98 protein-coding genes, 1 tRNA gene and 1 pseudogene (1 of these 100 running past the window's edge) are annotated in these 115,343 nt (G+C 52.2%); 57 read left to right on the top strand and 43 right to left on the bottom strand.

What is annotated here, in order from left to right; genetic code table 11:
* Together IX84_RS09010 and IX84_RS09005 are read right to left on the bottom strand one after the other, a co-directional pair.
* A protein-coding gene (locus IX84_RS09010; RefSeq protein WP_052515892.1) for an outer membrane beta-barrel family protein crosses the window boundary here: on the bottom strand, positions 1–154 show its beginning. The gene continues 2,234 nt to the left of window position 1, outside the view; only the first 154 of its 2,388 coding nucleotides appear in the window; its start codon is at positions 152–154; the stop codon falls past the left edge of the window.
* A gap of 214 nt (positions 155–368) precedes the next feature.
* A complete protein-coding gene (locus tag IX84_RS09005; protein WP_044219048.1) occupies positions 369–1,565 on the bottom strand; it encodes a Pycsar system effector family protein in 1,197 nt (398 codons plus the stop codon).
* Between the two features lie 271 nt (positions 1,566–1,836).
* Here IX84_RS09005 and IX84_RS09000 point away from each other — a divergent pair, with 271 nt between their 5' ends.
* On the top strand, positions 1,837–3,393 hold the full coding sequence (locus IX84_RS09000; RefSeq protein ID WP_044219045.1) for a hypothetical protein: 1,557 nt from the start codon (positions 1,837–1,839) through the stop codon (positions 3,391–3,393).
* Positions 3,394–3,461: 68 nt separating this feature from the next.
* Here the strand turns inward: IX84_RS09000 and IX84_RS34515 are convergent, their stop codons facing one another.
* Positions 3,462–3,587, bottom strand: coding sequence for a HepT-like ribonuclease domain-containing protein (locus IX84_RS34515; RefSeq protein ID WP_394333425.1), 126 nt, complete (start codon positions 3,585–3,587; stop codon positions 3,462–3,464).
* 62 nt (positions 3,588–3,649) lie between these two features.
* Positions 3,650–4,717, bottom strand: coding sequence for a potassium channel family protein (locus IX84_RS08990; RefSeq protein ID WP_044219043.1), 1,068 nt, complete (start codon positions 4,715–4,717; stop codon positions 3,650–3,652).
* Between the two features lie 375 nt (positions 4,718–5,092).
* Between IX84_RS08990 and IX84_RS08985 the strand changes: the two genes are divergently transcribed.
* Positions 5,093–6,268, top strand: coding sequence for a serine hydrolase domain-containing protein (locus tag IX84_RS08985; protein ID WP_044219039.1), 1,176 nt, complete (start codon positions 5,093–5,095; stop codon positions 6,266–6,268).
* Between the two features lie 15 nt (positions 6,269–6,283).
* Here the strand turns inward: IX84_RS08985 and rpoN are convergent, their stop codons facing one another.
* A complete protein-coding gene (gene rpoN / locus IX84_RS08980; protein ID WP_044219036.1) occupies positions 6,284–7,786 on the bottom strand; it encodes an RNA polymerase factor sigma-54 in 1,503 nt (500 codons plus the stop codon).
* A gap of 256 nt (positions 7,787–8,042) precedes the next feature.
* Here rpoN and IX84_RS08975 point away from each other — a divergent pair, with 256 nt between their 5' ends.
* The 5 genes from IX84_RS08975 to IX84_RS08955 all read left to right on the top strand — a co-directional run bounded on the left by IX84_RS08975 (position 8,043) and on the right by IX84_RS08955 (position 13,435).
* On the top strand, positions 8,043–9,848 hold the full coding sequence (locus tag IX84_RS08975; RefSeq protein WP_044219034.1) for an aminopeptidase P family protein: 1,806 nt from the start codon (positions 8,043–8,045) through the stop codon (positions 9,846–9,848).
* A 28-nt stretch (positions 9,849–9,876) separates the two neighbouring features.
* A complete protein-coding gene (rlmN, locus tag IX84_RS08970; protein WP_044219031.1) occupies positions 9,877–10,929 on the top strand; it encodes a 23S rRNA (adenine(2503)-C(2))-methyltransferase RlmN in 1,053 nt (350 codons plus the stop codon).
* 11 nt (positions 10,930–10,940) lie between these two features.
* Positions 10,941–11,327: a YkvA family protein gene (locus IX84_RS08965; protein ID WP_044219028.1), complete on the top strand. Its 387-nt coding sequence runs from the start codon at positions 10,941–10,943 to the stop codon at positions 11,325–11,327.
* A gap of 137 nt (positions 11,328–11,464) precedes the next feature.
* The gene (locus tag IX84_RS08960) at positions 11,465–12,772 is read left to right on the top strand and encodes an aminopeptidase P N-terminal domain-containing protein (RefSeq protein ID WP_044219025.1); all 1,308 of its coding nucleotides are present in this window, start codon (positions 11,465–11,467) and stop codon (positions 12,770–12,772) included.
* A 24-nt stretch (positions 12,773–12,796) separates the two neighbouring features.
* Positions 12,797–13,435: a LysE family translocator gene (locus tag IX84_RS08955; protein ID WP_044219021.1), complete on the top strand. Its 639-nt coding sequence runs from the start codon at positions 12,797–12,799 to the stop codon at positions 13,433–13,435.
* A 266-nt stretch (positions 13,436–13,701) separates the two neighbouring features.
* On the opposite strand, the gene IX84_RS08950 is transcribed toward IX84_RS08955, so the two are convergent.
* The 3 genes from IX84_RS08950 to IX84_RS08940 are packed head-to-tail and all read right to left on the bottom strand — an operon-like array spanning position 13,702 to position 17,875.
* Complete coding sequence (locus IX84_RS08950; protein ID WP_044219018.1) at positions 13,702–15,939, bottom strand: DUF5682 family protein; 2,238 nt, start codon at positions 15,937–15,939, stop codon at positions 13,702–13,704.
* Positions 15,940–15,946: 7 nt separating this feature from the next.
* Positions 15,947–17,089, bottom strand: a complete 1,143-nt coding sequence (locus tag IX84_RS08945) for a methionine aminotransferase (RefSeq protein WP_044219017.1) — start codon at positions 17,087–17,089, stop codon at positions 15,947–15,949.
* A 3-nt stretch (positions 17,090–17,092) separates the two neighbouring features.
* A complete protein-coding gene (locus IX84_RS08940) occupies positions 17,093–17,875 on the bottom strand; it encodes a type III pantothenate kinase (protein WP_044219014.1) in 783 nt (260 codons plus the stop codon).
* Positions 17,876–17,967: 92 nt separating this feature from the next.
* Here IX84_RS08940 and IX84_RS08935 point away from each other — a divergent pair, with 92 nt between their 5' ends.
* The 3 genes from IX84_RS08935 to IX84_RS08925 all read left to right on the top strand — a co-directional run bounded on the left by IX84_RS08935 (position 17,968) and on the right by IX84_RS08925 (position 20,238).
* Complete coding sequence (locus IX84_RS08935; protein WP_044219012.1) at positions 17,968–18,522, top strand: hypothetical protein; 555 nt, start codon at positions 17,968–17,970, stop codon at positions 18,520–18,522.
* Between the two features lie 73 nt (positions 18,523–18,595).
* Positions 18,596–19,375, top strand: a complete 780-nt coding sequence (locus IX84_RS08930; RefSeq protein ID WP_044219009.1) for an SDR family NAD(P)-dependent oxidoreductase — start codon at positions 18,596–18,598, stop codon at positions 19,373–19,375.
* Between the two features lie 2 nt (positions 19,376–19,377).
* Positions 19,378–20,238: a fumarylacetoacetate hydrolase family protein gene (locus IX84_RS08925; RefSeq protein WP_044219005.1), complete on the top strand. Its 861-nt coding sequence runs from the start codon at positions 19,378–19,380 to the stop codon at positions 20,236–20,238.
* Positions 20,239–20,297: 59 nt separating this feature from the next.
* Here the strand turns inward: IX84_RS08925 and IX84_RS08920 are convergent, their stop codons facing one another.
* Positions 20,298–21,845, bottom strand: a complete 1,548-nt coding sequence (locus IX84_RS08920; RefSeq protein WP_044219003.1) for a thiol-activated cytolysin family protein — start codon at positions 21,843–21,845, stop codon at positions 20,298–20,300.
* 120 nt (positions 21,846–21,965) lie between these two features.
* On the opposite strand from IX84_RS08920, the gene IX84_RS08915 reads away from it, so the two are divergent.
* The 7 genes from IX84_RS08915 to IX84_RS08885 all read left to right on the top strand — a co-directional run bounded on the left by IX84_RS08915 (position 21,966) and on the right by IX84_RS08885 (position 35,180).
* Complete coding sequence (locus IX84_RS08915; protein ID WP_152604973.1) at positions 21,966–23,819, top strand: hypothetical protein; 1,854 nt, start codon at positions 21,966–21,968, stop codon at positions 23,817–23,819.
* A gap of 219 nt (positions 23,820–24,038) precedes the next feature.
* Positions 24,039–26,654, top strand: coding sequence for a PQQ-dependent sugar dehydrogenase (locus tag IX84_RS08910; RefSeq protein WP_044218997.1), 2,616 nt, complete (start codon positions 24,039–24,041; stop codon positions 26,652–26,654).
* Positions 26,655–26,724: 70 nt separating this feature from the next.
* On the top strand, positions 26,725–28,320 hold the full coding sequence (locus IX84_RS08905; RefSeq protein ID WP_044218995.1) for a T9SS type A sorting domain-containing protein: 1,596 nt from the start codon (positions 26,725–26,727) through the stop codon (positions 28,318–28,320).
* A gap of 60 nt (positions 28,321–28,380) precedes the next feature.
* Positions 28,381–28,839, top strand: coding sequence for an HYC_CC_PP family protein (locus IX84_RS08900; RefSeq protein WP_044218991.1), 459 nt, complete (start codon positions 28,381–28,383; stop codon positions 28,837–28,839).
* Between the two features lie 154 nt (positions 28,840–28,993).
* Complete coding sequence (locus IX84_RS08895; RefSeq protein ID WP_044218988.1) at positions 28,994–32,656, top strand: efflux RND transporter permease subunit; 3,663 nt, start codon at positions 28,994–28,996, stop codon at positions 32,654–32,656.
* Between the two features lie 47 nt (positions 32,657–32,703).
* Positions 32,704–33,957, top strand: coding sequence for a TolC family protein (locus tag IX84_RS08890; RefSeq protein ID WP_044218986.1), 1,254 nt, complete (start codon positions 32,704–32,706; stop codon positions 33,955–33,957).
* Positions 33,957–35,180: a permease gene (locus IX84_RS08885; protein WP_044218983.1), complete on the top strand. Its 1,224-nt coding sequence runs from the start codon at positions 33,957–33,959 to the stop codon at positions 35,178–35,180. The genes IX84_RS08890 and IX84_RS08885 overlap by 1 nt, the downstream gene beginning before the upstream one ends.
* Here the strand turns inward: IX84_RS08885 and IX84_RS08880 are convergent.
* Together IX84_RS08880 and IX84_RS08875 are read right to left on the bottom strand one after the other, a co-directional pair.
* Positions 35,177–35,665: a DUF3368 domain-containing protein gene (locus IX84_RS08880; protein ID WP_044218979.1), complete on the bottom strand. Its 489-nt coding sequence runs from the start codon at positions 35,663–35,665 to the stop codon at positions 35,177–35,179. The two genes, IX84_RS08885 and IX84_RS08880, sit on opposite strands and share 4 nt — an antisense overlap.
* The gene (locus IX84_RS08875; RefSeq protein WP_052515890.1) at positions 35,662–35,907 is read right to left on the bottom strand and encodes a UPF0175 family protein; all 246 of its coding nucleotides are present in this window, start codon (positions 35,905–35,907) and stop codon (positions 35,662–35,664) included. The genes IX84_RS08880 and IX84_RS08875 overlap by 4 nt, the downstream gene beginning before the upstream one ends.
* Before the next feature lie 32 nt (positions 35,908–35,939).
* Here IX84_RS08875 and IX84_RS08870 point away from each other — a divergent pair, with 32 nt between their 5' ends.
* The 9 genes from IX84_RS08870 (at position 35,940) to IX84_RS08830 (ending at position 43,647) form a co-directional block, all read left to right on the top strand.
* Positions 35,940–37,694 (top strand): efflux RND transporter periplasmic adaptor subunit, encoded by a 1,755-nt coding sequence (locus tag IX84_RS08870; protein WP_044218976.1) that lies wholly within the window; start codon positions 35,940–35,942, stop codon positions 37,692–37,694.
* 59 nt (positions 37,695–37,753) lie between these two features.
* Positions 37,754–38,131, top strand: a complete 378-nt coding sequence (locus IX84_RS08865) for a heavy metal-binding domain-containing protein (RefSeq protein ID WP_152604972.1) — start codon at positions 37,754–37,756, stop codon at positions 38,129–38,131.
* A 239-nt stretch (positions 38,132–38,370) separates the two neighbouring features.
* A complete protein-coding gene (locus IX84_RS08860; protein ID WP_044218970.1) occupies positions 38,371–38,592 on the top strand; it encodes a hypothetical protein in 222 nt (73 codons plus the stop codon).
* Between the two features lie 327 nt (positions 38,593–38,919).
* Complete coding sequence (locus IX84_RS08855; protein ID WP_044218968.1) at positions 38,920–39,171, top strand: hypothetical protein; 252 nt, start codon at positions 38,920–38,922, stop codon at positions 39,169–39,171.
* Between the two features lie 2 nt (positions 39,172–39,173).
* On the top strand, positions 39,174–39,434 hold the full coding sequence (locus IX84_RS08850; RefSeq protein WP_044218965.1) for a hypothetical protein: 261 nt from the start codon (positions 39,174–39,176) through the stop codon (positions 39,432–39,434).
* 11 nt (positions 39,435–39,445) lie between these two features.
* Entirely contained in the window at positions 39,446–40,054 is a 609-nt protein-coding gene (locus IX84_RS08845; RefSeq protein WP_044218962.1) for a Uma2 family endonuclease, read from the top strand.
* A gap of 267 nt (positions 40,055–40,321) precedes the next feature.
* Complete coding sequence (locus tag IX84_RS08840) at positions 40,322–41,533, top strand: acyl-CoA dehydrogenase family protein (RefSeq protein WP_044218958.1); 1,212 nt, start codon at positions 40,322–40,324, stop codon at positions 41,531–41,533.
* Between the two features lie 45 nt (positions 41,534–41,578).
* A complete protein-coding gene (locus IX84_RS08835) occupies positions 41,579–43,141 on the top strand; it encodes a hypothetical protein (RefSeq protein ID WP_044218955.1) in 1,563 nt (520 codons plus the stop codon).
* A 95-nt stretch (positions 43,142–43,236) separates the two neighbouring features.
* The gene (locus IX84_RS08830) at positions 43,237–43,647 is read left to right on the top strand and encodes a hypothetical protein (RefSeq protein ID WP_044218953.1); all 411 of its coding nucleotides are present in this window, start codon (positions 43,237–43,239) and stop codon (positions 43,645–43,647) included.
* Here the strand turns inward: IX84_RS08830 and IX84_RS08825 are convergent.
* Together IX84_RS08825 and IX84_RS08820 are read right to left on the bottom strand one after the other, a co-directional pair.
* Positions 43,644–44,846, bottom strand: a complete 1,203-nt coding sequence (locus IX84_RS08825) for a glycoside hydrolase family 18 protein (RefSeq protein WP_072013651.1) — start codon at positions 44,844–44,846, stop codon at positions 43,644–43,646. The genes IX84_RS08830 and IX84_RS08825 overlap by 4 nt on opposite strands.
* 58 nt (positions 44,847–44,904) lie before the next feature.
* Complete coding sequence (locus IX84_RS08820; RefSeq protein ID WP_160213708.1) at positions 44,905–45,939, bottom strand: alpha/beta hydrolase; 1,035 nt, start codon at positions 45,937–45,939, stop codon at positions 44,905–44,907.
* Positions 45,940–46,077: 138 nt separating this feature from the next.
* Between IX84_RS08820 and IX84_RS08815 the strand changes: the two genes are divergently transcribed.
* A complete protein-coding gene (locus IX84_RS08815; RefSeq protein ID WP_044218948.1) occupies positions 46,078–47,109 on the top strand; it encodes a nucleoid-associated protein in 1,032 nt (343 codons plus the stop codon).
* Between the two features lie 16 nt (positions 47,110–47,125).
* Here the strand turns inward: IX84_RS08815 and IX84_RS08810 are convergent, their stop codons facing one another.
* From IX84_RS08810 to IX84_RS08800, 3 genes are read right to left on the bottom strand one after another with little or no spacing between them, the layout of a single operon-like run.
* Positions 47,126–48,337, bottom strand: a complete 1,212-nt coding sequence (locus IX84_RS08810) for an ATP-grasp domain-containing protein (RefSeq protein WP_044219216.1) — start codon at positions 48,335–48,337, stop codon at positions 47,126–47,128.
* A 42-nt stretch (positions 48,338–48,379) separates the two neighbouring features.
* Positions 48,380–49,897 (bottom strand): leucyl aminopeptidase family protein, encoded by a 1,518-nt coding sequence (locus tag IX84_RS08805; protein ID WP_052515889.1) that lies wholly within the window; start codon positions 49,895–49,897, stop codon positions 48,380–48,382.
* Positions 49,898–49,901: 4 nt separating this feature from the next.
* The gene (locus IX84_RS08800; RefSeq protein ID WP_044218946.1) at positions 49,902–51,041 is read right to left on the bottom strand and encodes an alpha/beta hydrolase; all 1,140 of its coding nucleotides are present in this window, start codon (positions 51,039–51,041) and stop codon (positions 49,902–49,904) included.
* A gap of 526 nt (positions 51,042–51,567) precedes the next feature.
* Between IX84_RS08800 and IX84_RS08795 the strand changes: the two genes are divergently transcribed.
* Positions 51,568–52,440 carry an IS5 family transposase gene (locus tag IX84_RS08795; RefSeq protein WP_238578221.1) on the top strand — a complete coding sequence of 291 codons (873 nt, stop codon included), beginning with the start codon at positions 51,568–51,570 and terminating at the stop codon, positions 52,438–52,440.
* Between the two features lie 60 nt (positions 52,441–52,500).
* Here the strand turns inward: IX84_RS08795 and IX84_RS34510 are convergent, their stop codons facing one another.
* Positions 52,501–52,770 carry an HNH endonuclease gene (locus IX84_RS34510; RefSeq protein ID WP_052515888.1) on the bottom strand — a complete coding sequence of 90 codons (270 nt, stop codon included), beginning with the start codon at positions 52,768–52,770 and terminating at the stop codon, positions 52,501–52,503.
* A complete protein-coding gene (locus tag IX84_RS33310) occupies positions 52,767–52,943 on the bottom strand; it encodes a hypothetical protein (RefSeq protein ID WP_160213704.1) in 177 nt (58 codons plus the stop codon). The genes IX84_RS34510 and IX84_RS33310 overlap by 4 nt, the downstream gene beginning before the upstream one ends.
* A 141-nt stretch (positions 52,944–53,084) precedes the next feature.
* On the opposite strand from IX84_RS33310, the gene IX84_RS08785 reads away from it, so the two are divergent.
* Both IX84_RS08785 and IX84_RS30850 read left to right on the top strand, forming a co-directional pair.
* A complete protein-coding gene (locus tag IX84_RS08785; RefSeq protein WP_044218944.1) occupies positions 53,085–53,993 on the top strand; it encodes an ROK family protein in 909 nt (302 codons plus the stop codon).
* Between the two features lie 121 nt (positions 53,994–54,114).
* A complete protein-coding gene (locus IX84_RS30850) occupies positions 54,115–54,624 on the top strand; it encodes a heavy-metal-associated domain-containing protein (RefSeq protein WP_160213702.1) in 510 nt (169 codons plus the stop codon).
* A 43-nt stretch (positions 54,625–54,667) separates the two neighbouring features.
* Here the strand turns inward: IX84_RS30850 and IX84_RS08775 are convergent, their stop codons facing one another.
* Together IX84_RS08775 and IX84_RS33305 are read right to left on the bottom strand one after the other, a co-directional pair.
* Complete coding sequence (locus tag IX84_RS08775; RefSeq protein WP_044218941.1) at positions 54,668–54,955, bottom strand: hypothetical protein; 288 nt, start codon at positions 54,953–54,955, stop codon at positions 54,668–54,670.
* 43 nt (positions 54,956–54,998) lie between these two features.
* Positions 54,999–55,145, bottom strand: a complete 147-nt coding sequence (locus IX84_RS33305) for a hypothetical protein (protein WP_160213700.1) — start codon at positions 55,143–55,145, stop codon at positions 54,999–55,001.
* 151 nt (positions 55,146–55,296) lie between these two features.
* Between IX84_RS33305 and IX84_RS08770 the strand changes: the two genes are divergently transcribed.
* Positions 55,297–55,896: an outer membrane beta-barrel protein gene (locus IX84_RS08770; RefSeq protein ID WP_160213699.1), complete on the top strand. Its 600-nt coding sequence runs from the start codon at positions 55,297–55,299 to the stop codon at positions 55,894–55,896.
* A gap of 114 nt (positions 55,897–56,010) precedes the next feature.
* Entirely contained in the window at positions 56,011–56,583 is a 573-nt protein-coding gene (locus IX84_RS08765; RefSeq protein WP_044218936.1) for a hypothetical protein, read from the top strand.
* A gap of 15 nt (positions 56,584–56,598) precedes the next feature.
* On the opposite strand, the gene IX84_RS30845 is transcribed toward IX84_RS08765, so the two are convergent.
* Together IX84_RS30845 and IX84_RS08755 are read right to left on the bottom strand one after the other, a co-directional pair.
* The gene (locus tag IX84_RS30845) at positions 56,599–57,396 is read right to left on the bottom strand and encodes a TIR domain-containing protein (RefSeq protein WP_052515886.1); all 798 of its coding nucleotides are present in this window, start codon (positions 57,394–57,396) and stop codon (positions 56,599–56,601) included.
* Between the two features lie 78 nt (positions 57,397–57,474).
* Complete coding sequence (locus IX84_RS08755; protein WP_044218934.1) at positions 57,475–58,578, bottom strand: ferredoxin--NADP reductase; 1,104 nt, start codon at positions 58,576–58,578, stop codon at positions 57,475–57,477.
* Positions 58,579–58,772: 194 nt separating this feature from the next.
* On the opposite strand from IX84_RS08755, the gene mtaB reads away from it, so the two are divergent.
* Positions 58,773–60,122, top strand: coding sequence for a tRNA (N(6)-L-threonylcarbamoyladenosine(37)-C(2))-methylthiotransferase MtaB (gene mtaB / locus IX84_RS08750; RefSeq protein ID WP_044218932.1), 1,350 nt, complete (start codon positions 58,773–58,775; stop codon positions 60,120–60,122).
* A gap of 42 nt (positions 60,123–60,164) precedes the next feature.
* Entirely contained in the window at positions 60,165–61,325 is a 1,161-nt protein-coding gene (locus tag IX84_RS08745) for a prolipoprotein diacylglyceryl transferase (protein ID WP_044218930.1), read from the top strand.
* Here IX84_RS08745 and IX84_RS08740 read toward each other — a convergent pair.
* Together IX84_RS08740 and IX84_RS08735 are read right to left on the bottom strand one after the other, a co-directional pair.
* Positions 61,313–62,434: a glycosyltransferase family 4 protein gene (locus tag IX84_RS08740; RefSeq protein ID WP_044218927.1), complete on the bottom strand. Its 1,122-nt coding sequence runs from the start codon at positions 62,432–62,434 to the stop codon at positions 61,313–61,315. The genes IX84_RS08745 and IX84_RS08740 overlap by 13 nt on opposite strands.
* A gap of 30 nt (positions 62,435–62,464) precedes the next feature.
* On the bottom strand, positions 62,465–62,884 hold the full coding sequence (locus IX84_RS08735; RefSeq protein ID WP_052515885.1) for a LytR/AlgR family response regulator transcription factor: 420 nt from the start codon (positions 62,882–62,884) through the stop codon (positions 62,465–62,467).
* A gap of 209 nt (positions 62,885–63,093) precedes the next feature.
* Between IX84_RS08735 and IX84_RS08730 the strand changes: the two genes are divergently transcribed.
* Positions 63,094–64,635 (top strand): hypothetical protein, encoded by a 1,542-nt coding sequence (locus IX84_RS08730; RefSeq protein ID WP_044218925.1) that lies wholly within the window; start codon positions 63,094–63,096, stop codon positions 64,633–64,635.
* 44 nt (positions 64,636–64,679) lie between these two features.
* On the opposite strand, the gene IX84_RS08725 is transcribed toward IX84_RS08730, so the two are convergent.
* Both IX84_RS08725 and IX84_RS08720 read right to left on the bottom strand, forming a co-directional pair.
* Positions 64,680–64,895 (bottom strand): hypothetical protein, encoded by a 216-nt coding sequence (locus tag IX84_RS08725; protein WP_044218924.1) that lies wholly within the window; start codon positions 64,893–64,895, stop codon positions 64,680–64,682.
* A gap of 134 nt (positions 64,896–65,029) precedes the next feature.
* The gene (locus tag IX84_RS08720) at positions 65,030–65,506 is read right to left on the bottom strand and encodes a regulatory protein RecX (RefSeq protein ID WP_052515884.1); all 477 of its coding nucleotides are present in this window, start codon (positions 65,504–65,506) and stop codon (positions 65,030–65,032) included.
* 103 nt (positions 65,507–65,609) lie between these two features.
* On the opposite strand from IX84_RS08720, the gene IX84_RS08715 reads away from it, so the two are divergent.
* The 3 genes from IX84_RS08715 to IX84_RS08705 all read left to right on the top strand — a co-directional run bounded on the left by IX84_RS08715 (position 65,610) and on the right by IX84_RS08705 (position 67,582).
* Positions 65,610–66,422 carry a mechanosensitive ion channel family protein gene (locus tag IX84_RS08715; RefSeq protein ID WP_044218919.1) on the top strand — a complete coding sequence of 271 codons (813 nt, stop codon included), beginning with the start codon at positions 65,610–65,612 and terminating at the stop codon, positions 66,420–66,422.
* Between the two features lie 159 nt (positions 66,423–66,581).
* Positions 66,582–67,397: a mechanosensitive ion channel family protein gene (locus tag IX84_RS08710; protein WP_044218917.1), complete on the top strand. Its 816-nt coding sequence runs from the start codon at positions 66,582–66,584 to the stop codon at positions 67,395–67,397.
* A gap of 111 nt (positions 67,398–67,508) precedes the next feature.
* Positions 67,509–67,582: transfer RNA gene (locus IX84_RS08705), tRNA-Ile, on the top strand.
* Positions 67,583–67,666: 84 nt separating this feature from the next.
* On the opposite strand, the gene IX84_RS08700 is transcribed toward IX84_RS08705, so the two are convergent.
* From IX84_RS08700 to IX84_RS08690, 3 genes are all read right to left on the bottom strand, one after another.
* Positions 67,667–68,875 (bottom strand): flavin monoamine oxidase family protein, encoded by a 1,209-nt coding sequence (locus IX84_RS08700; RefSeq protein WP_052515883.1) that lies wholly within the window; start codon positions 68,873–68,875, stop codon positions 67,667–67,669.
* A gap of 3 nt (positions 68,876–68,878) precedes the next feature.
* The gene (locus tag IX84_RS08695) at positions 68,879–69,427 is read right to left on the bottom strand and encodes a hypothetical protein (protein WP_044218913.1); all 549 of its coding nucleotides are present in this window, start codon (positions 69,425–69,427) and stop codon (positions 68,879–68,881) included.
* Positions 69,428–69,669: 242 nt separating this feature from the next.
* Complete coding sequence (locus tag IX84_RS08690) at positions 69,670–71,901, bottom strand: DUF4838 domain-containing protein (protein WP_152604971.1); 2,232 nt, start codon at positions 71,899–71,901, stop codon at positions 69,670–69,672.
* 99 nt (positions 71,902–72,000) lie between these two features.
* Between IX84_RS08690 and IX84_RS08685 the strand changes: the two genes are divergently transcribed.
* The gene (locus IX84_RS08685) at positions 72,001–73,071 is read left to right on the top strand and encodes a D-alanine--D-alanine ligase family protein (protein ID WP_044218907.1); all 1,071 of its coding nucleotides are present in this window, start codon (positions 72,001–72,003) and stop codon (positions 73,069–73,071) included.
* On the opposite strand, the gene IX84_RS08680 is transcribed toward IX84_RS08685, so the two are convergent.
* Both IX84_RS08680 and IX84_RS08675 read right to left on the bottom strand, forming a co-directional pair.
* Positions 73,068–73,490 carry a RidA family protein gene (locus IX84_RS08680; RefSeq protein WP_044218904.1) on the bottom strand — a complete coding sequence of 141 codons (423 nt, stop codon included), beginning with the start codon at positions 73,488–73,490 and terminating at the stop codon, positions 73,068–73,070. The genes IX84_RS08685 and IX84_RS08680 overlap by 4 nt on opposite strands.
* A gap of 65 nt (positions 73,491–73,555) precedes the next feature.
* Positions 73,556–75,226 (bottom strand): AMP-binding protein, encoded by a 1,671-nt coding sequence (locus IX84_RS08675; RefSeq protein WP_044218901.1) that lies wholly within the window; start codon positions 75,224–75,226, stop codon positions 73,556–73,558.
* 412 nt (positions 75,227–75,638) lie between these two features.
* Here IX84_RS08675 and rpsA point away from each other — a divergent pair, with 412 nt between their 5' ends.
* The 4 genes and pseudogenes from rpsA (at position 75,639) to IX84_RS08660 (ending at position 81,194) form a co-directional block, all read left to right on the top strand.
* Positions 75,639–77,726 (top strand): 30S ribosomal protein S1, encoded by a 2,088-nt coding sequence (gene rpsA, locus IX84_RS08670; protein WP_044218900.1) that lies wholly within the window; start codon positions 75,639–75,641, stop codon positions 77,724–77,726.
* A 158-nt stretch (positions 77,727–77,884) separates the two neighbouring features.
* A pseudogene (locus IX84_RS34505) lies at positions 77,885–78,742 on the top strand (tetratricopeptide repeat protein); the annotation flags it as partial.
* 123 nt (positions 78,743–78,865) lie between these two features.
* The gene (locus IX84_RS08665) at positions 78,866–80,689 is read left to right on the top strand and encodes a CHAT domain-containing protein (protein WP_238578252.1); all 1,824 of its coding nucleotides are present in this window, start codon (positions 78,866–78,868) and stop codon (positions 80,687–80,689) included.
* Entirely contained in the window at positions 80,676–81,194 is a 519-nt protein-coding gene (locus IX84_RS08660; protein ID WP_044218895.1) for a class IV adenylate cyclase, read from the top strand. Before IX84_RS08665 ends, IX84_RS08660 begins: the two co-directional genes overlap by 14 nt.
* Positions 81,195–81,289: 95 nt before the next feature.
* Here IX84_RS08660 and infB read toward each other — a convergent pair whose 3' ends face one another.
* The 3 genes from infB to rimP all read right to left on the bottom strand — a co-directional run bounded on the left by infB (position 81,290) and on the right by rimP (position 86,512).
* A complete protein-coding gene (infB, locus tag IX84_RS08655) occupies positions 81,290–84,424 on the bottom strand; it encodes a translation initiation factor IF-2 (RefSeq protein ID WP_044218892.1) in 3,135 nt (1,044 codons plus the stop codon).
* 324 nt (positions 84,425–84,748) lie between these two features.
* The gene (gene nusA / locus IX84_RS08650) at positions 84,749–85,987 is read right to left on the bottom strand and encodes a transcription termination factor NusA (RefSeq protein WP_044219181.1); all 1,239 of its coding nucleotides are present in this window, start codon (positions 85,985–85,987) and stop codon (positions 84,749–84,751) included.
* Between the two features lie 51 nt (positions 85,988–86,038).
* Positions 86,039–86,512 carry a ribosome assembly cofactor RimP gene (gene rimP / locus IX84_RS08645; RefSeq protein WP_044218889.1) on the bottom strand — a complete coding sequence of 158 codons (474 nt, stop codon included), beginning with the start codon at positions 86,510–86,512 and terminating at the stop codon, positions 86,039–86,041.
* A gap of 278 nt (positions 86,513–86,790) precedes the next feature.
* Here rimP and mqnC point away from each other — a divergent pair, with 278 nt between their 5' ends.
* The 9 genes from mqnC to IX84_RS08600 all read left to right on the top strand — a co-directional run bounded on the left by mqnC (position 86,791) and on the right by IX84_RS08600 (position 98,029).
* Positions 86,791–87,933: a cyclic dehypoxanthinyl futalosine synthase gene (gene mqnC, locus IX84_RS08640; protein ID WP_044218886.1), complete on the top strand. Its 1,143-nt coding sequence runs from the start codon at positions 86,791–86,793 to the stop codon at positions 87,931–87,933.
* A gap of 30 nt (positions 87,934–87,963) precedes the next feature.
* The gene (locus IX84_RS08635) at positions 87,964–88,803 is read left to right on the top strand and encodes a purine-nucleoside phosphorylase (RefSeq protein ID WP_044218884.1); all 840 of its coding nucleotides are present in this window, start codon (positions 87,964–87,966) and stop codon (positions 88,801–88,803) included.
* A gap of 103 nt (positions 88,804–88,906) precedes the next feature.
* The gene (locus IX84_RS08630; protein ID WP_044218881.1) at positions 88,907–90,631 is read left to right on the top strand and encodes an AAA family ATPase; all 1,725 of its coding nucleotides are present in this window, start codon (positions 88,907–88,909) and stop codon (positions 90,629–90,631) included.
* Positions 90,632–90,688: 57 nt separating this feature from the next.
* The gene (locus tag IX84_RS08625) at positions 90,689–91,093 is read left to right on the top strand and encodes a hypothetical protein (protein ID WP_044218880.1); all 405 of its coding nucleotides are present in this window, start codon (positions 90,689–90,691) and stop codon (positions 91,091–91,093) included.
* Positions 91,039–91,782: a helix-turn-helix domain-containing protein gene (locus tag IX84_RS30840; protein WP_152604970.1), complete on the top strand. Its 744-nt coding sequence runs from the start codon at positions 91,039–91,041 to the stop codon at positions 91,780–91,782. The genes IX84_RS08625 and IX84_RS30840 overlap by 55 nt, the downstream gene beginning before the upstream one ends.
* Before the next feature lie 116 nt (positions 91,783–91,898).
* Complete coding sequence (locus tag IX84_RS08615) at positions 91,899–93,725, top strand: S41 family peptidase (RefSeq protein ID WP_044218877.1); 1,827 nt, start codon at positions 91,899–91,901, stop codon at positions 93,723–93,725.
* A gap of 229 nt (positions 93,726–93,954) precedes the next feature.
* The gene (locus IX84_RS08610; RefSeq protein ID WP_044218875.1) at positions 93,955–97,350 is read left to right on the top strand and encodes a methylmalonyl-CoA mutase family protein; all 3,396 of its coding nucleotides are present in this window, start codon (positions 93,955–93,957) and stop codon (positions 97,348–97,350) included.
* 115 nt (positions 97,351–97,465) lie between these two features.
* Positions 97,466–97,702 (top strand): hypothetical protein, encoded by a 237-nt coding sequence (locus tag IX84_RS08605; protein WP_044218872.1) that lies wholly within the window; start codon positions 97,466–97,468, stop codon positions 97,700–97,702.
* Between the two features lie 6 nt (positions 97,703–97,708).
* Positions 97,709–98,029 carry a putative toxin-antitoxin system toxin component, PIN family gene (locus tag IX84_RS08600; RefSeq protein WP_052515881.1) on the top strand — a complete coding sequence of 107 codons (321 nt, stop codon included), beginning with the start codon at positions 97,709–97,711 and terminating at the stop codon, positions 98,027–98,029.
* Positions 98,030–98,152: 123 nt separating this feature from the next.
* Here the strand turns inward: IX84_RS08600 and IX84_RS08595 are convergent, their stop codons facing one another.
* Positions 98,153–99,277 (bottom strand): IS701 family transposase, encoded by a 1,125-nt coding sequence (locus tag IX84_RS08595; protein WP_044218870.1) that lies wholly within the window; start codon positions 99,275–99,277, stop codon positions 98,153–98,155.
* Between the two features lie 350 nt (positions 99,278–99,627).
* Here IX84_RS08595 and IX84_RS08590 point away from each other — a divergent pair, with 350 nt between their 5' ends.
* Together IX84_RS08590 and IX84_RS08585 are read left to right on the top strand one after the other, a co-directional pair.
* A complete protein-coding gene (locus tag IX84_RS08590; protein ID WP_044218867.1) occupies positions 99,628–100,095 on the top strand; it encodes a YqhA family protein in 468 nt (155 codons plus the stop codon).
* A gap of 142 nt (positions 100,096–100,237) precedes the next feature.
* Positions 100,238–100,582 (top strand): DUF3024 domain-containing protein, encoded by a 345-nt coding sequence (locus tag IX84_RS08585; RefSeq protein ID WP_044218864.1) that lies wholly within the window; start codon positions 100,238–100,240, stop codon positions 100,580–100,582.
* Positions 100,583–100,699: 117 nt separating this feature from the next.
* Here IX84_RS08585 and IX84_RS08580 read toward each other — a convergent pair whose 3' ends face one another.
* The 7 genes from IX84_RS08580 to IX84_RS08545 form a co-directional block, all read right to left on the bottom strand.
* Positions 100,700–101,410: a hypothetical protein gene (locus tag IX84_RS08580; protein ID WP_044218860.1), complete on the bottom strand. Its 711-nt coding sequence runs from the start codon at positions 101,408–101,410 to the stop codon at positions 100,700–100,702.
* Complete coding sequence (locus IX84_RS32415; protein WP_081968669.1) at positions 101,407–102,807, bottom strand: T9SS type A sorting domain-containing protein; 1,401 nt, start codon at positions 102,805–102,807, stop codon at positions 101,407–101,409. The genes IX84_RS08580 and IX84_RS32415 overlap by 4 nt, the downstream gene beginning before the upstream one ends.
* A gap of 39 nt (positions 102,808–102,846) precedes the next feature.
* A complete protein-coding gene (locus IX84_RS08565) occupies positions 102,847–103,977 on the bottom strand; it encodes a site-2 protease family protein (protein WP_044218853.1) in 1,131 nt (376 codons plus the stop codon).
* A gap of 138 nt (positions 103,978–104,115) precedes the next feature.
* Positions 104,116–105,306, bottom strand: coding sequence for an acyl-CoA dehydrogenase (locus IX84_RS08560; protein ID WP_044218849.1), 1,191 nt, complete (start codon positions 105,304–105,306; stop codon positions 104,116–104,118).
* A 129-nt stretch (positions 105,307–105,435) separates the two neighbouring features.
* Positions 105,436–106,374 carry a hypothetical protein gene (locus tag IX84_RS08555; protein WP_152604969.1) on the bottom strand — a complete coding sequence of 313 codons (939 nt, stop codon included), beginning with the start codon at positions 106,372–106,374 and terminating at the stop codon, positions 105,436–105,438.
* A 12-nt stretch (positions 106,375–106,386) separates the two neighbouring features.
* On the bottom strand, positions 106,387–107,403 hold the full coding sequence (locus tag IX84_RS08550; protein ID WP_044218843.1) for a hypothetical protein: 1,017 nt from the start codon (positions 107,401–107,403) through the stop codon (positions 106,387–106,389).
* 15 nt (positions 107,404–107,418) lie between these two features.
* The gene (locus IX84_RS08545) at positions 107,419–109,689 is read right to left on the bottom strand and encodes a T9SS type B sorting domain-containing protein (protein ID WP_044218840.1); all 2,271 of its coding nucleotides are present in this window, start codon (positions 109,687–109,689) and stop codon (positions 107,419–107,421) included.
* A 298-nt stretch (positions 109,690–109,987) separates the two neighbouring features.
* Between IX84_RS08545 and kynU the strand changes: the two genes are divergently transcribed.
* A complete protein-coding gene (gene kynU, locus IX84_RS08540) occupies positions 109,988–111,280 on the top strand; it encodes a kynureninase (protein WP_044218837.1) in 1,293 nt (430 codons plus the stop codon).
* A gap of 58 nt (positions 111,281–111,338) precedes the next feature.
* Here kynU and IX84_RS08535 read toward each other — a convergent pair whose 3' ends face one another.
* Positions 111,339–111,680 carry a vWA domain-containing protein gene (locus tag IX84_RS08535; protein ID WP_044218834.1) on the bottom strand — a complete coding sequence of 114 codons (342 nt, stop codon included), beginning with the start codon at positions 111,678–111,680 and terminating at the stop codon, positions 111,339–111,341.
* Positions 111,681–111,920: 240 nt separating this feature from the next.
* On the opposite strand from IX84_RS08535, the gene IX84_RS08530 reads away from it, so the two are divergent.
* Together IX84_RS08530 and IX84_RS08525 are read left to right on the top strand one after the other, a co-directional pair.
* Positions 111,921–113,375, top strand: a complete 1,455-nt coding sequence (locus IX84_RS08530) for a DUF1800 domain-containing protein (RefSeq protein WP_044218832.1) — start codon at positions 111,921–111,923, stop codon at positions 113,373–113,375.
* A 30-nt stretch (positions 113,376–113,405) separates the two neighbouring features.
* Positions 113,406–115,037 (top strand): DUF1501 domain-containing protein, encoded by a 1,632-nt coding sequence (locus tag IX84_RS08525; protein WP_044218829.1) that lies wholly within the window; start codon positions 113,406–113,408, stop codon positions 115,035–115,037.
* Positions 115,038–115,343: the final 306 nt, after the last annotated feature.

Raw genomic sequence — 115,343 nt, 5'->3', positions numbered from 1 at the left:
GCATCACGGTAGCGAACTCAATGGGCTGATTTGTAGCTTTCTCCAATACAGTACCCCTCACCTCAACCTTGCTTTGGGCACCGACTACTCCCCAGCAAAATAGGGTGCAGGAAATGAGTATCCCTATTCTTCTTCCTACCGCGAATTTATCCATCTGACTGACCTGTTTGTGAGCTAAATGACCGGAGCTGTTGCCTGTTATGCCGGTCCAGAACCGCAAAGATAAAGTTTAAACTTTAAACCATCTTGCCACTGACTCGGCTAATAGCTAACAAATCAGCTTATAACATTCGCGATCTCCATCCGGCTATTTACTGCGGGTACACCCAAAAATTGAGGCCGCATGGCTTTGAGAATGGCTAATAGGTTTAAACCAGCAACATCACCAAAAAGCTGACCACCGTAGCAATAAAGCCAACCATAAACACAGTATAGGAAATCGAGAGATAGCGGTACTTTTTGTCCAGTACTTTGCCCAGGAAGTAAAGATCGCGCACCATGTTCCCATAGAGTAATTCACCATCCTGGAATAGCTCATCCATGGCCGTTTCGTAATCCTCGAGGTCAAGCTGTACGAAGTTGCCAAAGAAGACCAGGTTTTGCTTAGCGGTCTGCGGGTCGGCCTGCTGAGGGTTGAGACGGGTCACTTTTGGGCGGGCAGAAAGCACCGCGAAAATCAGGGAGGACATGCCTGTGACCAGGAAGACCACTACAGGCAGCAGGATCTGAGGGGAGTTTTCCCCAATATTCCGGTAAGACAAAAAGGTGATCAGCACCGATACCAGAATGGCATTCACACTGATCATGATGTTGGCTTTGTTATCAGCGATGGCGCTGAGGTTGATATGGTTGCGGTAGTTGGTGCGGAAAAAAGTCTGAGCGCCACGTACCGGGTCTTTCTTTTCGAGATTGGTGAAGCGCCCCTGCTGCACTTCTTCTTTTTCAATGCGCTTTTCCACCTCTGCGCGCTGTTCGTGTATGGCTTTCGCCAAAAGGGGCTGTAGATGGGCCTGTCCGTGGTGAGTATGCCACTTGACGCGGAGGAGATGCTCCAGTACTTCTCTCGACCAGGTTATCTTCGTGTGGTTCTGCCCGGATAGCATTTCCTGCTCAATGCGCAGTGCGATCAGGCGATCCTCGCCTTCGCTCAGATAAACCACGTAGGCGTAGGCATCACTCAGCAGCCTGCCCGTGGTAGTGGCCGGCATAGTCCCTGCCAGTACCTGCTGAATGGCCATCACCACGGATTGCTGTACCTCAGGTGCTGTGCCTGCTTTTTGAAAAAACTGCTGGGCGACCTTGGGGCTGTAATTCGCCGGGGCATTCGCATCAAACAACCAGCCCGTGGGCAGAAACCAGGCGGCCAGCACCGCAGATTCAATAACTGCCGGCGAAGCGCTTTCGGCCTGACCGATTTCCACGACTGCCTCAGAAAGGGCAGCCCCGAGGCTGTAGTTGTGGAGCAATAGCCGGGCATCCTGTTTTTGGCTGTACAGCCGCAGCACAAACTGCCGGGCCTGGCCAACGATGGAAGACAGTGCCGCCGGGGCTTCCTTTTCCTGCATGCCATGCGATTTTGTTACTGCTCGGAAGATACGTAAATTAGCCCCGCATTTGCAAATGATAGCCCACCCGCGCCCCTATTTAGCAAATTGATTGCCGGGAGACATTCTCATTTGTACCTGAACGACCGCAACACCTACGCCTTTGATTAACTTTGAGCGACCACTATCCCCGCTTGCTGAAAAGACACCCACAAAATAAATCAGCATCATTTCCTGTTCATAGACAGGCAGAGCAAAATTCTGCTTTGTTTCGTACCAACATATTGCTTGTATGACCCAAAAATCAACCTTTTTCACCCTGCTTGCCGTGGCCTTTTTCTTTACTGGCTGTCAGGACTTCGAAGACCTCTCCAGCATTGATGGTGCCCGCTACGATGCCGAATATGCATTCCCCATTGTCAACTCCCGGCTTTCTATCCGGGATGCGCTGGAGAGCACCGGCGACCTTGCCGCCCTTTACATCGACGAGGAGGGTGTCATCCATTTTGAATACCGGGGGGATATCATTGCCCAGAACAGCGATACCCTTTTTGCCCGAATCAATGAATCGCTGAACGGGCAACCCATTCCACTCTTCGCTCAACGAATTGGGCTGCCACTTAAAACGGCAGAAGGAGCAGAGTTCGACCGCCTGAAAATAAAACAAGGTCAACTAGTCTGGGCATTTCAAAATGCTCATCCGGAACCCGTCACCGTCACCCTAACCTTTCCAGACTTGTACAAGGACGGGGAGCCTTTGCAACTCACCGGCTCAGCAGCAGGCTACGATGGAGAAGGCACGCTTTCGCCTTATACCAACATTTTCAACCCCTTCAACCTGGCCGGCACCGAAATCATCACTGCTCAGGGCACCGACTCCATCTACGTGGAGTACGAGCTCATCCGGGAAGGCGGGCAGGAAGACACCATCGCCTTTGGGGGGATCAACCTTTCCGACCTGGCTTTTTCCTACATGGAGGGCTACTTTGGAACCGAAGTGCAAGCCGGTGGCCGGGATACCATTATCATCGACTTTTTTGATGACTGGGTGAAGGGCGATATCTACTTTGCCGACCCTACCGTTACTTTCCGGGTAGAAAACTCCTTTGGCATCCCCACCCGTTCCAGGGTCAATCTTTTTAATGTCTTCACCGTGCGGGGTGAGACCCTGCCACTGGAGGGTGAACTCATTGACAACGGCATCGATTTCGTTTACCCCGGGCTCGACGAAGTGGGCGAGACTTACGTGGAGCGTTACGTTTTCAACAAAGACAATTCCAATATTGACGAAATCCTGGGCGCAGGCCCACTGGCGATCGACTACGATGTGGACGCCATTACGCACCCCGACAGCAACCGGAACATCCGCGGGTTCCTGACCGATAGCAGCTCCTATCAGGTAGACGTGGAGGTGGACCTGCCGCTGTATGGCAGTGCCGTGGACTTCCTATCGCAGGACACCATTGACCTTTCTTTGGGAGAATTGGGGCAGGAAGTGTACAAAGCCGAGTTCAAGATGGTGACGCAAAACGAGCTCCCGCTCAATGTCTCCATTCAGGGTTACTTCCTGGATGAGCAGGGCGTGGTACTGGACTCACTTTTCACCGGCGAGCAGCTCATCATGGAGGGGGCCGCTGCTGACGACAACGGCATTTCCACCAATATTGCCGAAAAAGTCACCTTCATCGACTATCCGGAAGACCGGTTCGACCGTATCCGTCCGGCGGCTTCCATGCACATCGTGGCGACCTTCACCACTACCGGCGAAGGGGCAAAAAATGTGAAGCTGCTGGCTGATCAGGGCGTAGAGGTGAAGATTGGTGCCATATTTGGGCGGCGGAGTGAGTAGAGGTGGTTTCCTAACGTCAATGCTGAGCGTGTTGCCCGGGTATTACAATTCAAATAATTACCCGGGCATCATTCTTCTTCCAGCATTTGCTCTATCTCCAGCTTCATTTCAGGCAGCTTGTTTTCAATCGCATTCCATACAATCCTGGTATTCACCTTATAGTAGTCGTGCACTAAGATATGCCTGAAAGCGATGACTTTCCTCTTTAAAGAAATTATTGCCTTCCCGCAAGCTCCGCCTGACTGGGATGGGACGATCAGTGTGTTTCAGAGTAATGCTCCAAATAATCCCGCAAGCGCTTTAGTTGCCGGCTATTGCCCAACACAATAAAGCTAGCCCCTTTTTCCAGGATGGTATCCGGAGAAGGATTGACCTCATAGTGCCCGTCCGGTGCTTTGTAGCCAATGATATTGCTGCCGGTTTCCTGACGGATATGCAATTCCCGGAGCGACCGGCCCTGACATTCGGCAGGCAGGTCGGCGTAGGTCACTTCCTCAAAGCCGATATCGGATTGGTACTCATTGGTGATGTAGGAAAAGAACTCCACGGCACCAGGCTTGCTGAACAAAGTGGCCATATAGAAACCCCCTATCTGCTCTGGCATGACCACATGGTTCGCGCCCGCCATCAGCAGCTTTTTCTGGGACCGGAAGTCCTTGGACCGGCTGATGATGGTCAGGCGGGGATTGAGCTGCCGGGCAGTGAGTACGGCAAAAACGTTGTCGGAGTCATCAGGCAGGGAAGAAATCAGTGCACTCGCCCGGGAGATACCGGCCTTTACCAGCACTTCATCGTGAGTCGCATCGTCTTCGAGGTAGAGAATGCGGTCTTCGCTTTTTTGCAGTTCCTCGATCTTGTGCGGGTCATTCTCAATGACCACAAAATCCACATCGTGCTTGTGGAAATGCAAGGCGATCTCACGCCCGTACTTGCCATATCCGCAAAGGATTACATGGCCGGACAGCTTATCAATAGATGCGCTAATGAGGTTAAAGTGCATGTTTTTGAAAATTTCACCCTGGATTACATAGTAAGAAAACACCGCCAGGACATAGGCGAAAATACCAATATTTGTAATGATCAGCCCGGAGGTAAAAAAACGCCCGACCGGGCTGAGCGGCTGCACCTCCGTAAAGCCCACCGTAGAAATGGTGATGACCGTCATGTAGAACGCTTCGGAAAAGGAGTAGGACTCCAGCACCATAAAGCCAACCTGGCTAATGAGCAGCTCGGCCACGAGCAAAATTACCGCCACCCTCAGGCTCAAAAACGAGGAGGGCACCTGGTAGATATTAAACCGATGAATGTTTAACCTTCTGAGCATATTGATAAAAATCAGCTTTGTCCCTTGCGGATTCTCAACCCGAAGCAGCCTGCAAAGACCTTAATTTTGAAATATACGCTTAACAAAGTGGTTTGCAACATCGGCCACTGACGAACCATAGCTTGTCAGGGCAGGCGCAGGCCACTTTCCAGCGTTTATGCCGACCTGTCTGCCGAAGTACCGACACGCAGGCAGGCATTAAGTAGGTTTGCTGTGGCAAACCACTTTATCGTCGGTATAACCAAATTAAATCAAATTATGCCAAACTTAGCCTATTTTACCACAATACCCGACCGAAAACCCGAATCCCTTCAATCTGTGCCGCCCTAGCTGTACCATAAAGCATCTCTATTGGTTCATCAAAACCTTCCTGCCATGAAAAAGATGCTCCTGCTTTTAATCGCTGCGCTTACTTTTTTACCCGGCCTGACTGCACAGCCTCTAATGGAACGGCTGCAGGAATTTGCCGATGCGCAGCGCCCCTCGGCAGTTTCCATTGCTATTATAAAGGACGGGCAGGTGACTCACCACCACTTTGGCCGCCTTTCAAAGGCTGATCGTTCTCCACCCAGTGAACATACGCTCTACGAAATTGGCGCGCTGAGCAGTGTTTTTACTACCACACTTATGCTGCGCCTGGCTGAAGAAGGCAGGTATAACCCGGAACGGGAAATTGCCTTCTACTTACCCGATAGCTTATCCCCACCCAGGTTTCAGCCTCAACGCTGTGCGGAAGTAGTGCTGCCGGGCAACCCGGTGCGCCGTATCATGAGTTGTTCCAATGACCACTCCCGGGCATCTGTATGCATCACCGGCTGCGACTTGGCCAGCCACGTTTCGGGCTTGCCGAATTCCGGCCTCGGCTTGTACGACTGGCACCCCATCGGCAAAGCGGCTTTCCTTACCGGGCCTGCTACCGGGCTTAGGAGTGCGGAACTACTGCAAAAACTGGGGGAGGCAACTTTCAAATCAGAACCGGGGCATAGCTATCATTTTTCCAATGCCGGGATCGCATTGCTCGGCATAGCCATGGAAAACGCCACAAACCAGCGGTACGAAGATTTGCTGCACCAGCACATCGTACGCCCCCTTCGACTGCAGGACACCAAAGTGGACATCAGCGCTGAACAGCGTACCCGCCTTGCAGAAGGGCACAACAACCGCGGGCGACGCACCGACAACTGGCACTTCAAAACACTTGCGCCTGCTGCCGGGCTCAAATCGACAACTGCCGATTTAGCCAATATGCTCAAAACTTATCTAAATCCGGATCAGGCTTGGGAAAACACCATTCTTGAAGGCCAACAGGCACGCGTAGATGTCAGCTTTCCCACACTGGAACACAGCACACAGGCAGCCTACGGATGGCTCGTATCTTACCTGCCTGAACCACACCCCAGATTGGCGGTATGGATGAACGGAGGCACCGCAGGCTACAGCGCCTTTGCCGGGTTTGTAAAAGATGAGCAGATCGGGGTGGTTGTCCTGACTGCCCAAGCCGGGGCCGAAGCGACACAACTTGGGATGGACCTCTTGAAAATACTGGATTAGCTCGGCTGATGCACGCTACAGCTCTTTGCGAAGCCGGGCCACAGGAATGTTGAGCTGCTCCCGGTATTTGGCAACGGTACGCCGGGCAATCTGATAGCCCTTGTCCTCCAGCGCCTTTTGCAGTTTTTGGTCGGAAAGCGGCTTCTTCTTGTTCTCCTGCCCAATGATGTCTTCCAAAATCTGTTTCACCTCCAGGGTGGAAACCTCCTCCCCGTCTTCCTTCGACATGGACTCTGAGAAAAACTCCTTTAGGCGTTTGGTGCCAAACTCTGTTTGTACAAACTTACTGTTCGCCACCCGGGAGATGGTGGAAATATCCAGACCGGTAATGTCCGCGATATCCTTGAGGATCATCGGCTTGAGCTTGGTAGAATCCCCGGTCAGGAAGAAATCATACTGGTACTGCAAAATAGCGTACATGGTCCGGTACATGGTATCCTGCCGCTGCCGAATCGCATCAATAAACCACCGGGCGGAGTCGATCTTTTGCTTGATAAACATAATGGCCTCCCGCTCCTGCTTATTGTTGCGCCGCCCTGCCGTCTTCTTTTTATAAGACCGCAGCATATCCTGATACTGATCGCTCACGCAGAGGTCGGGCGCATTCCTTGAGTTGAGGGTCAGTTCCAGCTCTCCATCGCGGTTTTGGATGATGAAGTCCGGCACGACATATTGATTAGCCCGGCTGTTGCCGCCACTGGAAAAGCCACTGGCCGGCTTAGGGTTGAGCTTGATGATCTCATCAATAGCAGCCTTTAGGTCATCGTTGGTAATGTCCAGCCGGCGCAGGAGTTTATCGTAATGCTTTTTGGTAAATTCGTCAAAGTAATCGCGGATGACCTTAATGGCCAGGTCGAGGTCTTCCCGCTCCTCAAAGTCGAGGAAATCCTCCTCGTCATCCTGTTCGGCCTTGATCTCCAGCTGTATGAGCAGGCATTCCTGCAAGTCCCGTGCGCCAATACCCGGTGGCTCGAACCGCTGAATCTGCTTGAGCAGTTCCAGGATTTCGGCTTCGTCAGCGAAGATATTTTGGGCAAACATCAAATCATCAATGATAGAATCCGGCTCCCGGCGCAGGTAGCCATCTTCATCAATACTGCCTACGATCTGCAACGCAATGGCTTCTTTGCGCTCATCTTCCAGTTGCATAAGGCCGACCTGCTCCTCCAGGTACTCGTGGAAGGAATGCTCAACGGCAATAGGCACTGTTTTTTCCTCTTCGTCAGCGCTGTAGTTATTGGTTTGTGTTTTGTAAGTGGTAGGATCGTCCTCGATGTATTCGTTGAGGTAATCGTCCAGCTCGTAAGGTTCGTCATCAAAATCATCGTTGCCCTGCTCCTCGGCCAGGTCTACGATCTCATCGCGCTCCTCGCCTTCCTCTAAAGCCGGGTTCGCTTCCAACTCCTCCTTAATGCGTTGTTCCAGGGTAGCCGTCGGTATTTGCAGCAGCTTCATAAGCTGAATCTGCTGCGGCGACAGCTTCTGTAGCATTTTCTGGCTTAGACTCTGTTTCAGCATGGGGACTGATTTTAGGTTGACTGTTTGTTGTGCCCCTTTTGCTTAAAAGCAAGCTCTTGCTGAGTGGTTTACTTATGCGGTGAACTTCACCCAAGAAGTTTTTTGCGATAAATAGGTTACTGGCTACTACAACAAACAGTTTCTATTTACTGAATTTTCTTATCTTTTGCAAATCAGAAAAACGGAATGAGGGGTAAAGTGTTGTACGCGCTATACACTTCAAATATCAAGGGAATTTTAATATTTAACAAAAAATATGCCAAAAAAAATATCGAATTCTTCTGAAACCCCTGTGCTGGATAGACTGCGACAAGCTATGCAGGAAAACGGGCTTGATGCCTACATCGTCCCGAGCCAGGATCCGCACCAAAGCGAGTACGTTGCGGACCACTGGCAGGCCCGCCGCTGGCTTACCGGATTTACAGGCTCGGCCGGCACCGCAGTGGTCACCGCTTCCACTGCCCATTTGTGGACCGACTCCCGCTACTTCATTCAGGCGGAAGCTCAACTGGCCGGCTCAGCGTTTGAGCTTCAAAAGTTAACGGTGCCCTATACAGCGGAGCACCTGGAGTGGCTCTGCGAGCATTTGCCGGCCGGTGCTGCGGTGGGCTGCGATGCCCGGTTGTTTACCGTCAGTCAGGCACGGGCAGCCCGACGAAAGCTTGCCGAAAAAGATATCGAGCTAAGCTTCAGCAATTACCTGATTGACGACTTGTGGGCGGACCGCCCGCCGCTGCCCGGTGATGAAGTTTTCGAGCTGGAGCAAAAATACGCGGGACAAACCCGGGCTGATAAACTCAATGCTGTGCGCAGTAAAATGAAGGTGGGTGCTTATTACCTGGTTACTGCCCTGGACGAAATCGCCTGGCTGCTCAACATCCGCGGCAACGACGTGGAGTGCAATCCGGTCGCCATCAGCTACTTCCTTCTCGGACCGGAAAGCGCGCAATGGTTCATTGACCCGGGTAAAGTCCCTGACCGCCTTAAACAAAGCTTGGAGCAGGATGGCATTTCCATTAACCCCTACGCCGGCATCGCAGAAGCCCTGCGGCAGGTGGGTGCCAAACATAGAATTGGCTATCAGCCGGAAGCCCTGAGCGTTTTTCTCTACGAACTGCTGGAAGCCGCCCGGTGGATGAAAACGCCTAACCTCATCGCTCCCCTCAAAGCGGTACGCAACACCATAGAGAAAGAAAATCTAAAACTTGCCATGCGCAAAGACGGCGTGGCCTTACTGCACCTCTACCGTTGGCTGGAAGATGCCCTGGATAAAGGAGCCAGCCCCACCGAATTTGAAGTGGGCGAAAAGCTGGCGGGCTTCCGGGCTGAACAGGAAGGCTACTTCGGCGAAAGCTTCCCGCCCATTGTGGGGTATGCCGGCAATGGCGCTATTGTGCATTACCGTGCAGAAGCCGATACCGCAGCAAGGATACACCCGGAAGGCATACTCCTGCTCGATTCCGGCGGGCAATATCGGGAAGGCACTACTGATATTACCCGTACCGTCGCCCTTGGCCCGGTAAGCGAGGAAGTTAAAGACCACTACACCCGGGTACTCAAAGGGCATATCGGCTTATCCAGTGCCATTTTCCCGGAAGGCACTACCGGGGTACAACTGGACATACTTGCCCGGCAGCACCTTTGGGCAGCCGGGCTCAACTACGGACATGGCACCGGGCATGGAGTCGGGCATTTCCTCAATGTGCACGAAGGCCCACAGGGCATCACCCCCAACCCACGGACCAGCCGCGGGCAAACGCCAATCGTGCCGGGCATGCTGACCTCCAATGAGCCGGGGTTTTATAAAGCAGACGAATATGGCATCCGTATCGAAAATCTGGACCTCTGTGTAGAAAAGATGGAGACGGACACCGGAAAGTTCTATACCTTTGAACCTCAGACCCTATTCCCTATTGCCACCGACCTGATTTTGTTGCCCCTGCTAAGTGCTGAAGAACGGCAATGGCTCAACGAATATCACGTTCGGGTGTTGAAGGAATTGTCCCCACTGCTTAATAGTGCAGAGCAGGCCTGGCTGGAGAAAAAGTGCCGGCAGGTTTGACCGGGTCCGAAATGCGAAGCAGAATATCATGACTCTAACAGATACCGATAAAGCTGATATACGGCAATTGAGCCTAAAGGAACTTCAGGAGGTCTTTCTGGGTATGGACGAGAAGAAATTCCGTGCCAAACAAGTCTATGAGTGGTTATGGAAAAAAGGTGCCCGCACTTTCACAGAAATGACCAACCTCTCCAAAGGCCTGCGTGAAAAACTGGAAGCCCGCTTTGCCATCAATGCCATCATCACAGATGAGGTACAGCATAGTCAGGACGGCACCATCAAGTCGCGCTTCCGACTGCACGACGGGCACCTCATTGAGTCTGTGCTCATTCCGGTGCCTGCCGACAACCGCTATACCGTTTGCGTATCTTCTCAGGTGGGCTGTAGTCTTTCCTGCACCTTCTGTGCTACCGGCCGTATGAAGCGCCTGCGCAATCTCGATGCCGCTGAAATCTACGATCAGGTTGTCATGGTCAATCAGCAGTGCGAGGCCCACTTTGGGCATCCGCTCACCAATATTGTCTACATGGGCATGGGTGAACCGCTGCTGGCCTACAAAAACGTACTGGAAAGCATCGACCGCATCACCAATGAGGATGGGCTTAATATGTCGCCCCGCCGCATCACCATCAGCACCGCAGGCATTGCCAAGATGATCAAGCGGCTGGCAGAGGATGCCGTAAAAGTCAACCTCGCCCTCTCCCTCCACGCTGCCGATGACACCAAACGCAACGAAATTATGCCGATCAATGAGCAAAACAATCTGGAGACGCTCATGGAGGCGCTGCAATACTATTATCAGCAGACGCGCAACCGCATCAGCTACGAATACATCACCTTCCAGGATTTCAATGACACCCTGGAAGATGCAGACCGGCTGGCCCGCCTCTGCAAAAACTTTCCCGTAAGGGTCAACATCATTGAGTACAACCCGATTGACGGGGCGCCGTTCCGCAAGTCCACCGAGCACCGGATTGATGACTTCGCACGCCACCTCCGCGATCAGGGCATTATGGTCACCGTACGGCGCAGCCGGGGCAAAGACATCGACGCTGCCTGCGGGCAGCTGGCCAACAAGTAACTTTCAAAGCTATGGAAAATCCATTCCGTTCCTACATCGATAAGTTCTCTGAGAATCGCTTCTGGAGTAAACTCCGGGATTATGCCCGTCAGGCAGGACTAAAGACGGTCTACTCTGCCCTGCTCCTTTTCTACGCCTACCGCCGTAAGGATACGCCCTATTGGGCCAAAAACATCGTGCTAGGCACCCTGGGCTACTTTCTTTCACCCATTGACGCTGTGCCCGACCTCACGCCTATCATTGGCTATACCGATGATATCGGCGTGCTGGCTTTCGGGCTCGTGACCATCGCCGCTTATGTCAATCAGGAGGTCAAGGAAAAAGCCAAGGGGCAGCTCCACCGCTGGTTTGGTACTTATGATGAGGACGAACTGGCGGAAGTAGACGCCAAACTTTAAGGGTCCGTAACCGTAAAATCATTCCAAACTACTCCTACCACTTTTGTTCTTCCGGCAATTTTTGCAATTTGGCGCTTGCCCCTGCCCGGGCTTCCGGTTCAGGTGGCCAACCTGCTTACGACTAAAAGCAAAAACACATGCGTTACGAAGCGATCAACTCCGAGCTTTTCCGATACAACCGGCAGCGGTTCATGCGTAAAATGCAGCCGGACTCTATTGCCATTTTTCAATCGAATGACCTGATGCCCAGGAGCGGAGATACCTTTTTCCCCTTTCGGCAAAACAGCGGCCTGTTCTACCTCAGCGGGCTGGATCAGGAAGACACCGTGATTGTCCTCTTCCCCGATTGCATCAAGGAAGGCTTTCAGGAAGTGGCTTTCATCCGCCGTACCGATGAGCGCACCGCGATCTGGGAAGGTGACAAGCTGACCAAGGAACAAGCCCGGGAGATTTCCGGAATTGAGAAGATTTACTGGGCCGATGAGATGGACAACATCCTTCATGAGCTCATTTTGCTTTCCAAGCGGGTATACCTTAACCTCAATGAGCACGACCGCTTCGCCTCCGGGGTCGTAACACAGGACATGCGCTTCGCCCGTTTACTACAGGAACGCTACCCGTTGCATAAATTTCACCGGGCGCAGCCTTTGCTCAAAAAGCAGGCGATGATCAAATCTACTACGGAGGTCGGACTTATCCGCCACGCGGTGAATATCACCGGCAAGGCCTTTGAGCAGGTGTTGGATTTTGTCCGCCCCGGTGTAATGGAATACGAAGTGGAAGCAGAAATCATCGCGGAGTTTATCCGCAACGGTGCCCGGGGCCACGCCTATGAGCCGATTGTGGCCAGTGGCAAAAACACCTGCGTGCTCCACTACGTCCAAAACAATCAGCGCTGTATGGACGGCGACCTTCTGCTCCTGGATTTTGGTGCAGAGTATGCCAACTACGCTGCCGATCTGAGCCGTACTATACCCGTTAGCGGGCGCTTTACAGAACGACAGCGCAAAGTGTACGATGCTGTACTGCATTGCATGAGAGGCGCTCAGCAAATGCTGCTGCCCGGCACTATGCTGGAAGATTATCATAAGGAGGTGGGCAAAATGGTGGAAAGCGAACTGCTCCAACTGGGGCTACTCGACAAAACAGACCTCAAAAATCAGGACGAAAAGGCTCCGGCTTATAAAAAGTTCTTCATGCATGGCACCTCCCACCACCTTGGACTCGATGTGCATGACCTCTCCAACCGCTACGACCCGATACAGGCGGGTATGGTCTTCACCTGCGAGCCTGCGATTTATATTCGCGAAGAAGGGTTGGGTATCCGCCTGGAGAATGACATCCTGGTTACCGATGACGGCCCGGTAGACCTTTGCGCCCACATTCCCGTAGAGGCAGAAGCCATTGAAGAACACATGAATGCAAGCATACTGAGCAGTACTTAAGCCTTTGACCAAATTCTATCTGTTATGAACCTCATTTTTGAGGGGGTCAAAGTCGGCTTGATCCTCGCCATGCTCATTGGGCCTATCTTCTTCGCCATCATTCAGGCGGGCGTGGAGGAGGGATTCCGGGCGGGGGCTACCGTAGGACTGGGCATCTGGGTGAGCGACTTTCTGTTCATCGCGGCCGTGTACTTCGGGCTGGCTTACATCAGTCAGGTGGTGGAAGGTCCCAACTTTGGCTTGTACCTGGGCATTGGCGGCAGCATAACCCTTTCCGCATTCGGGCTGGGGGCACTGCTTACCGTACCGAAAGCTCACGAACTCCCGGAATGGTCGAAGGAAACGGTGCGTACGTCCTCCTACTCCGGGCTTTGGCTCAAAGGCTTCCTCATCAACACCATCAACCCTTTTACTTTTTTCTTTTGGATTGGTGTCGCTTCTACCGTTGTGGTAGATGGAGAAATGGAACTCATGGAAGCCCGCTATTTCTTTGGAGGCATTTTGGGCACCATCATCATCACCGACTTGTTGAAAGTCCTGCTGGCTAAGCGCATACGACGGGTGCTCCGCCCAATCCATCTGCTCTGGCTACGGCGTATCTCCGGTATTGCACTGATTGTCTTTGCGGCAGTATTACTGGGCAGAGTCCTCTGGATGATGTAAAAAAGGCTGTGCTTAGGAACAGCACAGCCAAAGAATTAAAGGGCTACAGTATAGGATATTCTTAGTCTTCGTTTTGCTCCTGCAAAATAACCAGGTAGGTGCCGGGCGGCACGAACCTGGCTTTAAAAAGCGACTTTAAATTGCAGGAAAGATTAGCATCTTATTAAGATGTCTTGACAGCAAGAAATCAACATTTACAATAGCAAATGTCTTCTTTTAGCCTTAACTGAAGATGAAGTGGAGGTTAAGGTTCCTTTAATTCGGAACTAATCCAACCCCAGCAGCAGCTTGAGGGTAGGAAAGACGACCTTGGCACGCTTTTGGTCGAAGCTGGCTTTGGGCAATGCTTCTCCTTCCGCTTCAGGCTTAGGCGCACCGGTTTTGGAAAGGCTCAGCATTTTTTCCCGCTCCGGAGGGGAGAAATTGGCGAACGAACGGCGAAGCAAAGGCAGGGTCTGCTCGAATACCATCTGCGGCAGTTCCGCAATCCATTCGTCCAAAATTTGCCAGAGCGCCGGCATGTGAATCAGTAACAGCCCACTACCGTAGAGGAAACCTTCGAGCCACAAAGCACTCTGCTCTGCTTCAGCAGCGGAGGAAAGGGCATAGCGCATATGTGTGGCTGCCGCCTCGTCAGACAGGACTGATTTATCAAACAAAATACGGGTACAAAGCCCCCGTAGCAGCGGGTGCGCCGGTGCAGCATTCGTGATTTGCCCAAGTGACCGGTTCCACTCTTTGTGAAATGCAGGCTCGTTCAGCAGGCTGATGGCGCGGTTGCTTTGCACCAGTTGCTGTAGCCAGTCGCGGGCAACTTCTTCCTCAATATTCAGCACCGCTGCTGGTAGTCCAATGGCAATACGGGGCACCATATGCCGGATCAGCGCTTCCACGGCCTCCGTATCCGTCTGCCGGGTATCGCCATAACGCTGAATGTCGGCCAGCACGGGCAAGGCTTGCATAAGGGCGTACACATCCTGAGTAACCGCCGCTGCGTCTTCCAGTTGGCGCACCAGGGGGTTAAAGGCAGCGGTGACCCCGGCTAACAGTGCCTCACGAGCCAGACCAACCAATTCATCAAGCTTATGGGCTTCCTGAGCTTTTTTCAGGAGGTAGTTATTAGCGGCTGCTTCCACGGTATTGCCCCACATCCCAGCCTGTATAAGCCGGATAACATACTCGGGTTGCCAGTGCAGGTGCCAGTACTCGCTGAAGCTGCCCAGCTTGCCGTCCGGCTGCTCCTGAACACGCCCCCAGGGCACATCCAAAATCCGCAGCTGATGCAGCAGGTGGCTGGCATCCAGGTGGGTGTCTTTGCGTAAATCAAGGGCTTTATCTTCAGGTGCACCTGACTTGTACAGCTTGGTCAGCCGGGCGGAGCGGATGCGGGCTTCCATGTCCTGCTGCAGAGGGATTTGCGGGATGCTGTCCGGCACTTCCCCCACCTGTTGCCCGATGATAAGTTCCTGTTCGATAAGCTCCAAAGGCTCCGGGCTCCCTTGCGCGAAGACCGCCAGGGCAGCTTCTTTCATGGCATCAATGCCTGCTACCGGTTGGCCGCGCATGCCTGCCAGCGTGTGGGCAAGCCGGGCAGCATCGACAGCTTGTGCAGCACTTGCGTCAAAGCCCTCGCCCCGAAGCAAACCGGCTACCCGCGCCATCCAGTACTGTACGGTCTCCTCCCGCTTGCTGAAGAGCAGCTCGTAGTAAGCCGGAGAGACCACACCGGCCATATACCCGCTCTGAAATGCCAGCCGCTGATACGACCAGGGGATCCAGGTGGCAGTGGTTTTACGCTTTTTGCGCCCTTTGAGCAGAGCATTATCGTCTTTTTGCTTGAAGCGGTCGAGGTAGTACAGCGCAGGAGTGTGCCAGGCACCGCAAACCACAGCGATATTCTTGAATCCGTCTTTGATAGCTTTGCGCAGCTGCTTGCGCATGTAAGCTTCCCGCAAACGGTTGAGGGGGCGCTCTGACCGCCCTAGTTCATCGCGCAGGGCCGTGTTCAGGCTAATTATGGTTGCGAAAATATCGATATCATGCTCGGGCTGTTCGAAGGTAGCCTCCCACCAGCGCTCGCTGTCCCGGTAGCCGGCCAGGCGGGCCATGTAGCCCATAGGGTCGCGTACTTCCGGTGCTTCCCGGGCTGCATCCGGCAAAGACAGCGACAACTGCTGCTCTTCTTCTCCAAGCTGAAACTGTATGCTCATGGGCAGGTCTATAAACCGGACATCCAGCCCCTGAGCCAACCCAAACTGCGCGGCCTGCCACTCGGGTGAAAACTCCGCGAAGGGCAGATAGGAGGCGTGCCGCAGGTCTTTGGCATCATAGATGAGAATGGCGACCGGTGGGTGCAGCCCGGGGTGCAACATGTACTCCAATGCAGAGCTGGCGTCTTCCGGCGCTTCGATCAACAGGCAGTCGGGCTGCTGCGCTTCCAAAGCCTGTAAAAGGCTCCGGGTAGAGCCCGGCCCGTGGTGCCGTATGCCGTAGATCTTGTACATGCGTCTTTTATACTTTTCGTAATCGCTCACCAGCCGCCCGCAGCGTCTCTTCGGTTTTCGCAAAGCAGAGCCGGATGATGCGCTCGTCCCGCCCGCTCGTGTAAAAGGCAGAAACCGGGATAGCTGCCACCCCATGCTCCGTGATCAATTGATGCGCAAAGACCCGGTCCGGTTCATCGCTGATGCCGGAATAATCGAAATTGCAGAAATAAGTCCCCCGGCAGGGCAGTGCTCTGAACCTTGAGCCCTCCATGACTTCCAGCAGCAGGTCGCGCTTCTGCTGGTAGAAATCCGGCAGGCTTTGGTAGGTAGCTGCATCCTGCAAATAGTCAGCCAGCGCATGCTGCGTAGGGCGGTGCACCGCAAAGGTATTGTACTGATGCACCTTACGGAACTCCACCATCAGTTCGGGCGGGGCGACACAGTAGCCAATTTTCCAGCCGGTGTTGTGGAAGGTTTTCCCAAAAGAATAGGCTGCCAGGCTTCGGCTGCGCAGGCCCGGAAACCGCAGCACGCTTTGGTGGCTGGCCCCATCGTAAATCAGGTGCTCATACACCTCATCGCTCAGCACCAGGATATCGGTGCCCAGCGTGAGATGCTGTAGAGCCAGCAGGTCAGTGGTTTGGAGGGTGGTACCTGTAGGGTTATTGGGCGTATTGATAATGATCATGCGGGTAGCCGGTGTCAGGAGCGCTTCCACATGGTCCCAATTGACTTTGTAGTCCGGGGCTTTGAGTTCGTATATGACTGGTATGCCCCCGTTGACTTCCACGGCGGGCCGGTAGCAGTCGTAGGCGGGCTCCAGCAAGATGACTTCGTCGCCCGGGCGGACGAAGGCAGCGATGGCGCAGTAGAGGGCCTGTGTTCCCCCCGCAGTAATGGTAATTTCTGAGCCCGGGTCAACCTCAACACCATACATCAGGTTGATTTTCCCGGCAATCGCTTCCCTCAACTCCGGCAGGCCCGGCATGGGCGCATACTGATTGTACCCTTTCTGCAGGTAATCGCAAACCAGATCGGTGAGCCGCTGCGGGGACTCAAAATTGGGAAAACCCTGAGAGAGATTAATCGCCCCGTGCTCATTGGCCAGAGCCGACATAACAGAGAATATAGTGGTGCCGACATTCGGCAGCTTGGAATACACTTGCATAGTTTAGGTAGTAAGATTTTTAGTCGTTTCTTCTGCGATGATCCGTAGCCCGTCCAGCGTAAGATGAGGGTCAATAGTATCGAAATCCGTCTCCAGTGGATGCAGAATAGCTGATAACCCTCCGGTAGCCACCGCCATGTATTGCTCCCCAACTTCCGCCCGGATACTGGACAACATATGCCGCACCAGCCCCACATAACCTACCAGGATTCCACTTTGAATAGCCTGTACCGTATCTCTGCCAATAGCCGACTCCGGCATTTGCAGCGGTACCTCCGGCAACTGTGCGGTTTTCTGAAACAGGGCACCAATTGCCGTTTTCAGGCCCGGCGCGATGGAAACACCCAGCAACTGCCCTTTTCGATCCACTACTGTAAAGGTCAGCGCCGTGCCAAAGTCCACGATAATGCAGTCCTGCCGGTGCAGGTAGTGGGCTGCTACTGCATTGGCAAACAAGTCGGTGCCCAGCTCTTCGGGCCGGTCGATTTTCAACTGCAGGTGCTGGTAAATTTCCGGAGCGACCAGGAGCGCCTCCTGCCCAAAAAGGTGCCGGCTCAGCTGTACGAAGGTGCGCTTCAGGGCCGGGACAACCGTACTCACTACAACCTGCTCAATAGCCCCCGCCTCTATGCCCTGCTCCATCAGCCAGGAAGTGCAGCCCATCTGATAAAACATGGCAGACTGCTGGTCGGTCTTGGTAGGCAGGCGGTGAAAATGCGCCCAGTGCCCATCGGTATACAAGCCGAGCGTTACATTAGAGTTGCCGATATCTATGGCTAGGATCATTATTTGGCTTTTGCTATCTCCCTAAATGTAAAAAAATCCGGGGAGCCCTGTGGCTTTTTTTATATTTTAAGCGCAACCAAAACCAAAATCTGATGCTACAACCTGATTCTCAACTATTCAACCTCAAGCGAAAGGTACAACAGTACGAGGAAGTCCTCCAAAATACGCAGACCTACCGGGAGAATTGGAAAACGGAGACGTGCAAGCAAATTCAGGACACCTTACAGGATATGCTCGAAGCTACCGGCTTTGCTGCCCGCCTGGAACACCGTTCGGATGTGGAAAACCTGGAGGCCATCGTACTCACCCTGGGACAGTCCAAAAGCGGTATGTACCAGCAGGTGAGCGATGATGTGCAGCGCCACCTCATCAAGCACAATGGCTCGCTCGTGTACCAGCAGCTTTTTAACGGCAAGATCATCGTTTTGATCAATTATCCGTTCATTGAGAATTACGGGCAGCCCCGCCCACCTAAGACCATTGCCATTTACCGGCCCGAAGAGCTAAAAGAGCCCTACTTCCTGCGCCATATGGAGGAATTCCTGCAGGAAATCACCAATTGGGAAGACTACGACGATGATGAACCCAACAAACGCATCGGTTTTCAGCTCAACTTCGGTGCCAATGGCGGAGAATCTCCGGAATAATTGATTACACCCCTGCGCCGAAGACTCTTTTTAGTGGAGTAGTCAGACGATCTGCTCCACTAAATCACAAATTATGGAAATCAGACTTGATGGCAAAACTGCCCTCATCACCGGCGCGGGAAGTGGCATAGGTGAGTCCATTGCAAAAATATTTGCAGAAGCAGGCGCTCATGTCTTCATCCTGGAGCGCGATGCAGCCAAAGGAGAAGCGGTAGCTCAAACGATCCGGGAGACCGGCGGAAAGGCAGACTGTGAAGTGGCTGATGTCAGTCAGCAGCAGGAGATGGTGGACCTGGTGAACCGGATTGTGGACAAGACTGGCCGGATGGACATCCTTGTCAACAACGCGGGCATTGCCCATGTGGGTACCCTCGATGCCACATCGGAAGCCGAATTCGACCGCATCTACGCCGTGAATGTCAAGGGGGTTTACAATGGCATGTACGCCGTGATTAAGCACATGCAGCGCCAAAAGAGCGGGGCCATTCTCAATATGGCTTCCATCGCTTCCATGATTGGGCTGCCTGACCGCTTTGCTTACTCCATGAGCAAGGGGGCGGTGCTGACGATGACCTACACCGTTGCCCGGGACTATCTGGCGGATAACATCCGGTGCAACTGTATTGCGCCAGCCCGTATTCACACCCCCTTCGTGGATGGCTTCCTGGCCGACAACTATCCGGGAAAGGAAGCTGAAATGTTCGATAAATTATCCAAAACCCAGCCTATCGGGCGGATGGGCACGCCGGAGGAAGTCGCCAAGCTGGCCCTCTACCTTTGCTCTGATGCCGCAGGCTTTATCACCGGCACCAACTATCCGATTGATGGCGGGTTCGTAAACTTGAATACCTAAGCATGAAACTAATCCGATTTGGAGCGGCCGGAACCGAAAAACCCGGCATTATTGATCAGAATGGCAACTACCGTGATGTGAGTGCCTTTGGGCAGGATTTTGACGAAGCTTTTCTTGGAGGGACCGACCTTGAAGACCTTCGCTCCTGGCTGGGGCAAAACCTGGATGATTGCCCGGTGGTGCCTGCCGAAACCCGGCTTGGACCACCGGTAGCTGAGGTTTCAAAAATTGTCTGCGTGGGGCTCAACTACGCCCAACACGCCAAAGAAAGCGGCATGGACGTGCCCACAGCCCCTGTCTTATTCTTCAAAGCCACTACTGCGATCTGCGGCCCCAATGATGACATCATCATCCCCAAAAACAGCGAAAAGACGGACTGGGAGGTCGAACTGGCCATTGTGATCGGTAAGCGCGCTTCCTACGTAGACGAGGCGGATGCCATGAGCCATGTGGCGGGCTACGTGCTGCACAATGATGTGAGTGAGCGGGCCTTTCAGCTGGAACAAAGCGGACAGTGGGTCAAAGGCAAAAGCTGTGACACCTTCGCGCCCATCGGGCCATTCATTGGCACCACAGACGAAATCCCGGACCCTCACAACCTCCGCCTCTGGCTGAAGGTCAACGGGGAAACCATGCAGGACAGCACCACGGCTGACCTGGTATTCAATATTCCTTATCTGGTGCACTACATCAGTCAGTACATGACCCTGCTGCCCGGTGATATCATTTCTACCGGTACACCATTTGGAGTAGGCCTGGGCTTAGACCCACAGCGCTACCTGAAACCCGGTGATATCGTCGAGCTGGGGATTGACGGGCTGGGCAGCAGCCGGCAAACGGCTAGGGCCTGGAGCCCGGCTTAAGCGGTTAAGCGCCTGTCCGTACTTCAATTGAGGCACGAACAGGCGCTTCTAATTTTCCACTAATCACATTTTTCCAAAAAGGTAGCGAAGCTAGTGGAAAACCCACCTCGATAGGCCCGCCAGCAATCCTCGTTTTGGCTTGAAGAGATGTGGTAAAGATTTCTCGTTTCCCACTCCCGCCAGGTAAACCCATCAATCCGCCTGACAATCATACGGACATCGAATGCGCCGTCTGGCACGTCCGGCAAGGTGGCCGAGCTTTCATCGTTAATTTGCAGCTCTGTGGTTTCGCCCGTATCATCTGCAGGCGGATAATCGTGATCGTAGGTCAGCTTAATCCGTAAGTTGTAGGTATCGAAATCATTGTAAAAGTCAATCCTTGGATGATTGTAGGCGATTTTTCCACAACGCACATCTGTATAATCAGAGCTAAATCCCATTTTGACGATACGGTTGTCACTTAGCAGATTGACCCGGTAGGCAATAGGCAGCCCCGGATTCTCCCGGGAGTAGACGGCATTCTCGACAATTAGCGGGGTCAGGCTTCCCGGGCCGCTGATATTCTCCAGTGCCTGGGCAGCGCTCTGAGCACTCCCTCCAATGGTGAGCACACTGATGGAGGAGTTGCTTAGTATTTCATCGTACCGGCTGGCTACGTCAGCGGCCACACTTACCCCGCCGGCCGCGTAGTTCATCACAGCGTTCAGGTCGATGGATGTTTCCACATTAGTGGCTTCCATGCGGAACAGGATGATCCTGCCGTAGTCTACGGCACTCACGTAGGCCGGGTGGTTGTTATCATCCGTAGAGGACTGCACCTGCTCCAAAGTGACATCGGGCCCCAGATAGTCCGTAGGTTCAAAGGGCGACTGGGCGGTGATGGTGTAAAAGATTTGCCGGTAGGCCAGAAGCGCCACCCGCCGGTCGGTAGTAGTGCTGGTGCTGAGGTGGGAAGCCACAGACCCGGTTACCCATTCCGCATTTATGCCCAGTTCAATCCCCAACTGCCGCTGCTCGAAGGCTTCACTGGCTTCGTAATAGGAACGGGCACCATTGAAGTAGCCCTGCTGAAAAGCCGTATTGTTCCAATGTTCCAATGCCTCATCGATGGCCGGGCTCACCGTAGCATTGGAGGGTTCCGCAACTGTAAAAGAACCTTCTTCCCCTATCCCAGGCAGGTCGATGGTCAGCGTTACCGGGTTGCGCTCCAGGCCCAGTGGGCGGGGTGTACCGGACAATAGGTCAGCGTTGGCCAGGACCAGGGCACCAGGGTATACATTCCCACTGCCCGGATTGAGGATGGCAATTTCTGAAAAATCTCTATCCAACTCATAGGGCTGGCTAACACAGGTAGTACGGTACCCACGATCCAGCGGGCCGGTATCGGTATTTGGCTCTCCCGGCACTTTCTGTGCCAGATCCCCGGGCGTATTATTGACGTTAAGCATCTCTACGGGGTTGTAGGTCAGGCTCCGGATGTAAGCATTGATGTCCGTAGCCATAGGGTTTTCTTCAGGAGGGGCTGGCATTTCTTCCTCATCCTTGTTGCAGGATTGGAAAAGGAAGAGGCTCAAGAAGCATAGTAAGGCAGTCAATCGAAAAGTCATTGCAGAATGGATTTTGGTATGGCACAAATGTAGATGCTCCCACTGCCGCCACCCAAAATACTGGCGTGGACAAATCGTGGACAACTGGTAAATACTGTGGTTTTGCCCTATATTCACCTTATGAAATCCCAAAGGTTCTTTTTCATCCTACTACAGGCAGCAGTGTTGCTGCTGCCGCAAAAATTACCGGCAGACCCTATTGACAGCCTGGCTCAGCTGGTACAACAACCTGCACATGATACCATCACGGGTATGCGCTATCTGGAATTAGCCAAAGCGTGGTTTTGGGAAAATCCTGTCAAAACAGATTCCCTGCTTCGGATTGCCGAAAGCTACCTCGGCCCGCAGCAGTACTACAGGGGGCTCAGCGATGTACATAACTTTCGGGCCAACTATCACTATATGGGCGGCCGGCCGCTATCGGCGTGTTCTTCTTTGGATACCGCCATGCAATTTGCTGCCCTTGACGGGGACAGCCTGCACATGATCGGCATTCGTAAAAACCTGACCATACTGCGCTCAGAAGCAGGCGACATAGAAGGGGCGCTGGAAGCCATTGAAGAAAGCATGCAATACCTGGTGGCGCATCAGGACAGTTCCCTGCTCGCCGAACACTTCGTGCAGAGAGGGCTGCTTTATCAGCAAAAGGGCTACCGCAGGCTGGCACTAAAAGATTTTCAAACCGCCCGGGAAGTCCACCTCGCGCTACAGGAAACAGCTCGGGTTGCTGAGGCCGAGCAGCATATTGGCAAGACGCTATTCGACGAGTCCAATTACCAGGAAGCGCTGCCTTACTTCATTGCATCGGCGAAGCGTTATCAACTGGCCGGCCAACAGCAGTACTACGCAGAAGTGCTGACTCTGCTGGGCACCAATTACCACAGGCTGCAAAAGCATAGGCTCGCTGATTCCACCTTCGCCGCGTCGATTGCGCTGAGCAATCAATTGCAACAGCCCTACAATATCGCTCATGCCCAATTACTGCGGGCAGAGAGCTGGCTGGAGCGCGGGCACCAACTGGGACAAGCCGCGTCAGATGCGTCCACCGCACAGCTTGTTTTCGAAGAAGTCCTGCCCATAATGGCCGGCAGTTGCCAGATGCTCCTTGCCCGTATCGACTCCGCACAGCAACGATGGCTTCCGGCACTGGACAAGGCAGACCGTAGCATTGCCATATTTGAAGACCATGAAGGAGCAAGCTATCTTCGGGGCGCCCTTAGGTTTAAAGCAGCGGTTTTATCCAAGCTTAGCCGTCCGGAGCAAGCCCTGGCCGCCTACGAACGGGCACAGGCATTAAGCGACAGCCTGTTTTCCATTCAGCAGGCACAGGCGATTGCCGAGCTGCATTTAGAGTATGATACAGAACTCAAAGAGCGGGAAATTGCGCTCAAGGCGGCCCAAATCAAACGGCTGGCCAGTGAAAAAGAAAATGCCCTGCTCAGAAACCGTTTGCTGGGTCTGGGACTGTTGGCAGCGCTGCTGCTGCTGGGGGGAGGCTATTACACTTATCGGTTGCGGCAAAGGACACTAAAGGCTGAAGTACGGCACCGGGAGCGGGAATTAGCCGCGCAACGCTTGCACCTCCTGCAGAAAAACAATATTCTGCAGCAGGTAGAGGATCAGCTGAGCAATCAGACTACCACTTCCGGGGACGAGGGGCACCAGAAATTGCTCAATAGCCTCCGGACTCAGGACACCCTGGACAAAGACTGGGACACGTTCACCTCCTACTTCAAGGCTGTGCATGCCGACTTCTCTGAACAACTGGAACGGAAATTCCCAACGCTCAGCATTACTGAAAAACGGCTCGCCTATCTGTTCCGTCTGGGTACAACCATCGCAGAAGCGGCTGCGCTTTTAAATATTCAACCGGAAAGTGTACGTAAGGGTAAATACCGCCTGAAAAAGAAACTTGCCACCGCAACCGAAACGGATAACCAAAGCCTGGAAGATATGCTACGCCAAATTGGGTAGGCCTGCATTCACGGGTGCAAGACGATCAGCAAACCGGCATGTTGCTCCTGATAAACGGCGGAGGTCCATAGCAGCTATCGGATAGATGACATTGCTAAAGTTTTTGCGGAAGGGCGCACTGTGGTTCTATTCGCTTTCTGCTATATTTGAGGCAGTATTTTTGCGCCCGGGCCTTCATGCTGCCTAAATCTACCGGGCAACTTTCCAAAACTTTCAGCTATGCTCCAGTGGCGTTACCTCCTTGTTTTTCTATTCTTTTCCGGTCTTATGGCCTTTACCCTCGTTCCGCCTGGCCCTACGCCTCCGGGCCCTATCGGCCCGTTTCTGAATGGTGTTTTGCCATCGAAGACACCCGGCGCTAATGGTGCCTGGAGCCTGGAAGATATCTCGGAGGGACTCAGTATTCCCTCTCCGCTACGGATTATCCCTTTTCCGGGCAGCGAAGATGTACTGGTGCTTAGTAAGATTGGAGAAGTCTGGCGCGTCAACCTGGCTCAACAGACGCAGCACCTGGTACTCGACATCAAAGACCGGGCCTTCAAAGAGGGCGAGGCAGGCACCACCGGCATCGCCCTCCACCCGGAATTTGGCAACCCCGATGCTCCGGACAAGCAGCTTATTTTTGTATTCTACCGCTACAAACCACAGCCTGACAGCTGGGATGAGAAAGGCTTCAGCCGGCTTTCTAAATTCCGGTGGGATGAAGGCAGCGGCACCTTTGACAACAGCACGGAGCAAATCCTGTTTCAGCAATACGACCGCAGCACCTGGCACAACGGTGGCGGTATGTTTTTCCACCCGGATGACGGTTTCCTATACCTCGGTCTGGGAGACGAAGGGCATTTTCACTTTAAGGAAATATCCAATCAGCGCCTAGACCGGGCTCTCTTTGGAGGGTTGATCCGCATAGATGTGGACAACGACCCGGCGCGCAGCCATCCCATCCGGCGACAGCCGCAGCCCTCAGAATGGGGACCGCAAGACCCCAGCTGGGGACTGACCTATTCGCAGGGTTATTCCATACCTAACGACAATCCCTGGCTGAGCCCCGACAGCAGCCTGATGGAGGAGTTCTTCGCCATTGGCATCCGAAGCCCCTATGGTGTGAGCTATGACCCGGTGGAGGACCGCATCTGGCTGGCTGATGTGGGCGAGGTCCTGCGGGAAGAAATCTCCATCATCGGTAAAGGGCAAAACCTGCAGTGGCCTTTTCTGGAAGGCACGGTGCCCTCTGAGGAATACGCCCGCCCGGACGAGGTAATTGGAGAAGAACAGCCGCCTTTGCATGAGTACAGCCGGGACTTTGGCAACTGCATCATTGGCGGTGAGGTGTACCGGGGCAACCTCTTCCCGAATCTTTGGGGCAAATATCTTTTTGCTGACTACGGCAAGCGTAAACTCATGTCGCTGGACTACGACTTTGACAACCAACAGGGGGAACGGGATATCCTGATTGCAGATATACGCAACCTCGGGCTTGACCTTTCCAGCAGTGCGGGCATCACAGGGATCTTTTCCCAACCCAATGGGGAGGTATTGCTGACCATTCAAAGCGCTAATGACTTTTTTGCACCCGGCAAAATCCTCCGTCTGACCGCACAGGAAACTATCGCCGACCCACCCGAACGCCTGTCAGACCTGGGGGTATTCACCAACCTCTCTACCCTGGAAACCGTCCCCGGCATTCTACCTTATCAGGTCAACTCCCCGCTTTGGTCTGACGGAGCAGCCAAGCGCCGGTGGATGGCTATCCCTAATGATGGGGCCTTCGACAGCCCGGCGGAAAAAATTCAATTCAGCAGCCGGGAAGACTGGCGGTTTCCGGAAGGCACCGTCTTTATCAAACATTTTGAGCGGCCTAAAGCACGCCCCAACGGGCAGGCAGCCCCGCTGGAAACCCGCTTTTTCGTGCTGGGTACGGATGGCAAAAGCTACGGCCTAACCTATCAATGGAATGATGAGGGGACGGATGCATTCCTGCTTAAGGCCGATGCCTCGAAAACGTTTGCCCTCTATGAAGGAGGCATGCCCGTAGCTGAACAAACCTGGGACTACCCCAGCCGGGATCAGTGCCTGAGCTGCCATACTGCCAATGCCAACTTCGTACTTGGCGTGAAAACCCATCAGCTCAAAAGCGACCTCACCTATCCGGCTTCGGGCGAGACTTTGAATCAGCTCGCCTATCTGAGCGATGTGGGCATGCTCGATCACTCCATCGTTAATCCCGATAGTTACCCACGGGCCTATGCCATTGACGATACAGAGGCTGACCTGGAGCTGCGCGTCCGCTCCTATCTGGATGCCAACTGTGCCTCCTGCCATCGGCTGGGTGGCGTACAGGACCTGAAGATGGATCTCCGGTTCCAGCTGCCGCTGCATTTACAAAACCTCATTAAGGAGCCCACCAGCAGTTCCAATTCTGACCCCAACCGAATGATTGTAAAACCTGGCGACCACGCCAACTCTGAAATCTGGGTACGGGATGCCAGCTTATCAAGCAATCAGATGCCACCGCTTGCCCGTTCCATAATTGATGAACCCTACATTGAATACCTCGCTGAGTGGATTGACGGTTTGCCGGAAGACGCAGGCAAAGTGCACGAGCTTATCGTTTACCCCAATCCGAGCAATGGCTGGGTCGGGCTGCGCCTCGATGATGACTGGGAAGGGCCCTTTGAGCTGGAGGTCTACAACTTCAATGGGCAGTTGGTGAAAACAGCGGTTTTTGAAGGACATTCCTACTTTATCAACCTGAGTATGGCACAGCCTGGCGCTTATGTACTGAAAGTTGGGAGCGGTAGCAGTCAGGAGATCCGCCGGTTTGTGATTCAATAGGAAGTGACTTTTATCACATAAAGTCTGTAAAGAATGCTGGTTTTTTGTGCTAAACAAATAGCATAAAAACATGCGGTCCTTTACCCTGGTGTTGTTGCTCAGCAGCCTTTTGACTTCCACTTTTGCACAGTCTGACTTTTCGGTTACCGTCCACCCTTTCACCATCGACGGCTTCGATGGGCTACAGTCCTTTGTATCCGCTACGCACGATGGCCACATCTTGATCATTGGCGGGCGCAAGGATGGTTTGCACCAACGGCAGCCCTTTGCCTCCTTCCTGGCTTCCGATAACAACACGACCATCCACCTGCTTCATCCGGAAACCGGCGGGCACTGGTCTGAAAGCGTATCTGCTCTGCCAGAACCGCTACAGGAGCAATTGCAGTCTACCAATATGCAATTCCATCAGGTGGACAACCAGTTGATCATTACCGGGGGGTATGGCTTTAGCCCCAGCATGAACGACCACATCACCTACGCTATGCTCACGGTAGTGGACGTGCCGGCCCTGGTCAGTGCCCTGCTGAATGATGGGGATATTGCGCCGGCTTTCCAGTATGTGCCCGATTTCCGGATGGCGGTCACCGGTGGCTACCTGCAACACCTGCAGGATACTTTCTATCTCGTCGGGGGGCACCGCTTCACCGGGCGTTACAATCCGCACAATGGCCCTTCTTTTGAGCAGGAGTACAGCAATTCCATCCGCCGGTTTATCATTGAAAATATCGATTCCGACCCCTCAATTGGGTGGTATGAAACCTGGACGGATGAGATGAACCTGCACCGGCGCGACTACAACCTCGTCAAGCAGGTATTTCCGGGTGAAGAATTGGGCATGACGGCCTTCTCCGGTGTCTTTCAGCATGCGGTGGACCTGCCTTTTCTAAACGCTGTAGACATTACAGGCGCAGGCTATACCGTTAATAACGATTTTGAGCAGCACCTCAACCACTACCACTGCGGAACGGCACCGATTTACGATACCACCACAGGCGATATGCACACCCTCTTCTTCGGTGGCATGAGCCAGTTTTACCTCGATGCGAAAGGCGAACTACAGGAAGATCAGGAAGTACCCTTCGTGCCCACTATTGGCAGGGTGACCCGGCATGCAGACGGTAGCATGACTGAACAGCGCGTAGGCGAGCTGCCCGCACTACTGGGCGCAGGGTCAGAATTCATCCCTGTGGACAACACGCTGGACTGGCAACCGGACATACAAATGCTCAACCTCCCCGCAGCCGGAGACAGCCTCTTCATCGGCTACCTGGTGGGTGGTATTGAAAGCACACAACCAAATATTTTCTTCATCAATGACGGTACCCAAAGCGTGGCCACGAACAGCCTGTTCCGGGTCTACCTCAAGCCCGAAGGACTCAGTAACAATCAGGAGGTACCCGCTCAGCCCAAATTGCAGTCGCTGTTGCTTTCGCCCAATCCGGCAGTAAATCAGTTGCAACTGTCCTTTGAACTGGCGGAAGCTTCTACTGTGCTGGCTACGATGGTAGACTATCAGGGCAAAATCATCCGGCAGACTGATTTGGGGTACCTGGGCGCCGGAGAGCAAACGGCTACCCTTGGTATCGAGGATTTACCGACTGGTGCTTACTTGCTGAATCTTACGGCTGGGCAGTCGCAGGTGGTGGAGCGTTTTTTGAAAAAGTAGAAGGCGATAAACATTTATGGCTGCAAATACGTACTTTTATCAGTACGTTAATTACCTCTAATGCCAAAAACGCATTTTGCATATCGAATAACGGCCCTGATCCTGGCGGCCCTAATCCTCACCTCCTCAGTGAGCTTCGCAGTAGATATGCATTTCTGCAAAGGCGAGCTGAAATCCATCAGCTTCTGGGGCAAAGCGCCGAGCTGCCACGAACAGGCTGCCGCCAAAATTACCTGCCCCCACCACCGGAAATTGATGGCAGAAAAGGGCGAAGCGGCACTGGAAAAATCCAACTGCTGCGACAACCATACCGTGCAGGTAGAAGCAGATCACGACCGACAAATGCAAACTGCAACGGAGTTGGAGCTGAATCCAAGCCTGCAGTACTTCCTGTTTGCTTATGCCGTTAGCCTGCTGCCCGCTGAAGCATGCACTGATTCACCTGCTCCCTATCTCAACTACAAACCACCACTCATAGCCAGGGATATCCCTGTCCTGACCCAATCCTTCCTGTTATAAAAAATGGCTTTCCCGGCTGCTGACGATTGCTCAGTGGCGCGTGAGCGTGTCACCAATCCGGTGCTTAGACTGCTTTTTTGCGTAAGCGCTAATGGTGTAAACTCGCTATTTTGCAAAGGCACTCCGCCTATTGTGTACCGGAAAGTTAACTTCCATGCTGAACCGTTTTATCCAGTTCTTTCTCGACAACAAACTCGTGGCTTACCTGCTGCTGCTCGGCTTCATCGGCTGGGGGCTGGCAACGGCACCCTTTGACTTTGGAATCAGACAGCTGCCACGCGACCCGGTAGCCGTAGATGCCATACCCGATATTGGCGAGAACCAACAGATCGTCTTCACCAAATGGCCCGGCCGCTCCCCGGAGGATGTGGAGGATCAGATCACCTACCCGCTGACCACCGCCCTGCTCGGTATACCCGGCGTGAAGAGCATTCGCAGCAACTCTATGTTTGGCTTTTCCAGCATCTATGTCATTTTTGATGAAGGCATAGAGTTTTACTGGAGCCGCAGCCGCATACTCGAAAAGCTCAATGCCCTGCCTGCCAATACCCTGCCGGAAGGCGTACAGCCTACCCTCGGCCCGGATGCCACCGCCCTCGGTCAAATCTACTGGTACACCCTGGAAGGAAGAGATTCCTCCGGCAACGCCACCGGCGGCTGGGACCTGCACGAGCTGCGCAGCATTCAGGACTTCTACGTGCGTTACGGGCTGTCGGCAGCGGAGGGCGTATCGGAAGTGGCTTCCGTAGGCGGCTTCGTCAAGGAGTATCAGGTGGATGTAGACCCGGACAAACTGAAGTCTTACGGCGTAACCTTGCAGCAGGTGATGAACGCTATCCGCGGCAGTAATATCGACGTGGGCGCACAGACCATGGAGATCAACCGGGCCGAGTACTTCGTGCGGGGCCTGGGCTACGTGGAGCAAATCGAAGACATTGAGCAGAGTGTAGTCACCGTCAATGACAACGTGCCCATCCGTATAGGCGATGTAGCGCGGGTGAGCCTGGGGCCAGCTACCCGGCGCGGTGTGCTCGACAAATCGGGTGCCGAAGCGGTGGGCGGTGTGGTGACTGCCCGCTATGGCTCCAACCCTATGCAGGTCATCGATAACGTAAAGGCAAAAATCGCGGAGCTGGAACCCGGCCTGCCCGGCAAAACGCTAGCGGACGGCACGGTATCACAGGTGAAGATCATCCCGTTCTACGATCGTACGGAGCTGATCAACGAGACCATCGGCACCCTGGAGGAAGCGCTGAAGCTGGAAGTGCTCATCACCATCGTGGTAATCATCCTCATGCTGCTCAACCTGCGCTCTTCCCTGCTCGTCTCCACCTCCCTGCCGGTAGCGGTGCTGATGTGCTTTATCGCTATGCGTTACTTTGGCGTAGATGCCAACATCGTGGCTTTGTCCGGCATCGCCATCGCCATCGGCACCATGGTGGATATGGGTATTGTGCTGGTGGAGAGCATGGTCAACCGCATGGAAGAAGCGCCGCCGGGCGAAAGCCTGATGACGACCATCTACGAAGCCACTACTGAAGTCGCCTCCGCAGTGCTGACAGCGGTCGCTACCACGGTGGTCAGTTTCCTGCCTGTTTTTACCATGGAAGCGGCAGAGGGCAAGTTGTTTCGCCCCCTGGCCTACACCAAGACCTTTGCGCTGATTGCCGCCATCATCGTCGCTATCACCATACTGCCGGCGGTGGCGCACAGCGTATTCTCCATGCGGTCGCGCTCCAAGGCTGCCGCATACATGGCGAATGGGCTGGCTGTACTGGCGGGTGTGCTGCTCGCGGTATGGGTCGATCCGTTCTACGGCGGCGCGCTCATCCTAATCGGGCTGGCGGGCTGGATCAACTACCGGATTAAGAGCAGGGGAGCGGCCCGCTCTGCCAAGTGGGCTTCCTGGGCTACAAACATACTATACGCCCTCGTCGTCACCTGGCTGCTGGCCAGCGTGTGGATGCCGCTGGGCGTGGTGAAAAGCACCTTTACCAACTTCCTGTTTGTTGCGCTGCTGGCGGGCCTGCTGATCGGGTTTTTCCATGTGGTCATCTACTACTACGAGCCCATACTGCGGTTTTTGCTGCGGTTCAAACTGCTCTTCCTGTTGGTGGTGGGCGCGCTCGTGTTCCTCGGCTTTCGGGTGTACCAAAACACCGGAGAGGAATTTATGCCTGCGCTGGACGAGGGCGCTTTTTTGCTGATGCCTACTTCTATGCCGCACTCGGGCATGCAGGAAAACATCAAAAACCTGCGCCTGCTCGATATGGCGGTCACGGCTATCCCGGAGGTAAAGTCCGTAGTCGGCAAAGCCGGGCGGGCGAATACGGCACTTGACCCCGCACCCATGTCGATGTACGAAAATGTCATCCTCTACAAATCGGAGTACAAAACCAACGAAGCCGGCCAGCGTATCCGATTCCGCTACGAGGATGGGGAATATGTACGCGATGAAGATGGCGAACTGATCCCCGATGAGAATGGCCGCTACTTCCGGCAGTGGCGGGATGAAATCAAAAGCCCGGATGATATCTGGAACGAAATTGTGCAAGTGACTAAGTTGCCGGGCGTCACCTCTGCGCCCAAGCTGCAGCCTATTGAGACCCGCCTCGTCATGCTACAGACCGGGATGCGTGCCCCCATGGGCATCAAGGTGCAGGGCAATGACCTGCAGACCATCGAAGACTTTGGGCTCAGACTGGAAACCCTGCTGAAGGAGGTGGAAGGCGTCAAAGCTTCTGCTGTTTTTGCCGACCGTATCGTGGGCAAGCCTTATTTGCTGCTTGATATCGACCGGCGGGCCATCAGCCGCTACGGGCTGACGATTGAGCAGGTACAGCAGCATATTCAGGCCGCTATCGGCGGAATGGCCATGACCACCACTGTGGAGGGTCGGGAACGCTACGCCATCCGGGTGCGCTACCCGCGTGAGCTGCGCGATGATCCGGAAGCATTAAAACGAGTGTACATCCCTACCGCTACCGGGCAACCTATCCCGCTCGGGCAGCTGGTGGACATCCGCTACGAAGCCGGGCCACAGGCGATTAAAAGCGAGGATGGATTTCTGATTGGCTACGTGCTCTTTGACCGGGAAGACGGGTATTCGGAAGTGGAGGTTGTGGAAAATGCCAAAGCCTACCTACAGGAGCAGATCGAAGCCGGTGAACTGGAAGTACCGCCCGCCATCAGCTACCGCTTTGCCGGCAATTACGAGCAGCAGGTGCGTGCCAGCCGGAGGCTAAGCATCGTATTGCCCATTTCGCTGGCGATCATTTTCCTCATTTTGTACTTCCAGTTCCGCTCCGTCGCCATCTCGCTGATGGTGTTCACCGGAGTTTTCATTGCCTTTTCGGGTGGCTTCATCATGATCGGGCTGTACGATACGGACTGGTTCCTCAATTTCAGCCTCTTCGGTACGGAAATGCGGGAGCTGTTCCAAATCCGCCCCATCAACCTTAGCGTGGCGGTGTGGGTCGGCTTTTTGGCCCTTTTCGGTATTGCAACCGATGACGGCGTATTGGTCGCTACTTTCCTCAAAGACAGTTTCAAGCGCAATGAGCCGGAAAGCATACAAGGTATACGGGATGCGGTAGTGGAAGGCGGCCTGCGGCGGGTACGCCCGGCGATAATGACCACCGCTACCACCATACTCGCCCTGCTGCCCATCCTGACCTCCACGGGCCGGGGAGCTGATATTATGCTGCCGATGGCCATTCCTTCCTTCGGCGGTATGGTGTTGCAGGTGATTACCATGTTTACGGTGCCGGTGCTGTACGCGCTTTGGATGGAGGGGCGGAGGAGGTGGGATCAATGAGGTAGTGATGAGAAAAAAAATAATGTCAACGGAGAAAGTAACCCCATATGAGAAAATATAGCATAACCATACTTTTTTGGACGCTTGCGTTTGGGATTTCTGTTCAGATGCTTGCCCAGCCCCTCCCACAACTCATCGACAGTGCCCTGCTACAGCAGCCGGAACTGATGGCGCTGGAAAAGGAGTATCAGGCGGCGTTGGAACGTGCCCCGCAAGTCAGCCAATTGCCCAATCCGGAAGTAGGCGTAGGCGGCTTCCCGCTGCCGGTGGAAACCCGCCTGGGGCCGCAGCTGCTCCGCCTGGGGGCTACGCAGGGTTTTCCCTGGCCCGGCACCCTGCCAAGACGGGCAGAGCTGGAAAACACCAAAGCCAAGGCGCTGTACGAACAGATTGCCGCCCGTGCCCTGGAGCTACGCTACGAGCTGGAACAAGCCTATTACCAACTTTACGCTATTGAAAAACGGCAGGACATCCTGCGCCGCAACCTGCCCCTGCTTGAATCGCTGGAAGCTACGGCCCTCGCCAAAGTGGAAAGCGGCAAAGGAAGTACGGCGGATGTGCTGCGTGTGCAAATCCGGCGGGAAGAGCTGCAGCAGGAGCTGGCTATATTGGAGCGGGAGGCCCTCAAGCCGCTGGCGACAATCAATCGGTTACTACAGCGCAGGCCGGCGACGAAAATTCAGATGGTGGACGAACTTGGCCCCGCCCAATTGCCGTTTCGGCAAGACAGCCTGCTCGTGGCCATCCGCCGTACCCACCCGAAGCTGCGGCAGCTCAGCTGGCAGCAGGAAGCCGCCCGGCAGGCCCTGCGCCTCAACGAACTGGACGGCAAACCTTCCTTCGGGCTGGGCGCAGACTATATCTTCGTCGGCCCGCGCAATGACGCTAACCTCAATGCCAATGGCCGGGATATTGTGCAACTGCGGGCGAGTGTAAGCCTGCCCATCTACCGGGAGAAATTTGAGGCGAAAGAACGGGAAGAACAACTGAAAATTGCTGCCCTGGACAACCAGAAACAGGATTTAAACCACCGCTTTGAGGCTACCATTGCCCAGGCTTACGCCGACTTCGAAACCGCCCGGCTCCGGCTGGAGCTCTACGAGCGGCAGCGGCGGCTGACCCAGTCTGCTATAGCTATTTTGCAGGAAGCCTACAGCACGCAGGGCCGCAGCTTTGATGAACTCCTACGGCTGGAAAGCGAGCTGATTGAGTATGACCTGAAGCGGTTGAATGCGGTGGTGGCGGGGCACCTAGCGGTGGCTAAGATTGATCAGCTTTTATTTAACCAAAACGCCAAATGATGCAAAATTTTCTACAAAACTGGGGCAATGCCGCCTACACCAGCGCCGGATTTTTCTGGATGGCGCTGTGGGCATTCATCCTCGGCTACTTTCTCAGCAGCCTGATACAGATACTCGTGACGGAAGAGCGCATGCAGCGCACGATGGGCGATGCCCGTTCCAAAAGTATGCTGCTGGGCACCTTCTTTGGCTTCATCAGCAGCTCGTGCAGCTTTTCGGCACTGGCGACGACCAAATCGTTATTCCAAAAGGGCGCGAGCTTTTCGGCAGCAATTGCGTTTCTGCTGGCTTCCACCAATCTGGTGATCGAGCTGGGCATTATCATTTCTATCTTTCTCGGCTGGCAGTTTGTAGTCGGCGAGTACGTGGGCGGCATTTTACTGATTGCGATCAGTTGGCTCATCATCCGGCTTATCAGGCCAAAAAAGCTGATTGAAAAAGCCCGGGCGCACCTCGGGAAGCAACAAGCGGAGGACAATGATGCGGATAAATCCTGGAAGACCAAAATCCGTTCTTCCAAAAGCTGGGCCAAGATTGCCAAGCAGTATGTGATGGAGTGGAAGATGGTGTGGAAAGACGTGACCATCGGCTTTACCATCGCAGGCATTGTCGCTGCGTTTGTGCCGGACAGCTTTTTCCGCAGCCTGTTCATCAACAGCGGGCCGGAGGTGACGCAGTACAGCTTTCTAAGCTTGCTGGAGCATGTGATTATCGGTCCGGTGGCGGCCTTTATGACCTTCATCGGCTCTATGGGCAACATCCCGCTGGCGGCGCTGCTGTTTAGCAAAGGCGTAAGCTTTGCAGGGGTGATGGCTTTCATCTTCAGCGACCTGGTGGTCTTCCCGGTGCTGCGCATCAACGCCAAGTACTACGGCTGGCGGATGTCGCTGTTCATCCTGTTTTTGCTGTTCAGCTCGCTGATTGGCACCGCGCTGGCGCTGCACTACGGCTTCGATTTGCTGGGCTACCTGCCCGACCCGAAAGCCGTCAGCGTCACCGAAAAGGAACACTTTAAAATTGATTATACCTTTTTCCTCAACCTCGGCTTCCTGCTGCTTACCGCGGGGCTGGTCTACCACGGCTTTTTCCGCCGTAAGGACGTCATGCACCATAAGGAGATGGCGCCTAAAAGCAAAGTGCTGGAGCAAACGCTGAAGTATTTGGCTTGGGTGAGTTATGTGTGGCTGGTAGGGGGGCTGGTTGTGAGGTTTTTAATGAATTAATCTTCCCTTGCTTTGAGTAAAACAGACTTATACAATTTGTCATTTATGAAAAACTTAGCATCTGAGATTAGTGAGTCAACTATCGGTTTCAGCGCAGGAATACTTCCTTTCGCTTTAGCGCGGAGCAAAATGCCAAGCAGCCCAGTTACTTCGATACCTAGCTCCTCTGCCTTGGCTCTGCCTGTTTTCTCATCTATGAGCAGAAGAGGAATATCTAGCTCCAAAGCCAATACAATCGCTTCTGACTCACCAGGGTCAAGCTCTTCAAGTAAGCTTTCTACTTTTTCTCTATTCTTTACAGACCTTACGCTGATAATTTCTGCTTGGAAAATATTATCTACGTTGTACCCAAAAGTTTCTAGCGCAGACAATTCATCAGCAACTTTATCAGGGATAATTACTTTTTCGAAGAGAGCATTCAAAAGATGGAGCTTATCAACCATTAACAAGTTCCCAATCACAGAAGTGTCACTTACTACAATCATAAACCTAGTTTGTCCAAAGTTGCTAGGTCATCCTCTAAGTCTTCAACGCTATAATTTATCGGCACCTTCCGCTCCGCTAGAGCAGCTTGAAAAATCATACGGTGCATATTCGCAAAAGCAGCAGCTTTGCCTAAAGATAATATCTCTCGCTGGTACAAAGCGACAGCTATCTCCACGGTCAATTCCTCTTCTGTCAAACCAGAGGCTTGTAGGATTTGGTCAGATATGTTCAGCGTCATCATTCTTAATGTTTAAGGTCTAAACTAATAATACCATGCAACAAATAAAAGTTCCCCTCCTCATCCTGATCGCCCTTCTCGCAGGGCTGGGTGCCGGCTACCTCCTCTTCGGCGGCGGCACAGCAACCGAGGCCTCGGAACACCAACACACAGGTGAATCAACGGACTCATCAGGCACCACCTGGACCTGCTCCATGCACCCGCAAATCCGCCGGGAAGAGCCGGGCGACTGCCCCATCTGCGGGATGGACCTGATACCTCAAAGCGAGATGGCTTCCAATGACCCGCTCAACTTTGAGATGACCCGGGAGGCTGCCCGCCTGGCCAATATCCAAACTACGATAGTCGGGGAGTCGGCTGCCGAGTCGGGCACTGCCCTACAACTCAGCGGCAAGGTGCAGGTCGATGAGCGCCGGGCCTCAAGTCAGGTGGCGCAGGTGCCGGGGCGTATTGAAAAGCTTTACGTCTCCTTCACCGGCGAGCAGGTCTATAAAGGCCAGAAGCTGGCGGAACTGTATGCACCGGACCTCATCACGGCACAGCGCGAACTGCTGGAAGCAGTCAGGCTGCAGGAGGTCAACCCCAAATTGGCGGAAGCCGCCCGCAATAAACTCCGGTACTGGAAAATCTCCACGGAGCAGATTGATGAAATCATAGCAAGCGGCGAAATACAAGAGACCTTCCCGCTCTACGCCACGGAAAGCGGTGTGGTCACTCAACGGCGGGTAGCGGTTGGTGACTATGTGGCGCAGGGAGAGCCGCTGTTTGACCTGATGAACCTCAGCACCGTATGGGTGGTTTTTGATGCCTACGAGGAAGACCTGCCGCAAATTGGGGTGGGCGACCGGATCACCTTTTCCACCCCTGCTGTGCCGGGACAGCGCTTTTCCGGAAGGGTCACCTTCATTAACCCGGTCCTCGACAAAGACCGGCGGGTAGTGGCGGTACGTACCGAAGTACGCAACCCCAACGGAAAGCTCAAGCCGGAAATGCTCGTCACCGGAGAGTTGCGGGCCGCAGCTACCGGGGAGCAAGTGGCGCTTACTGTGCCTAAATCTGCCGTTCTATGGACCGGAGTGCGCTCGGTGGTATACGTCAAGCTGCCCGATACGGACATCCCTACTTTTCAATACCGGGAAGTAGAGCTGGGCGAAGCACTCGGCGACCGCTACCGGGTCATTGACGGGCTGGAAGCCGGCGAAGAAGTGGTCACTTACGGCAATTTCTCCATTGATGCCGCTGCACAGCTCAACAATCAGGCGAGCATGATGAACCGCGACATCCAAATCAAAGGAGCAGAGCCGAAGGAGGAAGCCCCCGACTACCGGGCTGCTGCATCCGCTGCTTTCAAACAGCAATTAGGGGCAGCTATAGAAGCTTATCTTCGCCTCAAAGATGCGCTGGTGGCTACCGATGCAACAGCAGCGTCTGCTAAAGCGGAGGCATTCACCAGGCAGATAGAAGGTATGGAAAATGATAACCTGAGTAGCGATGCCCTGGAATACTGGCGGCAGCAACGCGGCGCACTCATTGCGCACAGCAAGCAGATCGCCGAAGCGGAAGCAGTCGCAGAACAACGCACTCAGTTTGATTTCCTGTCACAGGCCCTTATCAGTACGGTGAAGGCATTCGGAGCAGCACAACAAACCTACTACGTGCAGCACTGCCCGATGGCTTTCGACTGGGAAGGAGCAGACTGGATCAGTGACGCGAAAGAAATCCGCAATCCTTACTTTGGAGATGAAATGCTGGCTTGCGGCACCGTAGAAGAAACCCTGACTAAAGAGTAAATTCGTAAACTCATTTTTTCCGCCTCTTTCGGGAGGCCTTAACAATCAATTCAATGATCATGACTAACAACAAGTTTCTTATCAGACTCCTGCCTGTTCTGGCACTGTCCTTTTTTATCGTCTCCTGCGGCGGCAATGCCGATACAGCCGGCGACGAAGCGGCTACCGATCAGACCGAGCACACTCACGACGACGGGCACATGCACGAGGGCGATCATATGGAAGCTGATGCGGACAAGCAGGGCCCGGAGTACACTTCTGCCTATATCTGCCCGATGCACTGCGATGGCAGCGGCAGCGATGAGCCGGGAGAGTGCCCCGTGTGCGGTATGGACTATGTGAAGAATGAAAATATGCCGGCAGACGGGCATATGCATGAGGAAGGGCACGACCATCACCACGAGGATGGGCACGACCACGAAGGGCATAACCACTAAATCAGAAAAGAGTCCCGGGTCAGAACCATCCGGGGCTTCTTTTTGGGCTTCCCCCTTTACCTGTAGCTGAGGCTAAACGCCGGCACTCGTTTTGGCTCTGCTATGTGTTTAGTATTAAGAACAGTTCATGGAACGCTGGTGTCATTAATTTGTGAGCACAAGCCGAAAAATAAATCAAAATAGTTGAATAAATAAAGGAAACCTCATAACTTTAGGCTTATGTAACAACCCTAAAACCTATGAACCGCGCCCTTCAACTTCCAGAGCAAGAGAGGTGGCTGCTTCCATTGGCCGTTTTATTTATTTTGCTCATCTTGATAACAGTTTACGCTACGCTTAGCACTTCTGCAAAGCGCGCTGATTCGATTGATGCCTTAATGCAAGAAAGGATCGGAATTGAGGCATCAACAGAAATATACCAAGCTGCAATAGCATCGGCTGCCTGGTGGCTCAAGTCCTAAATCCTTGACAATCTAAGCCTTGCCCTTTTGCCCGCTGATGTAACCTGAAAGCCTCGCCGTAGCTTCCGGCTACGCCTACGTTTCCAGGCTTCATCAGCGAACAAAATTCCGGCGGCTTAATTATCAGGGACTTAGAACTTGAGCCACTAGAATCTGGCCCAGGAACTGGATATTGATCTGGATAATTATGATATTACGGAGGAAGCTTATGAAGCACTGATGGAGGCAGCGGCATCAAAGTTTGGGAATTGCTATCAGTATCGCTTGTATGTGCTAAGCCCAAACTTGTATTCTTGTTACACTTGCAATTCCAAACCGAAAATTTGGTTGCAAGGTGGACAGACCTTTAAGATTGGTCAAACTTGTAATGGGCAAAAAGCGCGATACGGTGCCAGCTTGCCTGAACCTGGGCTAAAGTACTTCATTGAATTTGAAGGTAGCATATTTGATGTTTTGGTGGCGGAGTATGTGAAATTAGTTTTATTCAGAAGCAGTAAAGAGCGAGAGGCTATTATCAATCATAATGCGCTTAGTGCTACAGAATTGCACCTGCCCCCGGGTAACAAAATATTGAAGTAGTTATGGTATCATTATTTGTGGATAAACAGACGGACAAGCCTACTATGGAATTATATCAGGTGATCGAGGGCTTCCAACTCCCGGAGGATATCAATATATCCATCAACAACACACGAGATGCTGAGAGCGGCCTCCTCTTCAAAGACGGCAAGCTGGTCGATATCTCTCTGGCTAATTGCTATACTCTGGAGGATATGATCACAGAACTGATCAGGCTAATGGGGGAGTATGCGGTGCCGAAGCCATCTGATGAAACCGTATAAATCAAGTGAGTATGTCAATTGCAGAGCAGTCCGCTAAACGTCCAGCTTCGCTTCAGGTCTATCTGGAGGAAGAAGCACAGTCTGCCACCAAACACGAGTTCTGGGATGGGGAAATCATTGCCATGGCGGGTGGCTCGCCTGCGCACAATAAGATAGCTAACAGCGTCGGGACAGCTATTGATTCCGCTTTGGATAAGAATCATAAAGACTGTGCGGTATTCAGCAGTGACCAGCAAGTGTATATCCCTAAGTACAACCGTTGTGTTTATCCGGACTGCACAGTGGTATGCGGTGAGGAAGAGCTTTCAGGGAATACAATGCTCTTAAATCCATTATTGATCATAGAGGTGCTATCCGAAAGCACAAAACAGTATGACAGTACAGACAAATTTGAAGCTTATCGCAGCATCCCATCCTTTAAGGAGTATGTGTTAGTGTGGCAAACCATTCCTAAGGTTCAATCCTGGTATAAAGAGGATGATCAACTTTGGCGTATTTCAAGCGCCTTTGGCCTTGACAAAACTTTGCCGCTTTATTCGCTCGGTTGCGAGTTAGCACTCATTGATATTTACAAAAGGGTGAAAAGCCTTGGCGAACAAGACCATCCGCAGGCGTTCTAAACTTAAATCTTATCCAAGTAAAATAGCACTGAATCTTTTTAGTAGGATCAGGGAGGAGCTGCATATCTTGGACCCGTAACCAATTTTGTCCAGAGCAATGGAGTGGGAAAAACTTAAACGAAGGGTTTACCCCTGGGACGGCAGCTGGCGCGATATTTATGTACTGGGGACTACTCACAGCGACTGGCCAGTCCGCATCAAAAAATAAATCTTCCCTTTTCCCTATCTTGGCAATCCATTGCCAAACCACCCTAACCAAACTGCCCTATGATTGCCTCTTTTGCAAGCCCCAAACTGCAAGCGCTCTACGAGCCGGTGCAACAGTTCCTACATGACCACATCTATCCTAACGAGCTCCGGTGGCTGCAGACGCCCTTCCATGAAGTGGAACGGGAAATCCGCGCCCTTCGCCCCCAGGCACAAGCCACTGGTGCCTGGAATGCTGCACTAAGCGAAGCAGAAGGCGGCCCCGGACTAAAACTGACAGAATTCGCCCAACTCAGCGAACTCCTTGGCACTTCGCCCTTTGGGCATTTGGCCTTCAATTGTCAGGCGCCGGATGCCGGGAACATTGAGCTGCTGTTGCAGTATGGCAGTACGGATATTCGCGAACGCTACCTTGAGCCCCTGCTGGCCGGCGACATCCGCTCCTGCTTTGCCATGACCGAACCAGCCTACGCGGGTTCCAACCCGGTGCGTCTAGGCACTACTGCCGTACGGGCAGGCGACGAGTACGTCATCAATGGGCACAAATGGTTTACCACCGCCGCCGATGGCGCCTCCTTTACCATCATCATGGCGGTTACCAATCCGGAGGCGGAATCGCCCTACGCCCGGGCAAGCATGATCCTCGCGCCCACTGACCTACCGGGGTTTGAGCTGGTCCGAAACATCCCCATCATGGGGCATGCCGGCGAGGGCTGGCACAGCCATGCTGAGGTTAAATTTAATAATCTGCGGGTACCGATTTCCAATCTCCTGGGCAGGGAGGGAGAAGGCTTTAAACTCGCGCAGGAACGCCTGGGCCCCGGCCGCATTCACCACTGTATGCGCTGGATCGGTATCTGCGAACGCAGCTTTGATATGATGTGCCGGCGGGCCGCTACCCGCGAACTAAGCGAAGGCCGCATGCTCGGTGAAAAGCAAATGGTCCAGTCCTGGATTGCCGAAAGCCGGGCCCAAATCGATGCCTCGCGATATATGGTGCTCCACACAGCGCTCAAAATGCAGGAAGAGGGGCAGCGGGCGGCAAGCACTGAAATTTCCACCATCAAATTCTTTGTAGCAGATGTGATGCAGCGGGTGGTCGACAGGGCACTACAGGTCCACGGCGCATTGGGCATTACTGACGATACCATCCTGTCCTTCTTTTACCGGGAGGAACGGGGCGCCCGTATTTACGACGGGCCAGATGAGGTGCATAAGGCTTCTCTGGCCCGGAAAATCCTGAAGCAATACGGGTTAAAGGCCCGGCGCTAATACTGAAACCCGGGAATTGGCGTTTGGAAAATAAACCCTGAAACCATGCGCCACTTTTTCCTGATCTGCCTGCCCATACTGCTTATGGGCAAGGCATACACTCAGCCCTCAGACACCCTCATTCAACCTTCCACGCCCCCTGAGGCGACCGCCACCCACAGTCAGGTGAGCCTGAAAGTGACAGACATGCAGGGGCTGAGCTGGAAAGACATGCCTCTTTGGCTCGTCAACCCGGAGCAACCGGGAGTGGTCTATCAGGCGGGCACCAACAGCCGCGGACAAGCTTATTTCCTCTTGCCTAAAGGTGCTTCCTACCAGGTCAATGCAAAAGATCAGCCGGCATTCGGTGCAATCAAGACCCTGAATGACGGATATGTGCGCAGCCGCTATACGCTTTTTTATGCCCCGAAGACCTACACTGAAACCGAGCGGGGAGACACTGTTTTTCAGGAAGTGCCGCCCACCCAACAGCCCATCCGCAGCCGCATTTTGCTAAGGCTGCTGGTTAAGAATTTCGAAGAACAGCCTCTGCCGGATGAAGATATTTACTTCAATTATCAAAACAGCGGAAAGGTTTTCGCCGTAACCACCGGAGCGGATGGACAGGCACTGCTGATGCTGCCCCGGGGCGACAGTATACAACTCAGTACCGCTTTCGTTCCGAATGTATCCGGTTTTGAATTGCCCGATGATGACCGCCTTGGCACCCTCCGGCTGACTCTGCAAACGATCGGCAAGGAAGCCTTTTTGAAACGTGCAGCCGAACGCGCCCGCCTTGCTGCCAGGAGGGACTCCCTGTATGAACTCGCCCGTGCACGCGACTCCATTGCTGCAGCCCGGGATTCTCTGCGATTACTGAGTGGCGATTACGACTACCTGTTCCTCATGAACTCCGGGGTGAACATGGAGCAAATCCTGGAAAAAGTGGGCGAACAAGCCGCCGCAGAACGGGAACAACTGTCTGAAAACGAGCAGCTCTATGAGCTGACCGGAGAAGCGGTCAAGTCGGCTTTTTACCGCAACCGGGCCGGGTGGTCGAGCAAGGTCATCGTTACCGACCTGACCGGCAGTATGCGCCCGTACATGGACGAAGTGCTGCTTTGGCATGCCCTCGCGGTCGTGCCCGGGGCCCAAAACCGCTACCTCTTTTTCAACGATGGCGACCGAAAGCCCGAAAAACCAATCGGAGCAACCGGAGGGTTTTATACTACCGAAATACCTGATATGCCCGCCCTGTTGCAGACCATGCAATCCACTACGAACGGAGGCAGCGGGGGCGAGTCTGAGGAAAACGATATTGAAGCCCTGCTCGAAGCCATGCGCATGATGGGTGAGGGAGACGAGCTTGTCCTGATCGCCGACAACTACAGCGATGTACGGGATATGGAATTGCTGCCCCAGCTCCGCACACCGGTAAGGATCGTGCTCGCGGGCAATCTCGACCACGGCATCAACGAGGACTACCTGCAAATTGCATGGGCTACGGGCGGCTCCATCCACACCCTCACCGAAGATATCGAAACCCTCAAAACCGTCAATGAAGGGCAGCTGATCACCATTGGCAGTCACCGGTACCGGATGAGTGGCGGCAGTTTCATTAAGAAATAAAGCGTTGATAATCAGGTCTTAGCAAAGACTCTCTTCGAACATCCTGTTTTCAGTCTCGTTCAAAAGGTACATTTTACCATCAAAACCAAATGAAAATGGGATTTTATTCACTCGCCTTTGCATTGACCATTGCTTTCCTGCTTTCACTCTTGTTCACCCGGCTGACCAAATCGCCTGGTCCCTGGAATAGCTTTTGGGCATTGTTTGCAGTACTTTCCCTCGCGATCTGGGTAGCCAGCATATGGGTGACGCCCATCGGTCCGCTCTGGTACGGTGTGGCTTGGATTGACCTGCTCGTAGTGGGCCTGCTCATCGTCCTGCTCTTCGGCGCAGTAGGAGAAGCCAACCAAAGACAGCTGTCTAAAGGCAATACTATGCAACAGCAAACAGACCCCGATATCCCTAAACAGGATACGACTGCCATCGCCCTCTTCGGCGTATTTTTCTGGCTATTCGTGGGTTCGCTTGTCGTACTCGCTATCTTCGGTATAGCCAGCTGGGGTTAATCCTGAGCTGCAGCCCAAATGGCATCCAGAAGGCTCCCCGCCTCTCGGGTGTCATTGCTCAACTGCCAAAACATAATGCCGCCCAGCCCTTCTTCCTGCACGTAGTCCGTTTTGAGTGCTACTGACTCCGGGTCGTCGTAGGAAATGAATATGCTGTCCGCCGGATTGAACAGGTAAGGCGCCAGGGCTATGGAATCCCAGTGCCGGGTAAATCCATTCTTATCTTCATATTCCTTTCGGATAGCCCCATAATCCAGCCAACCGGTATGCACGCCTTTGTTAGGTTGGTAAAGCCCGTTGTTGGCTGATGGGACACCTTTCCAGGCTCTGCCGTAAAATGCACCGCCAATAACGAGCTGCTTAGGGTCTACCCCCAGGCCTTTTACATAATTCACAATACGCTTAGCCGAACGTGGCGACCAGTCGTACTCCGCCTCCGGCCTTTCTTCCCGCCGCTTAGCTACCGTATCCAGGATCGGCAGCCCCTCAAGGTCGGACTCCTCAATCAACCCGAGGGGCGTATGGTGACCGGTAACCGGTGAACGCCCGCCCACCTGATCGTAGGTCATGATATTCATGTAATCGGCATACTTCATCACCTCTACCGTCTCAATATTGTAATAGTAGCGCTCCCAGCCCGCTGATGCAAAAGTCAGCGTTTGGGGACGGTCAAGCGTATCCATCGCTTCCCGCAGGCCTTTCATCAGCAAGGTGAAATTCTCCTTATCCTCGGGGCGGGCCCTTGTACCTGCAGCCGGAATCGCCGGGTACTCCCAGTCCATATCCAGGCCATCCAGGTCATAGCGCTTCAGGAACTCAATGGTGCTGCGGATAAAAGTATCCCGGGTGCCCGGCGTGGAAGCGGCGTCCGAAAATCCATCGGCTCCCCAGCCCCCGCAGGCAATCATAACTTTGAGGTCGGGGTATTTTTCCCGCTGCGCAACAAGGACGCGCATGAGCGAATCGTGCCCCGGACTCGTAAAGGCCATCTCCCCATCCACAATATTGCTAAAGGAATAAATAATATGAGTGAGCTTGTCGAGGGGCAGATCGCCCGGTGGGAACCGGTCGTTGGCTACGTAGTAGGCCATGATGGCAAAGTCGTCGTTCGCAGGCTCCGTATCCGTAGTATCAGTTGCCGTGCTACAGTTTAGCAATGGAAGCAGGCATAAAGCCAGTAAGATATTGGTCAGACGCATCGTCGTTGGTTTTAGGTTTTGGAATACTAAAAAAGACAAACAACCCCGCATTCTGGTTTTAATCGGAAGCGGTTTTCACAGCGTCTTCAACTTGTTTTGCCACAGCCTCAAGCCCCAGTACCTCCTCCGCAAACCGGAAGGTTTCCTGCCGGACGTGGTCCAGGTCCTTCGAGCCTACGTAGGAAGCCAGGGCATGATTGTCAACGTCTGGAAAGGCGACTTTCCTCTTTAGCGGCTCCGGCGTGCTCAACTGATCGTACATCTCCAGCATAGCCGGAACCGAAACGACCTGATCCTGTATGCTGTCATTTTTGAAGTAATAGCCCAGGAAAAAAGGGGCTTCGACCGCAGCAAAGGTTTCGGGAACCATACCGTGCTCCACCAGGTTTTGCAGCTGCACCAGACCCTCCAGCCGGTAATGATTGTACCAATACTTCATGAACTCCTCTTCCGCATCAAAATGCCGGTGCGTCCCGCCTACCATCTGCCGGGCAATCTGTAGCCCCCAGGGCATCGTCAGTACCTTTGCACTTTCCGATTTGATGCGGATGTTGGGCGAATAGGCAATAATGCCATCCACCAGTTCCGGGTGCTGTGCGGCTAATAACAAGGACAGCGTCCCTCCGGTGGAGGTACTCATGAGTATGACCTTCTTTCCAATCCGGTGCCCGACAGCAAGGGCATGGGCGGCGGTTTCCAGCACAGAGTCCGGGTGATAATGCAACAGTTTGTCCTCCACATCCAGCCCGTGGTCGCGCCATCGGGCCACATAGAGATTGCACCCGTAGCGTGCCGCGAATTCCCGGTGAATCGGTTCGCCTTCCACGTAAGTGGCCGTAAAGCCCGGCAGGTAGACCAAAGCATATTCGGTTGGGCGGGGCAGACTATCGGCCCAGATGATGCGGGCTTCGTTGTTGGGCTTCAGGTTGGGAATGGCCTGCTCAGCGTTGGCGATGCTGTCTCCAAGTGCAGCGATGGCAGTCGTGAGATTAGGCAGCTGAACCTGTAGCTGAGGCGGGGCAGGTTTGGGGCCCAGCAGGTAGAGTACGACGAGCCCGGCGAGTAGTATGCCGATGATTTTTAATGCTTTCACAGATGCTTTTTGCTGTAAAGTTAGCAGAGTGGTGGGCATTATTCAACAATCACAGGTTTTTGCTGCTCAGCTCAGGCAACACACCAATCAGGCTTACGGCACACTCAAAATATTCCTACCTTTGGCAAAAAATACCGGATGTCTACCGTTATCCACCATATCGCCATACACGAATTGCAAAAGGAAGCTGACGAAAGCAGCGCGAAGGTTTTTATGAGCCAGTACTGCCTGCCGGTTGAAGAGCGGGCACAGGCGCTTTCCGATAAGCTGCACGATACTTTTGTCCGCAAAGCAGACACCCTACAGGGCTACCTCAGCTCTCCGGAAGACGCTCTGTTCCCGGGCTACTTTCAGGTTTTTGTCGATGGCGGCATGACGGAGGAAGCTTTTCTTTCCTTCTCCAGAGAAACCATGAATGCACTGCAACTGACCCTGCAGGGCGTGTTGGGTGCCAAAGGCGGTTACCTCGTCTACATTGACTACACCGAAGAGCTGACCAATCAGCGGGTGATGGGCATCTTCCTGGTGCGGGATACGGAGGGCGTGGTGTTTTCCAAGAAAGAGGAGGCAGAAGCTTTTGCACTCAATACCGTTACCTATCTCAACACCGAAAAGCTGGCCATGGCCTGCCGTATTCTTGTTGGTAAATTCCAGGCCGGCGAGGGGCGCTGCGTGGAGCTGATCAAGCACGCCAAGAGCCAGAAAGCCATTTCCGAATACTTCATTCAATGGATTGGGCTGGAACGGCCGGAAAGCAGCCGCGACCTGACTAATACCTTTCTGGAAATGGTCAATGAGCTGCCCATGCCCGTCGATGAAGAAACCGGGGAAGCCATGCCGCAGCAACAGTTCCACGAGAAGGTCCTGCAGTTTGCCAATAGCAGCCCCCAGAAAGTTATCAACATCGAAGAATTTGAGCAGGAGTTTTACAGAAATGAAAATCCGGCTCAACAGTACCTCCAAGACCATCAGGTAGAAATGGACAAGGAGTTCCGCTTCGATAAAAAGACCCTCAACCAGTTTTACAACCACAAAATCAATGCCGATAAAATCTACCTCTACTTCAACAGTGGCCACCTCAAGGATGGCGCTATTGTAGTGGAAGGCAACCGGGTGATCATCAACTCCGAAGAGCTGGCTGACCAGATACTCGATTTAGGCAACCGCTAGCACAAAGCAGACAACACTAATCCATGGGCTTGTCCGGCACCGGCGCACTTGCGTGGAAATCACGGTGGATGCGCCCGGCGTAGTCATCCAGCAGGGCATGTATACGATCCCGATCAGAAGAACGTACGATCATCCCAATGTGGTGTTTTTTCCGTAGACGCCACACAATTTCCGGATCGTTAAAGCCAGAGCTGTCGGGGTGCTGAAATCGGGAAAGAGAGACCACAATGCCAGCATGATCTTCTTTGACCTGTGGGGCCTCATAGGGCTGCTTTTTGGCCATTGCGGTTTCGAGCCTTGCCCACTCCGCCCACAGGTTAATGCCAGAAGCGTATTCCACCATCTCTGCCAGGTGGGCACCGCCTACCCGGGAACTCGTTTCCAGGAAGTAAAACTGTCCGTCGTCATTCGACTTGATGAACTCCGTGTGCGAGGCGCTAAACTGCATACCAAAAGCGTCCATCACTTTGGCGTGCAGCTTCTGCACCGCCTTGTCATCGTCGCTGCCCAGAGGCAACGTAGCCGACCTGAATATACCGCCCCCGTGTGCGACCTCAAAGGGTGTATTCAGGTATTTGGAGACCCGGCAAAAGTCGACTTTCCCATCTACCGTAATCGCATCGGCGTGGTAAACCGCACCGGGCTTGAACTGCTCCACCAGGTATTCGTGGCGTTTGTCGCCCAGGCTGTGGACGACCTGCCAGAGCTCTTCCAGTGTATGTACCTTCTTGATGCCGGTAGCGGAGGCTTCTGCCCGTGGCTTGACGACCCAGGGGCCAGGCACCGTAGTCGCATAATGAGTGATCTCCTCATCATTGAAGAGGGGCGAAAATGGCGGCACCGGAATACCTGCTTCCGCCGCTTTCATGCGCATCGCCAGCTTATCGCGGAAGTAGCGGGCGGTGGTCTGCCCCATACCCGGTATCCGGAACGTCTCGCGCAGGAAGGCCGCTTTTTCCACATCGAAATCATCGAGGGCTACAATGCGGTCAATTTTTTTACTGCGCATCAGCCAGGCCAGCCCCTGTTCCAGGTTGGCGAAGTTCTCCGGCGTATTCTCATCGGAATCCATGTAAAAAAACTCATCAATGGCGTGGCGGGGCCATTCGGCATGCTCCAGGTTTTTGGCCGTAAGCAGGTACACGGTATTGCCGGCAGCTTTGCAGGCACTCAGGAAGTCCTGCCCTTTATGATAGCAGGTGACGCAAAGGAAAGTCAGTGGTCGCATCATGGTGTTTAGGTTGCTCGGAGCCCTATGGCTGCGATGGGTTTATGCGGTTTTCAGTTGTTCCAAAAAGTTAATCAGCAGGCGCACGCCATAGCCGGTGGCGCTCTTTTGCACGGTAAATTCTGAATCCCCGAAAGCGACCCCGGCGATATCCAGGTGCGCCCAGCGAGGGTGCTCCTCCGTAAAAAATTCCAGGAACTTGGCGGCATTGATCGCACCCGCCATCGGGCGGCCGCTGAAGTTGCGCACATCGGCTACGTCCGATTTCAGGTCTTCTTCATACACCTCCCAGAGGGGCAGTGGCCACAAGCGCTCTCCGGTCGCCTCGCTTGCGCTTTTGAGGTGCTGCTCCAGCTCCGTATTATTGGTAAACAGCGCGGCGGCGTGGTACCCAAAGGTGCGTACGGCACTGCCCGTCAGTGTGGCCAGGTCAATAAGTGTATCGGGGGCAAAATGCCTAAGCATGTAAGCGATTCCATCCGATAAAATCAGGCGTCCTTCAGCATCGGTATCAATCACCTCGATGGTCTTACCGCTGTAAGAATCAATCACATCGCCCGGCTTGATGGCATTGGCATCCACGCAGTTGTCAGTGGCAGGTACGATACCGATCAGGTGTACCGGGAGTTGCAGTCGGGCGGCGGCTTCCATAGTGCCCAATACAGCGGCTGCACCACCCATATCACTCTTCATGTAGTGCATATTGGTGGAAGGCTTGATGGAAACGCCTCCGGTATCAAAGGTGACGCCCTTACCCACTAGCCCGACTTTAGGCAGTGGCCCAGCTGCACCTTTTGGCTGGTATTCCATGACGATAAAACGGGGAGGCTCCTCACTGCCCCGGTTCACCGCCAGCAAGGCGTGCAAACCCAGCTCCTCAATGGCTGGCTTATCGAATACCGTGACCTTATAGCCGTGCTTGCGCCCGGACTGCACCGCCCAATCGGCCAGCATAGCCGGCGTTTTTTTGTTACTGGGTGCATTGACCAGCCCAATGATTGACAGTTGTGCTTCAGAAAGGTGCAGGGCACGTTCTGCGGCTTGCCGGCCCGCTTCGGCCTGATCTTCGGGGAGGAAGAGGGTGAGTTGCGCTTCCTCAGAAGCAAATGGGTGAGGCGGCTCTGTTTCCTGACGGTAAGTACCAGTGGGCAGTGTGCTTAACAACAAACCGCTCACGGCAGCTTCGGCGAGCAGCGGTAAGTCAGCTACCGGTTGATGCAAAAAGCTGATGCCCATATGTGCAGGCAGCTTTCGCTTGTGCTTATGAGCAAATGATCGTACCGTTTTCAGCGTATCAGCGTAGGAGGGCTGCTCGCCCAGTCCCAGCAAGTACCAGTCGTACTGATTGGAGAAGTAGTTGATTTGTTCCCCGGCCTCGCCTTTGAAGCGCTCCTGAAGGTCATTGGCAGACGTATTCCAGAAGTCAGCAATGCCTTGTAGTGCCTGCTCCAGGTGAGGACCGGCGGCCAAAGGTAGTATTATTTTCAGGGGTACTTCTCCCGGTGCTGCGGTTAAGGCGCGCTCTGCAGATAAAGGCTCGTGTTTTAGATTGATGATCATGTTTTCAGGAGGTTTTTGGAGGTTGGTTGAAAAAGAGCCACTCTGCGGCGCGGGGGAATTCCTGTCCCCAGCGGGCTTCATTGTGTGCTCCATCGGGATCGAGTGAGAGCTCAAAGTTAAAGGAGGCGTCGCCCTGCTCCTCTGCGGCTCGCATAAAACCGCGGATGTTAGGCACCATATTTTTGCTTTCGCCTTCGCCGGCATAAATGTAGATGTCCATATCGTGCGGGTCATTGAGGTTCATCACACGGAAAGGGATATTGGGGCTCACCCAAAGGGAAGGGGAAAAGATCATGAGCTTACCGTACACTTCCGGGTAAATCAGCCCCGCATAAATGCTGATCAGCCCGCCCATTGAGCTCCCCCCGATACCAGTGGTTTCGCGGCCGGGCAGGGTACGGAAATGCTCGTCTACATAGGGCTTAAGGCGGTCGGCCAGTACGCGGAGGTACTTCTTGCCACTCCCGGCACCCAGTTGAGTGCGGTAGGATGGTGTAAACTCTGTAATGCGATCCTTCTCGGCATGGTCAATAGCCACGACGATGATATCACCAAAGCCCTGCTCTTTCATCAGTGCCAGCTTCTTGTCCACGCCCCAACTGCCGAAGGGAGCATAGTCATCGAAGAGGTTTTGCCCGTCCTGCAGGTAGAGCACCGGGTACCGCTTATCGGTTTCGTGATAATCGTGCGGCAGCAGGGCCGCAATCCGGCGGGTTTTGATAAGCTTCGGGATTTTGAAGTCCTCGGTCAGGATTTCAATTTTGGGCAGGTAAGCCGGATTGTAAGCCAGCCCGTCCACCAGCCACCGGTCTACGCTGTCGGACTGCGTATTGTGCTCCCGGGTATTGAGGCTCCGGTTGGGCCGGGTATTGCCAAACCGGTCCAGCTCCACCTGATTCCAGTCGCCGCGGTGGTATTTGTATTCGAGCTGCTCGGGCAGCCATTCCTCAGCCGGGAAGTTGAGCTCATAGTAGCCAGGGCCGGTTTGCTCCATTTGATACGCCCCACTGCCGGTACGCCAGCCATTGAAGTTACCCGATACAAAGACCGGCCGGCCGTGTTCCTCAGCCGGGGTTTGAAGCTGTAGCCGCAGTTGGGTGCCATTCGAAGGGGCATGGCCACTGGAAGAAGCGCCTTCTGTCATATATCGTTGCTAGATCTTTCGTTCGTAATTCGTCAGGTCAAAGGTAAGAAATAAGCGGATTTTGTAGGCAGGCGACCATAGGAAGGCGGGAATGGGAGTGAGAAAAGTTGTAGTTTTAAGCGAAATTCAGGAACTCGGGTATGAAAATCATTGACATGAGCTTGCTGAGTGCTTTCCGGAAACCGGCAGGCGTATTACCACAATATCCGTAAACCTGGGCTCGGATTACGAAAGCCTGGACTACGGGCGGGCGCTGGATTTTTTGCTGATGACGGTTGGTAGCTTGCGAAGAGATAGGGAATTATAGCAGTGCGGACTGTTAACGCTACAACTTAATTCCTGGAACCTGAGAAAGATTTTGTCTCAAAGTAAACCGCTTAACAATAGAAACTTTCGCTCCATAACACTATGTGGATGATTAAACCCAAGAATTTTATCAGTGGCTTCCCCTATTAGACGAAGTTGTCTAAAAAAGAATCGTGGTGAAATCGAGATGGTTTGCACAAAAAGTTGCAAAAGGAGATATTTGGAAATCTCTAAACTTTTCCAAACTCCTTTCGCAACTATGTACGTAAAATTAACCAAGAAATTCATCACACACAATTTGATGCCCTATTTGAGCACAACAAATCTAGGGCGCAAGCCAAAAGTTAAGCTTTGGAAAATGGTCAAAGCAATAATATACCGCCTAAAAACAGGTACACAATGGCGAGAGTTACCCCTGCGCCAGTTTTTTGGATTTGCCATAAAATCCTATAAAACAGTGTTTTATCATTACAATAAATGGGCTAAAGATGGTTCTTGGCATCGCTTATGGACGGCATTATTGAAAGCAAATAAAGCTGCCTTGGATATGTCCACCGTAGCTTTAGACGGTAGCCAGACCCGAGCTAGAATGGGTGGTGAGGCAGTGGGGTATCAAAGCCGGAAATCTGCAAAAACAACAAACATGCTGTTTTTGACTGACTCCAACGGAATCCCGTTAGCGATGTCAAAACCCGTATCAGGTAATCATCATGACCTCTATGAAATTAACAAGGCATTCAAAAATATCTGCGAAATTTTAGAGCAGGCCGATATCGACCCAAGAGGTTTGGTAATGAATGCAGATGCTGGTTTTGACAGCAGGAGCTTTAGAGAGTACTGTGATGGGCTGGAAATCCTTGCCAACATAGACATCAACAAAAGGAATGCAAAAAACACTGATTATGAATACCTTGTAGACCCTGAGTTGTATAAGGAAAGGTTTGCTGTTGAGCGGACCAACGCTTGGATTGATGGCTTCAAATCTCTTTTAGTCCGGTACGAGACATCTGCTAGAAATTGGATGAGTGCTCATTTCCTAGCCTTTTCAATCATTTTGTTGAGAAAAACTAAACTCCATACAAATCATTTTTAGACAACTTCGACTTATGGGTTGAATGATTCCTGAATCAAGCAATAAAAAATGATCTTTCCACTAATCTTTGCGCGGATTGTAAAACCGAACTAAGTTCTCGTTATCGCCATCAGGAAAGGTACCCAAATCACTGCCTTTGTTCCGATTGCAAACTGCACACGCGAGTGCCAAGTTATTCAACTGTGTTTCCCCACCGTGTTTAATGCTAATAATATGATCGATTTGAAATTTATAAAAAGAGTGGCCTTCAGGCAAACAGCAGTATTCACACTTATGCCCAGCACGCTCCACGACGAAGTCCCTGATTTGTTGTGAAATATGACGACTCATTTCGACAACAAATACCGGGCCTTGGCTTTGGTTAAACGAATGAGCCGTTCCAACAAAATATACTGATCCAGTCGCTCTTGCACCTCCTCGTCTGCCTGGAGTTCGAGTACCTTCTCTGGGTCCATGTGAGCAATAAAGTTAGCGACATTATCGTAAGCTGTGGTCGCAGTCATAGCTCGTTCTTTACGTGGTCAAAACATTCTCGATACAATATAACAACTTTCCCGCTTATTTGGTGCCTCAAATCTTTACCCTGGTAACACCCAATAATCCCCACGAAACCCTAATTTTGTCCGGCACAACAAAACGAATCCATGGAAAACCAACTCCTTTGGGGCATCGACCTCGGCGGCACCAAAATTGAAGGTGCGATCATCGAAAGCATCCAACCACTGAAAGTGCGCTCCCGCCTGCGCATTCCCACCGAAAAGGAAAAAGGGTATGAGCATATCATCGGACAGATTGGCAAAGTGGTGGACTTGCTGCGGGAAGACAGCGGGGCAGAACCGGAGCGCATCGGTATTGGGACCCCCGGCACCCTCGACCCCATCACGGGACTGATGAAGAATGCCAACACCACCGCCCTCAACGGGCAGCCCCTCAAGCAGGATTTGGAAAAGGCACTCGGCCTGCCGGTACAAATGGCTAATGATGCCAATTGCTTTGCTGTCGCAGAAGCGCGCCTGGGCAAAGTGCCCCGGGAAGCCCCGGACGCGCAGGTCGTCTTCGGCGTCATCATGGGCACAGGCGTAGGCGGCGGCCTGGTCATCAACGGGCAGGTACGCAACGGCCGGCAGGGCATAGCCGGGGAGTGGGGCCACAACTTCCTTGACTTCTCAGGGGGGGAGTGCTACTGCGGGCAGACAGGATGCGTGGAAACTATTATTTCCGGGCCGGCACTACAGCGGTTCTACGAGAGCGAATCGGGCCAAAAGGATAAGCTCAAGAACATCCTGGAACGGGTAGATACCGATGTGCATGCAAAGGCAACCCTCGACCGCCTCATCCATTTCTTCGGTAAAGGCATGGCTTCCGTCATCAATACCCTCGACCCGGATGTGATCGTACTGGGCGGTGGCCTCGGCAATATCCCTGACCTATATACAAAAGGTGTGGAATCGGTCAAAAAGCACGTCTTTAACCACCGGCTTGACACCCAATTCCTGGCGCCGGAACTGGGCGATAGCGCAGGCGTTTTTGGTGCGGCGATGCTGGTGGTTTAGCGCGGGCGCAACAAAAGTTTTTTGGCAAACTCAATGACCTGCTGGCCCCACAAGTGATAGAAAAACGACAAAAGTCTTTATCTTTAGGCGGATTTATTCATGAAAGAAACAAGAAATGACCATGAAACCATTAATGATGATGCTGGCTCTGCTCTTTTTGGGCTCCATGTCTGTGCAGGCACAGTCGGCTAAAGCATGTTGCAGCAGCAAGGATAAGACCAGCTGCACCAAGGCTGAAAAAGCGAGCTGCGACAAAACAGCAAGTGCAGCCAAAGCCTGTTGTGCTAAAGGTGAGCAGGGGAAATCCTGTGCCAAATCAGCCAGCAGCAATGCAAAAAAAGTGAGCAGCGATGCCAACGTAACTACAGCTTCTATCCGTATCTACGGCAACTGCGGCATGTGCAAGCGTACGATTGAGGGTGCTCTGAATGACCTGGAAGGCATCCACTCTGCGGAATGGGATGTCAAGTCGGGCATGCTGTCTGTAGCTTACGAAGCAGAAAAGGTATTAGAGGATGATATCAAAGCCAAAGTAGCTGCAGCAGGTTATGACTCTGACACGCACCGTGCACCGGATGAAGTGTATGCTAACCTGCACGCCTGCTGTCAGTACGACCGTCCGAAGGGATAATCCTTACGTATGAATGTTGGCTGCCTAAATGAGCAGTCAACATTCACTCTTCCTCCTCATCCGCAATCAACTCATTTTTCTCCAGTTGTTTGTGCAGCTTGAGCGATTTCTCACCCAGCGCCTCCAAAGGCACTTCGGTCTGCCCCAGGATATCCAGCAGCACATTGATGCGCCCCTCCACGTCGTAGAATTTGTTGATCACAATAATATTTCGGTCTTCCACAATGGCATAGCCCGAGGTGAAGCTCCCTTTCTCATAACGGATGGTGAAGTCTATTTCCTCGAACAGCGTCTCCAGTTTTTTCAGGCTATGGCGGGTATACTTGAACATACACGATGGCTTTGGCGCTAAAATAACTATTTCAGCACACACTCTACCCGGCGGTTTTGCGAGAAAAGCTGCATTCATTATGATATTTGGCAGACTGCAAGGTTTCGAAACCCGGATTGAGCACCAGGTTTTGCGCCTGCAACCGGACCAAAAACAAAAGCGCTACGGCATCGAACAGGATAGTTTTCATAGGGGTTTTACACAATAATGCAATGCAGTGGCATAAGTTACAGCGGGCTTCACTAGACCATAGTGGCGCAAAATGCGTTCAATTGATAACTTTGCCTTAAATCTCAATCAGTGCTATGCAAAAGAGACCTATAAAATTGTTATTGACCCTTGTGGCAGTTAGTCTGTTCTGTAGCCTGCAGGCGCAGGATAGCGGACCAGAGCGCCGCTTTGAGGCAGGTGTGGTGGCAGGGCTGAATCTCTCTCAGGTTGATGGTGACAAGCTGCTGGGCTTTTATAAGTATGGGTTTCAGGGAGGGATCAAAGCAGATGCCGTCCTTTCTGAACGCTGGAAGGTAGGCATCGAGCTGCTCTTTTCTCAGCAGGGCGCCCGGCAAAGCAGATTTGACAACCCCAGCTCTGAGCTGGATGTGGAAAACATTCAATTCAATATGGTGGAAGCACCGGTGCTGGTGCATTTCCGCGACTGGAAACTACAGTTTACTGCAGGTGGTTCCTACGGCAATATCATCAACTACACCGTCACAGAGGTAACGGGGGAGGATGGTACGGAAAGGCACCCGATATCCCAGGATGTCTTTTCTGTAATCCTCGGGGGCTCTTTCTACTTTACTGAAAACTGGGTGATGGACATCCGCTGGTCCCGGTGGCTCAACTCTCCTTACAGTGAAGAACTGGCGGAAGCCAACGATCAGACCCTTGTGCCCTGGATCGGGCGCAATATTACCATTCGTGGCTGCTATTTGTTTTAGACTCAACCATCGACTTTCTTAACTAAATGCTAAGGCAGGTTAAAGGTGGTTAAAAACGGGCACGGTGGCTGATTTTCCTTTTTATTTGAAGAAGAAATCAAACACCGACGAATTATGAAAATCACCCACTTACTTACCACGCTTTTTTTATTCGCTGCCCTAAGCCTGTCTGCTCAAAAAGAGGAAACCCTTTTCAACAGTTCAGACATCCGGATTTCCGGCATTTGGGCCAGCATCGACCACAACTACAGCTTTTTTGAGGAAGAATACGCCTATGGGCGGGGCTTCAGCATCGGTATTGAAGTCAGCCGTTCCATCTACATCGGCTATGCCCGCAACAGCTTTCGGCAGGAACCGGTTACAGGGCCCGACAACCGTCGCCTTGACCTCTACTACGATGGGCTGCAGCTAGCCTATGCCCCCAACTCAACACGCTTATTGCACCCCCGTTTTGGATTATTTGCCGGTGGCGGCAAAGCTACAGTGGAAGGTATAGATGATGATCCCGTCTATGTGCTGAAGCCTTCGGCAGGTGTGGAACTGAACGCCACGCAGTGGTTCCGGGTAGGCTTGGAGGCCGGCTACCGGTTTGTCACCTACGATGACATCCCTGAGTACAGCTCCAGTGATTTTTCCTCGCCTTTCGTCAATATCGCGCTGCGGTTTGGCTTATCGTGGGGCAATTAATCTGAAGTATTGAAGCTACGCCTTTTGCCGGTGCACATACTCGACCACCTCTCGTACCCCCTTTGCGACCTCCAGCAGGCCTAAATCCAGGTCATTATAGGTCGTAACAGGCTTACCAGAGCGGGGCAACCCCTGAAGACCGGCAAAAGGCAGCCCTTCCCAATCCACAGGCTTAAGCGCTACAGGCACTACAATTACCCCCTCCCTCCGGCGTGCCAGGGCTTTCTCCACTTCCGACTTCCAGATGTGCTCCGAAGCTATGAAACTTGCACTTACAAGCAGCAGTACAATATCAGCATCCTGAATATTGCGTTTGGTTTCTGCGCCCCAGTCGTGGCCAGCCAGTACCTGCTCATCACTCCACAAGTCAATCAGATTCCCCCGTTTGAGTGCGGTCAGGTGATTATCGAGCCGATTTTTAAGGTCCTGATCGGCTTCGGCGTAAGAGAGGAAAAGCCTGAGCGGAGCGGGCGTAGACTCAGGAGTAGTTGCCGCATCTGATTGCTTCCCGGATTGGTTATTGGCGACCATGTTTTTTGCGTCCCCAAGCAGGTTGAGAAACTTATCCACCCATTGATTGCGGGCCAGGCTACGGTCTGCGTTAGAAATCACTCCCTTCATCTCCCTGTGCCGAAGCTCGTGCATTTCGCCAGTTAGCAAAATCGCAATCTGTGTTTCGGCAGCGTCAGGAAAATGGGCGTTGAGCAAAGCAGTAAGCCGTTCAGAGAGTTGGCTCAGCTGCCGGTTGTCTGCCGCAGTAGCAACGCTGTCTTTAAACAGATCAATCTGCTCCAGAATAGCTTGGGGATTCATTGGTCAGGCGTTTTGGCAATAAGGTCAGGAGAAATTCGATTGTCCAAAGCTACCAATATCACCCCGGATTGCCAAAGGTTAAACGTCATAGGTGATTTCCACTTCATCAGAAGTAGGGTGCGCCTGACAAGTCAGGATAAAGCCATCCGCCACTTCCTCATCATCCAGTGCGAAACAAGCATCCATTTCAACGGAGCCTTTCAGTACTTTCGCCATACAGGTAGAGCAGGCGCCGGAGGTACAGGAATAGGGGGGGTCGAGCTTTTCAGCCAGCAAGGTATCAAGGATGGTCTTGCCGGATGTTACGGTCACTTCCATTTGCGAGCCATCGAGATGTACCTTGACCTTTGCACCATCCACGCCAGCAGCCTTGGTGCCATCAGCAGCAGGCTGTCCGGTGGTAAAGCGCTCCGTATGAATGGACTTGCTTTCAATGCCCTGCCCGAGGAGTGCTCCTTCGACGGTGTCGATCATATCGCCAGGGCCACAGATGAAGTATTCAGCAGTTTGGCTGCGCTTTTTATGCTTGCTGAGGAACCACTGCACCTGAGCAGGGTCTATACGGCCGGTACGGCCTTCCCAGGCCACTTTGCTCTTTTTGAGAAAGCCCAGTGCGCCTCCCGCCTTTTCCCGTTTGGGCTGGCTCAGAATGTGCTCTACGAATAGCTGCCCCTCGTACTTGCGCTGCAATCCATCCAGGGCGTCCCTGAAGATAATGGTCTCTTCGCTGCGGTTGCCATATAGCAGGTAGACGGTGCTCTGAGGTTCCTCCTCCAATATCGTTTTGAGAATGGACATCAATGGAGTGATGCCGCTACCGGCACCAAAGAGGTAATAATCCTTGCGCTGATCGGCATCCAGTTCGGTGTAGAACCGCCCATCTGCAGGCATTACAGAGATTTTGTCTCCAGCCTTGATCTGCTGATTGATGTGGGTGGACACCTTACCATTTTCCACCCGCTTTACCGTCACCGCAAGGTCCTGCTCCACGGGGCTGCTGCACATAGAATAGGAGCGGCGCTCTTCCTGCCCGTTGATGTCGAAGCGGAGGGTCAGGTACTGCCCCTGCTTATACTTGAAAGCAGACTGCAGGTCTTCAGGCACTTCAAAAACAAGGGTCACGGCATCCTCTGTTTCGGGGCGCACTTCCCGTACCGGCAGCTCATAAAATTGCTTGCTCATATCTCTATATTTCATTTTGCGGGGCAAAAATAGGCTAAAATTGCCGCTTTGCCCAAGCCTTAGTTCGAAAGTAAGACTCAGGTAACGCCATAAATGCGCTGCGGTTCAATCCCTCAATTGAAACCGGCTTGACGAACCGGATAAGTATGCTTAACTTCGCGGCGCTTTACCAAACACACTATCAAGCAGTTAACATGGCCACACCACGCAGCGTCGCATTTTATACCCTGGGCTGTAAGCTCAACTACTCGGAGACCTCCTCTATCGGCCGTTTGTTCGAGGAGGCAGGCTATTCGGAAGTGGGCTTTAAAGACGGCGCTGACATCTACGTGATCAACACCTGCTCCGTGACCGACTTTGCAGATAAAAAATGCCGGCAGATTGTACGCCGGGCGCTGAAGTACTCCCCGGAAGCGAAAGTGGTGGTGGTCGGCTGTTATGCACAGCTTAAGCCGGAAGAAATTTCCGAAATCGAAGGCGTGGACCTGGTCCTCGGCGCTGCGGAGAAGTTCCGTATCCTGGACTATGTGGAGGAGCTGAGCAAAGCACCTGGCAAGGGTATGGTACGCGCCGGTGAAGTCAAGGAAGCCAATGAATTTGTCAACGCTTTCTCTTTTGGTGACCGCACCCGGTCTTTCCTCAAAGTGCAGGATGGGTGCGATTACAAATGTACCTTTTGCACCATACCGCTGGCACGGGGGCGCAGCCGCAGCGATACGGTTGAAAGTGTTGTCGCCAATGCCCACCGCATCGCAGAAATGGGCGTAAAGGAGATTGTACTCACCGGCGTCAACATCGGCGACTTTGGCAATGGAACGGAGGTGATTGAGGGCGTAAGGCCCAAGAAGGAGGCAATGTTCATCGATCTCATACGCGAGCTCGATAAAGTGGAAGGCATCGACCGTTTCCGCATTTCCTCCATTGAGCCCAATTTGTGCACCGATGAAGTCATTGAGTTTGTCGCTCAGTCCGACCGCTTTGTCCCCCACTTCCACATGCCGTTGCAGTCGGGCAACAACAAGCAGCTCCGCGAGATGCGCCGCCGCTACAAGCGCGAACTGTACGCCGACCGCGTGGCTACAATCAAAGCCCTCATGCCACACTGCTGTATTGGGGTAGACGTGATCGTGGGCTTCCCCGGTGAGACAGAAGAGGACTTCCTGGAAACCTACCGCTTCCTGAACGAGCTTGATATTTCCTACCTGCATGTGTTCACCTATAGCGAGCGGCCTAACACGCCAGCCTATGAGCGCACCGATCATGTGGATATGGAAGAACGCCGCCGCCGCAACAAAATGCTCACCATCCTGAGCGATAAAAAGCGCCGGTACTTCTATGAGCAGTTTACCGGCACCGACCGTACAGTGCTCTTTGAGCAAAGCAAGGAAACCGGGCTGATGTCCGGCTTTACCGACAACTATGTGCGCGTCAGCCTGCCTCTACAGGAGGAACTGCTGAATACCATGGCACCTGTACATCTGCACCATATCAATGAGGAAGGCGCGGTGGAAGCCACACTGTCAGCAGCAACGGTAGCAAATTAAGCGGCAAAGCCCTACCTTTGGGCTGCACCAACTCCGTAGCGGATGTACCCCGACTTGTCTTATCTGTTCCACGATCTCTTCGGCACCCCGGCTGATAACTGGCTATCCATTTTTAAAACCTTTGGATTGCTGCTTGTCCTGGCGATCATCTCTGCCGCCTTCATCCTTTATCACGAGCTGAAGCGCAAGGCAAAGGAAGGTCTGTTTGAGCCCCAAAAGGAAAAAATTGAGCTTGGCAAGCCCCCCACCAATACGGAAATTGCCTCCAACGGCATTTGGGGCTTCATCCTGGGCTTTAAGGGCATCTATGCCTATCAGAATTTTGCTGCCCTCAAGGCAGACGCGGCAGAGGTGCTGCTCTCGACAGCAGGTAGCTGGACCGGCGGACTGTTGCTCGGCATTGCATTTGCCGCCTACCGCTACTGGAATGGCAACCGCAAAGCCCTGCCCAAGCCTAAGCAGGCCATCCGGCATATTTACCCCCACGACCGGATCAGCGAAATCACCATTATTGCGGCGGTCTCCGGAGTTGTGGGCGCTAAAGTGTTTGCGGTGATTGAAGATATTCCGGCCCTGCTGGCCGACCCCGTGGGCACCTTGCTGTCCGGTGGCGGGCTGGCAATCTACGGAGGGCTGATTTTTGGCTTCCTCTTTGTCGCCTTGTACCTGAGGCGAAAGAATATTCCCATAGTGCATGTTTTAGATGCAGTGGCACCGGCCCTGATCATTGCCTACGGTGTAGGCCGGCTGGGCTGCCACTTCTCCGGCGATGGCGACTGGGGTATTGTAAATGCCGCGGCGCAGCCAGAATGGTGGTTCCTGCCCGACTGGCTGTGGGCCTACGACTATCCGCACAATGTACTGAGGCGGGGCATACCTATTGAAGGCTGCGACATGATCTACTGTACCCGACTCGATCCACCGGTCTATCCTACCCCTGTGTATGAATCCCTGATGGCATTCACCATAGGCGCTATACTATTCGGGCTGCGGGGTATCACCCGGGGCTATCCGGGCATGCTCTTTTTCATCTACCTGTTGTTCAATGGCATGGAGCGCTTTTTCATTGAAAAAGTGCGGATCAATGAGGTGTATTCCTTTTTGGGCACGGGGCTGACGCAGGCTCAGTTTATTGCAGTGACTTTATTCCTGATCGGGCTGGGGGGCACGGTATGGATTTGGCGAAAGCATCAAAAGAGCTGAGCCAGGTTTTCATAGACTATTGCTGCGGTGCGGTCCCAGCTGTACTGCCGGCGTTGCAGCCTGCCTTTCTCCACCAGGGATGCCCGTAGCGATGCATTCCCATCTAACGCTATTAAAGCCCGGGCTAGCGCCGTGGTATTCCCGGGGTCAATTAGCAATGCCGCCTGACCGGCGACCTCCGGCATAGAGGAGACATTGGACGTGATGACGGGTATGTCTGCTTCCATCGCTTCCAGCAGCGGCAACCCGAAGCCCTCAAACAGGGAGGGATAGACAAAGCCTTTGGCAGCGCCCATTAATGCCGGTAAATCTTTATCGGGTACAAAGCCCAATAAGTCAATATCTTCCTGAAATGCGGAAGCTTCATAGGCCGACTTCACCGGGCCGGACTGCCAGGCAAAACGGCCGGCAATCAGCAATCGGGCCGGGCTTTGCGTTTGGGCTTTAAAATCAGAAAATGCAGTGATTAACCGGTGCACATTTTTGCGGGGGTGGATGGCGCCTACGTAAAGATAGTAGGGCTTTCCGGCGCTCCATTTGTTCCGGGCCGCTTCCCGCGCTGCTGCGGTGAGCGGGCGGAAACCTTCCCGGCAGGCATTCCCGCAGATCGCGATTTTGGATTCCGGAATACCGTACCGTTGCTGCATATCTTGTGCCGTGTAGCCGGATACGGACAGTAAGCGCTGAGCATGCGCACAGAACTTTGGGGTAAAATGCCGGTAGTACCGGCCCACAAGCCCCGGCGTGTGCTCCGTGAAATGCTCAAAGGCAAGATCATGGACCGTCAGCAGGGCAGGCACCTCAGACCGAAGCGACAGGTAGCCATCCGGAGAAAAAAAAACGTCCGCCCGGTGCTTGCGCAAAGCATAAGGCACGGCCCATTCAAACCAAAGGTACCAAAGCAAAGGGTGGCGGGCAGGAGGCGGCAGTACGACACCCCGGGCTTGACCGCCAAAAGTGAAGGCAGGGTCGAAGGGACGATCGAAGAAAAAGAGGTAATCATGCTCCGGATGGTCGCGCAACAGCCGGCGCACCACTTCGTAGGTGTACCGCCCAATGCCCTCGATGCGGCCCGGCAGCAGAAAACGGGTATTGATGGCTACTCTCATATTCAGCAGCCAAAGATAGGAAACCTCTTGCTATAGCCGGGCACCAAAGTACTGTTCCACGGCAGTGGACAGGTGCGTTTTTTTACTGTTGGCCACACTGATCTCCGTACCGCACTCCATAACGACAAACCCTCCCTTGCCGCGCACGTAGCGGTCTATGCGCTCGATATTGACGGTGAAAGAACGGTGGACCCTGACAAACTGCGGATACTGTGACAGCATCCCCTGAACATGGCTCAGGGTTTTGCAAATCAATTCCTGCGACCCGTCCGCAAACCGGATCATCGTATAATTGCCTTCTGCGCGGAGGTATAGAATGCTGGCTACCGGTCGGAAGAGGTAGCCTTCAAGTGTAGGCAGGGCTATTTTTGCCCGGCGCAGATTAAAGGCTGTAGTGGGTGCTATTGGGCGCAGGTTATTAAACTTGGGTATTAAGCTTACCATTTTCATAGACCGTTGAATTAAGGAACCGGGCGTGCTTTACCATGCTCCTGTGTGTGGAAATGTATAACCTCAAATTAGGCGAAGGTGGGCTGTTGCGCAATACACATTCGATTTATTGTCAGGCTTCAGAATTTAAAATACCTTTGGGCAGGAGGCAGCCAAAATGGCTTTGCAGGAGTTATATAGCCCCAGTATATTGCAAAAGGACAAGAACTATGCCCAAGACCCCATCCAATAAGCTTTTTAACCTGATCAAGTCCATGTCGGGCTCTGAAAAGCGGTACTTCAAGGTTTTTGTTGGCAGCCATGCGAATAAGGACAGTAAATACCTGCGCCTTTTCGACGCCATTGAAGCACAGGAGGAATTTGATGACGAAGTACTAAAAAATGAGGTATACCAGGGCAAGCCGGTACAAAGCCGGAAATACTCCGAGCTGAAAGGGTACCTCTATGACCTTTGTCTTAAGAGCTTGCAGGGCTACGACGAAAAGACTTCTGTAGACTATAAACTGCGCCACTACCTTCAGAGCATGCAAGTCCTTTTCCGCCGTTCCCATTTTTCAGATTGCCAGGACCTGCTCAGTAAAGCCCGAAAACTGGCTTACAAGTACGAACGCTTCACAGTACTTATTGATATGCTGGGCTGGGAGAAGCAGCTGGCTTACGCCAAATCCGATATAGACTATCTGGATGAAGCCCTGGACCGCATTGAAACCGAAGAGCAGCATTTGCAGCAGCAGCTCACCAGTATCTCGGCCTACCGCAACTTGTTTTTCCGACTGCTCGTCAGCCTGCGGAAGGATGCCTCTCTGACGGGCCCGGAGTTCCGCAAGCGACTGGCTGATATTGTGGATACGCCACTTTTGCAACAGCCGCCGGAAAGCGATGCCCATCAGGCGCAGATTTACTACTACCGCACGCTCAGTATCTATCAGCTGGCAACAGGCGACTTGCTCGCCTTTAAATCCAGTAGCGAGCAGCTCATTGAGCTGATGGAGTCCAAACCGCATTTTCTCAATGAAGATGTGTCGGAGTATATTTCCGCGCTTAGCAACCTCATCATGGGCTGTGGCCGGGTGGGTGATTATGAGGCATTAGAGGTTTACCTTGAAAAGCTCCGGCAGGTCAAGCCGCTGAGCCAGGACGATGAGCTGAAAATCCACCGGCAGTATTACCAAAACAAATTCTCGCTGTGTATTGCCAAAGGCGACTTTAAAGAGGGGCTCTCTGCTCTGCAGACCCACCTCAGAGAGCGTAGCCATTTTGATAATGACTTGTTCGAGACCAATACCTTCTACTACTATTACTTCCATATCTCCTTTGGTGCGGAAGCCTACGATGACGCGCTTTCCTACCTCAACGACTGGCTCAACCTGAGTACTACTGTTGAGCGGCAGGAATTACAGGGCACCGCCCGTATCCTCAACCTCATCGTGCATTTTGAGCTCGGTAATTACGTGCTGCTGGATTCCCTGATCCGGAGTACCTACCGCTACCTGAAGAAGCGGGAACAACTGCATGATGTGGAACGGGAGATCATTAGTTTCATCAGGAAAGCAGCCGGATCGCCATCAAAACATGAACTCAAGGTCGCTTATGAAAGTCTCAAAGGAGCATTTGAGCAATTGCCACAAACCGAGAGAGCCAAAAGCTTTTTTGTGCGTGCTTTTGACATGATGGCCTGGCTGGAAGGAAAGCTGGAAGGAAAATCTTACGGCGAAATGATCAGACGGAAGTTTAAGGAACGCAGCCGTTAGCAGCTGTGCTCCTTACTCCGCTCGGAGGCTGAATGGATGCCCGTTTATCCGCCAATTTGGCTGAAGGCGGTATTCCTGCCTTTTTCTGACTCATGATCCTGCCCCATAAGGCCTCTGACATCTACGGTTTCCCAAATGAAAGTACCCTGGAATCCGGCACCGGTGGGGCTGTATTTATGCCCTCCCTTAGCTTTCAGGCAGGCCTTCTCAGACAGGCGGGCAGATTCGAATTTGTCGATTTTGTGTTGACGTTTTTTCATGATTTCCCTGTTTTATATGGACAAAAGATATGATGTTGTCTTTGAAGTCTTTTCTGTCCAAGATAAATATAAGGCTTTAAATACCTCGCCTTCAAACCAAAAATCGCAAAAAGTCAGCATCCTAACACTAGTTTTCAAGTGTCATCCGGGTAAATATCTTTGACCGCTGCCCATACCAAAGCCGGTTCATACCCCTTGTCGATTACAAATCGCGCTACTTTATTCCGGAAGCCCCAAAGGTTGTCTGCTTCCGTTCGGTCCCCCTTTTTCACAATCAGGCCTCTGAGCGTCTCCCGATAGGCTGGCTCCTCAATTTCTGCCATGCCCTTGCGGATACAATAATCCGAGATATCCCGGCGGCGCAATTCCTGTTTGATACGGACCCGCCCCCACTGCTTCATTCGGAATTTACCCCTGACATAGCTGCAGGCAAAGCGCTCCTCGTTCAGAAAGTTCTCTTCAATAAGCGCCACGATGATCTCCTCCTGCCAGTCCGGGTATACGTTCATATCCCGAAGTTGCTGACGCACTTCCTGATGGCAGCGGTCCTGATAAGCACAATAGCGCTGCAATTTTTGTAAAGCCTCCTCCTTGGAATACCATTTCGGCATATTTTTCACATTGCTTTTGGTACTGCCATTTTACTTATATGTGTAACTTTCTGATGAAAATCCGTCTGAAAAACAACACAACCAAAACAAAACTACAATCAACATGGAACAATTACTAGATTTTGAAGCACTAGGCACGCTGGTGACTACTTATTTGCCCAAAGTTGCGGGTGCCATCCTGACTTTGGTTATTGGCTTTTGGATTATAGGAAAAATCACCGATGTTCTCAAGCGGAGCATGGAAAAGCGGGGCTTTGACCCAACCATCCGCCCCTTTCTGACTTCGCTGGTCAGCGTGGGCCTGAAGGTACTCCTGCTCCTTAGTGTTGCCAGCATGTTTGGCATCGAAACCACTTCTTTTGTCGCCCTGTTTGGTGCCCTCGCCTTTGCAATTGGCATGGCATTGCAAGGCAGCCTGGGCCACTTTGCCAGTGGGGTGCTGCTTTTGATTTTCAAACCGTACAAGGTTGGAGACCTGGTTGAAATTGGTGGCGGACAAACCGGCACAGTAGTGGGTATTCAGGTCTTCAACACCGTTTTGCAAACCCTGGATAACAAGCGCATCATCATACCCAACAGTGTAGTGACCAGCAATGTAATCACTAATATTTCAGGGCAGGGAGAAATGGGTGTGGATATGACCTTCGGCATTAGTTATGGAGACGACATCGACAAAGCCCGGGAGGCGATCAAGCGTGTCTCAGATGCCTGCCCATATGTTTTGGGTACACCCGAAACCCTCATCAAGGTCTCTTCGCTGGGCGATAGCTCTGTGAACTTCCTGGTACGCCCCTGGATCAAGAGCGAGCACTACTGGGACACCTATTTTTACATGCAGGAAAATGTAAAGAAGGAGTTTGACCGTTCCGGCGTCAGCATTCCATTTCCTCAGATGGATGTGCACCTGGACAAGTAGTGCAATACGGGCCGAATTCGTGTAAGCGAGTGCTGCCGAACAAGATGCGGCTGAGAACCGTTCTGATGTTTTCAGCCGTATCTTATTGAAAAAACTAATTTTTTGCCTATTCTTTAGCGCGAACCAACACTATTAACAATCCAAAACTTAAATCAAATCATGGATTTGAACGAAATTCTGGAACAGATTCAAGGCTTCATTGCACAGTACGCTATGCAGGTTATCGGGGCTATTCTCACACTCATCATTGGCTTTTGGGTCATTGGCAGGATCACTAAGCTGGTCAAAAAAGCAATGGACCGCCATATCGAAGAAGAGTCCGTACGCGATTTCCTGGGTTCATTGGTGGGCATAGGCCTAAAGGTACTTTTGCTGCTTAGCGTTGCTTCCATGTTTGGCATTGAAGTCACGTCCTTTGTCGCTATTTTCAGCGCCATGGCATTTGCCATTGGCCTTGCGCTTCAGGGCAACCTCGCCAACTTCGCCAGCGGAGTGCTTATACTGGTTTTCAAGTTTTTCAAGGTAGGCGACTTTGTGGAAGTCAATGGCCATGCCGGCACGGTAACCGATATTTTCATCTTCCATACGGTGCTCGTTGCATTGGACAACCGGCTGATTATTGTGCCCAACGGGCAGATTACCAGCAATGCGATTCAGAACTATACCGCTCAGGGCATGCGCCGGCACGACCTCACTGTAGGTATTGGTTACGATGATGATATTGATAAGGCTAAGGCACTCATTGAGGAAATCGTGAAAGGCCTGCCTAGTGTGGACCTTGATGCCGGCTACGATATCTTTGTCAAAGAGCTGGCCGACAGCTCTGTGAACTTCGCCGTACGCTTCATGGCTAAGAATGAGCATTTCTGGCCAGCCTATAAGGTCTTCTTTGAGCGCATCAAAAAAGAGTTTGACGCCAACGACATCGGCATACCATACCCACAAATGGATGTACATTTAGACAAAGGGGAGTAACTGGCAGCACAAAATCAGGGTAGTCGCAGCGCCGCAACTACCCTGATTAAAAAAATGCTTGCCTCCCAGCTACAGAATATGTATTTTTGCGCTGCGTGTACAAAAACTGCAGGTCCCATAGCTCAGCTGGTTAGAGCAACTGACTCATAATCAGTAGGTCCTTGGTTCGAGCCCAAGTGGGACCACAAGAGGGGGCAGCAATTTGCTGCTCCCTTTTATTTAACGCTCTCTGCTACACACGTATGTCTATTTCTTTGCAGCCAAAACCATCAGCTTTCCTTCAACATACGAGCCACCGCATCAAAAGCAGACGCACAGGCGCCATGCACCGTCGCCTGATGGTCAATGGATAGCGCTTCGCCCGCGAAGAACAGGCGGTCAGCCACCGGTTCCTGAATAGCCTCGACTACCCGCCACTGCCTGTCTTCAAAATCATAGGAGTAGGCTCCCTGAATGTAAGGCTCTGCTGACCAGTTCTGAATAACGTGCTGTACATAACTGGCTGAGGCCTGACCTTCAAATATCTCATCGAGCTCTGCCAGGAACTGTTCTATGATAGCAGCATCCGTACCGAGTTGGGTGTAGGCTGTTGCTTTTTCATTGATGGCAAAGAGCCCGAGGATATGGCGGGACGATTCTTTTCCAAAGGCGGCGTTGTACACGAATTTCTCCTCTTCCCGGAACGCTTTCAGTATGGGGCCGAAGGAAAGCATATCGGGGTAAAAGCGGTCTTGAAATTCTACAAAAATTTTAATCCCATCGCCAACGCTCACCTGCCCGATCGCGTCAGTCTTGGCCTTTGGCAGCATCGGCACAAAAGCAATATGCTCACTTTGTAATATTTTAAGGGGTACGGTGAGCAGCACTTTATCGGCTTCCAATACCTGCCCGGTCTCTGTTTTGAGCTGTACTTTACCCATGGAGTAGTCGACTTCCACAACCGGAGTATTGAGGGTGATGCGGTCTTCAATACCAGGCACGATATACTCCTCAAAAAATCCAAACCAGGTAGTATGCTTAAATTTCCATTCAGAATACAACTTGCTGATGTAGTTATGGTCCCGGAGCCGGCCGTTATTCCAGGTTTGGGTGGTTTGCGGGTTGTAGACGATGATGTCGATGTCCGCATTAATATCAGGGCTGCTGAGTATATCCGACAGGATAGCAGGGTGGGTATGAATCCATTCTGCGCCAAGGTCGATAGGAAAATCAGCAAAGTCTGTTGTTTTTTTCATCCTCCCGCCCCAAACCGGAGCCGCTTCAATGATCTCAAAATCAACATCGTACCGCTGGAGAAGGTGCCCGGCAGCCAGGCCGGCAGCGCCTGCACCAACAATAATGACTTTGCCTTCGAAGGCTCCGTGCAGGTCGGGGAGGTCTAAATCGTAGCGGTTGCAGGATTCAAGTAAAAGCGAGGAAAAGAAAGGCAGCCCAATACCTGCTTTGAGGGCTTTTTCGATAAATGCTTTACGGGTCATAGGTTATGGTTTTGAATGCATGCTAATTGCCAGGCCTGCAGCTGCACTGAAGAAAGCCTGTTTGCCGTTATCGCCTCCCAGCTGCTGTCCGTAACTTGCACGAAGATAACCGCCCAATCTCTTCCGGGGAGCTACCCCTATACCCAGGCTGATGCGTGGTATAATGTACAAGCTGCCTTCCTTTTGGTAATCGATGGTGCCGCTGGCGAGGTTTAGAGTGCCTTCCTGCTTACTAAGTGTGTAGGCCAGGCTGCTACCAATGGAAGAAGAAGCATAAAAGTATTGCCCCGGCCGGCAGCGGCGGTACTCAACCTCCGGGTGCAAAAACACTGCATCAGAAACATTGGGTTGGGCAAAATAGCCTGCCTGTGCCCGCCACCACCATTGATGTGCCCCAATTTGCTGCTTTAGTACATCCGTATAAGCAACGCTGCCGCCTATTTGGACCCCAAAAGGCGCAAAGTAACCAATGTGGAGTTCAGGTGGCTGCTCTTGTGCCTGTAACGTAGTGCCTGCCAGAATCATCAATAGTAAAAAGTACCTCGCTTGCATAAAATCCGGATATTAGACGGTAGCCTGGAAGACGTTTAAAGTGCCTCCGAATTTACTCCGCCAGACCAACGCCAGACCTTCAGCTCCCCCGATTCACAACGGTGTCCAACTGCCCGTTTGGATGGATCAAGATCTGCCGCTCCAGCAAGAACGCATAAAATTCGTCAATCTTATCGGTTCTGATGTATACCTGCCCGTAATTTTCTTTGGGGTCCATGCTGATTACCCGTCCCCGACAACGACTAGCGCACCACCACCTCATCCACAAAAAACCAGGCGGGATACCCCACCCCGTAGTGCCAGGAGGGGCAAACCTTTACGCCTTCTATCTCTACCCTGATGTAGCGGGCGGAAACGGGCGCCGGCTGCTCTGACTTTACGCCCACAAACTTGACTTCCCGGGACCGGTCTTCAGGCAATATCTCTTTGCCAAATGCCTCATAGGCGGCCCCATCTTCTGAGACGGTATAGGTGACACTTTTTGGCAATAAAATCCAGGCTCCGAGCTGATGCAGGAAGTCAGTTTCCACGGACTGTACCGGTTGCACCTCACCCAGGTCTACAATAAAGCTGCCATCCCTGCCTTCCCAGCCGATCCAGCTATCGCCAAAGGTCGTCCCGCCGTAGAGCTCATCGGTTAGGGCTTCGGCGGCACCTTCCAGGTACCCGGGAGAGGGTGGCGCTTCCCAGATAACTTTTGCACCTGCTGCAAGGTTGCCCTCCGGTTTCCGCAGGTAGCGCTCCCGGTAAAGTCGGCAGTAGTCACCCGGGGCGTTATTACGCTCGTTTAAGGTCTTTACCCCGTAACGGGCGGTGCGGGCGGCAAAGGTATCGAGCATAACGTTCAGGCGGACTGGGTCACGTTCAGGCATCGTGCGGGCAATCTCGAGCTCAGCGTACTGCAGCGGCAGGCGGGAACGCCTCACCCTGCGTAACAATTCAGGGTGATCTTCAACTGCCCGTTCTGCCTGGTCAAAAAGTTTATTATAACGGGAGCGGAGGCGGGGACGCAACATACCATCTTTATGCGAAACCGGCGTGTCATAAATCCAGAGCGGAATCTCATTAGACAGCAGCGCCGCCTCCAGCATCTTCTGATATTGGTACAAATGAGGCGCGGCCGCCCCGTAATAGCCTTTCATAAATTCCAGCATCAGGCTATCCGCATTTTGATAGGGGTTCCAGAGCAGGCGTGAGAGCATGTAGGCCCGCAGCTCCGAAAAGTCTTCTCCCCGCTTGCCCCCAACCTGCGCAAAGTGCATGCGGACATTGTGCTGGTGAAATAGCTCCATGTTGGGCTGCAATACGTGAAAATTGGGAAAGGGAGCTACCAAATTATCAAAATTGATCCCGTAGTCCCAGACGAAAATATTATCGGAAATCTCCGCCCAGCCTTTAAGGGCTTTCACAAAATCCTGCCCTGTGGCATTATCGGTCAGTGGCACTTCCCTCTTGGCATCTATGCTGCACAGCATGATGTTGACATTCGAACGGGGCTTGAGGTACCTGGGCGGATGCATGCTATAAAGGTAGGCCAGCGTGGAAATGGTCTTGTCGGGGAATCGGTCCGCCAGCTGATTGACAAAGTGGATGAGCGTACCGCTTGGGCTGCCCTCCCGCTCGTCTATCGCTGCACAATTATCACAGGTACAATAGGTGAAGTTACCGTCGTTCTGGCTTACAGAAATGATATCGTGCTCCGGATGGGCTTCGAAAATCGAGTCCAGCTGATGCGTTACGCGATCCAATACCTCGCTGTTGGTCAGGCACCACTGACTAGCCTTGCCGGGCTGCCGTTTGCCCTTGATCAGGGAGTAGAACTCGGGGTGGCTTTCGCCAAACTGATCCGATGGCAAGAGCCGGTCAAAGGTGTGTACCCACAGATTGCCGGCGAAGGCTTCGCCCGGTGCTTCCAGACGGAACCAGTATTTGTAAACAGGGTCTTCCAGCCCGTAGCTGAAGGTCTGACGGTAAGTAAAGGCAGGGTGGTCCTCCAGGCTCATCGCTGGCAGATGGATATCCGCCTGTCGGGATAAGGTGTAGGTCTCTTTCGCATAGTAGTCCATCCCCAGGTAATCGTCCAGCAGGGTGACTGCCGCGTATATGCTTCCGTTGCCACCGCCGCTGAGCAGACGCAGGTAGCCGTCTCTGGTATGGATCAAAAAGCCATCGTCCACCAGGCTGTCCATCACAGCGGGCGGATTGCTCCAGCTATCCAACTGGAATGCGCCAATCAACACATCACCGGGGCGGGCTCCTAAAGCATCTCGAAAGTCCTGAACGGGCAGTTCTGCCCCACTCATCTCACCAACAAACCGTTGCAACAGTGCCGCAGCCAGAGAGTCGACGGCAATGGTTTGATCAATAACGATACGGCCCTTCGGCTGTCCATGCTTCACCAATTGCACCTGTGCCCCGCTCAAAGCAGGGAAGAGGCACAGCCCAACCCACCAAAAACGAATTATCCTGTCCATAACAGCCATTTAAACCTTTACTTGATCAAAGAATAAACTTACAATTTTTCGCTCAAAAGCAGGCTTATCCTATCTTGCCACCCTAAAATCAATCAACCTGTGAAGACCATAGCTGTTATCTGCGGGGGGCAATCCCCGGAACACGAAATATCTGTCCGTTCCGCAAAAAATATATTGGCTGCAATCCGCCGGGACCGTTTTCAAGTTGTGCTTATTGGGATTGACAGAGCAGGGCGGTGGCGGCTGCAGGAAGAAGGCAGCCTGGGGCGCTTTGTTGGAGAAACCGGGCCTGAGCTGGCCATTATCCCAGGTAAAAGCACCGGGCAGTTCCTGCGTTTGGATACGCATCAGACCCTTTTGCCTCAGCCTGATGCTGCTTTTATGATCGTGCACGGGCCTACAGGTGAAGATGGGGTACTACAGGGCTTGCTCCGCACCATCGACCTCCCGTTTGTAGGACCGGACGTACTCGGCTCTGCTGTATCGATGGACAAAGATGTGGCGAAACGGCTACTCCGGCAGGCAGGTATTAAAGTGGCACAGGATATTGTCATCCGCAAAGGGTATGCCCGGCAGTGGACCTACGAACAAGTCACCAACAAGCTGGGCAGCCCGGTTTTTGTTAAGCCCGCCAATATGGGGTCTTCCGTAGGCGTGCACAAAGTGAGCCGGGCGGAGCAGTTTAATGCCGCGGTGGCAGATGCGTTACTTTACGACCAAAAAGTCCTGATTGAAGAAATGATTAAGGGCAGGGAGGTCGAATGCGCAGTTCTTGGCAACGAAACCCCTGAAGCTACCGAGGTTGGCGAAATCGTCACTCCCGAAGAATATTCCTTTGATGCCAAATATGAAGATCCCGACACGGCAAAACTGCTGATCCCCACGGAAGTCAGACCGGAAGAGCTGCCGCGCCTTCAAGCCATTGCATTGAGCGCTTTTAAGGCCTTGGAATGTGAAGTGATGGCGCGCGTAGATATGTTCCTGACGCCCGAAGGGGACATTTACGTCAATGAAGTCAACACGCTGCCTGGGTTTACGGATATCAGCATGTACCCTCAGCTGTGGGAAGCGGCGGGGCTTAGCTACTCAGATCTGATAGAGCGATTGCTGGCGTTTGCCCAGCAACGGTATCAAAGGCGTAAAGCCCTGAAAACAGACTTCCGGCCTTAGCCATCCACCACCGCAATGCATTTCAGTTCGATAGCAATAGGCGTTGGCAGGCTGTCTATGCCCACTGTAGTACGGCAGGGCTGATGGTCTTTGAAGTACTCGGCGTATACCCGGTTGTAGGTGTGAAAATCCCGCTTCATGTCCGTGAGAAAAACCGTTACATCCACGAGGTCTTCCCACTTAGCGCCGCTGTCTTCCAACACCCGCCGGACATTCTGAAATACAGAATGGCACTGCGCTTCAAAATCAAACCGGGTATAGTTACCGCTTGTGGAGCGCTCCAACCCCGGCACACCATCTGTCTTCGGGTCCCTGGGGCCTATCCCTGACAGAAACAGCAGATTACCAGCCCGCCGTGCGTGCGGATAGAGCCCTACCGGCTTGGGCGCACTGCCTGCATCAAATTTTTCGGAAGCCATGCTTTGTGTATTTGGAAAAACAGCCCGGCCTTGCCGTGAAGCGGACCGGGCTGTCTGCGTTTTTATTATTTCTTTGCTTCGTCCCTCAGTTCGCGCCTCAGGATTTTGCCTACGTTGGTTTTCGGCAACTCTTTGCGGAACACCACCTGTTTAGGTACTTTATAACCTGTCAGCTCACCCCGGCAGTATTCGATCAGTTCTTTTTCCTTAAGGCTATTGTCTTTACGGACGACAAAAACCTTGACCACTTCGCCAGATTTCTCATCCGGCACGCCCACTGCGGCACATTCCAGAACTTTAGGGTGAGAAGCCACCACTTCTTCCACTTCATTCGGATATACATTGAAGCCTGATACCAGGATCATATCCTTTTGGCGGTCTACGATCTGCATGAATCCATCCTCATCGAGCATTGCGATGTCCCCGGTGCACAGCCATCCGTCCACAAGTGTTTTATTGGTTTCATCTGGCCGGTTGTAGTAGCCTTTCATGACCTGTGGCCCCTTAACCTGCAACTCACCAGGCTGATTATAGCCCAGCACATTGCCCTGCTGATCCACGATGCGGACATCAGTAGAAGACACTGGCAAGCCAATGGTCCCGATCCGACCGGTGTTATCGAGTGGGTTCACACTTACTACCGGTGAGGATTCGGTCATGCCATAGCCCTCGGAGAGCTGGCAGCCGGTCACCTTTTGCCAGGCCTCTGCCACGGAGCGCTGCACCGCCATTCCACCACCAACGGTAACCTTGAGGCTGCTGAAATCTACGGAGCTAAAATCTTTATGGTTGATCAGCGCATTAAAGAGCGTATTTACCCCTGTAACGAGCGTGACAGGATAGTCCTTCATGGCTTTGATGACAGAAGGAAGGTCTCTGGCGTTTGTCACGAGCACATTAGTGGTACCAATACTCATTAGAGCCAGGCAATTAACCGAAAAGGCAAAGATGTGGTACATCGGCAGCGGATTGAGCGCCACCTCCTCTCCCTCTTTCAGGAATGGCATCATCCAGGCACGAATCTGCTGCATGTTGGCAATGAGGTTGCGGTTGGTCAGCATTGCCCCCTTAGCCACGCCAGTCGTTCCCCCGGTATACTGCAGCAGGATCACATCATCGGCATTACCATTATGTGCTTTGAGGGTAAACCGTTTGCCTTGCTTTAGCGCATCCGAAAAACTAACGGTGTTCGGAATATGGAAGGCCGGCACCATTTTTTTGATGTTACGGACTACGAAATTGACGATGTGCTTTTTAGGGAAGCCCAGCATCTCTCCAATGCTCGTAGTGATAACCGTAGTGATGTTGGTATCGCCGATGATTTTCTCCAGGTTAGAGGCAAAGTTTTCGGCAATTACAATCGCCTTCGCTCCCGAATCCGTAAACTGATGCCGCATTTCTCTGGGAGTATAAAGCGGATTGGTATTGACAACGATCAGCCCCGCCCGAAGTGCACCAAAAAGCGCGATAGGGTACTGCAGAAGATTGGGCATCATGAGGGCGATTTTATCCCCCGGTTCCAAACCCCGGGAATGCAGATAGGCGCCAAATGCTTTGGAGTGTTTGTCAATATCTGCGAAAGACAATTCTTTGCCCATGCAGGAAAACGCTACCCGGCGACTAAACTTCTTAAAGGTATCTTCAAACATATCCACCAATGTGGAATATTCATCAGGATTGATATTGGCAGGAACACCGCTGGGGTAATTCTTCAGCCACGGCCTTTGGTCACTCATAATCTTTTGTACTCTGGTTTTTTACGTTTTGGTTATGCTAGTGGATTGAGCCGTAAATATTTGACAGTTAAAGACCAGGCACTACATAAGGCTTGAGCATGAAAGTACTATCAAATAATTCGGTCTAGTCGCACTAGTTGCTGTACTTCAGGAGTGCCTAAAATAAGCAATTTGTACGCACTTTTCAGACAATGGCTCATTTATGATGGGCAACTCCCTTTCAGGACAAATAAAGCCTGCGTTTGTTCCCTTCCCAAACTACCTTGCATAAGTTCTTAACTTACAAGGCTTTTTATTTTCATTTCCTGATAAATTACAGTACCTTTGCCCCGCTTTATGGGGATGGTGAAACTTTAAAAGACTTAACCGCCCCATTATTCATCCTATTTTTTAACTAAAAAGCATTCTTTCAATGCTAGACGACAAAGATCTCGAAAAAGAAGAAGGGCAAGAACAAACGCCCGCTGAGCAGCCTGAGGAGACCACTCCCGCTGCAAAAAAAGAAGAAGAAAAGCAGGAAGAAACAGCCCCTGCTGCTGAAGAAGAGTCAGCCGAAACAGAAGAAGCTACAGAAGATGAAGTTGTTCCTGTAGCCGAAGCTGATGATGATGAAGCGGAGGACGAGAGCGACGAAGACGAAGACGAAGACGAAGATGAGGAGGAGGAAGAAGAAGATGAGGAAGAGCCCGTTATTGCAGAAACTGCACATGACGACTTCGACTGGTCTGCTGACCGCCGTTCCGGTCTTGCTTATACTGAGGCGGAGCGCAAAGAGCTGACGAGCCAGTATGAGGAAACGCTGACCTCCGTACTGGAAAACGAAATCGTTAAAGGTAAGATAACCGCTATCAGCGATGGTGATGTGGTACTGGACATCGGCTTCAAGTCGGATGGTCTCGTTCCTACCTCTGAGTTCCGCGATACGCCAGATCTCGCCCCTGGCGACCAAATCGACGTGTACGTAGAACAGCAGGAGGACGCCCGCGGACAGCTGGTCCTTTCCCGCCGCAAAGCAAAACTGCTGCGCGCCTGGGAAAATATCGTCGATTCCTACGAGAATGGTACTGTCATCAAAGGCACTGTTATCAGCAAAACTAAAGGTGGTCTCATTGTAGACTGCAGTGGGCTGGAAACCTTCCTTCCTGGTTCTCAAATTGACATCAAGCCAATCATCGATTACGATTCATACGTTGGCAAGACCATGGAATTCAAAGTGGTCAAGATCAACGAGCAGATCAAAAATGCTGTGGTTTCTCACAAAGCACTCATCGAGAGCGATCTCGCAGAGCAGCGTGAAGCCATCATTGCCAGCCTCGAAAAAGGTCAGGTACTCGAAGGCCTCGTGAAGAACATCACAGACTTCGGTGCGTTCCTCGACCTGGGTGGCGTAGACGGTCTGCTGTACATCACTGATATTTCCTGGGGCCGTATCAGCCACCCAAGTGAGGTGCTGTCGCTCAACCAGAAAATCAACGTGGTGGTGCTCGACTTTGACGAGAACAAGAAACGGATTTCTCTGGGTCTGAAGCAGTTGCAGCCGCATCCGTGGGAGGTCCTATCAGCAGAAATCGATGAAAATTCTGTTGTCAAAGGTAAGATCGTCAATATCGAAGACTACGGTGCATTCCTTGAGATTCAGCCCGGTGTAGAGGGACTGATCCACGTATCTGAGGTGAGCTGGAGCAATCAGCCAATCAACGCACGGGAGTACTTCAAGCTCAATCAGGAGTACGATGCAAAGATTGTAACCATTGACCGGGATGACCGCAAGATGTCTCTTTCTATCAAGCAATTGTCTAAGGATCCATGGAGCGAGATTGAAAACAATTTCCCCGAGGGCAGCCGCCACACTGGTGAAGTGAAAAATCTCACCCCTTATGGCGTATTCGTTGAGCTTGAAGAGGGCATCGGTGGTATGATCCATATTTCTGATCTGTCCTGGACCAAGCGATTCTCTCACCCATCTGAGTTTACGAAAGTGGGCGAGAACATCGACATCATGATCCTCGAAATCGACAAGGACAACCGTAAACTCTCACTCGGCCACAAACAGCTGGAAGAGAACCCATGGGATACTTTCGAAAATGTATTCCCGGTAGGCTCTTACCACGAGGGAACGATTGTTCGCCGCGACGACCGGGGCGCTATTGTTCAGATGCCATACGGACTGGAAGCTTTCGCGCCGATCAAGCACATCCGTAAAGAAGACGGTCAGCTTGCAGAGGTAGACGAAACCCTGACGGTAAAAGTAATCGAGTTCAACCGTGATGACAAGCGTATCCTCGTTTCTCACATGCGCTACCTTGATGACATCCGCCGCGAAGCGAAGGATGAGGTGCGCAAAGAAAAGCAGGAAGAGCGCAAGCAGACCCGGCAGGCGGTCAAGAAGCAGCAGTCTACTGTTGAGAAATCCACACTGGGTGACCTCGACGTGTTCAGCCAGCTGAAAGATCAGCTTGAGGACAACGATACTGACAATAATAGCGACGATGACAAGTAGGTAAAGCGCGTCATTTAACGCTGAAGCAGATAAAGACCTGCAACCCTTTGGGTTGTGGGTCTTTTTTTTATTGCAAAAATTTGTATTTTCAATTGTTTGCGTTTCACAGTCAATTGAACGTTAATACAAAATGCGAAAACTTCTAAATCTCTGGTAATATGAGAGTTAAAGGCAAGAAGTCATTTGTAATTGCTCTAGCGGCATTTCTATCCACACTAGAGCTATTTGCTCAAAACGAAGTAAATCAATTAGCATCAATCTATCCGATTCACACGAAACTTGCTAAAGATAAAATATACGACTATGGCTTAGACATAAAAAGATGTTACGAAGAAGGCAATAACCCTTTAGCGCTACTAGATCATATCGAAAAGTTTTTCCTGCCTCAACTAGATGATTTATCCAAAAATCACCCGACAAAACTTTCTTATACTTTAAGATGGGTCAATACAAGCCTCACTGATTTTAAAACCCAAGCTAAGGCTATCCAAACAGGCGAGCTATTTATTTCACTTTCTCAAAAGTACCCAAATGACTACTCAAAAGAGGATCAGATCCAGGTAATAATTAACTTAGCAAACTTATACCTTAAAAATTCGAATATTGACAAAAGTTTATACTATACAAACCTTTCTCTTCACTTATTAAGCAATTCCAAGCTTGATGATTATGAATCCCAAATGGGCAAAGCATTCTGCTTACTATCAAAAATAAACTTTGCACGGCGTAAAATTGAAGATGCCAAGAAAAACATAGATAAGGCTGGAGAGTACTGCAACGCCCCACATAAGGAATGCTATCTAAGCTATACTCTTGAAAAAGCTAAATATTATGAAAGAATAGGAGAACGAAAGTCCGCAATCAAATTGGTTCAAGGTCTTCAAGAGATAATTCGAAAAAACCCGAACAGATATCCATTATCTGATAAAGCGACTGTTAAAATCCGTCTTGGCAATATTTATTATTATGACGGTCAGCTAAAAGAGGCTATTAACTCATACGAGGAAGCCCTGCAGATTATTGAACAGCATCCTTTCCCTGGCGACTCTACCTATATTTTGACAAATATTGCCACATCATATTCTTGGCTAGGTCAATATGAAAAGTCAAAGCTATATCTAGATAAAATTTTGAGGGCATTGAAATTCTATTCCAATGGTCCTTTCCCATATGACAACGTCAAGCAAGCTGACAGACTAATATCAACTTTCTACTTCCTAGCCCAAAACGAGCAATACCACTATGCCGATGGCGGCACCCTTGACAACCTTCGCGCCTCCTATGACTATCAGGAGCAGTATCTTGATCTGCTTGAATACATGAGCAAAAACCTCAGCCCGACCTCAGCCCGGTACTTTATCGACCGGTTTTACTACATGTATGAAGAGGCTATTTATGTGCGCTACAAATTGTATGAAGAGACCCAGGACGCTGAATACCTTGAGGATGCCTTCAGGGTAGCCGGGCGCGGCAAAGCTATACATGTGCGGGAGGCAGCTCAGAACGCTGCCACCGAACAAATCTTCCCGGCGCGCCTTCTGCAACGTCGGTATGATTTGCGGAAGCGCTATGTCTCCCTGGAGAACCGGCTTTATGAACAACAGGAGGCCGGAAATGCTTCCTCCGCCCTTGCAGACTCCTCCCTACAGGCCAAAAACGAATACCTGAGGTTTTTGGATAGCCTGGAGCAGGCCTTTCCAACCATGCAGCAAATGTGGGACATACCAGAACCACCTGAGCCTAAACTTGTGCAAAAGCAGCTCAGGGAGGACAACCGGGCGATGGTACAGTACTTCATTGGCTACCAGTATGTCTTTTTGTTTTTACTGGACGGAGAGGATATCGTGCTCTACAACACGAAAATCCCCGAGGGGCTTTCCGGGCAGGTTAGCAAGATGCGGGATGCCTTGTACGAATGGGCTCTGCACCCTTCTGATGATTTGGTGGAGCAATATACAAGCAGCGCGCACTGGCTGTATAAAAAGCTGTTGCAGCCTGTAGACAGCCTGCTTCCGCAACGGTTATTGATTGTTCCGGACAATTGTGTGGCTTATATCCCATTTGATGTCCTACTGCGGGAGAAGCCTGTACCGGAAACCCCTTTTCAGGATTACCCCTACCTTATCCAGGACCATCAGATCAGTTATGCGTACTCTCCGTATGACTTTACCAAAAAGCCGCAGGGCAAACGGCACAAACGGGCAGCCGTTCTGGGGTTTGCGCCTTCCTTCAGGGACAGCCCGGCTATCCCTGAAACCGTGGCGAACCGGAGAGGCGAATTTGGCCCTTTACTGGCCAACCAAGATGAAGTCCGCCAAATATCCGATTTTTTTTTAGTCCGAAAATTTGAAGGAGAAGCTGCGACCAGAGAGGCTTTTCTGGAGAATGCAAGCTATTATAAGGCCCTTCATTTAGCTACGCACGCCAAAGCCAATGACAAAAAGGGCGATTACTCTTACCTCTGTTTCACAGAAGTATCTGATGATACCACTACGAGCAACCGCCTGTATGCCAGTGAGCTCTACCTTATGAACCTTTCCGCTGACATGGTCGTCCTGAGTGCCTGTGAGACCGGGCTGGGAGAGCTATCAAAGGGCGAAGGAGTGATTAGCCTTTCTCAGGCTTTCTCAAAGGCCGGTGCCAGGAGCCTTATCACCACCCTTTGGCGCGTGAGCGATCAGGCCTCCGCTACCCTGATGAATAGTTTCTACAAACATCTCCACTCCGGAAAAACCAAGGATGCAGCCCTGCGCAACGCTAAACTGGATTACCTGCATGAGGCAACAGGCAGAGGGGCCCACCCTTTTTTCTGGGCTGGCTATGTCGCTCAGGGAGATATGGCACCACTTCAGCTTTCTTCAGGATATTTTATATGGTGGATATGCCTGTTTCTATTGGTGCTATTCGTAATTTTGGGCGGTTTAATCAGATCGAAAAGACATAAAGCCCATGCAAAGAATTAATGTAGAAATCAAAGCCCGTTCCCAAAATCCGGCAGAGATACACGCGCTGCTCGCTGCTCAACAAGCAGAGTTTCTTGGTACCGACAAACAAAAGGATACCTATTTCAAAGTCGACAAAGGCCGCCTGAAACTTCGGCAGGGCAATATTGAAAATGCATTGATCCACTATTTTCGCGACAATCAGGCCGGCCCTAAACGGTCGGATATCTCTATGTACAAAACAGAAGGCGGAGTGGAACTAAAAGAAGTGTTGCAAAATGCACTGCCTATACTCGCAGTAGTTACCAAACGCCGGTCTATTTACTTTATCGAAAATGTAAAATTCCACGTGGATGAGGTGGAAAATCTGGGCTCCTTTGTAGAGATTGAAGCAATTGACAGGGACGGCGACATCGGAGAGGAAAAACTCCGGGAGCAATGCCAGTATTACCTGGACCTCTTCAAAATAAAGTCTGAAGACCTCATTGAAGTATCCTACAGTGATATGATGATCGCACAGCAATAATGTCCAAGTGGCACCTGTGTGTGATGCGTAATAAGAAAGGCGCCTTCTGCAAATCTGCGGAAGGCGCCTTTTGTATGTCTAAATCAAATCCGGATTTAATCCAGTGTCTGCTTAATTTCTACGATCTCATAAGCTTCAATAATATCGCCTACTTTGATGTCATTGTAGTTCCTGACCGACAAACCACACTCCATGCCAGACTTCACCTCCCGAACGTCATCCTTATAACGCTTGAGGGAAGAAAGCTCAGCCGTTTGACCCTCTTTCACCGGATAGGTCACAATGCCATCACGGATAATCCGGATCAGTGAGTTGCGGTTGATTTTGCCTTCCTGTACGAAACAGCCGGCAACGGTGCCCACTTTACTGATTTTGAAGGTTTCGCGAACCTCAACCTGAGCAGTAATCTTCTCCTCTTTGGTTGGTTCAAGCATGCCTTCGATAGCAGCACGGACTTCCTCGATTGCTTCGTAGATAATGGAGTAGGTATTGATTTCCACACCTTCCCGTTCCGCCAGCTTCCGGGCTCCCATAGAAGGACGAACCTGGAAACCAATAATAATGGCATCAGAAGCAGAAGCCAGCAGTACATCAGATTCAATGATCTGACCTACAGCTTTGTGGATCACATTCACCTGAATGGACTCGATAGACTGTTTGATTAGGGAATCTGATAGTGCCTCTACAGAGCCATCCACATCACCCTTAACAATCAGGTTCAGTTCTTTAAAGTTGCCCAGTGCAAGTCGGCGCCCGATTTCATCAAGGCTGATACGCTTCGTAGCACGGTTGGCTTGTTCTCTCGAAATCTGAGCCCGCTTGGTGGCCAGTATTCGTGCTTCCTGCTCATTTTCCATCACCCGGAAACGCTCACCAGCCTGTGGTGCTCCGCCCAGACCTAACACCAGGACAGGGCTGGAAGGCCCAGCTTCATCCACGCGCTTTCCGCGCTCATTGAACATCGCTTTCACCTTACCTGAGTGCTCACCAGCAACCATTGGGTCACCAATCTTGAGCGTACCTGTCTGTACCAGTATTTTGGTGACATAGCCCCGCCCTTTGTCAAGAGAAGCTTCAATAACCGCACCCACCGCTTCACGGTCAGGATTAGCCTGAAGCTCGAGCAGTTCTGCTTCGAGCAGGATTTTCTCCAGCAATTCGTCAATACCCTGCCCGGTCTTCGCTGAGATATCCTGAGACTGATATTTACCGCCCCATTCTTCCACCAGGAAGTCCATGGAAGCCAGCTCTTGCTTGATCCGTTCGGGCTGTGCCCCCGGCTTATCCACCTTATTAATGGCGAATACCATTGGAACACCTGCCGCCTGTGCGTGGCTGATAGCCTCTTTGGTTTGAGGCATGATATTGTCATCTGCAGCGATAATAATCACCGCAATATCCGTTACTTTGGCACCACGGGCACGCATGGCCGTAAAGGCTTCGTGACCAGGTGTATCCAGGAAAGTAATCTTTTTAGTGATATCATCTTCTTCACCGAGGACTACTTCGTAGGCACCGATGTGCTGTGTGATACCTCCGGCCTCATCATCAGCCACTTTCTCCTGTCGGATATAGTCAAGCAAAGATGTCTTACCGTGGTCAACGTGCCCCATAACGGTTACGATTGGTGCGCGAGGCTCCAAATCTTCCGGGTCATCGATGATTTCTTCTTCTTCTTCATCTTCTTCCCCGGCATTGATGAACTTCACTTCGTGGCCAAACTCTTCGGTGACCAACTCGATAATTTCCGCATCAAGGCGCTGATTGATGGAGACGATCACGCCAAGGTTCATACAAGTAGTGATGACATCCGTGACGGCAACATCCATCATATTGGCGAGTTCCTGAACGGAGATAAACTCTGTGACTTCCAGGAACTTGCTCTCCATTTCCTGCTCGCGCTCTTCCTGACGCTCTCTTAGGCGTTCACGGTTATCACGGCGCAGCTTTTGGCGTTTACGCTTAGTGCCACCCCCGGAAATCCGGGCCATGGTAGCCTTGATTTTATCCTCAATTTCTTTTTGGGAGACCTCCTTAACTTCATCGTCCTTCTTACGGCCCCGCTTGGCGGTACTGCGGCTTCTGCCCTTAGCCGTTCCGGACTTTCCTGAACCACTATCAGAAGGAGCAGCGACTTTTTTGCGCTTTCTCCTGCGTTTTTTGCGCGGCTCATCATTTGAAGCCCCGGTGGCCCCTTCTTTCTTTGGTTCCTCTTTCTTCTTTTTCTTACGGCTGGACCGATCGACTTTATCTACATCGATTTTACCCAGAATTTTGAGGCCTCGAAGTTCTGGAGCTTCTGCTTTGACCACGCCCGTAGGCTGTGAAGCTGCCGCATCGCCAGTTTCGGTTGCTTTATCAGAAGACCCTGCCTCCTTGCCGCCGGTTGGAGCCTCCGCTGCGGTTGGCTTGGACTTTTCGTCTGAGCTTGCTGCCTGTGCCTGTTCTGGTGCGTCGTCTGCCTTATCAGGTGTAGATGGCACGTCCCCTTTTGCTGCCGGAGTAGCCTCAGGCTTGGGAGCCTCTGTTTTAGACTCCTCTTTTTCAGGAGCTTTAACTTCTTCCTTAGGTTCCGGAGCGTCTTTCTTTGCAGCTGGTTTTTCTTCTGCAGGCTCCGGTTTGGCAGGTGGTGCCTCCGTTTTGGGCGTTACAGGTTCTTCCTTTTCTGCTTTTTCAGATTCCGCTTTGGGCGGCGTTTCTGTTTTTTGTTCCTTTGGCTGCTCCGCAGGCTGTTTGCGGCCTTTATTGGAAGCGTCCAGGTCAATTTTGCCTAATACCTTCAACCCTGTTCTCCTTTCAGCAGGCTGTTCTGTTTTTTCCTCTTCTGGCTTCGCTTTGACTTCAGGCGATGGAGCAGCTTTTTCAGGAGCAGCAGGTTTTGGAGCAGCAGGTTTTTCTGTAGCGGGAGTCGTCTTCTCAGTGGGAGGCGGCACTTTCGCAGCCGGTTTTTTAACCTCTTCCCTGGGTTTGGAAGCAGACCTTTCCGGCATTTTGTGTTCCCCTTTTTCAGGTTCTTCTGCGGAGGGGCGATTGCCAATCACTAATTGATCAGCTTTTTCCTTGATAGCGATAGACTTTTGGAATTCCTTGAGGAGCTCAGTATACATTTCGTCCGAGATCTTAGCGGTAGGCTTGTTCTCGATCTCGAACCCATTGTTAGTAAGGTGCTCTACTATGGTAGAGGTCCCAACATTTAATTCTTTAGCTATCTTAACTAAACGTTTCGCCATTATAAAGTTTTAGTACTTTTTGCAACGTCTGCAGATAGGCAAGAGCTTCTCTTTTCCTTTACATATCTTACTATCTTTTTTGGATGAATAAAATAGAAAGTAACATACCAAAAGCTTTCAACCTACGCTACAATAATCAGGCTTAGTAAGAGGGCTTTCTCAATTAGAAGAGCCTGATCTGACCGCAAAGATAAGAGGATTAACCTCTAATCTGTAAAAATCTACACGGTAAAACAGCAAAAAGCCTTCAGGCTGAAGGCTTTTATGCCGCTTTTCACAAAACCCGAACGCCAAAAGCGGCGCACGAGTTCCCAAATTCCTTAATTAATCTTCAAATTCTGCTGCAAGAATGCCCAGTACTTCTGCCACGGTCTCTTCTTCAAGGTCAGTACGGCGCAGCAACTCATCTTTGCTAAGCTCCAATACTGAACGGGCGGTATCACAGCCAATGGCTTTCAGGGACTCAATTACCCAGCCATCGATCTCGTCAGTAAATTCTTCCAAATCGACATCGTCGATCTCAATTTCTTCAACCTGATTGCGATAAACATCAATCTCGTAGCCCACCAGGCGGCTGGCCAGTTTAATATTTGTACCGCCTTTACCAATCGCCAGAGAGACCTGATCGGGCTCCAAAAAGACCTCCGCCCGCTTGGTTTCCTGGTTCAGGTCAATTCTCGTGATCTTAGCCGGCGTCAGAGCACGCTGAATGAACAGCGTCTCGTTATTGGTGAAGTTGACGATGTCGATGTTTTCATTGCGCAGTTCGCGTACAATGCCGTGAATACGGGAACCTTTCATACCTACGCAGGCGCCCACCGGATCAATACGGTCATCGTAAGACTCCACCGCTACCTTCGCACGGTCGCCAGGGATACGCTCAATACGGCGGATGGTAATCAGGCCGTCCTCTATTTCAGGTACTTCCTGCTCCAGGAGTTTCTCAAGGAACAGCGCATCCGTGCGGGACATAATCACAGCCGGGTTGTTGTTGCGCATTTCCACCGCTTTGATGACGCCGCGCACCATATCTCCCTTACGGAAAAAGTCACCGCGGATGGTCTCGGTGCGGGGAAGCACCAGCTCATTGCCGGTAGCATCATCTAAAACCAGGAACTCCCGCTTCAGAATCTGATGCACCTCACCAACCACAACTTCGCCAATACGCTCACTATAGCTGCGGTAGATTTCGTCTTTCTCCAGCTCCATAATGCGGGAAATCAGCGTCTGACGGGCAGCCATAATTGCCCGGCGGCCAAAGTCCTCCAGGTGCAATTGTTCATAACACTCTTCTCCAATCTCGTAGTCCTCATCAATAGAAAGGGCTTCAGAGATAGAAATCTGACTACGGTCATCCGTCACCTCGCCATCAGGAACAATCTCACGTACACGCCAAAGCTCCAGGTCACCCTTGGTGGTGTTCACGATGACGTCGAAGTTCTCATCTGTACCAAATTTCTTACGGATGAGTGTCCGGAAAACGTCTTCCAGTACACGGACCATTGTAGGGCGATCTATATTCTTCCCGGTTTTAAAGTCCGAGAAGGTTTCCACCAGATTCATCATGGTTCAATGCTATTTGAAGGCAGCCTGCCTGACCACCTGCTCTAATTTTTAAAATGTAATTTTCACTTTCGTATGCTCGATACTGCTAAAAGAGATTTCAGTCTCCACCACCTCCGTCTTTTTGCGCTTACCTTCCTGTACCCGTACTTTCTCTTCCAGCACGATATGGTCTTCTTCCACTTCCAGGAGCGTACCCGTGCGCTTATCGCCATCGTTGAGTTTGACTTCGACTTTGCGGCCTATGTTGCGCGGATACTGCCGCTGCATTATCAGCGGGCGGGAGATACCGGGCGAAGACACCTCGAGCACATACTTTTCGCCCAGCCATTGCTCTTCATCCAGGTATTGCTCCAGATAACGGCTGATTTTATGGCACTTTTCGAAGGTGATCCCAAAATCACTGTCCAGGAACACATCAAGCTTATTGTGCGCATGCAGTTTCAGGTCAACCAGAAAGCAATCGGCAAAAGCATCTTCACGGAATTTCTCTTCCAGCAGGGCGGCAATTTTATCTTCTACCACAGGATCTCAGCGTTTTTTTAGCTCTCTTTTAAGCAACTGCAACAAAAAGAGGGAACGTTTTGGCGTTCCCTCTTCCGAGTTTTGCTGTCTTGTTTCGCAAATATACAGCCTTATTCACTGAAAAGCAACACACTGCGGCATATTTGATGGCAATACGAACGTTTTTTTGTGCCATCCTTGGTCTTTCAGTTATTTTTGAACGGATTGTGGCCCCGGCCAAACCAGCCTGTACTATATTTGTTGGATCAATAATTATTGACGCAAGGAAAAAGACCACTATGAAAGTCGACGAACTGCTGCACCGGGCACTCCACCTTGAGCACCTCTCCACCGAGGAAGGGGTATTTCTTTTTGAAAATGCCTCCACTGCTGAGCTTATGCATGTAGCCCACAAACTGCGCAAGCAGCATGTGCCGCACAATAAAGTGACCTGGATTATTGACCGCAACTCAAACACCACCAACGTTTGTATCGCCAATTGCAAATTCTGCAATTTCTACCGGCGCCCCGGGCACGAAGAGTCCTACACGACAAGCATTGAGGAGTACCAAAAAAAGATAGACGAGCTCTATGCCTACGGCGGCCGTCAGTTGCTGTTGCAGGGCGGGCACCACCCTGACCTTGGGCTGGCCTTCTACGTCGACTTGTTCCGGCAGCTCAAAGCGTTGTACCCTGACCTCAAGCTCCATGCCCTCGGGCCGCCCGAAATTGCCCACATTACCAAACTGGAAGGTAGTACGCATACCGAAGTGCTGCAAGCGCTGAAAGATGCCGGGATGGACTCGCTGCCGGGAGCCGGGGCTGAAATACTCGCCGACCGGGTACGCCGCCTCATCTCCAAAGGTAAATGTGGCGGGCAGGAATGGCTCGATATCATGCACGCGGCCCACAACGTCGGGCTGACCACCTCTGCCACGATGATGTTCGGCCATATCGAAACCAACTGGGAACGTATGGACCACCTGGTGCGCATCCGCGAAGTGCAGGCCATGAAACCAGAAGGTGCCAAGGGCTTTATCGCCTTCATTCCCTGGCCCTTTCAGGATGAGGATACCATTCTCAAGCGGCTCAAGCGGGCACGCAATACCTGCACAGGCGATGAGTATGTGCGCATGATTGCCATGAGCCGCATCATGCTGCCTAATATCACGAACATTCAGGCTTCCTGGCTGACAGTAGGCAAGCAGGTGGCACAGCTCTGCCTCCACGCCGGTGCCAACGACTTTGGCTCTATCATGATTGAAGAAAATGTGGTCTCCGCTGCCGGCGCCCGTTTCCGCTTTACGGCTGATGGCATACAGGAATCTATTCGCGAAGCCGGGTACATCCCGCAACTGCGCAATCAGGAATACGAGCACATCGAACTACCGGAAAATATCGTACAACAGGAGCTTGACCACGAGAAAATGATCGTCGATTAACGGGCTCTGATCTCAGTCACCAATACTTTTATGTCAACACCACTTTTCGATCAAATACAGGAAGCAGTTTCTTTCATCAAAGGGAAAACTGTAACACTACCCAAAGTAGGCATCATTCTGGGCACTGGCCTCAGCAATCTGGTCGACCATATCGAGACCGAAGCAGAGATTGCCTATGCTGATATCCCTCACTTTCCCGTCTCCACGGTACAGAGTCACAAAGGCAAACTGGTCTTTGGGCACCTGAAGGGCATGCCGGTGATGGCTATGGCGGGACGTTTCCATTACTATGAGGGCTATACCGCCAAACAGATTACTTTCCCGGTGCGGGTCATGGCAGCGATGGGCGTTCAGCGCCTGGTCATTTCCAATGCCGCAGGTAGTGTCAACGCCAGTATTGAAGCGGGCGATATTGTCTTCATCCGCGACCACATCAACCTACACCCCGAGAACCCACTACGGGGCGAAAACGACGAGCGCCTGGGCCCGCGCTTCCCTGATATGCTCAACGCCTACGACCGCAGCCTGAATGCCAAAGGGCTCGCTGTGGCCAAAAACCTGGGCATCCGCGCTCACGAAGGCGTTTATCTCAGCCTGCAGGGCCCCAACCTGGAGACCCCGGCGGAGTATAAATTCGCTCATGTAGTCGGCGCAGATATGGTAGGCATGTCTACTGTGCCGGAAGTGCTGGTGGCCCGGCATGCCAACCTCCCCGTCCTGGTCCTCTCCGTAGCGACCAACAAATGCTACCCAATCGAAGAGCTCACGGAAACTACCGTTGAAGAGGTCATTGCAGTGGCACAGGGTGCAGAGCCCAAAATGCGGGAGATTTTGTCGGGTTTGATGCCGGATTTATTGCCGGAGGGGTAGGCTGCAGCAAGCCCTGCAGCGTAAAAAGCGGAGAGCCTGGCTGAATCTGCACTCTGCTACCATTACTGGTTTTTCTGTATCTTCACCCAAAACCGGATGTGCGATGGCTAAGGTTAAATTTCCATATGGGGTCAGCGATTTTAGCATAATTGCCAGCAACGGGTATACCTATGTTGACCGTACACAGTTTATTGAGCATCTGGATGAACTAAATACCCGGTACCATTCATTTCTACGCCCTCGCCGCTTTGGCAAAAGCCTGGCCCTTTCGGTCATGGAGCACTACTATGGCAAGGTGCACAAAGACCGGTTTGAGCAGTTGTTTGGCCCGTACTATATCGGGCAAAACCCTACGCCCCAGGCCAACGCTTACATCGTTCTAAAATTCGATTTCAGTGGTGTAGTTACCGGCACCACCGATAATCTTCCTCAAATATTTACCAATCAGGTCAAGGAGAGTATCCTGAAGTCACTGGCGCCCTATTCGGCCACTTTCCCGAACGGCGCACTGCAGGCATTAGACCAGGCTGCTAATGCCAGTGAAGCCCTCAACATAACCTTCCGCCTGATAGTTACGCATTGCCCGGAGGAAAAACTCTTTGTCCTTATCGATGAGTACGACCACTTCACGAATGAGATCATTGCATTTAACTACAATGATTTTGAGGCCATCGTCAGCCAGAATGGCTTCGTGCGCAAATTCTACGAAATTCTCAAGCAGGGTACGGGCTCGGGCGTTGTTGACCGCATCTTCATAACCGGTGTTTCGCCCATTACACTCGATAGCCTGACAAGCGGCTACAACATAGGCTCCGACCTGACCCTCGATCTCCAAATGCACACCTTCATGGGCTTCACAGAAAGGGAGGTGAGCGGGCTGCTCCAGATGGCGGGTGTGTCTAATGATGAACTGGATCAAATCATGGCTGATGTACAGACTTGGTACAATGGTTACCGGTTCAGCCATAAAACTCACGAAAAGCTGTACAACCCTGACATGGTGCTCTACTTTGCCTCCGCTTATGCGCAGTACGGTGAGTACCCGGAGGAATTGCTCGACGCCAATGTCGTGAGCGACTATGGCAAAATGCGCCGTATGTTCCGCGTTGGCAACGAAGTGGCCAACTATGAAGTAATTGAAGATATTTTGGGCGGAGGCACTGTAAAGGAGAAGATTACCAGGATATTCAGCTTTGAGCGGCATTGGGCTAAAGCGGATTTTGCAAGTCTGCTGTTTTATATGGGCCTGCTCACCATCAAAGGTTCAGAACTTGGTTTTATAGACTTTGGCATTCCCAACCATGTCATCAAGGGTCTTTACTATAATTTCTTCCAGCAGTCACTGTTGCAGCGCACCGAACTACAAGTAGACGACCTGAGGGTAAATCAAAGGGTGAGTACCCTGGCCCTGGAAAACGATATGAGGCCGCTGGCTGAATCACTGGAGCTGGTGCTAAAACGCCTTGACAACCGTGATGCCCGTGGGTTTGATGAGAAAGCCATAAAGGTTGCGCTGCTCTCGCTGCTCGTACCTCCCGAAATCTATGCCGTTTACAGCGAGTATGCCATAGGGCAGGGCTATGCCGATATTGCGCTCCTTCGCCGCCCCCCCATCTTGCAGCCGAAGCGGCAGCACCTCATCGAGCTCAAATACCTGCGAAAAAGGGAACAAGCAGGCCTGGAAGAAAAGGCTGCAGAAGGCCGTGCACAATTGCAACGCTATCTTGCTCACCCAGACATTACCCGCCATGGTGACTTTTGTGGCTGGCTTCTTGTGGTTGTGGGCTATGAAGTTGCTTTGCTGGAAGAGGTGCGCCTACCAAACTAAGGTACAGGCATCCCACTTTCTCAAACGTCACCTCATACCGATAAACCCAACCCACTTATGACTATCGCAATCCCTGACCTGATCGCCATTTTCCTTTCCGGGTTTGGCATACTGCTCTGCCTGGTGGTGGGTGTTCAGCTGTTGGTGCGCAAAGAAGGGATGCGGCAGTACAACCTGCTCCTGGGCGTACTGCTGATCCTCTACGCATTGACGCTCAGCAACGGCCTCTTTGCCATGGCGGGCATCTATGCGCAGTATCAATTCCTGTATTCCATCCCCATCAATTTCAGCCTGAGCCTGGGGCCGCTCTTTTACTTTTTCGTGCGGTCGAGGGTACAGCCTTCCTTTAGGCTGCAGCGCCGGCACCTGCCCCACTTATCCTCCCGGCGCTACAATTCCTTTTTTATTTGTCGATTAGATTTAGAAGCGCGGCCTATAAAAGCTGGATTTGGCGGGAAGTGATCGCCCCCTGCGGACAATTTGTAGAGGAGGGGCTGGTCATTTTACTTGCCCTTGGATACCTGAGGGCAGCTTTCCGTATGCTTCAGGATATCCCGGAAGCGTTCTGGAAAGGCCCTGTCTACCGCTGGCTTCGGCGGTTCACTATCTCTCTGGCGTTTCTGTTTCTGATTAGTTCCGGTTACGAAATCCTGGATTGGATACTGTATGGCTTTTTTGAGTACAACCTGTTCAATACGCCCTGGCTGGCTTTCCCGCTGAAGTTGTCCTATGCTGGCATCAGCCTGTTGAGCGGGTACCACGCCTATTTGTACCAACATCAGAGCCTGATCCTGCCGGAAGCGCCCAAACCACCCGCTGAAGAGCCGGAACTCTCGGCCAGAATTGATGCAATACTTAAGGAAAACAAGCCTTATCTCGACCCTGAACTCAGCCTGGAAGCCTTTGCCAAGCTTTTAGGCGTGCACCGCAACACCGTATCCAAAGTACTCAGCAGCCGGGGCGAATCCTTCCGGGGATTAGTCAACCGGTACCGGGTGGAAGAATTTATCCGGCTCATGCAGGAAGGGCAACACGAACACCTGACGCTGCTCGCTATCGCCTTCGAGTCGGGCTTCAACTCTAAAGCCTCTTTCAACCGCGCCTTCAAAAGCCATACCGGTAGCTCGCCCACCGCGTTTTTTCAGAACTGAAAATGTTTTCCTGGCTTGAATAGGTCCGGTAATCCGGCTCATTATGCATTTCGAGGCGCTGTAAAGCCTTTGAAACGGCACTTTTGCAGTATTGTGGATCAAAAAATCAATGCATCATGACCAAGCAATCTTTTTGCCGGAATCTGGTATTCCTGCTCACTATCGCACTCAGTGCTTGTGCTTCCTATTCTACCATTGGCATTCCCGCCGGAGAAGAATTTGTACTGGGCGAACAGGAGAACAGCAGCTTTCGCGCTGAACTAAAAAACCTGAGCAGCGCAACTCTAAATGTCAGGACTATAGATAAAATAACCGGCGAACAAACACAGGGCTTCACCCTGCCTGGCAGAGGGCAAACCCAACTTCGGGCAGGCAGGCGGGAAACGGTCCTGCTTTCCAATCCCACCACGAGAGCCGTGAAGGTGAAGGCCAGGCTAAGTAAATCTGTTGAAGGGATGCGCTATCAGCAAATGCCGGAAACCAATCCGTCCAATGACAACCAAATTAAGGCTGAATTGGTATCCGGAAGGCTCCTTCAGAAAGACAGCCTACTCGCCGATATTGACCTGCTTGAGCGGGCGCTCACCGAGATACACCCCGGTATCTACCGGTACAATAGCCCGGAAAGCATCAACCGGGAATTTGACCGCCTCAGAGCCCAGGTTTATGCAGGCATGACCGAAGCTGCATTTATGAAAATACTGGCGCAGTCCATCAAAAAAATCCGCTGCGGGCATACCTACCTCAACCCCTGGAATATGAACGCAGCCTTGCGGGAGCGCATGTTCGGTGGCCGTATCTATTTCCCACTTGGCTTCAGTATCCTCAATGAGCAATTTATTGTGACCCATAATGCTTCGGAAGCCTCCGGGATAAGGCCAGGAGCAGCGATTACATCCATCAATGGCATTTCAGCTAAAACAATTTTGGACAGCTTATCCACGATTGCCAAAGTGGATGGGAATAATAACTCACCGGTTCCACATTACCTGTCGGTCAGCAACGTCAATGCCAGCCACTGGAATGCCTTTGACTTGTACTTCCCGCTGTTCTTCCCGATGGAGGACGCTGCTTTCACAATTGACTACCAAAATTATGGAGCGGAACCCATGCAAACGGTTACCCTGAAGGCTTTGAAAAAGGAAGAGCGGGAGGCCGTTATGAAGCAGCGGTTCAGCAACTCCGTTTCAGACAACAATCGCTGGTCTCTCGACCTCAGCAATCCTGACCTTGCCGTGATGCGCCTGAATACATTTGCTATTTGGAAATGGAAAGACTTTGATCAGGCAAAGTGGTTTAAGCAGTCCTTCAGGACCATCCGCCAGCTTGGTATCTCCAATCTAGCCATTGATATCCGGGGCAACGGGGGAGGGCTCAGCGAACCCAGGAATGAACTCATTAGCTACCTTATCCAGAAAGAACTGGGCTGCAGCGATGGAGGCAAGGTACTCATACGGACCACAAAGGTAAACCCTGTCTTTCGCCCCTACTCCAGGACCTGGAATGAAATCATCTTCGAGGGGCTGCCGCCACAGTTCTATACCCGTTATGACGATACTTTTTTCGAGCTTAAAGAGGAGGCAGGTTGCAGAAATATATCCCCTAAGAAGAACCGTTTCAAGGGCCAGGCCTTCATCCTGGGCGGTCCGGGTAACGTGTCGGCTACGTTCACTTTATTGCAAAAGGCCAGGCATTACGGTTTTGCCACTTTCGTTGGGCAGGAGTCCGGCGGCAATCAGCAGGGGATTAATGGCGGTGAATATCTCTTTTTTTACCTGCCGCACAGTCAGATGGAAGTGGACATCCCACTCAAATACCTTGCTCCTCCTGGTGAACGACCGGATGAAGGTGTTGCGCCGGAGGTAGAGGTTACGCTTACCCAGGAAGATATTGCTCAAGGGCAGGACCCCTGCATAGATTACATTCTTGAGGTTATTAAGTAAGAATCGGGGCATCCACACCATGATCTGAACAGGTTAGCCAGACAGGGGGTTGGAGCAGACTTTAGTCCTCTGTTTTTCTGGTGTCGGCTTATCCTAAAAATAAGACATAGCAACTACGCAGAGTAAAACCTCGGCGCTCCAGGTTTGTTATACTTCTGTACACTAGCCACTAAGCTAGTCTGGCAGAATTTTTGTAATTTTGCGCCGCTTTTAACCAATAAAACCACGTATGCAAACCACTGCGCCCTACCACCCGCAACATAAAGTTCGGATCGTGACTGCCGCTTCCCTGTTCGACGGACACGATGCCGCCATCAACATCATGCGCCGAATCATGCAAAGCTCAGGCGCTGAAATCATCCACCTCGGCCACAACCGCTCCGTACAGGAAATTGTAGATACCGCCATCATGGAAGATGCGCAGGGCATCGCCATTACCTCCTATCAGGGTGGGCACACCGAATTCTTTAAGTACATGCATGACTTACTAAAAGAGCGGGGCGCCGGCCACATCAAGCTCTTCGGCGGTGGGGGCGGTACCATTCTGCCGGAAGAAATTGAGGAGCTGCACGACTATGGCATCACCCGTATTTACTCCCCGGATGATGGGCGGGCCCTGGGCCTGCAGGGCATGATCAATGATGTGCTGGAAAAATGCGATTACCCCGTGGGCACCAATCTCAACGGCGAGCTGAAGCAATTTCAGGAAAAAAACCCGCGTGCATTGGCCCGCATGATCTCCGCTGCCGAAAACTTCCCGGAAGAAAACCGCGGCTGGCTGGAACAACTGCGCAAAGATATCGAAGGCAAAACCATCCCGGTGCTGGGCATTACAGGCACCGGCGGGGCAGGCAAATCCAGTCTGGTGGATGAGCTGGTGCGCCGCTTTCTGATGGACTTCGATAATAAGACCATCGCGATTATTTCCGTGGACCCGTCCAAGCGAAAGACGGGCGGCGCACTGCTGGGCGACCGCATCCGCATGAATGCCGTCACGGGCAACCTGGCGCAAAACCGCGTCTACATGCGCTCCCTGGCCACCCGGCAATCTAACCTGGCACTGTCCAAGCACGTACAGGACGCTATCGACATCCTCAAAGCCGCACAGTACGACCTCATTATCCTGGAAACCTCCGGCATCGGGCAGTCCGATACGGAAATCATCGACCACTCCGATATGTCGCTCTATGTGATGACGCCGGAGTACGGGGCCGCCACGCAGCTGGAGAAAATCGACATGCTCGACTTCGCGGATGTGATTGCCATCAATAAATTCGACAAGCGGGGCGCACAGGATGCCCTCCGGGATGTGAAAAAGCAGTATCAGCGCAACAACATGCTCTTCGACAAATCACTGGACGAGATGCCGGTCATTGGCACCATCGCCTCTCAGTTCAACGACCCGGGCATGAATAAGCTCTACCGCACTCTGATGGACGTGCTCGCTGAGCGCACCGGGGCCGACCTGAAGTCCGACTTTATGGCCGGTGATGAGGTGAGCGAAAAGATATTCATCATTCCGCCAAGGCGGGTGCGCTACCTTTCGGAAATCTCCGACTCCAACCGTAATTACGACGACTGGGTGGACCGGCAGGAACAAGTGGCACGCAAGCTCTTTGCCCTTAACGAATCCATCAAAGCGATTGAGGCGGAGGACAACCTGCCCAACAAAACCGAAACCCTGGCGAGCCTGAAAAAGGCCTACGAGGAAGTGGAGCTGGGGCTGGATGGCTACTGTAAGCGCATCATCGAGACCTGGGAAGACAAAAAGGCACAGTACAAAGCCGACGAATTCATCTATCAGGTGCGGGGCAGGGAAATCCGCGTGCCGACTTTTACGACCTCCCTGTCGCACTCCCGCATTCCCCGTGTAGTCCTGCCTCGCTTCAAGGACTGGGGGGAGATCCTGCGGTGGTCCCTGCAGGAAAACGTACCGGGAGAATTCCCCTACACTGCCGGCGTTTTCCCCTTCAAGCGCAAGGGGGAAGACCCCACGCGGATGTTTGCCGGAGAAGGCGGCCCGGAGCGCACCAATAAGCGTTTCCACTACCTGTCCGAAGGCATGCCCGCCGCCCGTCTGTCCACTGCTTTCGACTCGGTGACGCTGTACGGAGAAGACCCGGATTACCGCCCGGACATCTACGGCAAGATTGGTAATTCCGGTGTGAGTGTCTGCTCCCTTGATGATGCCAAGCGGTTATACTCCGGCTTTGACCTTTGCGACCCCAAGACGTCCGTCTCCATGACCATCAACGGGCCGGCAGCCACCATCTGCGCCTTCTTTATGAATGCTGCTATCGATCAGCAGTGCGAAAAGTACATCCGCGAACATGAGCTGGAGGACAAGGTCGAGGCCAAGCTAAAGGAATTATACGACGATCGCGGGCTGCCCCGCCCGCAGTACCGCGCCGATATGCCCGAAACCAATGATCAGCTCGGGCTGCTCCTGCTGGGCGTCACCGGCGATCAGATTTTGGAAGAAGGCATCTACAACGAGCTCAAAGCCAAAGCGCTGTCCTCCGTTCGCGGCACGGTGCAGGCCGACATCCTCAAGGAAGATCAGGCACAGAACACCTGCATTTTCTCCACCGAATTCAGCCTCAAGCTGATGGGTGATGTGCAGGAATACTTTATCTGGAATAAGGTGCGCAACTTCTACTCGGTTTCCATCTCCGGCTACCACATTGCGGAAGCAGGCGCGAACCCGATCACGCAGCTGGCCTTCACCCTGGCCAATGGTTTCACCTTCGTGGAATACTACCTCAGCCGGGGCATGGACATCAACGACTTTGCGCCCAACCTGTCCTTCTTCTTCTCCAACGGGGTAGACCCCGAATACGCCGTCATCGGCCGGGTCGCCCGCCGCATCTGGTCCAAGGCCATGAAGCAGAAGTACAACGCCAATGAGCGCTCGCAAAAGCTGAAGTACCACATTCAGACCTCCGGCCGCTCGCTGCACGCGCAGGAGATCAGCTTCAACGACATCCGGACCACCCTGCAGGCCCTGTACGCCATCTACGACAACTGCAACAGCCTGCATACCAATGCCTACGACGAGGCCATCACCACGCCGACGGAGGAAAGCGTGCGCCGCGCCGTAGCCATTCAGATGATCATCAACCACGAGCTGGGGCTGGCCAAGAATGAAAATCCACTGCAGGGCGCCTTCATCATCGAAGAGCTGACCGAGTTGGTGGAAGAAGCGGTACTGATGGAGTTCGACCGCATCACCGAGCGGGGTGGCGTACTGGGCGCTATGGAGACCATGTATCAGCGCGGCAAGATTCAGGATGAAAGCCTCCACTACGAGATGCTCAAGCACACGGGCGAAATGCCGATCATTGGGGTGAATACCTTCCTGAACAAGGATGGGTCGCCTACGGTGCGCCCCGGGGAGGTCATCCGCGCCACCAAGGACGAAAAAGAGGATCAAATCAAAGGCTTGCGCGAACTGCACAAAGCCAATGCTAACCGGGGAGCGCAACACCTGAAGCAGCTACAGCAGGTCGCCATCCAAAACGGCAACCTCTTTGAAGCACTGATGGAAGCGACTAAGCACTGCTCGCTGGGGCAGATCACACATGCTTTGTATGAAGTCGGTGGACAGTACCGGCGGAATATGTAGAGAAAACGGAACCGCTTTTCAGAGTAAGCTGTTCCTATTTATAACCCTCCCGGTCAGGGCTCACATAAATTTGATCCGGAGTAGGTTTTAGTTAGGACTGCTAAAAAGAATTTTCATGGACTCTGCACAAAAACTCCCCCTAAACGACCAGCAACTTGAGATCCTCAGGTTGTTCTCACGTGAACTGGATGAAGAAGATCTGCGTGAGATTAAAAGGTTGATCGTAGAATACCTGGCTCAAAAAGTGTCCCACCTGGCCGATGAAGCCTGGGAAAAAAATAATTGGTCGGACGAAGACATGGACCGGCTGCTGGAAACGCATGAACGCACCCCCTATGACCCTGAAAATTAAGCTATTGTGAAAGTGGTGCTGGATACTAATGTGCTACTCGTTTCCATTTCTCCGAAATCCAGGTTTCGCCCAATTTTCGATGCCTTTATTACGGAGAGGTACAAACTTTGCGTCACGACAGATATTCTTGCAGAGTATGAAGAGGTCTTGTCCAGGCATATGGGCAATGAATTAACAGAGTACGCTTTGCAGCTTATAGAAAATGCTCCAAACGTTCTTTGGACTACCAAGTACTTCAAATGGCAGCTCGTCGAGTCAGATGCGGACGATAATAAATTTGTAGACTGCGCGATCGCGAGTAATGCTGACTTTATTGTAAGTAACTGACCTTTCGCACGCGAAAGGTTATGATAATTGAAAAAATTAGCAGTATTCAGGGTGCTTGGCACAGCAAGCCCGCTCAGTGCATGGCACTGAAAAAGCACTCGCATGAACAAGTTAATCAAAGCCTTACCCCAAAAGAGGGGTGGCTAGCCCATCCGGCGGTCCAATTGCAGGGACATAGGCTTTGAGCCTTTGCACCTCTTGAAAAGCCGCCCTGAGGGCATTGACATAAATTTTGGTTTTTAGGGCAAAGTGGTTGGTCTGCTCTTTTGCAGACAGCAGTTCGAGTTTAGTCCAGGCAATCATGGCAGCAAAAACATGGTTGCACTGGGATGTCTCGTGCTTGGTGGGGGACTTTTCCAGCCCCACGTTTTGTTTGAGCGATTTGTGGAATACCTCCACTCCCCAGCGTGTCCCGTAGGTTGTGCAGATAGCTGGGCCGCTTAGCTCCAGATCGTTGGTGACCAGGTACAAGTCTCCAGTTGAGCCGTCTTGGTTTATAAAGACCTGTTTGACCAGCTGGACTTGGAAGTCCAGCCCTTTAAGGTAAACAGTAATGGCCTGGCCTGCTTGCAGTTCTAGCCCGTCGACTCGGTGGAACTTGCCTTCCAGTTTGTCTTCCATGGTAAGGGCAGCCTTGCGGTTGCTCTTTAAGGCACTGATAAAATGCTTGCCCAGCTCATAGTGCACGAACTCAAAGTTCTCCTTGGCAGCAAACCAAGTGTCCCAGACCACATAGCGGAAGGGCACGCGGTTGTATTTGACAAGTGCAAAAAGCTGGTCGCGCAGCATCTCGTTCTTGCTGCGGGGGCTGCGCTTCTTTACCTGCCCGCTTTTGGTATCCACGTATTCTTGCGACTTGCGCACGATCTCAAAAGCAACAGGCAGCTCTATGCCCTGTGGGCTCTGGTAAAGGAAATTCAGGATGTTGATCCCTTTGGTGTGCCCCGCTTTCGGCTTCTTGGAGTGGTCCCAGTGCCAAGTGACCACTTCATTCTCCGTAGAGTGCGGCTTCTCCTCGATCGTGTCATCTATCTTGATGACCGCGTCCGGGTGCTCCACTTTACGTACCAAAGGCTTTATGCAACGCCAATAGTCCTTTGCCGTGAAGGCTTCCTGCCCTAAAAAACGGCTGATCTTGTCATGGCTCAGTGCCTGATCGGTCAGCTCGGACAAGCCGGTGGCTGTCGCCATGCGAAACGATGCCAGCAGGTAGTCCGAATACAAGTCTAGTAACTTTGGGTCTTTCATCTTTCGCTCCTTTGAGCTGCAAGATAACTGCCCTGACATTATTAATCAATTTTCCAAATATTTCGCGTGCGAAAGGTCAGTAAGTAATGATAAACACTTTAATGTACTACACGATCTATCTTTTCCCAAGGTCAATGTCCAAAAAGCGGCGGCATTTCTTAAATTGATGCAAGAGTAAGTAGATATTGTTGGTAATTGCACCCTATTATCTTTTTATCTTTATGCCCTTCAATTTATTGGGTCAATAAAGTACAGTTTTCTATTTACAAGTCTGTACAGGTAGACTGCTTACCCACCGCCCCCGACTTAGAAGCATAGTAACCAACTGTCAACTATATATAAAAACAACTATGGGCAATCGGTTTCTCATTTACTGCATAAAAGGCCTGGCAGCGATTGGGCTGCTGGGCATCTTTGCCTTATCCGTTGCGGTAATGCTGTACGGTATGGTAGAGACGGTACACGCGGCAGGCGGTATCCTGCAGAATCAGCACTCCGAAAAAGACATCATCGTAATTGTGGTGGGCATTGTTGATTTTTTTCTGCTCGGCATCACCGCCCTGCTTGTAGCGGTAGGCTTGTATGAGCTATTCTTTAAACCGATCGCCGGCCTGCCCGACTGGATCAACATCAAAAACATGGATCAGCTCAAGGTCATGCTCATTACGGTGGCGATTTTAGTCATGAGTATTTCCTTCATGGGCAAAGTCGTCACCTGGAATGGGGAGGACGATATTATGGGTTATGGCGTTGCTTTGGGGCTGGTGATTATTGGGCTGAGCTACTTCCTGAGCATCAAGCAGAAGAAAGAAAGTTAGCACTTGTGCAAAAGCGCCTGAAGGCTCTGTATGGCTGGTGCAAATGGCACAAGTGCAATAGAAGACTACTTCGCCCTGTACTGATGAGAGGGGTTGTGAAGAGGATAGTTTCTGATAAGCCGTCAATGATTAATGATTCGTTATGAAAGGAAAGGAGATAGATCTTAATGATGGGATACTAAAAGTATTCATAGAGCAGATTCGCCCAAAAGAAATAGAAGTTCGAAAGCAATTGGATATGGGCTATTCTTGGGACGGTAGTGTTGCTCTAATCTATGAAATTCGTCCGCAATGGGACAAACCCGAGAATATACTGCATCACGAATTTGCCAAAATACGCTATTACAAATCACGTGGCGAATGGAACTTGTACTGGATGCGTGCCAGCGGAAAATGGGAGGCATACGAACCTTATCCCGTTGCTACACATTTGCAGGAATTATTAGAAGTGATTAAAGAGGATAAGTACCATTGTTTTTTTGGATAACCCAGATGAATGAATAGATACAATCCACATATTCACCACCGGCCAGCATAAACGCAGGTGGGGCGCTTAGCCCCACTTGCCGTTTTATGCCGTGTTATGTCCAGTTCATTCTTCTCTTCACCATGTATACCCCACTGTCAAGTCAAAACGCAACGGATTATCCCACTCCCATATTTGGTCCGTTCTAGGGTCTTTGACAATACGATTGAAGATAATCCTGTCAATCTTCTGAAAGTTGACCACCCTTGAATGCAGGCCTACTATCAATTTGCCGAGCCTGTAATTCACTCCAAGCCTCAATTGGATATCATCCAATTCAAACCTAGCTTCCGTATATGGAAATCCAGCATTACTTACTCTTGAATCTATGATGCTTCTTTGAATTAGCCAATTCAATTCAATCTCAGCTGAGACAGATAAGCGTTCACTCATTCTAAAAAAAGAATTGATATTTATCGGTGCCTTTACCTTATGGTATCTGTCTTGAAGTAATAGTATATCATCAGAACCTCCTTCAATAAAGTACTTATGATCAAAAGGTCTACGGAAGGAAGCAACTTCATAGTTTAGACCAAACCCGCCATAGACCCCTATAATACCTGAAGCCATTATCATTCTCTGTAATAGTAATTCAATTTGGTAAGTACCCCATTGCTTATCATACTGCTCTGCCAGTAATTGCTCTTTAAGAGCATAATCGAACAATCGCTTATCGTGTTTTTCTATGCCAAATTTGGTTCTTACTATCCAATCGCCAAAAATTATAGACTGTCCATGTAATAATTTTGAAACGAGTATTAACCCTGTAATCAACAATATCTTTTTCATAGCTTCACTATTTTTTCGTGATAAATCACTCCATCTGCATTCAATTGCAGCACGTAAAGTCCGGATAGCAAATCAGCCATGTCCACTTTGAAGTTATGGGAGTACTCTTCAATCGTTTTTACCACTTTTCCATCCGTAGAAATTAGACTGGCGGCTATTCTTGTACCAGGTATATATCCCGAACATATGACCTCAATAAACTCATTTGCTGGGTTAGGAAAAACATCCGCTTTAAATTTCGCTGCACCTGACAATGTCTCCCCTTGTTCGCCCACACATATTTCAGTCGGAAATGAGTGCAATTCAAAAGTGCACGGCCTTCCTACAAATAGGTCGTACTCTACTTCGGCATCGTTACATCCCTCGGCTGATAGTGTATAAATAAGAGTTGCAGGCCCTGAAGAAGTATTATTTCCCCAAAGTGGAGCTGTGACTCCGTTTCCACTACCCGGTGACGCAAATAAATTCGCTGGTTCGACTCGCCAAGTAACTGTCTTGACACAAGGCATATTGTTTATCAAGGTATAAGTTTCAGGATCAGTGCATAATACTTCTGGCCCTTCGATAAAAGGGTGCTGCATACAATCCATAGTATTTGGATTTGTAGAAGCTCCCAGCCAGTCTATTAGTCTTGAGTTCGGCGTTCCATTTCCTCCCCACGAAACATCAAACCGTCCGAAAAATGTACCTTTGTCAGGATCGCAAGGTTCAAGTCCATCTCCTCGGCTATCAATACCCATAATGCGTTGGTTAATACCGAATAATGAAGCCCCTGAGCTTCCACCTTCAGTAGTTCCAATATCCCAATCATCGACAAACCAATCAAATGCTTGAGTTGCGGGAGGTGTATTATCAATTGATATTTTTTTGACGTCGCCAGCAGGATGATGTATACATGTTACAACACCATGATTAGGTGTTGTTGTCCTGTCCCAACCAGAAAATGAAAGATTATCTTCTTGATTTAAGGCATCATTCAATTCTACCAATAAAAAATCAGTGTCTCCCCATCTAGCATCAATGGTAGCACCAAAATAAGGAACCCACTGTAATGGATTGGGTTCCTCTGATGGATCACATACAGGACTTTCGTAATTAAACCTAAAATTCCAGTCTATGGGATCGACTCCGCTAATGGTAAAACAATGATTAGCAGTTAAAATATATGGAGTCAAATCGCAACAATCATTATTGATCAATGACCCGCTACATGAACTTTCTCCGATAATTATTTTACATACTGAGCTAATTTGACAATCCCATTCGATCCCTTGTTCGCATGCTACATTTACATTACATGACGCAGAGGTTCCAAAGTCACTGTCATAAATTTCATCCATCAACGTGATAACACCATGGAAATATAAAGGGATGTCAACCGAAAAAGTAAAATTCACAGAAGCGAAGTTAGCGAAGTACGGGGGTTAATCCCCCCCCTACCGCTTCACCTTCAACAACCCCGACAGCCCATTCTCATCCACCACACCTACCAGCTTGCCCTGATGGAAGACCGGGAGGATACCACGGCCCTTCCAGTATACTTTACCGTAGGCTTCATCCAGCGGGTCCGTGGGAAGGAGGGCATCGGGGAAAGGGCGGATGACGCTGCTGAGGGGCGTAGAGGAAGGGTCAAGCTTTTTGTCCTTGGCAAGTTTGACGAGTCTGCGCTCGCCTAGCGTGCCGGTCAGGTTGTGCCATTCATCGAATACGAGGAAGTGGCGCTCGGTGCCGTGCTGCATCAGGTCAAAGGCAGCGGAGAGCGGCTGATCCGTATACAGGGGGGTGTATTGCGGACGCATGATATCCGCCACGGCGTGTTTGCTGAGGATACCATCGAAGCGCACCATTTTGTACTCATTGGCAGCCATCACAAACACGAAAATACCAATCACCGCCGTGATGATACTGAACTGCCATACCCCGAAGGCGACCAGACCTACCGCCAGCACCTGCCCAACGTAAGTGGCAATCCGCGTAGCTTTCAGACGGCCCAGGCGGATGGACAGCAGCGCCCGCAACACCCGGCCTCCATCCATAGGGAAGGCGGGCACCATGTTGAAGACCGCCAGGATGCCGTTCAGGAAAATCAGCCCGAAGAGGAAATAATCCCAGGGCGATAAGCCCACCGAAAAGATATTGGAATTGGGATAAGCCAGGCTCATGAAGAAGTTGTAGAACTTCGACCGGCTTGCCTCGGAAGCCAACAGGGGCTGAGCTGAAAGCAGCAATCCGATAAATACATTGACCATTGGCCCGGCCACGGCCACCATAAACTCATGTACCGGATCTTCCGGCAGGCGGTCCAGGCGCGCCACACCACCAATGGGCGACAGGATGATATCGCGGGTATCCACGCCGTAGCGGCGGGCCGTAAGGGCATGCCCAAATTCATGCAGCACCACGCAGCCAAAGATGGCCAATACAAAACCCATCATCCAGGCCATCGTCTCCCAGTCCCAGGCTTCGCCCAGCCCTTTCGCCAGTACCCATACGAAGATGAGCAGGAAGGTCCAGTGGACCTGCACCGGTATGCCGAAGAACTTCGCAATTTGGACAACGCCTTTCATGAGTGAGGTTAGGTAAAGAATGAATGTGATCTACAAACGTAAAAACGGGAGGCTTAGTTTTTGGGCTGAATCAACAAAAGCACCTCCCCAATACTGAGAAGATGCTTTTGTATCCCTTTTTGGCGGGCCCGGAGGCTGTTATACGCCCTGTTCCTGCATGCTGTCCCGGAAGATTGGCAGGTAGAGCTGCCCTTTCAGGATGTTGCGGGAAATGACCACACGCTGTATCTCGGAAGTACCCTCGTAGATTTGCGTAATCTTTGCATCGCGCATCAGGCGCTCAACGTGGTACTCTTTCACAAAGCCGTAGCCACCGTGCACCTGCACCGCTTCTACGGTATGCCGCATGGCCACTTCTGAGGCGTACATTTTAGCCATTGAGCTTGCCATGTCGTAGTCCATTTTGTTGTCTTTGAGCCAGGCCGAACGGTACACCATCAGCTTGGCTGCCTCAATTTCGGTAGCCATATCTGCCAGCTTGAAAGCAATCGCCTGATGCTTGCTGATCGCTTTGCCAAAGGCTTCGCGTTCCCTGGAGTAATTCAGCGCCAGTTCGTAAGCGCCACCGGCAATACCCAGTGCCTGAGCAGCAATACCGATCCGGCCGCCAGACAGCGTCTTCATCGCAAACTTGAAGCCGAAGCCATCCTCGCCTATACGGTTTTCCTTAGGCACCTTCACATCGGTGTACATGATGGTGTGGGTGTCAGAAGAACGGATGCCCAGCTTATCTTCCTTGGCGCCAATCGCTACGCCTTCCGAATCCGTCTCGACAATGAAGCAGTTGATGCCGCGGTGCCCTTTCTCCGGGTCGGTCTGTGCCATTACCAGGTGCAGCTTGGAAGTGCCACCGTTGGTAATCCAGTTTTTGGTGCCATTGAGTACGTAGTGGTCGCCCATGTCCACAGCCGTGGTGCGCTGCATCGTGGCGTCACTGCCTGCTTCCGGCTCGGAGAGGCAGAAAGCACCGATCCATTCGCCGGTAGCCAGTTTAGGCAGGTACTTTGCTTTTTGGGCTTCTGTCCCGTAGGTTTCAATGCCCCAGCAGACCAGAGAGTTGTTGACCGACATGATGACCGAGCAGGAGTTGTCGACCTTAGAAATTTCCTCCATGGCCAGCACGTAGGACATCGTGTCCATGCCGCCGCCACCGTACTCTGGCGATACCATCATACCCAGGAAACCCAGCTCGCCCATTTTGCGGACTTGCTCGGTAGGGTATTCCTGCTTGGAATCGCGCTCAATCACGCCGGGCTTGAGTTCTTTTTGGGCAAATTCGCGTGCCGCTTCCTGAACGGCCAGTTGCTCTTCGGTGAGTTCAAAAAACATATTTTCTTGGTTTATTCAGTTGAGGGCGGTGTACCACTCAAAATATTAGCAAATAACTAATGTGTGCTTAGCGAAAATACGCTATTTTCAGCACAAAATAAAATTTTGAAGCCTCGCCTTTGTTGGTGTTTAGTAAAAACTGTTATTCGTCCGGCGCCCTTCTCCACCGATAGCGAATTCCATGCCCATCTGTACCGCTGCATGGTGTTGACTACGCCGGTTGACCTCCCCTTCCCGACCCTGACTCATATCCATCAGGTCGTAGAAAATTTGCCCATGCGCAAAAATGCGCCCGTGCGAAAAAAGCTTCCTTGACAACCTAATACCCGCAATGGGCCCGATGTGGAAAGCCCTCCCGCCTACGTCTTCGGGAAGGAGCACTTTGCTGTCGTCAGCAAGGTCTTGCAGGGCAATCAGCTGGGTGGCTGTAAATTCGTTTTCCAGGGCAATCCGCTCAATTTCCTGATTGAGGAACTGGAAAAAGCCAGCCTCACTTTCGGAGCGCTGAAAGCTCCAGTCAAAACCGGTACGCAGCCCCAGGAAGACTTCGTAGTCAAAGGGGCGGTCGAGGCTGCCCCCACCCGCACCGTAGCGGGTTTTCAGAAAACTGTACCGGTAGTCGAGGTGGAGGTTCATCCCCTTGCCGCCTTCCCGGAAGTAACCCGGGCTTGCACCTATCTCGATAGACTGTGGCTGTAGCTGCAGGTCAGAAGACTCCCCGAAGCTATAGCGAAGGAAGAAAGTCGCCACGGTCTTGTTGTATCCATTGCGGCCGAACTCCTCGCCCATTTCCAGCTCGCTCATCGGCTCGGCAGCGCCTTGCAGCAAGGCTTCGAGCGAGGCCCCCAGCTTGACCAGGTTCCACATGGCCTGAAAGTGGGGATTGGCGGACAAAGGCGCCCGGTCGTCCAGTGCAAATACGGCGTTCATCTTGACGCCGAAATCCAGTTGTGCATCATCCAGTACCAGCAGGTAGCGGGTGCTGTGCTCGCCTACGCGGCCTTGTGCCCAGGCAGCCGACAGGCTTAGTATCATGAAGATCAGTAGTAGTAGTACATTTTTTCTCATAGTCTATTGAGTTTATTTCCGCCGCCGGGCGGATCGTTGTGCATTGTTTTGCTTCCAGCCAAAACCGGTACGCCAGCGTACGCCTACGTGCGCGTACGTCTGCAGCATGGGGTCCGTCCCCTCTACGACGGTATGCCGGCTTCGCGCCACCTCTATGCCGCCAATAACAGAGAAACCTCCGCCAAAATTGACCGGCACGGTGGCCCGGGCAAACCAGCCCAGAGAAGGGATGGTGCGCGGATCCCGGAACTTTCCGAATACAATATTTTGCAGTGCCACTGCGACCTGATCGGTGATGTCTTCCACCGGTGCGAGCAGGCCGCCTTCCATCAGGCTGTCCAGCTTTTCGCTAATGAAGAGGATATTGCCCAGGTCAACCATTGGCGAAGGGTCAGCGGTCAGCCGAAGCCCGCCGGTCAGCTCGGCATCTATGGATATCTGCTCGTTGCGCCCGAAAGCGACGAGGGGACGGTCGCCCAGGAATAACTTTTTGAAATGAACGTACACCTCCGCATCATACCGGTTGGGGAAAAAGGGCTGCGCCCGACCGGCATCAGACAAAGCCATCTGCGCGAGGTGTTCCGCCAGGGCTTCGGCGTCGCCACGCAAAGACAATCGTACGGATTTGACTTGATTACTTAGTTTTTTGCTCTCGGCCCGGTCAATGTAGCGGGGGTCAGAAACAGCCACACTACCTCCAATGAATTTGTAGCGTACGAAGAAGCGCGCCATCCGGACATTTCGCCGTTGCTGCCGTTCCAGCTCCTGCTCGATTTCTATGCGCAGGCCGGGAAAGAGGTTTTTCAGCCAGCGGGGCGCATTAAGGTCAAAAAAGGCAAAAGCGCTGTCCACTTCAGTCTCCGCAATCTCCAGCTCAGAAAAGCCAACGATTTCCGAAAGCTCCCCCCGAAAACTGGCATTGGAAATCCCCGTGGTGGTCTCCATCCCAAACTCAAAAGCCTGGGCATGCAGCAAGCCCGGCAGCAGCAGGAGGCAAAGACCAATGATTTGGGTTACTATTTTATTCATCACTTCATTTCAGTTTTATCGGATCAGGTGGACTTCGCCCTCGACGATGCGCCGAAAGCCATTAGGGTAGCGCACAATGCCGTAGTAGGCGTAAGTGCCGGTGTTCATGGGCTCGCCCAGCCGGTTGCCGTCCCAGCCATAGCTTTGGTCATTGAGGGGCACTTCTTCTTCTTCAAAAAGCAGCCCGCCCCAGCGGTCGTACACCTGAAAGCGCTCCACGATCTCACCGGAGCCCCCGTCGCTGTACAAAATAAGCCGGTCGTTGATACCATCGCCATTGGGTGAGAATGCGGTTGGCCCGTAGACATCCCCAAGTACTACTGTGAGCGGCAGAGCAGCTGATGCCAGGCAGCCTCGGCCATCTTCCACTATCACCCGGATATCCAAATTTCGGGTGGCAATGAAATCTGTAGTGGGCTGACCGGTATCAATATCGTCGGGCACCCATTGGAGGCGCTGCACATCGCCGATGGTATTGGCGGTCAGGGAAATGGGCGTTGTCGGTCGCACTTCAATCGGTTCGTAGTCCAGGCTGACGCCCAAAGTATCAGGCCGGATTATGGTTATGGGGAATTCCTGTACACAGTCAAACAGGTCACGGATGACCAGCAGGTAGTCTCCGTAGCCCAAGTCTTTGAAGCGTTGGGAAAGGGTGTAGTTCTCGCCTCCGTCAATGGAGAAAATTGCCTGCCGCTCGGTACTGTGCAACTCGATTTCCACCTCGCCCAGCTCGCCAGGGCAGACGGGCTGTTCGATGAACAACTGCACTTCGGGACCATCGGGTTCCGGGATGTCCACCTGCCAGTCCAGTGCACAGCCCAGGGAATCGGTTACGGTAACAGCGTAGATGCCCCCGGTTGCCGTTGCCAGCTCATTGCCACTGCCACCGGGCCATTCAAAGCTCAGCTCCGGCGGATAAAAGTAGGCAAAGGCCGTATCGCAGGTCTCTTCGATGATCAGCTCTGGTTCCGGCAGGGGATTGGCGGTAACGAATAGCGGCACCGTGATGCTGCACCCATTCAGGTCCGTTGCCGTTAGGCTGTACTCCCCGATATCCGTCACTTCAAAATCTGTCACAAAGGAGAAAGGTACCGGCACCTGATAAGGGTTGACCCACTGCAGGCTCTGGAACAGGCTGTCATTCTGCGTAAGCAGGAAGACCGTATCGCCCAGGCAGGCGGCAGAAGCACTCACCTCGGGTGTGGGCGGCAGGAGAATCTGCAGGTTCATGGTGTCGAGGTCTTCACAGCCCTCTTCGTTGAAGGCATGTAGGATGTAGGCGCCCTCATTATCCGGATTCAAAGCTGCCGTTTGGTAAACAGAATCGGTGGTGGAGGTCCCGTCCGGGAGCGTCCAGAAGTGCCCCTGCCCACCGGTACCGGCAAGGGAGAAGTCAGTACCGTTGCAAAGGCTTTCATCGGGGCCGGCATCTGCAAATTCAGGGTCGGTCACCAGAAAGGAGTCGCGGACCGTGCAACAGTCGTCCACCGCAGTGAAGTAGTACCAGCCCTGATTCCCTTCGAACGGATGATTGGTGATGAGCCCATTGCCCACCACATTACCGGCAGCATCTGTCCACTCCATAGTGGCATCATCCGCGAAGCAGCCTTCCGGCACACCGGCGAAGAAGTAGATGGCATTGGCGTTACAATCGGGTATGCCCACAGGGTTGAAGCTGCAATCGCTCACCGGCTGCGGGCAGTGGATGTAGGTGGAAAATTCGGTGGAGGCATTATTAGGGTCGCTGTACACGCTGTACTGTACCTGCAGCCCGATGGCGCAAAAAGGCGCTGTCCCGCTAATCCGGCCCACGCCGCTCAGTGTCTGCAGATTACCAGGCAGGGCAAAAGGAGGCTGCCCCAGTGCCTGCAGCCACATGTCCATGGTGTTGACATCAGAGACTTCTGAAACGATAAGGCTATCGTTGTCGATCAGAGCGAAGCCGTTAAGGCAGCCCACGCAGTTGCCAAAAGCGAGGGAGCCCAGTGATTTGAGGGAACTATCCGGCATAATCGCCTGCACCTCCACCCGGTCCACCTGCTGCCCGCCGAAGGCATTCACATCCACGATGTAGGATTGCTGCTGCTGGGTTTCCACGAAGTAAGTGGTATAGCGTAACGTATCGCGGTTTTGGGCCGTCATCGTGTTATTGCCGTCCTGCGGGTCCACATAGGGTTGACCGCAGTCACTCAGCATGATAGGCTGTGCCGGTAAAATAACGGGGACACAGAGTAGCAGCGCTACAGCGCAATAGCATTTCAGCAGGTAGAAGTCGTAGTCCTTCATCAATTTAACCTTCTGGCATCGTTTCAACCCATAGCAGTTTGCTACTGCATTGGGACAGGCAGTCTTTAAATTCAGGGTGCTCCCCGGTGCGGGGCGAGGGTGTGGAGACTATGACGCTGGCAGGGCTTATACCCTGCCGGGCTGTAAAGGTATCACTTTTCCATAAGATGCCAAGGGAATCCGGCGCTAGTTTTTTGATAAAGAGCGCTGGACATATTACACCTGTTCTTAGTTTGTTAGCCTTTCCTGCTGCTTTGCAGGGGTTTCTACCCATTGTTTATCTTTGCAAAAAAACCTCATGCCCGAAGCCACCACTCTTGCCTACGCCCGCGAAATGGATGCCCGCGACCCAATGCGCCACTTCCGCGACCGCTTTTTCATTCCGCAGCACAACGGACAGGACAGCCTCTACCTCTGTGGCAACTCCCTGGGGCTACAGCCCAAAACCGCAGAAGCCGCACTGAAGCACGAACTCGAGCATTGGAAAACCCATGGCGTGGAAGGGCACTTCCGGGGCGATTTGCCCTGGATGGATTACCACAAGTTCCTGACGGAGCAAAGCGCGCATGTGGTAGGTGCCATGCCGGAAGAGGTCGTGGTGATGAACACCCTGACCACCAACCTTCACCTCATGATGGTGAGCTTTTACCGGCCGGATGCCACCCGTTTCAAAATTATTATGGAGGCCGGGGCTTTCCCCTCTGATCAGTACGCGGTGGAAAGCCAGGTGAAATGGCACGGCTTCAGCCCGGAGGAAGCGATTGTGGAAGTGCAGCCCCGTCCCGGGGAAGACACCCTGCGCACCGAAGAGATTATTGCCACAATTGAGGAGCATGGAGCACAAACCGCGCTGGTCCTCTTTGGTGGCGTCAATTACTTTACCGGGCAGCTCTTTGATATGCAAGCTATTACCGAAGCGGCGCACCGGGCGGGGGCTTATGCCGGTTTCGATCTTGCGCATGCTGCGGGCAACGCCCACCTAAAGCTTCATGACTGGGGCGCTGACTTCGCGGTATGGTGCAGTTACAAATACCTGAATTCCGGCCCCGGCGGACCAAGCGGTGCCTTCGTGCACGAGCGCCACGGCAACAACCCCGACCTGCCCCGCTTTGCCGGCTGGTGGGGCCACGATGAGAACGAGCGGTTTCTGATGCGCAAAGGGTTTCATCCCATGCCGGGCGCAGCGGGCTGGCAGCTGAGCAATGCACAGATTTTCAGCTTTGCTGTGCACAAGGCCAGCCTGGATATTTTCTACGAAGCAACCATGCCTGCGCTGCGGCGAAAGAGCGAACAGCTTACCGGCTACCTGGAGGAGCTTTTGCATAGTTTGCCCACCGGGCGTTTCCGTATCATCACCCCTGCCAATCCGGCGGCGCGGGGCTGTCAGCTTTCCATTTTCACAGAACAAGGTGGAAAGAAGTTATTTGACACACTGTCAGAGCAGGGCGTCATTGCCGACTGGCGGGAAGACAACCTTAGCGGCAAGCAGCTTCCTCCGGGTGAAGCGGGGGTTATCCGGGTAGCGCCTACACCACTTTACAACACCTTTGAGGAGGTCTATCGCTTTGTTGAGCTGCTGGGAACGGCTTAGCCCCACTATCAGTAGGTCATTATTTTCTTTACGGTTGTTTGCGGCTTGATCTCGACCTCTATCGTTTCGTCGTGGCCACTGTGCGCACCGAGCGTCCGGATTCTGACTTCATCACTTCCTCCTTAGAGGTATTATCGAGGCCGAGCAGCCACTCTACATCATCGCAGTTGTCCTTTTCGCGATGCCCGTAGGCCATAAGGGCGACCGGTTGGTCTTCTGAAAAATTCGCTACGGTAGAAGACAGGGCTTCGGCAGCGAGTACTTTTTTGGTCTCATCGCCAAGTTTTTGCCACATAGAGCCACTGGCATCGTAAATGAGCAGCATAGGGGCGGGGGCTTCCTGAGCTAATGCGGTTAGGGCAACAAACAGGATAGTGAAGATTGGAAGAAGGGTTTTCATGGTGCTGGGTTTTGGGAAAATCAGTGTACGGTACCTCTAAAATACAACTTTTCGGCTACTGTCTGATGAAGGCTTTTGGCAGGGTCCGCAGAGTCAGGTTTACTAAAAAATTCCTCCTCATTAAACCTCAGGCAGGTTTCCGCGTCAAAGGAGCGTGCTTAAGACCGTTTGTCCTCCATGTAGCGTAACTTTCCTGCGGTGGCAACCGTCTTTTCTACGAACCTGAAAACCCTTTTAGCTATGATGATAACCGAGAATTGTGCAACCGGTACATTAGAGCCCTATGTGCCCAGTGCCGATAAGCCCTGGAATAAAGCCCGGGTGCAGCATCTCTTCCGGCGAATGGGCCATGGCATCGCACCCGAAGATATTGAGGGAGCGCTGCAGCAAGACCCGGAGACGCTGGTCGACAGCCTGATTGATGAGGCCCTCAACCTCCCCCTTCCCGATGAGCCCGAATGGGCCAACTGGTCTACCGCCGATTACGATGATTTTAACACCCAACGCTTCGAGCAGGTCATCGGCTGGCTAACCGAATGGCTCAACGGCATGCTGCAGTTTGGCTTTCGCGAAAAGCTGGCGCTGTTTTGGCACAACCACTTCGTGACAAGCTTCAACAGCTATCAGTGCCCTTCCTACATGTACCAATATACCACCCTGCTGCGGCAACATGCCCTGGGCAACTTCAAGGACTTCACGGTGGAAATGGGCAAAACGCCTGCGATGCTGCTCTACCTCAACGGCGTGCAAAACACCCGTTTTGAGTCTAATGAAAACTATGCACGGGAGCTGTTTGAGCTCTTTACCCTGGGGCTGGACAATGGGTATACCCAAGACGATATTGCCGAAGCTTCCCGCGCACTCACCGGCTGGAACGGGCTGAATGGTCCACCCTATTGCACACCGATCAACTTTGTGCCTTTCTTTTTTGACAATACTGAGAAAACGGTCTTCGGCCAAACAGGCAACTGGAGCTACGATGACCTTCACGACATCCTGTTTGAGCAACGCCCTGATGAAATCGCCCAGCACATTTGCACCAAAATCTACCGCACCTTTGTGCACCCTGAAGTGGACGAGGGCATAGTGGCAGGGCTGGCGCAGACCTTCAAGGATCATAACTTCGAGCTTGCCCCGGTTTTCCGTCAACTGTTCAAAAGCGAACACTTCTTTGATGAGTACGTAATCGGCACGATCATTAAAAGCCCGGTGGAGCTCTTCCTCAATATCATCCGGGAAAGCCGGGTGCCCATTGATGGTGAAGTACTGCAGATCATAGGCTATCTCGCCAATGACCTGGGGCAGCAAATCCTCTCTCCGGTGGATGTAAAAGGCTGGCCGGGCAACCGCGACTGGATCGACACCAATACCATGACCGAACGGTGGCTGTCCCTGGACTTTATCGTCGGGCGGTACTACTTTGACTACAAGCCGGAGCTGGTGCAGCTGGCTAAGGATTTAAGCGGCAATTCCATTGACCCGTATGAGGTCACGGCCTCCATCATTGATCATTTCATCAGTGGCGGGCTGAGCAATCCGGAAGCCTACGACCGGGCCACTACGGTTTTCAAGTGGGAAGTCCCGCAGAACTACTTTGATGCCGGTGAATGGAACCTGGACTGGGATACCGCCGATGAGCAGATTGCCATTTTGCTGCGGCACCTTTTCCGTTTGCCAGAATTCCAACTCGCTTAATCCATTCCGAACCACCAAAACAACAACACCATGTGTGACCACCATAAAACGACAGACAAGGGCCGCCTCGGCAGTGCCCTCGAACACGGCGAAGCCCACGAGCGCGACCACCGGGCATGGAGCCGCCGTACCTTCCTGCGCAACCTGGGCATTTTCAGCGGCGGAGCAATGATGCTCAGCCAAACGCCCGTTACAGCGATGGCCAATTCTCCGTTGGCCTGGGGGCTGACCAACTCTACCGGTGACCGTATCCTGGTACTCATCCGCTTCAAGGGAGGCAATGATGGCCTGAATACCATCATCCCGCTTTTCGACTACGGCACCTATCAGATGTCCCGCCCGAATATCCATATCCCTCAATCTGAGCTGACTACCCTGGGCCCCGACTTCGGCATGCCTAACTTCATGAGTGATCTGCAGCCGATGTGGCAGGACGGGCAGATGAAGGTGGTAAACAGCGTAGGCTACCCCGGGCAGAACCTTTCCCATTTCCGTTCAACCGATATCTGGACCACGGCCAGCGATAGCGATGTAGTGGACACAAGCGGATGGCTGGGGCGTTTCCTGGAAGGACAATACCCCGATTTTGTCACCAACCCACCGGACATCCCTCCTGCGGTACAAATTGGCGGCAGCGGTACCTTCCTCTTCGACAATACCGATGGTAACAACATGAGCGTACAGGTGGAAGACCCGGACACGCTCCTCGAAATTGCTCAGGACGGAGAACTTTACGACCCGGTCAATGTACCGGAATGCTACTTTGGGGAGCAGATCAGCTACCTGCGCACCGTAGCCAATAACACCTTCCGCTACGCCGAGATCATCTCCGAAACCTATAACAGCGCTACCAATGACGTAGATTACGAAGGGCAATTAGGCAATCAGCTGGCGCTCGTGGCGCGGCTGATCAAGGGCGGCCTGGGCACCAAGCTCTACATGGTCACACTCGATGGCTTTGACACCCACGCCAATCAGCCCAACCAACACGCCAATCTTCTCAACAATCTGGCGAATAGCGTGAAGGCCTTCTACGATGACCTGGCTACCGCCGACCGTGCCAAAGACGTGCTGGCGATGACCTTCTCAGAATTTGGCCGCCGCATTGAGCAAAATGCCTCCAATGGCACCGACCACGGTGCGGCAGCGCCCCTGCTGCTCTTTGGCCCCGGCCTAAACGGCAATGGCTTCCTGGGCGACCACCCCGATATGCAGGACGTGGACAACGCCGGCAATCTGAAGTATGGCACTGATTTCCGGGAGATTTATGCTTCTGTCCTGGAAAACTGGCTGTGCGTAGACCCCGGCATCGTTGATCAGGTGATGGGCGGGTACTTTGACCGTTTGCCCGGCCTTGGGCTCACCTGTTCACCTGTACCGGTCTTCGAAGCCCCCGTTTACCAACTCAGGCACTGGGCTTCCTACGATGGGCGCAGTCAGGTGGGCATCCACTACGTATTGCCGAAAGGCGCCAATGTGACTGTACACATCTTCAACATGCTGGGCCAGCCGGTGACCACCCTTTTCCGGGGCTATCAGCCTAAGGGGCAGCATCAGCATACGTTTCAGAGCGCTGGGGCGAAGATTGCGGCAGGCTACTACGTGTACAGTATTGAGGTGCAGGGGCAGGCGTATAGCCGGAAGATTGTGATGACTCAGTAAGGGGGTAGGTTATGAAACACTGATTGGACTGATTTACGCAGATTTGCACGGATTGCGAGCGGGGGCATAAGAGCGAGGCAGGCTATGGCGGCATTGGATTGCAAAGATCAGTGGTATCAGTGTACTTTTGTCCTGTGTGGCGTGAGGGAACACTGATTGGACTGATTACGCGGATTTGCACGGATTGCGAGCAGGGGCATAAGAGCGGGGCATGTCTGTATGGCGGCATCGGATTGCAAAGATCAGTGGTATCAGTGTACTTTTGTCCTGTGTGGCGTGCAGGGCCAATACCCTGCCGGGCTGTAA

The sequence above is a fragment of the Phaeodactylibacter xiamenensis genome, from assembly GCF_000759025.1.
Classification (GTDB): domain Bacteria; phylum Bacteroidota; class Bacteroidia; order Chitinophagales; family Saprospiraceae; genus Phaeodactylibacter; species Phaeodactylibacter xiamenensis.
The sequence above is the reverse complement of the archived record's forward strand: the minus strand, read 5'-3'. Positions and strand labels throughout refer to the sequence as shown.

Excerpts from the sequence above, each read along its gene's own strand:
- IX84_RS09005 (WP_044219048.1), bottom strand. The coding sequence starts at position 1,565 with ATGCAGGAAAAGGAAGCCCCGGCGGCACTGTCTTCCATCGTTGGCCAG.
- IX84_RS09000 (WP_044219045.1), top strand. The coding sequence starts at position 1,837 with ATGACCCAAAAATCAACCTTTTTCACCCTGCTTGCCGTGGCCTTTTTC.
- IX84_RS08990 (WP_044219043.1), bottom strand. The coding sequence starts at position 4,717 with ATGCTCAGAAGGTTAAACATTCATCGGTTTAATATCTACCAGGTGCCC.
- IX84_RS08985 (WP_044219039.1), top strand. The coding sequence starts at position 5,093 with ATGAAAAAGATGCTCCTGCTTTTAATCGCTGCGCTTACTTTTTTACCC.
- rpoN (WP_044219036.1), bottom strand. The coding sequence starts at position 7,786 with ATGCTGAAACAGAGTCTAAGCCAGAAAATGCTACAGAAGCTGTCGCCG.
- IX84_RS08975 (WP_044219034.1), top strand. The coding sequence starts at position 8,043 with ATGCCAAAAAAAATATCGAATTCTTCTGAAACCCCTGTGCTGGATAGA.
- rlmN (WP_044219031.1), top strand. The coding sequence starts at position 9,877 with ATGACTCTAACAGATACCGATAAAGCTGATATACGGCAATTGAGCCTA.
- IX84_RS08965 (WP_044219028.1), top strand. The coding sequence starts at position 10,941 with ATGGAAAATCCATTCCGTTCCTACATCGATAAGTTCTCTGAGAATCGC.
- IX84_RS08960 (WP_044219025.1), top strand. The coding sequence starts at position 11,465 with ATGCGTTACGAAGCGATCAACTCCGAGCTTTTCCGATACAACCGGCAG.
- IX84_RS08955 (WP_044219021.1), top strand. The coding sequence starts at position 12,797 with ATGAACCTCATTTTTGAGGGGGTCAAAGTCGGCTTGATCCTCGCCATG.
- IX84_RS08950 (WP_044219018.1), bottom strand. The coding sequence starts at position 15,939 with ATGTACAAGATCTACGGCATACGGCACCACGGGCCGGGCTCTACCCGG.
- IX84_RS08945 (WP_044219017.1), bottom strand. The coding sequence starts at position 17,089 with ATGCAAGTGTATTCCAAGCTGCCGAATGTCGGCACCACTATATTCTCT.
- IX84_RS08940 (WP_044219014.1), bottom strand. The coding sequence starts at position 17,875 with ATGATCCTAGCCATAGATATCGGCAACTCTAATGTAACGCTCGGCTTG.
- IX84_RS08935 (WP_044219012.1), top strand. The coding sequence starts at position 17,968 with ATGCTACAACCTGATTCTCAACTATTCAACCTCAAGCGAAAGGTACAA.
- IX84_RS08930 (WP_044219009.1), top strand. The coding sequence starts at position 18,596 with ATGGAAATCAGACTTGATGGCAAAACTGCCCTCATCACCGGCGCGGGA.
- IX84_RS08925 (WP_044219005.1), top strand. The coding sequence starts at position 19,378 with ATGAAACTAATCCGATTTGGAGCGGCCGGAACCGAAAAACCCGGCATT.
- IX84_RS08920 (WP_044219003.1), bottom strand. The coding sequence starts at position 21,845 with ATGACTTTTCGATTGACTGCCTTACTATGCTTCTTGAGCCTCTTCCTT.
- IX84_RS08915 (WP_152604973.1), top strand. The coding sequence starts at position 21,966 with ATGAAATCCCAAAGGTTCTTTTTCATCCTACTACAGGCAGCAGTGTTG.
- IX84_RS08910 (WP_044218997.1), top strand. The coding sequence starts at position 24,039 with ATGCTCCAGTGGCGTTACCTCCTTGTTTTTCTATTCTTTTCCGGTCTT.
- IX84_RS08905 (WP_044218995.1), top strand. The coding sequence starts at position 26,725 with ATGCGGTCCTTTACCCTGGTGTTGTTGCTCAGCAGCCTTTTGACTTCC.
- IX84_RS08900 (WP_044218991.1), top strand. The coding sequence starts at position 28,381 with ATGCCAAAAACGCATTTTGCATATCGAATAACGGCCCTGATCCTGGCG.
- IX84_RS08895 (WP_044218988.1), top strand. The coding sequence starts at position 28,994 with ATGCTGAACCGTTTTATCCAGTTCTTTCTCGACAACAAACTCGTGGCT.
- IX84_RS08890 (WP_044218986.1), top strand. The coding sequence starts at position 32,704 with ATGAGAAAATATAGCATAACCATACTTTTTTGGACGCTTGCGTTTGGG.
- IX84_RS08885 (WP_044218983.1), top strand. The coding sequence starts at position 33,957 with ATGCAAAATTTTCTACAAAACTGGGGCAATGCCGCCTACACCAGCGCC.
- IX84_RS08880 (WP_044218979.1), bottom strand. The coding sequence starts at position 35,665 with ATGATTGTAGTAAGTGACACTTCTGTGATTGGGAACTTGTTAATGGTT.
- IX84_RS08875 (WP_052515890.1), bottom strand. The coding sequence starts at position 35,907 with ATGATGACGCTGAACATATCTGACCAAATCCTACAAGCCTCTGGTTTG.
- IX84_RS08870 (WP_044218976.1), top strand. The coding sequence starts at position 35,940 with ATGCAACAAATAAAAGTTCCCCTCCTCATCCTGATCGCCCTTCTCGCA.
- IX84_RS08865 (WP_152604972.1), top strand. The coding sequence starts at position 37,754 with ATGACTAACAACAAGTTTCTTATCAGACTCCTGCCTGTTCTGGCACTG.
- IX84_RS08860 (WP_044218970.1), top strand. The coding sequence starts at position 38,371 with ATGAACCGCGCCCTTCAACTTCCAGAGCAAGAGAGGTGGCTGCTTCCA.
- IX84_RS08850 (WP_044218965.1), top strand. The coding sequence starts at position 39,174 with ATGGTATCATTATTTGTGGATAAACAGACGGACAAGCCTACTATGGAA.
- IX84_RS08845 (WP_044218962.1), top strand. The coding sequence starts at position 39,446 with ATGTCAATTGCAGAGCAGTCCGCTAAACGTCCAGCTTCGCTTCAGGTC.
- IX84_RS08840 (WP_044218958.1), top strand. The coding sequence starts at position 40,322 with ATGATTGCCTCTTTTGCAAGCCCCAAACTGCAAGCGCTCTACGAGCCG.
- IX84_RS08835 (WP_044218955.1), top strand. The coding sequence starts at position 41,579 with ATGCGCCACTTTTTCCTGATCTGCCTGCCCATACTGCTTATGGGCAAG.
- IX84_RS08830 (WP_044218953.1), top strand. The coding sequence starts at position 43,237 with ATGGGATTTTATTCACTCGCCTTTGCATTGACCATTGCTTTCCTGCTT.
- IX84_RS08825 (WP_072013651.1), bottom strand. The coding sequence starts at position 44,846 with ATGCGTCTGACCAATATCTTACTGGCTTTATGCCTGCTTCCATTGCTA.
- IX84_RS08815 (WP_044218948.1), top strand. The coding sequence starts at position 46,078 with ATGTCTACCGTTATCCACCATATCGCCATACACGAATTGCAAAAGGAA.
- IX84_RS08810 (WP_044219216.1), bottom strand. The coding sequence starts at position 48,337 with ATGCGACCACTGACTTTCCTTTGCGTCACCTGCTATCATAAAGGGCAG.
- IX84_RS08805 (WP_052515889.1), bottom strand. The coding sequence starts at position 49,897 with ATGATCATCAATCTAAAACACGAGCCTTTATCTGCAGAGCGCGCCTTA.
- IX84_RS08800 (WP_044218946.1), bottom strand. The coding sequence starts at position 51,041 with ATGACAGAAGGCGCTTCTTCCAGTGGCCATGCCCCTTCGAATGGCACC.
- IX84_RS34510 (WP_052515888.1), bottom strand. The coding sequence starts at position 52,770 with ATGAGTCGTCATATTTCACAACAAATCAGGGACTTCGTCGTGGAGCGT.
- IX84_RS33310 (WP_160213704.1), bottom strand. The coding sequence starts at position 52,943 with ATGACTGCGACCACAGCTTACGATAATGTCGCTAACTTTATTGCTCAC.
- IX84_RS08785 (WP_044218944.1), top strand. The coding sequence starts at position 53,085 with ATGGAAAACCAACTCCTTTGGGGCATCGACCTCGGCGGCACCAAAATT.
- IX84_RS30850 (WP_160213702.1), top strand. The coding sequence starts at position 54,115 with ATGAAACCATTAATGATGATGCTGGCTCTGCTCTTTTTGGGCTCCATG.
- IX84_RS08775 (WP_044218941.1), bottom strand. The coding sequence starts at position 54,955 with ATGTTCAAGTATACCCGCCATAGCCTGAAAAAACTGGAGACGCTGTTC.
- IX84_RS33305 (WP_160213700.1), bottom strand. The coding sequence starts at position 55,145 with ATGAAAACTATCCTGTTCGATGCCGTAGCGCTTTTGTTTTTGGTCCGG.
- IX84_RS08765 (WP_044218936.1), top strand. The coding sequence starts at position 56,011 with ATGAAAATCACCCACTTACTTACCACGCTTTTTTTATTCGCTGCCCTA.
- IX84_RS30845 (WP_052515886.1), bottom strand. The coding sequence starts at position 57,396 with ATGAATCCCCAAGCTATTCTGGAGCAGATTGATCTGTTTAAAGACAGC.
- IX84_RS08755 (WP_044218934.1), bottom strand. The coding sequence starts at position 58,578 with ATGAGCAAGCAATTTTATGAGCTGCCGGTACGGGAAGTGCGCCCCGAA.
- mtaB (WP_044218932.1), top strand. The coding sequence starts at position 58,773 with ATGGCCACACCACGCAGCGTCGCATTTTATACCCTGGGCTGTAAGCTC.
- IX84_RS08745 (WP_044218930.1), top strand. The coding sequence starts at position 60,165 with ATGTACCCCGACTTGTCTTATCTGTTCCACGATCTCTTCGGCACCCCG.
- IX84_RS08740 (WP_044218927.1), bottom strand. The coding sequence starts at position 62,434 with ATGAGAGTAGCCATCAATACCCGTTTTCTGCTGCCGGGCCGCATCGAG.
- IX84_RS08735 (WP_052515885.1), bottom strand. The coding sequence starts at position 62,884 with ATGAAAATGGTAAGCTTAATACCCAAGTTTAATAACCTGCGCCCAATA.
- IX84_RS08730 (WP_044218925.1), top strand. The coding sequence starts at position 63,094 with ATGCCCAAGACCCCATCCAATAAGCTTTTTAACCTGATCAAGTCCATG.
- IX84_RS08725 (WP_044218924.1), bottom strand. The coding sequence starts at position 64,895 with ATGAAAAAACGTCAACACAAAATCGACAAATTCGAATCTGCCCGCCTG.
- IX84_RS08720 (WP_052515884.1), bottom strand. The coding sequence starts at position 65,506 with ATGCCGAAATGGTATTCCAAGGAGGAGGCTTTACAAAAATTGCAGCGC.
- IX84_RS08715 (WP_044218919.1), top strand. The coding sequence starts at position 65,610 with ATGGAACAATTACTAGATTTTGAAGCACTAGGCACGCTGGTGACTACT.
- IX84_RS08710 (WP_044218917.1), top strand. The coding sequence starts at position 66,582 with ATGGATTTGAACGAAATTCTGGAACAGATTCAAGGCTTCATTGCACAG.
- IX84_RS08700 (WP_052515883.1), bottom strand. The coding sequence starts at position 68,875 with ATGACCCGTAAAGCATTTATCGAAAAAGCCCTCAAAGCAGGTATTGGG.
- IX84_RS08695 (WP_044218913.1), bottom strand. The coding sequence starts at position 69,427 with ATGCAAGCGAGGTACTTTTTACTATTGATGATTCTGGCAGGCACTACG.
- IX84_RS08690 (WP_152604971.1), bottom strand. The coding sequence starts at position 71,901 with ATGGACAGGATAATTCGTTTTTGGTGGGTTGGGCTGTGCCTCTTCCCT.
- IX84_RS08680 (WP_044218904.1), bottom strand. The coding sequence starts at position 73,490 with ATGGCTTCCGAAAAATTTGATGCAGGCAGTGCGCCCAAGCCGGTAGGG.
- IX84_RS08675 (WP_044218901.1), bottom strand. The coding sequence starts at position 75,226 with ATGAGTGACCAAAGGCCGTGGCTGAAGAATTACCCCAGCGGTGTTCCT.
- rpsA (WP_044218900.1), top strand. The coding sequence starts at position 75,639 with ATGCTAGACGACAAAGATCTCGAAAAAGAAGAAGGGCAAGAACAAACG.
- IX84_RS08660 (WP_044218895.1), top strand. The coding sequence starts at position 80,676 with ATGCAAAGAATTAATGTAGAAATCAAAGCCCGTTCCCAAAATCCGGCA.
- infB (WP_044218892.1), bottom strand. The coding sequence starts at position 84,424 with ATGGCGAAACGTTTAGTTAAGATAGCTAAAGAATTAAATGTTGGGACC.
- nusA (WP_044219181.1), bottom strand. The coding sequence starts at position 85,987 with ATGAATCTGGTGGAAACCTTCTCGGACTTTAAAACCGGGAAGAATATA.
- mqnC (WP_044218886.1), top strand. The coding sequence starts at position 86,791 with ATGAAAGTCGACGAACTGCTGCACCGGGCACTCCACCTTGAGCACCTC.
- IX84_RS08635 (WP_044218884.1), top strand. The coding sequence starts at position 87,964 with ATGTCAACACCACTTTTCGATCAAATACAGGAAGCAGTTTCTTTCATC.
- IX84_RS08630 (WP_044218881.1), top strand. The coding sequence starts at position 88,907 with ATGGCTAAGGTTAAATTTCCATATGGGGTCAGCGATTTTAGCATAATT.
- IX84_RS08625 (WP_044218880.1), top strand. The coding sequence starts at position 90,689 with ATGACTATCGCAATCCCTGACCTGATCGCCATTTTCCTTTCCGGGTTT.
- IX84_RS08615 (WP_044218877.1), top strand. The coding sequence starts at position 91,899 with ATGACCAAGCAATCTTTTTGCCGGAATCTGGTATTCCTGCTCACTATC.
- IX84_RS08610 (WP_044218875.1), top strand. The coding sequence starts at position 93,955 with ATGCAAACCACTGCGCCCTACCACCCGCAACATAAAGTTCGGATCGTG.
- IX84_RS08605 (WP_044218872.1), top strand. The coding sequence starts at position 97,466 with ATGGACTCTGCACAAAAACTCCCCCTAAACGACCAGCAACTTGAGATC.
- IX84_RS08595 (WP_044218870.1), bottom strand. The coding sequence starts at position 99,277 with ATGAAAGACCCAAAGTTACTAGACTTGTATTCGGACTACCTGCTGGCA.
- IX84_RS08590 (WP_044218867.1), top strand. The coding sequence starts at position 99,628 with ATGGGCAATCGGTTTCTCATTTACTGCATAAAAGGCCTGGCAGCGATT.
- IX84_RS08585 (WP_044218864.1), top strand. The coding sequence starts at position 100,238 with ATGAAAGGAAAGGAGATAGATCTTAATGATGGGATACTAAAAGTATTC.
- IX84_RS08580 (WP_044218860.1), bottom strand. The coding sequence starts at position 101,410 with ATGAAAAAGATATTGTTGATTACAGGGTTAATACTCGTTTCAAAATTA.
- IX84_RS08565 (WP_044218853.1), bottom strand. The coding sequence starts at position 103,977 with ATGAAAGGCGTTGTCCAAATTGCGAAGTTCTTCGGCATACCGGTGCAG.
- IX84_RS08560 (WP_044218849.1), bottom strand. The coding sequence starts at position 105,306 with ATGTTTTTTGAACTCACCGAAGAGCAACTGGCCGTTCAGGAAGCGGCA.
- IX84_RS08555 (WP_152604969.1), bottom strand. The coding sequence starts at position 106,374 with ATGAGAAAAAATGTACTACTACTACTGATCTTCATGATACTAAGCCTG.
- IX84_RS08550 (WP_044218843.1), bottom strand. The coding sequence starts at position 107,403 with ATGAATAAAATAGTAACCCAAATCATTGGTCTTTGCCTCCTGCTGCTG.
- IX84_RS08545 (WP_044218840.1), bottom strand. The coding sequence starts at position 109,689 with ATGAAGGACTACGACTTCTACCTGCTGAAATGCTATTGCGCTGTAGCG.
- kynU (WP_044218837.1), top strand. The coding sequence starts at position 109,988 with ATGCCCGAAGCCACCACTCTTGCCTACGCCCGCGAAATGGATGCCCGC.
- IX84_RS08535 (WP_044218834.1), bottom strand. The coding sequence starts at position 111,680 with ATGAAAACCCTTCTTCCAATCTTCACTATCCTGTTTGTTGCCCTAACC.
- IX84_RS08530 (WP_044218832.1), top strand. The coding sequence starts at position 111,921 with ATGATGATAACCGAGAATTGTGCAACCGGTACATTAGAGCCCTATGTG.
- IX84_RS08525 (WP_044218829.1), top strand. The coding sequence starts at position 113,406 with ATGTGTGACCACCATAAAACGACAGACAAGGGCCGCCTCGGCAGTGCC.